This is a genomic window from Streptomyces sp. ADI95-17, from assembly GCF_003846175.1.
Classification (GTDB): Bacteria; Actinomycetota; Actinomycetes; order Streptomycetales; family Streptomycetaceae; genus Streptomyces; species Streptomyces sanglieri.
This window is the reverse complement of the sequence record NZ_ML123045.1, coordinates 1,082,082-1,195,182: the sequence shown is the minus strand read 5'-3', so window position 1 is coordinate 1,195,182 and position 113,101 is coordinate 1,082,082. Positions and strand designations below refer to the sequence as shown.

Annotated in this window: 102 protein-coding genes, 1 tRNA gene and 2 pseudogenes (1 of these 105 running past the window's edge); 42 read left to right on the top strand and 63 right to left on the bottom strand. The window is 71.4% G+C overall.

Going from position 1 to position 113,101, the window contains the following annotated elements:
- Both EES42_RS13420 and EES42_RS13415 read left to right on the top strand, forming a co-directional pair.
- Window positions 1-33, top strand: partial view of a penicillin-binding transpeptidase domain-containing protein gene (locus EES42_RS13420; protein WP_124718352.1) — the 3' end only. 1,419 nt of this gene lie to the left of the window's left edge; the window shows 33 of its 1,452 coding nt (coding positions 1,420-1,452); its start codon lies off the left edge, out of view; its stop codon occupies window positions 31-33.
- Between the two features lie 171 nt (window positions 34-204).
- The gene (locus EES42_RS13415) at window positions 205-1,443 is read left to right on the top strand and encodes an MFS transporter (protein WP_241196384.1); all 1,239 of its coding nucleotides are present in this window, start codon (window positions 205-207) and stop codon (window positions 1,441-1,443) included.
- Here EES42_RS13415 and EES42_RS13410 read toward each other — a convergent pair.
- Both EES42_RS13410 and EES42_RS13405 read right to left on the bottom strand, forming a co-directional pair.
- Window positions 1,426-2,604, bottom strand: coding sequence for a hypothetical protein (locus EES42_RS13410; RefSeq protein WP_124718351.1), 1,179 nt, complete (start codon window positions 2,602-2,604; stop codon window positions 1,426-1,428). The genes EES42_RS13415 and EES42_RS13410 overlap by 18 nt on opposite strands.
- Window positions 2,601-3,560 (bottom strand): 5-dehydro-4-deoxyglucarate dehydratase, encoded by a 960-nt coding sequence (locus tag EES42_RS13405; RefSeq protein ID WP_124718350.1) that lies wholly within the window; start codon window positions 3,558-3,560, stop codon window positions 2,601-2,603. The genes EES42_RS13410 and EES42_RS13405 overlap by 4 nt, the downstream gene beginning before the upstream one ends.
- Window positions 3,561-3,806: 246 nt before the next feature.
- Here EES42_RS13405 and EES42_RS13400 point away from each other — a divergent pair, with 246 nt between their 5' ends.
- From EES42_RS13400 to EES42_RS13390, 3 genes are all read left to right on the top strand, one after another.
- Window positions 3,807-4,616: an NAD-dependent epimerase/dehydratase family protein gene (locus tag EES42_RS13400; RefSeq protein ID WP_124718349.1), complete on the top strand. Its 810-nt coding sequence runs from the start codon at window positions 3,807-3,809 to the stop codon at window positions 4,614-4,616.
- 64 nt (window positions 4,617-4,680) lie between these two features.
- On the top strand, window positions 4,681-4,899 hold the full coding sequence (locus tag EES42_RS13395; RefSeq protein WP_124718348.1) for a hypothetical protein: 219 nt from the start codon (window positions 4,681-4,683) through the stop codon (window positions 4,897-4,899).
- A gap of 76 nt (window positions 4,900-4,975) precedes the next feature.
- Entirely contained in the window at window positions 4,976-6,187 is a 1,212-nt protein-coding gene (locus tag EES42_RS13390; RefSeq protein ID WP_206433453.1) for a TerD family protein, read from the top strand.
- A 106-nt stretch (window positions 6,188-6,293) separates the two neighbouring features.
- On the opposite strand, the gene EES42_RS46100 is transcribed toward EES42_RS13390, so the two are convergent.
- The 4 genes from EES42_RS46100 to EES42_RS13370 all read right to left on the bottom strand — a co-directional run bounded on the left by EES42_RS46100 (window position 6,294) and on the right by EES42_RS13370 (window position 11,881).
- The gene (locus EES42_RS46100; protein WP_124718346.1) at window positions 6,294-6,524 is read right to left on the bottom strand and encodes a hypothetical protein; all 231 of its coding nucleotides are present in this window, start codon (window positions 6,522-6,524) and stop codon (window positions 6,294-6,296) included.
- A gap of 78 nt (window positions 6,525-6,602) precedes the next feature.
- On the bottom strand, window positions 6,603-8,183 hold the full coding sequence (locus tag EES42_RS13380; RefSeq protein ID WP_124718345.1) for a TROVE domain-containing protein: 1,581 nt from the start codon (window positions 8,181-8,183) through the stop codon (window positions 6,603-6,605).
- Window positions 8,184-8,753: 570 nt separating this feature from the next.
- Window positions 8,754-10,226, bottom strand: a complete 1,473-nt coding sequence (locus EES42_RS13375; RefSeq protein WP_124718344.1) for an alkaline phosphatase PhoX — start codon at window positions 10,224-10,226, stop codon at window positions 8,754-8,756.
- 191 nt (window positions 10,227-10,417) lie between these two features.
- Window positions 10,418-11,881 (bottom strand): hypothetical protein, encoded by a 1,464-nt coding sequence (locus tag EES42_RS13370; protein ID WP_124718343.1) that lies wholly within the window; start codon window positions 11,879-11,881, stop codon window positions 10,418-10,420.
- A gap of 261 nt (window positions 11,882-12,142) precedes the next feature.
- Between EES42_RS13370 and EES42_RS13365 the strand changes: the two genes are divergently transcribed.
- The gene (locus tag EES42_RS13365) at window positions 12,143-13,999 is read left to right on the top strand and encodes an endonuclease/exonuclease/phosphatase family protein (RefSeq protein WP_124718342.1); all 1,857 of its coding nucleotides are present in this window, start codon (window positions 12,143-12,145) and stop codon (window positions 13,997-13,999) included.
- 15 nt (window positions 14,000-14,014) lie between these two features.
- On the opposite strand, the gene EES42_RS13360 is transcribed toward EES42_RS13365, so the two are convergent.
- Entirely contained in the window at window positions 14,015-14,737 is a 723-nt protein-coding gene (locus tag EES42_RS13360; RefSeq protein ID WP_124718341.1) for an antibiotic biosynthesis monooxygenase, read from the bottom strand.
- 132 nt (window positions 14,738-14,869) lie between these two features.
- Between EES42_RS13360 and EES42_RS13355 the strand changes: the two genes are divergently transcribed.
- On the top strand, window positions 14,870-16,003 hold the full coding sequence (locus EES42_RS13355) for a lipid II:glycine glycyltransferase FemX (RefSeq protein ID WP_124718340.1): 1,134 nt from the start codon (window positions 14,870-14,872) through the stop codon (window positions 16,001-16,003).
- Between the two features lie 67 nt (window positions 16,004-16,070).
- Window positions 16,071-16,514 carry a GNAT family N-acetyltransferase gene (locus EES42_RS13350; RefSeq protein WP_124718339.1) on the top strand — a complete coding sequence of 148 codons (444 nt, stop codon included), beginning with the start codon at window positions 16,071-16,073 and terminating at the stop codon, window positions 16,512-16,514.
- 16 nt (window positions 16,515-16,530) lie between these two features.
- Here EES42_RS13350 and EES42_RS13345 read toward each other — a convergent pair whose 3' ends face one another.
- Entirely contained in the window at window positions 16,531-17,205 is a 675-nt protein-coding gene (locus EES42_RS13345) for a DUF4232 domain-containing protein (protein WP_124718538.1), read from the bottom strand.
- A gap of 154 nt (window positions 17,206-17,359) precedes the next feature.
- Between EES42_RS13345 and dapA the strand changes: the two genes are divergently transcribed.
- A complete protein-coding gene (gene dapA / locus EES42_RS13340; protein WP_124718338.1) occupies window positions 17,360-18,244 on the top strand; it encodes a 4-hydroxy-tetrahydrodipicolinate synthase in 885 nt (294 codons plus the stop codon).
- Here dapA and dapD read toward each other — a convergent pair.
- Together dapD and EES42_RS13330 are read right to left on the bottom strand one after the other, a co-directional pair.
- Window positions 18,241-19,230: a 2,3,4,5-tetrahydropyridine-2,6-dicarboxylate N-succinyltransferase gene (dapD, locus tag EES42_RS13335; RefSeq protein WP_124718337.1), complete on the bottom strand. Its 990-nt coding sequence runs from the start codon at window positions 19,228-19,230 to the stop codon at window positions 18,241-18,243. The two genes, dapA and dapD, sit on opposite strands and share 4 nt — an antisense overlap.
- Before the next feature lie 88 nt (window positions 19,231-19,318).
- Window positions 19,319-20,569 carry an MFS transporter gene (locus EES42_RS13330; protein WP_124718336.1) on the bottom strand — a complete coding sequence of 417 codons (1,251 nt, stop codon included), beginning with the start codon at window positions 20,567-20,569 and terminating at the stop codon, window positions 19,319-19,321.
- A gap of 108 nt (window positions 20,570-20,677) precedes the next feature.
- Between EES42_RS13330 and EES42_RS13325 the strand changes: the two genes are divergently transcribed.
- Window positions 20,678-21,565, top strand: a complete 888-nt coding sequence (locus EES42_RS13325) for a winged helix-turn-helix transcriptional regulator (protein WP_124718335.1) — start codon at window positions 20,678-20,680, stop codon at window positions 21,563-21,565.
- 48 nt (window positions 21,566-21,613) lie between these two features.
- On the opposite strand, the gene EES42_RS13320 is transcribed toward EES42_RS13325, so the two are convergent.
- Window positions 21,614-22,150, bottom strand: coding sequence for a TetR/AcrR family transcriptional regulator (locus tag EES42_RS13320; protein ID WP_124718334.1), 537 nt, complete (start codon window positions 22,148-22,150; stop codon window positions 21,614-21,616).
- Entirely contained in the window at window positions 22,150-22,470 is a 321-nt protein-coding gene (locus tag EES42_RS13315; protein WP_124718537.1) for a DMT family transporter, read from the bottom strand. Before EES42_RS13315 ends, EES42_RS13320 begins: the two co-directional genes overlap by 1 nt.
- A gap of 186 nt (window positions 22,471-22,656) precedes the next feature.
- On the opposite strand from EES42_RS13315, the gene EES42_RS13310 reads away from it, so the two are divergent.
- Window positions 22,657-23,691: a hypothetical protein gene (locus EES42_RS13310; protein WP_124718333.1), complete on the top strand. Its 1,035-nt coding sequence runs from the start codon at window positions 22,657-22,659 to the stop codon at window positions 23,689-23,691.
- 144 nt (window positions 23,692-23,835) lie between these two features.
- Here EES42_RS13310 and EES42_RS13305 read toward each other — a convergent pair whose 3' ends face one another.
- From EES42_RS13305 to EES42_RS13265, 9 genes are all read right to left on the bottom strand, one after another.
- A complete protein-coding gene (locus EES42_RS13305) occupies window positions 23,836-25,230 on the bottom strand; it encodes a DUF3616 domain-containing protein (RefSeq protein WP_124718332.1) in 1,395 nt (464 codons plus the stop codon).
- A 173-nt stretch (window positions 25,231-25,403) separates the two neighbouring features.
- Window positions 25,404-25,742, bottom strand: coding sequence for a metal-sulfur cluster assembly factor (locus EES42_RS13300; RefSeq protein ID WP_093539690.1), 339 nt, complete (start codon window positions 25,740-25,742; stop codon window positions 25,404-25,406).
- Window positions 25,739-26,194: a Fe-S cluster assembly sulfur transfer protein SufU gene (gene sufU, locus EES42_RS13295; RefSeq protein WP_072483050.1), complete on the bottom strand. Its 456-nt coding sequence runs from the start codon at window positions 26,192-26,194 to the stop codon at window positions 25,739-25,741. Before sufU ends, EES42_RS13300 begins: the two co-directional genes overlap by 4 nt.
- A 25-nt stretch (window positions 26,195-26,219) precedes the next feature.
- Window positions 26,220-27,476 (bottom strand): cysteine desulfurase, encoded by a 1,257-nt coding sequence (locus tag EES42_RS13290; RefSeq protein ID WP_093539688.1) that lies wholly within the window; start codon window positions 27,474-27,476, stop codon window positions 26,220-26,222.
- Window positions 27,473-28,237 (bottom strand): Fe-S cluster assembly ATPase SufC, encoded by a 765-nt coding sequence (gene sufC / locus EES42_RS13285; RefSeq protein ID WP_124718331.1) that lies wholly within the window; start codon window positions 28,235-28,237, stop codon window positions 27,473-27,475. Before sufC ends, EES42_RS13290 begins: the two co-directional genes overlap by 4 nt.
- A 7-nt stretch (window positions 28,238-28,244) precedes the next feature.
- Entirely contained in the window at window positions 28,245-28,562 is a 318-nt protein-coding gene (locus EES42_RS13280; RefSeq protein WP_124718330.1) for a bifunctional 3-phenylpropionate/cinnamic acid dioxygenase ferredoxin subunit, read from the bottom strand.
- Window positions 28,562-29,743 carry a Fe-S cluster assembly protein SufD gene (gene sufD / locus EES42_RS13275; RefSeq protein WP_124718329.1) on the bottom strand — a complete coding sequence of 394 codons (1,182 nt, stop codon included), beginning with the start codon at window positions 29,741-29,743 and terminating at the stop codon, window positions 28,562-28,564. The genes EES42_RS13280 and sufD overlap by 1 nt, the downstream gene beginning before the upstream one ends.
- A gap of 59 nt (window positions 29,744-29,802) precedes the next feature.
- A complete protein-coding gene (sufB, locus tag EES42_RS13270; protein ID WP_114243915.1) occupies window positions 29,803-31,224 on the bottom strand; it encodes a Fe-S cluster assembly protein SufB in 1,422 nt (473 codons plus the stop codon).
- Window positions 31,221-31,961, bottom strand: coding sequence for a helix-turn-helix transcriptional regulator (locus tag EES42_RS13265; RefSeq protein WP_124718328.1), 741 nt, complete (start codon window positions 31,959-31,961; stop codon window positions 31,221-31,223). The genes sufB and EES42_RS13265 overlap by 4 nt, the downstream gene beginning before the upstream one ends.
- A 136-nt stretch (window positions 31,962-32,097) precedes the next feature.
- Between EES42_RS13265 and EES42_RS13260 the strand changes: the two genes are divergently transcribed.
- From EES42_RS13260 to EES42_RS13250, 3 genes are all read left to right on the top strand, one after another.
- Window positions 32,098-33,024 (top strand): ABC transporter ATP-binding protein, encoded by a 927-nt coding sequence (locus tag EES42_RS13260; RefSeq protein ID WP_124718327.1) that lies wholly within the window; start codon window positions 32,098-32,100, stop codon window positions 33,022-33,024.
- Window positions 33,021-33,788 (top strand): ABC transporter permease, encoded by a 768-nt coding sequence (locus EES42_RS13255; RefSeq protein ID WP_124718326.1) that lies wholly within the window; start codon window positions 33,021-33,023, stop codon window positions 33,786-33,788. Before EES42_RS13260 ends, EES42_RS13255 begins: the two co-directional genes overlap by 4 nt.
- A gap of 98 nt (window positions 33,789-33,886) precedes the next feature.
- A complete protein-coding gene (locus EES42_RS13250) occupies window positions 33,887-34,900 on the top strand; it encodes a COX15/CtaA family protein (protein WP_124718325.1) in 1,014 nt (337 codons plus the stop codon).
- 94 nt (window positions 34,901-34,994) lie between these two features.
- On the opposite strand, the gene EES42_RS13245 is transcribed toward EES42_RS13250, so the two are convergent.
- The gene (locus tag EES42_RS13245; RefSeq protein ID WP_124718324.1) at window positions 34,995-35,351 is read right to left on the bottom strand and encodes a hypothetical protein; all 357 of its coding nucleotides are present in this window, start codon (window positions 35,349-35,351) and stop codon (window positions 34,995-34,997) included.
- Window positions 35,352-35,448: 97 nt separating this feature from the next.
- Entirely contained in the window at window positions 35,449-36,402 is a 954-nt protein-coding gene (locus EES42_RS13240) for a heme o synthase (protein WP_164495230.1), read from the bottom strand.
- Between the two features lie 452 nt (window positions 36,403-36,854).
- Here EES42_RS13240 and tkt point away from each other — a divergent pair, with 452 nt between their 5' ends.
- The 6 genes from tkt (at window position 36,855) to EES42_RS13210 (ending at window position 43,886) form a co-directional block, all read left to right on the top strand.
- Window positions 36,855-38,957: a transketolase gene (gene tkt / locus EES42_RS13235; protein ID WP_124718323.1), complete on the top strand. Its 2,103-nt coding sequence runs from the start codon at window positions 36,855-36,857 to the stop codon at window positions 38,955-38,957.
- Between the two features lie 34 nt (window positions 38,958-38,991).
- On the top strand, window positions 38,992-40,110 hold the full coding sequence (tal, locus tag EES42_RS13230; RefSeq protein ID WP_124718322.1) for a transaldolase: 1,119 nt from the start codon (window positions 38,992-38,994) through the stop codon (window positions 40,108-40,110).
- A 5-nt stretch (window positions 40,111-40,115) separates the two neighbouring features.
- Entirely contained in the window at window positions 40,116-41,648 is a 1,533-nt protein-coding gene (gene zwf, locus EES42_RS13225) for a glucose-6-phosphate dehydrogenase (RefSeq protein WP_124718321.1), read from the top strand.
- A complete protein-coding gene (gene opcA, locus EES42_RS13220) occupies window positions 41,645-42,658 on the top strand; it encodes a glucose-6-phosphate dehydrogenase assembly protein OpcA (RefSeq protein ID WP_124718320.1) in 1,014 nt (337 codons plus the stop codon). The genes zwf and opcA overlap by 4 nt, the downstream gene beginning before the upstream one ends.
- Entirely contained in the window at window positions 42,655-43,437 is a 783-nt protein-coding gene (gene pgl / locus EES42_RS13215) for a 6-phosphogluconolactonase (RefSeq protein ID WP_124718319.1), read from the top strand. Before opcA ends, pgl begins: the two co-directional genes overlap by 4 nt.
- A gap of 86 nt (window positions 43,438-43,523) precedes the next feature.
- Window positions 43,524-43,886 carry a VOC family protein gene (locus EES42_RS13210; protein ID WP_124718318.1) on the top strand — a complete coding sequence of 121 codons (363 nt, stop codon included), beginning with the start codon at window positions 43,524-43,526 and terminating at the stop codon, window positions 43,884-43,886.
- A gap of 7 nt (window positions 43,887-43,893) precedes the next feature.
- Here the strand turns inward: EES42_RS13210 and EES42_RS13205 are convergent, their stop codons facing one another.
- From EES42_RS13205 to EES42_RS13140, 14 genes are all read right to left on the bottom strand, one after another.
- Window positions 43,894-45,462 carry a PH domain-containing protein gene (locus tag EES42_RS13205; RefSeq protein WP_124718317.1) on the bottom strand — a complete coding sequence of 523 codons (1,569 nt, stop codon included), beginning with the start codon at window positions 45,460-45,462 and terminating at the stop codon, window positions 43,894-43,896.
- The gene (locus EES42_RS13200) at window positions 45,459-45,962 is read right to left on the bottom strand and encodes a PH domain-containing protein (protein WP_124718316.1); all 504 of its coding nucleotides are present in this window, start codon (window positions 45,960-45,962) and stop codon (window positions 45,459-45,461) included. The genes EES42_RS13205 and EES42_RS13200 overlap by 4 nt, the downstream gene beginning before the upstream one ends.
- Window positions 45,963-45,966: 4 nt before the next feature.
- The gene (pgi, locus tag EES42_RS13195; protein ID WP_124718315.1) at window positions 45,967-47,619 is read right to left on the bottom strand and encodes a glucose-6-phosphate isomerase; all 1,653 of its coding nucleotides are present in this window, start codon (window positions 47,617-47,619) and stop codon (window positions 45,967-45,969) included.
- Between the two features lie 150 nt (window positions 47,620-47,769).
- A complete protein-coding gene (locus EES42_RS13190; protein ID WP_072483070.1) occupies window positions 47,770-48,105 on the bottom strand; it encodes an RNA polymerase-binding protein RbpA in 336 nt (111 codons plus the stop codon).
- Between the two features lie 109 nt (window positions 48,106-48,214).
- The gene (gene secG, locus EES42_RS13185) at window positions 48,215-48,451 is read right to left on the bottom strand and encodes a preprotein translocase subunit SecG (protein WP_093539669.1); all 237 of its coding nucleotides are present in this window, start codon (window positions 48,449-48,451) and stop codon (window positions 48,215-48,217) included.
- A gap of 115 nt (window positions 48,452-48,566) precedes the next feature.
- Window positions 48,567-49,343, bottom strand: a complete 777-nt coding sequence (gene tpiA, locus EES42_RS13180) for a triose-phosphate isomerase (protein WP_124718314.1) — start codon at window positions 49,341-49,343, stop codon at window positions 48,567-48,569.
- Window positions 49,344-49,349: 6 nt separating this feature from the next.
- Entirely contained in the window at window positions 49,350-50,561 is a 1,212-nt protein-coding gene (locus EES42_RS13175; RefSeq protein WP_124718313.1) for a phosphoglycerate kinase, read from the bottom strand.
- A 108-nt stretch (window positions 50,562-50,669) separates the two neighbouring features.
- On the bottom strand, window positions 50,670-51,680 hold the full coding sequence (gene gap, locus EES42_RS13170) for a type I glyceraldehyde-3-phosphate dehydrogenase (protein WP_124718312.1): 1,011 nt from the start codon (window positions 51,678-51,680) through the stop codon (window positions 50,670-50,672).
- Window positions 51,681-51,941: 261 nt separating this feature from the next.
- Entirely contained in the window at window positions 51,942-52,931 is a 990-nt protein-coding gene (whiA, locus tag EES42_RS13165) for a DNA-binding protein WhiA (RefSeq protein WP_124718311.1), read from the bottom strand.
- Window positions 52,922-53,971 (bottom strand): gluconeogenesis factor YvcK family protein, encoded by a 1,050-nt coding sequence (gene yvcK / locus EES42_RS13160; RefSeq protein ID WP_124718310.1) that lies wholly within the window; start codon window positions 53,969-53,971, stop codon window positions 52,922-52,924. Before yvcK ends, whiA begins: the two co-directional genes overlap by 10 nt.
- The gene (gene rapZ, locus EES42_RS13155) at window positions 53,968-54,957 is read right to left on the bottom strand and encodes an RNase adapter RapZ (protein WP_124718309.1); all 990 of its coding nucleotides are present in this window, start codon (window positions 54,955-54,957) and stop codon (window positions 53,968-53,970) included. Before rapZ ends, yvcK begins: the two co-directional genes overlap by 4 nt.
- On the bottom strand, window positions 54,954-57,080 hold the full coding sequence (gene uvrC, locus EES42_RS13150) for an excinuclease ABC subunit UvrC (RefSeq protein ID WP_124718308.1): 2,127 nt from the start codon (window positions 57,078-57,080) through the stop codon (window positions 54,954-54,956). The genes rapZ and uvrC overlap by 4 nt, the downstream gene beginning before the upstream one ends.
- Window positions 57,081-57,197: 117 nt before the next feature.
- Window positions 57,198-58,091: a hypothetical protein gene (locus EES42_RS13145; RefSeq protein ID WP_124718307.1), complete on the bottom strand. Its 894-nt coding sequence runs from the start codon at window positions 58,089-58,091 to the stop codon at window positions 57,198-57,200.
- Between the two features lie 4 nt (window positions 58,092-58,095).
- Complete coding sequence (locus tag EES42_RS13140) at window positions 58,096-58,731, bottom strand: papain-like cysteine protease family protein (protein WP_124718306.1); 636 nt, start codon at window positions 58,729-58,731, stop codon at window positions 58,096-58,098.
- Between the two features lie 229 nt (window positions 58,732-58,960).
- Here EES42_RS13140 and EES42_RS13135 point away from each other — a divergent pair, with 229 nt between their 5' ends.
- The gene (locus EES42_RS13135; protein WP_124718305.1) at window positions 58,961-59,887 is read left to right on the top strand and encodes a hypothetical protein; all 927 of its coding nucleotides are present in this window, start codon (window positions 58,961-58,963) and stop codon (window positions 59,885-59,887) included.
- A gap of 18 nt (window positions 59,888-59,905) precedes the next feature.
- Here EES42_RS13135 and EES42_RS13130 read toward each other — a convergent pair whose 3' ends face one another.
- Window positions 59,906-60,334: a Rieske (2Fe-2S) protein gene (locus EES42_RS13130; RefSeq protein WP_124718304.1), complete on the bottom strand. Its 429-nt coding sequence runs from the start codon at window positions 60,332-60,334 to the stop codon at window positions 59,906-59,908.
- A gap of 249 nt (window positions 60,335-60,583) precedes the next feature.
- Window positions 60,584-63,649, bottom strand: coding sequence for an excinuclease ABC subunit UvrA (gene uvrA / locus EES42_RS13125; RefSeq protein WP_124718303.1), 3,066 nt, complete (start codon window positions 63,647-63,649; stop codon window positions 60,584-60,586).
- A gap of 175 nt (window positions 63,650-63,824) precedes the next feature.
- On the opposite strand from uvrA, the gene EES42_RS13120 reads away from it, so the two are divergent.
- Both EES42_RS13120 and EES42_RS13115 read left to right on the top strand, forming a co-directional pair.
- Window positions 63,825-64,514 carry a maleylpyruvate isomerase family mycothiol-dependent enzyme gene (locus EES42_RS13120; protein ID WP_124718302.1) on the top strand — a complete coding sequence of 230 codons (690 nt, stop codon included), beginning with the start codon at window positions 63,825-63,827 and terminating at the stop codon, window positions 64,512-64,514.
- A 10-nt stretch (window positions 64,515-64,524) separates the two neighbouring features.
- Window positions 64,525-65,181 carry an MBL fold metallo-hydrolase gene (locus tag EES42_RS13115; RefSeq protein WP_124718301.1) on the top strand — a complete coding sequence of 219 codons (657 nt, stop codon included), beginning with the start codon at window positions 64,525-64,527 and terminating at the stop codon, window positions 65,179-65,181.
- Window positions 65,182-65,233: 52 nt separating this feature from the next.
- On the opposite strand, the gene EES42_RS13110 is transcribed toward EES42_RS13115, so the two are convergent.
- From EES42_RS13110 to EES42_RS13090, 5 genes are all read right to left on the bottom strand, one after another.
- Entirely contained in the window at window positions 65,234-66,247 is a 1,014-nt protein-coding gene (locus tag EES42_RS13110) for a TerC family protein (RefSeq protein ID WP_124718300.1), read from the bottom strand.
- A 265-nt stretch (window positions 66,248-66,512) separates the two neighbouring features.
- Window positions 66,513-68,456 (bottom strand): TerD family protein, encoded by a 1,944-nt coding sequence (locus tag EES42_RS13105; protein WP_124718299.1) that lies wholly within the window; start codon window positions 68,454-68,456, stop codon window positions 66,513-66,515.
- Window positions 68,457-68,628: 172 nt separating this feature from the next.
- Window positions 68,629-69,207 carry a TerD family protein gene (locus EES42_RS13100; RefSeq protein ID WP_124718298.1) on the bottom strand — a complete coding sequence of 193 codons (579 nt, stop codon included), beginning with the start codon at window positions 69,205-69,207 and terminating at the stop codon, window positions 68,629-68,631.
- Between the two features lie 131 nt (window positions 69,208-69,338).
- On the bottom strand, window positions 69,339-71,459 hold the full coding sequence (gene uvrB, locus EES42_RS13095; RefSeq protein WP_124718297.1) for an excinuclease ABC subunit UvrB: 2,121 nt from the start codon (window positions 71,457-71,459) through the stop codon (window positions 69,339-69,341).
- Window positions 71,460-71,521: 62 nt separating this feature from the next.
- Window positions 71,522-72,397 (bottom strand): MHYT domain-containing protein, encoded by an 876-nt coding sequence (locus EES42_RS13090; RefSeq protein ID WP_124718296.1) that lies wholly within the window; start codon window positions 72,395-72,397, stop codon window positions 71,522-71,524.
- Window positions 72,398-72,611: 214 nt separating this feature from the next.
- Here EES42_RS13090 and EES42_RS13085 point away from each other — a divergent pair, with 214 nt between their 5' ends.
- From EES42_RS13085 to EES42_RS13075, 3 genes are all read left to right on the top strand, one after another.
- Window positions 72,612-73,559 carry a glycerophosphodiester phosphodiesterase gene (locus tag EES42_RS13085; RefSeq protein ID WP_206433452.1) on the top strand — a complete coding sequence of 316 codons (948 nt, stop codon included), beginning with the start codon at window positions 72,612-72,614 and terminating at the stop codon, window positions 73,557-73,559.
- Between the two features lie 75 nt (window positions 73,560-73,634).
- Window positions 73,635-74,177 (top strand): methylated-DNA--[protein]-cysteine S-methyltransferase, encoded by a 543-nt coding sequence (locus tag EES42_RS13080; protein ID WP_124718295.1) that lies wholly within the window; start codon window positions 73,635-73,637, stop codon window positions 74,175-74,177.
- Between the two features lie 258 nt (window positions 74,178-74,435).
- Window positions 74,436-75,659 carry an MFS transporter gene (locus EES42_RS13075; protein ID WP_241196383.1) on the top strand — a complete coding sequence of 408 codons (1,224 nt, stop codon included), beginning with the start codon at window positions 74,436-74,438 and terminating at the stop codon, window positions 75,657-75,659.
- A 45-nt stretch (window positions 75,660-75,704) separates the two neighbouring features.
- On the opposite strand, the gene EES42_RS13070 is transcribed toward EES42_RS13075, so the two are convergent.
- Window positions 75,705-76,067, bottom strand: coding sequence for a cupin domain-containing protein (locus EES42_RS13070; protein ID WP_124718293.1), 363 nt, complete (start codon window positions 76,065-76,067; stop codon window positions 75,705-75,707).
- A gap of 152 nt (window positions 76,068-76,219) precedes the next feature.
- On the opposite strand from EES42_RS13070, the gene EES42_RS13065 reads away from it, so the two are divergent.
- Both EES42_RS13065 and EES42_RS13060 read left to right on the top strand, forming a co-directional pair.
- Complete coding sequence (locus EES42_RS13065) at window positions 76,220-77,206, top strand: pseudouridine-5'-phosphate glycosidase (protein ID WP_124718292.1); 987 nt, start codon at window positions 76,220-76,222, stop codon at window positions 77,204-77,206.
- Between the two features lie 101 nt (window positions 77,207-77,307).
- Window positions 77,308-78,231: a carbohydrate kinase family protein gene (locus EES42_RS13060; RefSeq protein WP_241196366.1), complete on the top strand. Its 924-nt coding sequence runs from the start codon at window positions 77,308-77,310 to the stop codon at window positions 78,229-78,231.
- A gap of 33 nt (window positions 78,232-78,264) precedes the next feature.
- Here EES42_RS13060 and EES42_RS13055 read toward each other — a convergent pair whose 3' ends face one another.
- Together EES42_RS13055 and EES42_RS46095 are read right to left on the bottom strand one after the other, a co-directional pair.
- Window positions 78,265-78,915 (bottom strand): nucleoside/nucleotide kinase family protein, encoded by a 651-nt coding sequence (locus EES42_RS13055; protein WP_124718290.1) that lies wholly within the window; start codon window positions 78,913-78,915, stop codon window positions 78,265-78,267.
- A 91-nt stretch (window positions 78,916-79,006) separates the two neighbouring features.
- The gene (locus EES42_RS46095; RefSeq protein ID WP_241196365.1) at window positions 79,007-80,209 is read right to left on the bottom strand and encodes a serine/threonine-protein kinase; all 1,203 of its coding nucleotides are present in this window, start codon (window positions 80,207-80,209) and stop codon (window positions 79,007-79,009) included.
- Between the two features lie 86 nt (window positions 80,210-80,295).
- Between EES42_RS46095 and EES42_RS13045 the strand changes: the two genes are divergently transcribed.
- Window positions 80,296-80,661 carry a nuclear transport factor 2 family protein gene (locus EES42_RS13045; RefSeq protein WP_124718289.1) on the top strand — a complete coding sequence of 122 codons (366 nt, stop codon included), beginning with the start codon at window positions 80,296-80,298 and terminating at the stop codon, window positions 80,659-80,661.
- Window positions 80,662-80,733: 72 nt separating this feature from the next.
- Here the strand turns inward: EES42_RS13045 and EES42_RS13040 are convergent, their stop codons facing one another.
- Window positions 80,734-81,402: a winged helix-turn-helix transcriptional regulator gene (locus tag EES42_RS13040; RefSeq protein WP_124718288.1), complete on the bottom strand. Its 669-nt coding sequence runs from the start codon at window positions 81,400-81,402 to the stop codon at window positions 80,734-80,736.
- Between the two features lie 86 nt (window positions 81,403-81,488).
- On the opposite strand from EES42_RS13040, the gene EES42_RS13035 reads away from it, so the two are divergent.
- Both EES42_RS13035 and EES42_RS13030 read left to right on the top strand, forming a co-directional pair.
- Window positions 81,489-82,700 carry a pyridoxal phosphate-dependent aminotransferase gene (locus EES42_RS13035; RefSeq protein ID WP_124718287.1) on the top strand — a complete coding sequence of 404 codons (1,212 nt, stop codon included), beginning with the start codon at window positions 81,489-81,491 and terminating at the stop codon, window positions 82,698-82,700.
- Between the two features lie 13 nt (window positions 82,701-82,713).
- On the top strand, window positions 82,714-83,331 hold the full coding sequence (locus tag EES42_RS13030; RefSeq protein WP_124718286.1) for a cysteine peptidase family C39 domain-containing protein: 618 nt from the start codon (window positions 82,714-82,716) through the stop codon (window positions 83,329-83,331).
- Between the two features lie 317 nt (window positions 83,332-83,648).
- Here EES42_RS13030 and EES42_RS44690 read toward each other — a convergent pair.
- Together EES42_RS44690 and EES42_RS13025 are read right to left on the bottom strand one after the other, a co-directional pair.
- A tRNA-OTHER gene (locus EES42_RS44690) sits at window positions 83,649-83,734 on the bottom strand.
- Between the two features lie 32 nt (window positions 83,735-83,766).
- The gene (locus tag EES42_RS13025) at window positions 83,767-84,498 is read right to left on the bottom strand and encodes a DUF7873 family protein (RefSeq protein WP_124718285.1); all 732 of its coding nucleotides are present in this window, start codon (window positions 84,496-84,498) and stop codon (window positions 83,767-83,769) included.
- A gap of 482 nt (window positions 84,499-84,980) precedes the next feature.
- Here EES42_RS13025 and EES42_RS13020 point away from each other — a divergent pair.
- Together EES42_RS13020 and EES42_RS13015 are read left to right on the top strand one after the other, a co-directional pair.
- Window positions 84,981-85,399 (top strand): annotated as a pseudogene (locus EES42_RS13020) (DUF3574 domain-containing protein).
- 83 nt (window positions 85,400-85,482) lie between these two features.
- Window positions 85,483-85,794 (top strand): hypothetical protein, encoded by a 312-nt coding sequence (locus EES42_RS13015; protein WP_124718284.1) that lies wholly within the window; start codon window positions 85,483-85,485, stop codon window positions 85,792-85,794.
- Window positions 85,795-85,810: 16 nt separating this feature from the next.
- Here the strand turns inward: EES42_RS13015 and EES42_RS13010 are convergent, their stop codons facing one another.
- From EES42_RS13010 to EES42_RS13000, 3 genes are all read right to left on the bottom strand, one after another.
- Window positions 85,811-87,115 (bottom strand): SWIM zinc finger family protein, encoded by a 1,305-nt coding sequence (locus EES42_RS13010; RefSeq protein WP_124718283.1) that lies wholly within the window; start codon window positions 87,113-87,115, stop codon window positions 85,811-85,813.
- Entirely contained in the window at window positions 87,112-90,132 is a 3,021-nt protein-coding gene (locus EES42_RS13005) for a DEAD/DEAH box helicase (RefSeq protein WP_124718282.1), read from the bottom strand. Before EES42_RS13005 ends, EES42_RS13010 begins: the two co-directional genes overlap by 4 nt.
- Window positions 90,133-90,348: 216 nt before the next feature.
- Window positions 90,349-91,356 carry a slipin family protein gene (locus EES42_RS13000; protein WP_124718281.1) on the bottom strand — a complete coding sequence of 336 codons (1,008 nt, stop codon included), beginning with the start codon at window positions 91,354-91,356 and terminating at the stop codon, window positions 90,349-90,351.
- 313 nt (window positions 91,357-91,669) lie between these two features.
- Between EES42_RS13000 and EES42_RS12995 the strand changes: the two genes are divergently transcribed.
- Window positions 91,670-92,017: a hypothetical protein gene (locus EES42_RS12995; RefSeq protein WP_124718280.1), complete on the top strand. Its 348-nt coding sequence runs from the start codon at window positions 91,670-91,672 to the stop codon at window positions 92,015-92,017.
- A gap of 66 nt (window positions 92,018-92,083) precedes the next feature.
- On the opposite strand, the pseudogene EES42_RS12990 reads toward EES42_RS12995, so the two are convergent.
- Both EES42_RS12990 and EES42_RS12985 read right to left on the bottom strand, forming a co-directional pair.
- Window positions 92,084-92,793: pseudogene (locus EES42_RS12990) on the bottom strand (class I SAM-dependent methyltransferase).
- 67 nt (window positions 92,794-92,860) lie between these two features.
- On the bottom strand, window positions 92,861-94,072 hold the full coding sequence (locus EES42_RS12985) for a PucR family transcriptional regulator (RefSeq protein ID WP_124718534.1): 1,212 nt from the start codon (window positions 94,070-94,072) through the stop codon (window positions 92,861-92,863).
- Between the two features lie 194 nt (window positions 94,073-94,266).
- Between EES42_RS12985 and EES42_RS12980 the strand changes: the two genes are divergently transcribed.
- From EES42_RS12980 to EES42_RS12970, 3 genes are read left to right on the top strand one after another with little or no spacing between them, the layout of a single operon-like run.
- Window positions 94,267-95,163, top strand: coding sequence for an SGNH/GDSL hydrolase family protein (locus EES42_RS12980; protein ID WP_124718279.1), 897 nt, complete (start codon window positions 94,267-94,269; stop codon window positions 95,161-95,163).
- 6 nt (window positions 95,164-95,169) lie between these two features.
- Window positions 95,170-97,161: a hypothetical protein gene (locus EES42_RS12975; RefSeq protein ID WP_124718278.1), complete on the top strand. Its 1,992-nt coding sequence runs from the start codon at window positions 95,170-95,172 to the stop codon at window positions 97,159-97,161.
- A gap of 41 nt (window positions 97,162-97,202) precedes the next feature.
- On the top strand, window positions 97,203-98,300 hold the full coding sequence (locus EES42_RS12970; protein WP_124718277.1) for a tyrosine-protein phosphatase: 1,098 nt from the start codon (window positions 97,203-97,205) through the stop codon (window positions 98,298-98,300).
- A gap of 48 nt (window positions 98,301-98,348) precedes the next feature.
- On the opposite strand, the gene EES42_RS12965 is transcribed toward EES42_RS12970, so the two are convergent.
- On the bottom strand, window positions 98,349-99,467 hold the full coding sequence (locus tag EES42_RS12965) for an ADP-ribosylglycohydrolase family protein (protein ID WP_124718276.1): 1,119 nt from the start codon (window positions 99,465-99,467) through the stop codon (window positions 98,349-98,351).
- 76 nt (window positions 99,468-99,543) lie between these two features.
- Here EES42_RS12965 and EES42_RS12960 point away from each other — a divergent pair, with 76 nt between their 5' ends.
- On the top strand, window positions 99,544-99,822 hold the full coding sequence (locus EES42_RS12960) for a DUF6343 family protein (RefSeq protein WP_124718275.1): 279 nt from the start codon (window positions 99,544-99,546) through the stop codon (window positions 99,820-99,822).
- A 33-nt stretch (window positions 99,823-99,855) separates the two neighbouring features.
- Here EES42_RS12960 and EES42_RS12955 read toward each other — a convergent pair whose 3' ends face one another.
- From EES42_RS12955 to EES42_RS12945, 3 genes are all read right to left on the bottom strand, one after another.
- Window positions 99,856-100,224 (bottom strand): tetratricopeptide repeat protein, encoded by a 369-nt coding sequence (locus tag EES42_RS12955; protein ID WP_124718274.1) that lies wholly within the window; start codon window positions 100,222-100,224, stop codon window positions 99,856-99,858.
- Window positions 100,225-100,321: 97 nt separating this feature from the next.
- The gene (coaE, locus tag EES42_RS12950; RefSeq protein ID WP_124718273.1) at window positions 100,322-100,927 is read right to left on the bottom strand and encodes a dephospho-CoA kinase; all 606 of its coding nucleotides are present in this window, start codon (window positions 100,925-100,927) and stop codon (window positions 100,322-100,324) included.
- A gap of 40 nt (window positions 100,928-100,967) precedes the next feature.
- Window positions 100,968-101,906: a PAC2 family protein gene (locus tag EES42_RS12945; RefSeq protein ID WP_206433450.1), complete on the bottom strand. Its 939-nt coding sequence runs from the start codon at window positions 101,904-101,906 to the stop codon at window positions 100,968-100,970.
- Window positions 101,907-102,358: 452 nt separating this feature from the next.
- Here EES42_RS12945 and EES42_RS12940 point away from each other — a divergent pair, with 452 nt between their 5' ends.
- Window positions 102,359-103,321, top strand: coding sequence for a right-handed parallel beta-helix repeat-containing protein (locus tag EES42_RS12940; RefSeq protein WP_124718272.1), 963 nt, complete (start codon window positions 102,359-102,361; stop codon window positions 103,319-103,321).
- A gap of 97 nt (window positions 103,322-103,418) precedes the next feature.
- Here the strand turns inward: EES42_RS12940 and rpsA are convergent, their stop codons facing one another.
- Entirely contained in the window at window positions 103,419-104,930 is a 1,512-nt protein-coding gene (gene rpsA, locus EES42_RS12935; protein ID WP_124718271.1) for a 30S ribosomal protein S1, read from the bottom strand.
- A gap of 400 nt (window positions 104,931-105,330) precedes the next feature.
- Here rpsA and EES42_RS12930 point away from each other — a divergent pair, with 400 nt between their 5' ends.
- Both EES42_RS12930 and hrpB read left to right on the top strand, forming a co-directional pair.
- Window positions 105,331-106,155 carry a class I SAM-dependent methyltransferase gene (locus EES42_RS12930; RefSeq protein ID WP_124718270.1) on the top strand — a complete coding sequence of 275 codons (825 nt, stop codon included), beginning with the start codon at window positions 105,331-105,333 and terminating at the stop codon, window positions 106,153-106,155.
- Window positions 106,156-106,216: 61 nt separating this feature from the next.
- Window positions 106,217-108,712: an ATP-dependent helicase HrpB gene (gene hrpB, locus EES42_RS12925; RefSeq protein ID WP_124718269.1), complete on the top strand. Its 2,496-nt coding sequence runs from the start codon at window positions 106,217-106,219 to the stop codon at window positions 108,710-108,712.
- A gap of 173 nt (window positions 108,713-108,885) precedes the next feature.
- Here hrpB and EES42_RS12920 read toward each other — a convergent pair whose 3' ends face one another.
- The 3 genes from EES42_RS12920 to EES42_RS12910 all read right to left on the bottom strand — a co-directional run bounded on the left by EES42_RS12920 (window position 108,886) and on the right by EES42_RS12910 (window position 111,943).
- Window positions 108,886-109,857 carry a PorA family protein gene (locus EES42_RS12920; protein ID WP_124718268.1) on the bottom strand — a complete coding sequence of 324 codons (972 nt, stop codon included), beginning with the start codon at window positions 109,855-109,857 and terminating at the stop codon, window positions 108,886-108,888.
- A gap of 56 nt (window positions 109,858-109,913) precedes the next feature.
- Window positions 109,914-110,051 carry an SPW_0924 family protein gene (locus EES42_RS12915; protein ID WP_107405773.1) on the bottom strand — a complete coding sequence of 46 codons (138 nt, stop codon included), beginning with the start codon at window positions 110,049-110,051 and terminating at the stop codon, window positions 109,914-109,916.
- A gap of 143 nt (window positions 110,052-110,194) precedes the next feature.
- The gene (locus EES42_RS12910) at window positions 110,195-111,943 is read right to left on the bottom strand and encodes a lytic transglycosylase domain-containing protein (RefSeq protein ID WP_124718267.1); all 1,749 of its coding nucleotides are present in this window, start codon (window positions 111,941-111,943) and stop codon (window positions 110,195-110,197) included.
- A 186-nt stretch (window positions 111,944-112,129) separates the two neighbouring features.
- On the opposite strand from EES42_RS12910, the gene EES42_RS12905 reads away from it, so the two are divergent.
- Window positions 112,130-113,005: a DUF4184 family protein gene (locus EES42_RS12905; protein ID WP_124718266.1), complete on the top strand. Its 876-nt coding sequence runs from the start codon at window positions 112,130-112,132 to the stop codon at window positions 113,003-113,005.
- Window positions 113,006-113,101 lie beyond the last annotated feature (96 nt).

Genomic DNA, 113,101 nt, shown 5'->3' with positions numbered 1-113,101 from the left:
CAGAAGATGATGAAGGCGGCGCTGGCGGACTGACGTCCGTCCGCCGGACCGTCCGGCATCCGCCCTAGGCCCGGCGGGGGACGCCCTCCCCCGCCGGGTGCGCGAATAAGGCATCCTCCCGATGCCGCCGGGCCTCCTCGGTCGGCAGCCTTGCCCCATGACGAAGGCGCTGGTCGGGAGGGTGTGGTGGGTGTCGTGGGTGCGGTGAGCGGGTCGGCGACGGTGCGGGTGCTGCGGGACCGTACGGCGGGGCTGTTCCTGGCGGCGGTCGTCGTCTCGGGTTTCGGGACCTCCGCGATGTGGCTCGCGGCCGGGGTCTGGGTCAAGTCGCTGACCGGGTCGGACAGTCTGGCGGCGCTCGCCGTGTTCGCCATGTGGCTGCCGGTGCTGGTCGGGCCGGCGCTCGGGACGATCGCCGACCGGATCCCGGGCAGGCGGCTGCTCGTCGGGGCGAATCTCGTGATGGCGGGGCTGCTGGCCTCGCTGACGACGGTCGATTCGGCGGGCCGGATCTGGCTCCTGTTCGCCGTGCTCGTCCTGTACGGGGCGAGTTTCGTGCTGATGGAGGCGGCCGAGTCGACGCTGGTCGCCGGGGCCGTGGACAAGCGGCTGCTGGGTGATTTCAACGGGCTGCGGATGATGGCCGGCGAGGGCATGAAGCTGCTGGCGCCGCTGGCCGGTGCCGGGCTGTACGCGCGGTTCGGGGGCGGGGCGGTGGCGTTGCTGGACGCGGCGTCGTTCGTGCTGGCAGCCGGGATCTACGCGCTGCTGCCGGCCCCGCGGCCGCACCCGGCCGGGGCGGCCCGGACCGGCCGGCGGGGCGAACTCACCGCGGGCATACGGCAGGTGTGGGGTTCACCGGTGCTGCGGCCGCTGGTGCTCGCGGGATCGGTGACGATGCTGTGCTCGGGGCTCAACGGGGCCGCGGTCTACGCCGTGGTGGACGACGGGCTGGGGCACTCCCCCACGTACGCGGGTGTGCTGTACGCGGTGCAGGGCGCCGGGTCCGTCGCGGTCGGGCTGCTGGCCGGTCCGCTGCTGCGGCGGCTGCCGGAGCGGGTGTTCACGGCGGCCGGGATCGCGCTGTTCGCGGTGGCGGTGGGGGTGCGGGCACTGCCGTACGACGCGGTGGTGCTGGCGGCGAGCGCGGCCGTCGGGATCGGGCTGCCGTGTGTGCTGATCGCCGCGATGACGGCGGTGCAGCGGGAGACCCCGGCAGCCGTGCTGGGCCGCACCGCCGCGACCGCCAACACGCTGATGATGGTGCCGAACGCGGTGGCGCTGGCGCTCGGCGCGGGCCTGATCGCGCTGGTGGACATCAGGGTGCTGCTGCCGCTGGTCGGCGCGGCCGCGCTGCTGACGGCACTCCTGCTGGTGAAGGGCCGGCGGGGAAGGCTGACGGACTCCCCCACCGGCCCGGCTCCTTCACCGGCCGAGGCGTGAGAGCGCTTCGGTGACGGCCCGCAGGTCGGGGGCCGAGGCCAGCCCCGCGTGGTACAGCCGGAGTTGGTCCGCGCCGAGCGATGCGGCGTGCGCCGCGTCCCGCTCCAGCGTGGCGGGGCTGCCGCCCATCCCCGTGACCACGCCGAAGTTGGCCGCGAGCACCCCGCCGCGCCCGGCGAACGGGCCGAGCACGGCCTCGCGCGCCGCGTCGCCGCCGGTGCAGGGCAGCACCACGCCGTCCGCCACGGAGAGGATGTGTTCCGGGTCGACGCCGACGTTCGCGCCGGTGCGGTGGGGCTCGGGGTCGGCGTGCAGCAGCACCTGGAACCCCGGCTCCGCCGCGGCCCGCACGGCGGCGACCGCGGACTCCTGGAGCGTACGGGCGACCGTGCCGCGCCACCGGAGGGTGGCTTCGGTGAGGTCGGCGCCGAGGAGCTTCTCGATGCCCGCCCGGCCGGTCTCCGGGGAGCCGGCACCGGCCCAGACCGGTTCCAGCGCACCGCGTACCGCCGCGGCCAGCGCGTCGGCGTCCAGCCCCTGTCCGGCATAGCCGGTGCGGCAGGCGGGGCAGAAGCAGAGCGACATCAGGTACTGCGCCGCGTCCCCCAGCCCGACGCCCGCGATCTTGTCGTGGGCGTGCAGATGGGCGAAGCCGTACCAGCCGCAGGACTCCAGCTCGGTGCCGCGCGCACCGGTACGGACCGCCGCCTCCGCCGCCAGATCGGTCAGGTACTCGCGGACCGCCGCCCCGGCGATGCAGGGCGCCCAGGGGTAGCGGTCACCGTACGCGTTGACCACGGAGGTGTCCGGGTGTTCGGCGCCCAGCCGGGAGTCGTGCGCCAGGACCACCCAGGTGTGGACCTCCAGACCGGCTCCGGCGAGGGCCTCGGCGGCCTCGGCGAACGCATCGTCCGAGGCCACCCAGGACTGCTCGCGGGGGCGCAGCTCGCGCCCGGCCCACCGGGCGGCGTCCGGCGGGTAGAGCACCGCGGCATGCTCGGCGGTGACGATGCGGTGCCCGGGGTGGCGTGGGGTCAGCGCCCGGGTGGAGTGGTAGGCGGCGGCGAGCGTCACCTGCTGGACTCCCAGGTCCGCGACGCGGGCGGCCGCGTCCGGGTCGCCGACGACGTCCCAGGGGTAGAGGAAGGCCGAGGTCTTCACCCGCGCCGCTCCTGCCCGTACTTCTCCAGCAGGGCACGGCCGCGGGCGACGATCGCGGTGAGCTCCTCGATGTGGGCGGCGGACGGCTCGGTGAGCGGGGTGCGGACCCCGCCGACGTCCAGGCCGCCGAGCCGGACCCCGGCCTTGACGAGCGAGACGGCGTAGCCGCGGCCCTTGGCGCGCAGCTCGACGAGCGGCCGGTAGAAGTGGTCGAGGAGCGCGCCCGTCAGTTCGTCGTCGCCGGATTCCAGCGCCCGGTAGAAGGCCAGCGCGATGTCGGGCGCGAAGGCGAAGACGGCGGAGGAGTAGAGGTTGACGCCGATGCCCCGGTAGGCCGGGCCGGTCAGCTCGGCGGTGGGCAGTCCGTTGAAGTACAGGAAGTCCCCGCCCGGCAGCTCGGTGCGGACGGCGCTGACGATGCGCTGCATCAGGTCGAGGTCGCCGTAGCCGTCCTTGAGGCCGATGATGCCCGGCGTGGTGGCCAGTGCGACGACCGTGGCGGGGGTGAAGACGGCGTTGTCGCGCTGGTAGACGATCGTCTCCAGCGAGGTGGCCGCGGCGAGCGCGGTGTAGTGGCCGAGCAGCCCCTCCTGGTCGGCGACGACGAGGTACGGGGGCATGGCGAGGAGCCCGTCCGCGCCCGCCTCCTCGGCGAGCCTCGCGTACTGGATCGCGAGCGCCGTGCCGTATCCGGCCCCCGCGACCACGGGTACCTCTCCGGCGGTCTCCTCGACGGCCGCGGCGACGACGCGGCGGAACTCCTGGGGCGTGAGCGCGTGGAACTCACCGGTGCCGCAGCAGGCGAAGACCGCCGCCGCACCGGCGTCGATGCCGGTGCGCACATGGGCGCGGAAGGCATCGAGGTCGACGTCGCCGTCCGGTCCGTACGCGGTGACGGGGAAGAAGAGCGGCCCGGCGACACGGCCGAGTCGGGCGGCAAGAGGGGCTGAGGTCACTGGCGCTCCCTGAGCGGTTCAGGCGTGCACAATTCTGATCGGCGTCCATATTCATGAACGCCCACACGCTAAGGCAGCCCCCTGGCGCAGGTCAAGGAGAGGAACGGCCGAGGTGACCGGCACCGAGGATGGAGCGAGTGACTCCACGCGAGTGGCACCCCGCCCCGCCCGCACACTTGACTCCGCACTCCAGGGCTTCTTAGCTTGTCCACACATATGAATGCCGTCCATGGAGGAGATCCGCGTATGCCCGCTCCCCGCACCGTCCTGCTCACCGGCGCAGCCGGCGGCCTCGGCACCCTGATGCGCGGACTCCTGCCCGCGTACGGCTACGAGCTCCGCCTCCTGGACGTCGTCCCCGTCGACGGCGAGCCGGACGCGATCGCCGCCGACCTCGGCGACCGGGAGGCGCTGCGCGAGGCCGTGCGGGGCGTCGACGCGATCGTCCATCTCGCGGGCATCTCCCTCGAAGCCGGCTTCGACAAGATCCTCAGGGCGAACATCGAGGGCACCTACAACCTCTACGAGGCCGCCCGCGAGGAGGGCGTGCCGCGCATCGTGTTCGCCTCCTCCAACCACGTCCTCGGCTACACCCCCCGCCCGCTCCCCGGCGACCCGCTGATCCCCGTCGGCGCCCCGCGCCGCCCCGACACCTTCTACGGCCTGTCCAAGTCGTTCGGCGAGGACCTCGCCCAGCTGTACTGGGACCGGCACGGCATGGAGACCGTCTCGGTGCGCATCGGCTCCTGCTTCCCCGAGCCGACCTCGGTACGGATGCTCTCGGTCTGGATGAGCCCCGCGGACGGCGCCCGGCTCTTCCACGCCGCGCTCACCGCCGAGGACGTTCGGCACACCGTCGTGCACGGCTCCTCCGACAACACCCGGCTGTGGTGGGACCTGACGACGGCCCGCTCACTGGGGTACGAGCCGCAGGACGACTCCGAGCCGTACGCGGCCCGGCTCATCGCCGAGCAGGGCGAACTGGACCCGGACAACCCCGACCACGCCCACCTCGGCGGTCACTTCTGCACCAACCCGCCGATCTGGCCGCGCTGACCACGGCCCGGGGCCACCGAAATCCGCGCGACAGGGGGCCGTACGGCGGGCAGGATGCGGAGCCATGCCGAGACCTTCCGGATTCCTGTACGAACAGCACGGCGACGCGAACGTCACCATCACCCACCGCGGCCGCCCCGCGGGTACCCTGCGCGGCGGCCGGGCGGAGAAGTTCCTGGCCGAGGTGGAGTCGGGGGACGCGCAACTGGTGATGGCCCGCTGGACGGGGGCGTACAAGCACGGCAACGAGCGCACCGCCCGCAACCATCCGCGCAACCGCTGACAGGCCCCGGCGGAGCCGGCCGGCAGGGCCGGAAAAGTAAGGGAACGGCAAAGCGGGGTCGTTCGTTACCCCGAGCATGACCGCTATGACCCCCGGCTCGAACATCCCTCTCTCCGCCGCCCGCGTGGCAGTGGACGTCTCCGCACCTGTGCGGCTCGACGTTTCGGGCCTGCTGCTCACCGCAGACGGCAAGGTGCGCTCCGACGACGACTTCATCTTCTACAACCAGCCCAGCGGCCCCGGTGTGACCTACCGCTCCGGCGGCGGCACCGCACCGGACGCGATCGTGGTGGACACCACCGCGGTCCCGCCGGGCATCGAGAAGATCGTCGTCACCGCGAGCCCGGACGCGGCGGGCCAGACCTTCCAGGGCATCGAGCCCACCGCGACCGTGCGCAACGCCGACGACGGCAGCGCGCTCGCCACGTTCACCCCGCCCCGGCTGGGCGCCGAGACGGCGCTCGTGGTCATCGAGGTCTATCTCCGCAACGGCGCCTGGAAGGCCCGCGCGGTCGGCCAGGGCTATGCCAACGGGCTGGCCGGCATCGCCACGGACTTCGGCGTCTCGGTCGAGGAGGAGCCCGCCGCCGCACCGGCACCCGCGCCGGTGGCGCCCCCGATGCCCGCCGCCGCCCCGGTCGACCCCCGGATCGCCGCGCCCCCGGCCCCCGCCGCCCCGCCGGCCCCGCCCGCGCCCGCGTCGGCGCCCGGCAAGATCAACCTGGACAAGGGGCGGGTCAGCCTCCAGAAGAACCAGACGGTCTCCCTGGTCAAGGGCGGCCGGCCGCTGCTCTCCCAGGTCAAGATGGGGCTCGGCTGGGAGCCCGCGTTCCGGGGCAAGGACATCGACCTCGATGCCTCCGTGATCGCCTACGGCCCCAACCGCAACCACCTGGACAGCTGCTACTTCGGCAAGCTCTCCATCCTGAACGGCGCGATCAAGCACTCCGGCGACAACCTCACGGGCGAGGGCGCGGGTGACGACGAGGTGATCGTCGTGGACCTGGGCCGGATCCCGGCGGAGGCGACCGGTCTGGTCTTCACGGTCAACTCGTTCACCGGCCAGAAGTTCACCGAGGTCGCCAAGGCCTACTGCCGGCTGATCGACGCGACCACCGGTGAGGAGCTGGTCCGCTTCGACCTGACCGGCGCCGAACCGCAGACCGGCGTGATGATGGCCAAGCTGATCAAGCAGTTCTCCGGCGAGTGGGAGATGACGGCGATGGGCGACTTCGTGAAGTCGCGCACCGTCCGCGGCATGGTGAAGCCCGCCGCCCAGTCGCTGTAGCGCGGCAGCGGGCTCCGGATACGCATTCAGGGGCACCTGTCGGGTGCAGGTGCCCCTGAATCCGGAGAGCGTGACGGGGACGCTGTGCGCGTGCTCGCCGCCGCTCTCAGAGCTTGGTCAGCTTGGAGTACGGGCTCAGGATCCTCCCCTGTCGCCCCGAGAAGTCGATGAGCACTGCGTCGTTGTCGCCCTCGACGGCGAGGATGCGGCCGAGTCCGAACTGATCATGCGACACCCTGTCGCCCACATCGAACAATTCGACCGGTGGGGCCGCCTGGGCCGGGCGGTTGAAGGGACTGGAAGGCAGGTGGCGCCGGGATCCGGCTGACTGTTTCATTACCTTGAGTATGCGCCCTGGGAACGCCCGACGCCATGCCCGTTCACCGCAGGGGGCGCACTGATACCGGATTCGTGATCAGCGGATCCAGGGCCAGTCCGCGTCACGGCCCGCTTCCAGCAGCGGCACCAGACGGAACGCCGCGTCCGAAAGACCCCCGAAGGTGTGGCGCATCCCGTCCCCCGAGGGGGCGTGTCCCACCCGGTACCCGGCCAGGTTCCAGGTGTAGACGGGCACGGTGGCGGGCACCGCCGCGACGGCGTCCGCGGCGTACGAGAACGACGCCTGCTCGTCGGTGACGATCAGCACCCGGTCGTGGCCCCGGTAGTGCCGGCGCACCGCCTCCGCGGTGTTGGTGCCGCCGAGGTCGCCGAAGCGCTCCAGGACCTTCAGCACGGACTCGCTCCGGCGAAATGTCACCGGTGAGCTGTTCGTACCGAACTGCACCAGATCGGCATCGGCCGCCCGGAGTGCCAGCGCCGTGCCGAAGATCGCGGCGGCGTCGGCCCGGTTGAGCTGCGAGCGGTCCGAGAGCGGCGACCACATCGAGCCCGAGCGGTCGACCAGGACCAGCGTCCGCCCCGGCAGGGCGGGCACATTGTCCAGCGAGTGGCCGAGCGCCTTCTCCAGCGGGTGGGCCCAGCGCAGCGAGGGCGCGTGCCGGTGGGCGGCGAGGTAGCGGAACGGGAACTGCTGGGACGCGGCGACCGCGGCCGGGTCGCAGATCCGCTCCGCCACCTGCGCGGCGACCTCGTCCGAGACGCCCGCCTCGTCGAAGTTGCGCAGATTGCGGATGAGGGCCATCGCACCCATCGACGGAATCACCGCTTCCCAGGCGGTGGCGTCCATCGGCCCCTGGAGCCAGCCCGCCAGGGCCTCCCAGGTCATGCCCGCGGCGGCCAGCCGGTCCGCCGCGCCGGCGCTCTCGACCACGGCCCGCCGCTCCCCGGCGGGCAGCTCCATCAGCGCGCGGTGCGCGTTCAGGACCCGGTCCGAGACCGGCACCACGGCCGCCTCGGGGTGGTGGCGGCGGTCGAGGGCGTACCGGAACAGCTCGCCCTGCCAGGGCTTCTGCGGGTCGGGCGAGGCGTGCACCAGGTTCAGGATGTCGCCGAAGCGGTAGCCCTTGGACGCGGTGTCGTACTTCAGCAGCGACCTGCCGTTGTAGAGCCGGCGCACGGCATCGGCGATGCCGCGCTTGACCGGCTTGGGCACGGCCCGGCCGTAGCGCGAGGTCCAGTACCCGAGAAGCTCTCCGGGCTCGTCGGCACGCAGCAGGACGGAGTCCACGACCTGGCGGTTGGACGGTCCGTCCTCGACGCCCGCGTCCAGCCGGGCCTTCACGTACTCGGCGGCGCCGACGATCGAGGCGGTACGCATCCGTCCGTCGCGGCGCAGCCAGTGGAGCAGGCCGGCGGTCCACTCGGGATCTTCGACGGCGAGCGCCCGCACCAGTTCGGCGAAGCGCTCGTCGCGCTGCTCCCCGTCCTCGTAATAGGTCTGCTGCGAGACGAAATTGGCGACCGCGAGCAGGAAGAGTTCGGAGCGCTTGTCGCGCAGGAATCCCCGGCCGCCCTGATGGGTCGGCGCGGTGCGCCCGGTCGTCCGCACGGGCGAGGTGGCGCGGGGCCTGGTGGTGCGGGTGTTGAAGCGTGCCATGTGAATTCCCCCGAATTCAGTGGAGAAGGCACGGCGGAAAAGGGTGCCCGAGATCAGGAGTCGGCGACGGGCTCACTGATGCTCTACCCGATTGAGCTACCGGCCGTGGCCGGACGGGATTCGAACCCGCAACCGTCAGTCCAAAGGAAGTATCCGTCGCCTGCGCACCGGGCACCCCCCGGCGTCCGTGCCTCCCGAGATCAGAGTCGGCGGCGGCGGTTTCGTGAGAGGAAGTAGCCGCAGCCTGCGCACCGGGAGGTGCGTCGCAGTCATGCTGATGAAGTTGTGGCGCCCAGAGTTCAGGGTCGGCGGAACCGACGAAGGTGCTCTGCCGACTGAGCTACACCGGAACGGGATCCGGTGACGGGACTCGAACCCGCGACATCCCCATTAGGAGTGGAAGTAGGTCCTGCCTGCGCACCTGGGCACGGACAGGACTCTAGAGGGATGCCCGGCCGGCGCGCGAGGCAATTACGCGCGCCGGCCGGAAGGAGGCCGGTCGAAAGGAAGCCGGCCGGAAGGGAACCGGCCGAATGAGCGCCGGCCTTCCGGGCGCCGGCCGAAAGGCCGTCAGTGGCGGTTCGGCTGGCGCTTCCACGGGCCGGTGATCGCGAGCATGATGCCCGGCGTCTGGATGTTGGCGTACAGCGTCCTGCCGTCGGGCGAGAACGTGACCCCGGTGAACTCGCTGTACTCCGGGTCCTCCTCGCTGCCGATGTTCAGCTCGTTGCGCGCGATGGGGTAGGTGCGGCCGCTCTCGGTCGCGCCGAAGAGGTGCTGGATGCCCTCGCCGTCCTCGGAGATGACCAGGCCGCCGTACGGGGAGACGGTGATGTTGTCCGGGCCGTCGAAGGCGCCGTCCTTCGACGGGTCGGCGTTCACACCGAGGAGCACCTTGAGCGTCAGCGTGCGGCGCTTGGGGTCGTAGAACCAGACCTGGCCGTCGTGCTGGACGGGGCTCTCGGAGCGGGCGAACGAGGAGACGATGTAGGCGCCGCCGTCGCCCCACCACATGCCTTCGAGCTTGCGGGCGCGGGTGATCTCACCCTCGGCGAACTGCTTGCGCACCGAGACCGACTTGGCGTCGCGGTCGGGGACGTCGACCCAGTCCACGCCGTACACCGTGCCGATCTTCGTGGCGCGGGACAGGTCGTCGACGAACTTGCCGTTGCTGTCGAAGCACTTGGTGGCCTGGAGGACACCGGCGTCGTCGGCGAGCGTGCGCAGCTTGCCGCGGCCGTGCCGGAAGCCGTGCGGCGGAACCCAGCGGTAGAGCAGTCCGTTGGGGCCCGAGGCGTCCTCGGTCAGGTAGGCGTGGCCCTGCTTGGGGTCGATGACGACGGCCTCGTGGGCGTACCGGCCGAACGCCTTGATCGGGCGCGGGGCGCGGTTGGCGCGCTTGTCGTACGGGTCGACCTCGAAGACGTAGCCGTGGTCCTTGAGCAGGCCGTTCTTGCCGGCCTTGTCCTCGGTCTCCTCGCAGGTGAGCCAGGTGCCCCACGGGGTGGCGCCACCGGCGCAGTTGGTGGACGTGCCGGCGATGCCGACCCACTCGGCGGTACGGCCGTCGCGGCGGGTCTCCACGACGGTGCAGCCGCCGGCCGCGACCGGGTCGTAGACGAGGCCGTCGGTGAGCGGCACCGGGTGCTCCCAGTCGGCCCGGACGCCGCTGAGCTCGTGGTTGTTGACGAGCAGGGTGACGCCGCGCGGGCCCTCGAAGGTGGCCGTGCCGTCGTGGTTGGAGGGGGTGAATTCGCCACTCTCCAGCTTGGTGACCCCGCAGTGGGTGATGACCCGGTACGAGAAGCCGGCGGGGAGCGCGAGCAGGCCCTCGGGGTCGGCTGTCAGCGGCCCGTAGCCGGGCTCACGGCCGTGCCCGTGACCGTGGTCGTGGTCATGACCGTCGTGGTCGTGGCCGTGCTTCGAGTCCCCGGCGGCCAGGGCGCCCGGCGCGGTGGCAAGGGCCGCGACGGTACCGGTCAGCGCGATGCCGGCACCGGTGAGGGCGGACTGTTTGGTGAATTCCCTGCGCGTGAAGGGCATCACGTACTCCTGGGGCAGCTGGACGGGTTGTTGGCGCGCCCACATTCGCGCCTCCGCACCAACACCAGTTGAACTGCGGGCGACGTCAGGGGGCATCCTTCCTGTGCAGTTGGCCGGAAGGAGTGTCCCGAAGTCGCCGTTCACCGCAGGACGGCCCGCTCGCGCCGACCGCCCCGTACCCGCCCCCGTGGTCAGGCCCCCTGGCGCGAACGGGCCTTGAACGCCGCCTTGCGGGCCTCCTTGGCCTTCTTCTTGTCGCTGTGCAGCCGCCCCATCGCTTCGAGGACGTCGGCGGTCGCCGGGTGCGCGACCCGCCACGCCTCGTCGAAGAAGCCGCTGTGCTGGCCCGCCAGGCCCTCGACCAGGTCCTGGAGTTCGTCGAGATCGCCGTCGGTCTCCAGCTGGGCCGCGATCGTGTCGATGGCCAGCCAGAAGATCATCGACTCCGGCGGCGCGGGGACATCGGCGGCGCCCAGCTCCGCGAGCCAGACCCGGGCGAGGCCGCCCAGCTCGGGGTCGTCCAGCACCGCGCGCACCGCGGGCTCCGCCTCCGCGCCGACCAGGGCGAGCGCCTGCTGGCAGTGCAGCCTGCGCAGCGGTGCCTGCCGGTCCATGCCCCGGGACGCGGCCAGGAGTTCGGCCGCCGCGCCGGGCGCACCGCCGCGCCGGGCGAGCCACAGCTCGACCTCGCCGCGGGCGGCCGCCTCGGGGTAGTACGCGATCCCGCCGAGCAGCGCGTCGGCGCCCTTGTCCGCGAAGTCGCCGATGGCCGGGGCGTCCGCCCCGGCCTCCAGCATCCGGCTGCGGAGCCCGTAGAGGCCGAGGGCGGTCAGCTTCACCATGCCGTACCGGGTGACGTCCTCGTCGTCGGCGGGCGGGGTGGCGTCCTCGCCCTCCTCGACCAGCAACGCCTCGTCCACCGGGCGGTACTCGACGATCCCGATGGGTTCGAGGACCCGGAACTGGTCGTCCAGCCGCATCATCGCCTCGGACACCTGCTCAAGGATGTCGTCGGTGGGTTCGCCCATGTCGTCGGGGACGATCACCGACGCGGCGAGGGCGGGCAGCGGTACGGGGGCCGGGTCCGTGCCGCCGTGGCCGTCGCCGACGGTGAGCAGGTACAGGTTGCCGAGCACCCCGTCGAGGAATTCCGCCTCGATCTCCGGGTCCCAGTCCAGAGACTCGAAGTCGATCGAGCCGTCCTCGCCGACGAGATCGGCGAGGTCGTCGAAGACGGGCGCGGTGGCATCGGCGTGGACGGCCTCCAGACCGTCGAGCCAGATCGACAGAACGTCCTTCGGCGAACCACCGGTGACCAGCGCCAGGTTCGCACCGGCGCGGGCGGTCCCCTCCGCGTCCGGTCCGGCGTCCTCCCCGGGATCCTCGACGTCGACGAGCCCCGTGTCCACCGCGAGCCGCCACGCCTCGCTGGCCTCCGCGGCCCCGTCCTCGTCCGCCGCCAGGCCGATGTGCTCGGCCGCCGCGGGCAGTTGGGCGTCGACGAGTTCACCGCCGGCGCCGACCCGGGTCTCCGGGCCCGCCCAGCGGGCGAGCCGGACGGCGCGGGCGAGCAGCGGCGCGGCGAGCGCGTCCCGTGCCAGCTCGGCCTCGGTGCGCAGCCGTACGGGCGGCAGGGTGGGGGGCTCTGCGGACATCAGGCGGTTCTCCTCGGGACGTACCGGGCGTACGGATCGGACGTACCGGACGTGCGTGCCGGGTGTACCGGACGTACGGGCCGGGCATGCTGGGCGTACGGTTCGGGCGGCCCAAGCGTAGACGCATTTCGCCCCATGCCGCCCGGTTCATGGAACGGACAGCGGCAGTCCACCCGGCAGACCTTGACAACCCCCTTGCGCACACAAGAGATTGACGCGCGTAGATCTCCGTTCCGACCCTCGATACCCCCGGAGCCCGTGATGCCTGCCGCATCGTCCAGAACCACCGCCGTCTCCGCCGTAGTCACCGCCGCCCTCGCCGCCGGTCTGCTCACCGGCGCCGCGACCACCTCCGCCTCCGCCTCCACCACCGCCCTGCCCGTGGACGGCCAGGTCCGGATCCACGACATCCAGGGCTCCACCCGGATATCCCCGCTCGTCGGCAAGCAGGTCGGCGACGTGGCGGGCATCGTCACGGGTGTGCGGACGTACGGCTCGAAGGGCTTCTGGTTCCAGGACCCGAACCCCGACGCCGACCCCGCCACCAGCGAGGGCATCTTCGTCTACACCGGCTCCGCGCCCACCGTCGCGGTCGGTGACGCGGTCACCGTCTCCGGCACGGTCACCGAGTACGTCCCGGGCGGCCTCGACTCCGGCAACCAGTCGCTGACCCAGATCAGCAAGCCCACCGTCGCCGTGGTCTCCTCCGGCAACGCCCTGCCCGCGCCGGTGCGGGTCTCGCAGCGCTCGGTGCCCTCCAGGTACACCCCCGAGGGTGACCCCGCCGCGGGCGGCTCCATCAACGCGCTGCCCCTCGCGCCGTCCCGCTACGCCCTCGACTACTACGAGTCGATCGAAGGGATGAACATCAGCGTCGGCACCTCGCGGGTGGTCGGCGCCACCGACGCGCACGCCGAGCTGTGGGTGACGGTGAAGCCGCACGAGAACGACGCCCGCCGCGGCGGCACCGTCTACGGTTCGTACCGCTCGCAGAACACCGGACGGCTCCAGATCCAGTCCCTGGTGCCGCTCGCCCAGCAGCCGTTCCCGAAGGCGGACGTGGGCGATGTGCTCTCCGGTACGACCGAGGGCCCGCTCGACTTCAACCAGTACGGCGGCTACACGCTGACCGCCCGCACCATGGGCACGGTCACCGACAAGGGCCTGCGGCGGGAGACCACCCGCAAGCAGCGCGGCGGCGAGCTGGCCGTGGCGACGTACAACGTCGAGAACCTCGACCCGAGCGACCCGCAGGAGAAGTTCGACGCGCTCGCCGCGGCGGTCGTCGACAACCTCGCCTCGCCCGACATCGTGGCGCTGGAGGAGATCCAGGACAACAACGGCGCGAAGAGCGACGGCACGGTCGCCGCCGATGTGACGGTGAAGAAGTTCACCGACGCGATCGTGGCGGCGGGCGGCCCGGCGTACGACTGGCGCTCCATCGACCCGGAGGACAAGAAGGACGGCGGCGAGCCCGGCGGCAACATCCGTCAGGTCTTCCTCTTCAACCCGGAGCGGGTCTCGTTCACCGACCGGGCCGGCGGCGACGCGACGACGGCGACCGATGTCGCCCGGGAGCGGGGCCGCGCCGCCCTCACCCTCTCGCCCGGCCGGATCGACCCGACGAACCCGGCGTGGGAGAACAGCCGCAAGCCGCTCGCCGGGGAGTTCAGCTTCCGCGGCCGTACGGTCTTCGTCGTCGCCAACCACTTCGCGTCCAAGGGCGGCGACGAGTCCATCTTCTCGGAGCACCAGCCGCCGTCGCGTTCCTCCGAGGTCCAGCGGCACGCGCAGGGCCAGGCGGTCAACACCTTCGTCAAGAAGCTGCTGAGCGTCCAGAAGAACGCCGACGTGCTGGTCGTCGGTGACATCAACGACTTCGAGTTCTCCGGCACGGCCGAGGCCCTGACCGCCGGGCGGGTGCTGTACCCGGCGATCAAGTCACTGCCGCGCTCGGAGCGTTACAGCTACGTCTACCAGGGCAACAGCCAGGTTCTCGACCAGATCCTGACCAGCCCGTCGATCGACGACTTCCACTACGACAGCGTGCACATCAACGCCGAGTTCGCCGATCAGAACAGCGACCACGACCCGCAGGTGCTCCGCTTCCGCCCGTAGCGGTGCCCCGCACCCTCAGCGGTGCTGCGCGCCCGCGCTCGGCCGGATGCTGAGCGCGGGCGTGTACCGGTGCACTCCGCCGCCGGTCACCCCCGGGTAGGTCTGCACCCGTTCCCACTGCGGTGTGGCCGACCCGATCCCGGCACCGGGCGCGGCCAGTGCGGCGACATGGGCCCCGGCGCTCTCCCATTCGGCGTAGTTCAGCACGCGCGTCCCGTCGGTGCTCACGTGGAAGTGCGCGGAGACTCCGCCGGGCGGAAGCGCCGGGTCGGTGCCCAGCGCCTCGAACACGGTGTCCACCCAGTCCCGTTGCCGCGCCTTGTCCGCACCGTCGAACTCGACGTCGACGATCACGACGCAGCCGGGCTCCCCTCCGTCGCCCTCCGGCCGGAACGCGGAACGGTAGAGCTCCAGGGTGTGCAGCCCGAGCCGCCGGATGCCCGGCACGGCGGCGTCGATGTCCGCGTTGCGCTCGTCCCTGCCGTTGCGGAAGAAGTCCTGGTACGCCTGCTCACCACTCCACTGGCTGTAGTGGAACAGGGTCTTCCCGTCCTCACCGGCATGGACGGTGTACGAAAGAAGTCCCGGATGCGGCCAGTCCCGGCCGTCCCACGCTTCTCGGACGGCCTCGACCGTCCGCCGCATGCGCTCCGGGGTGGAGACGTCCCAGGTGCTCGCCTTGACGAGTCCGACGTCGTTACGGGCAAGATCGGGACGGGATTCGAATTGCACGCTCATGACGGGTCCTCCCTGGCGCACCGGGGCGGCGCGCCGTTGCCGACCACCCTGATACGTCAAGTCCGCTTGAGGTCAACAGCACGCCCCGTCGGCACGCCGGACCCACCGGCAGCACAACGAACGGAGTACCGCATGGCACCGCACCTCAGGACGATCAGCCGCGAGGAGCATCTGGCGTTCGTCGCGAGCCGTCCGGCCGTGAGCCATCTGCAGGTTCCGTCGTGGGGCGACGTGAAGCCCGACTGGCGTGCGGAGAGCATCGGCTGGTTCGACCGGGACGGCGCCGGCCGGGAGCGGATCGTCGGGGCCGGGCTGGTGCTGTACCGGCCGATCCCCCGGGTGAAACGCTCTCTGGCCTATCTGCCGGAGGGGCCGGTCATCGACTGGCACGACGGCGGTCTGCGTGAGTGGCTGGATCCGATGCTGGCGCATCTGAAGGCTCAGGGCGCGTTCTCGGTGCGGATGGGTCCGCCGGTGGTCGCCCGGCGCTGGAACGCCGGGACGGTGAAGGACGCCATCGCCGACCCGGCCGCCGGACGGCTGCGCGACGTGGAGCCGGACTCGCGGGAGCCGGGGGCCGACGAGGTCGTGGAGCTGCTGCGCGGGCTGGGCTGGCGGCGCGGCGAGGCGGAGAGCGAGGACGGTTTCAGCGCGGGGCAGCCCCGGTACGTCTTCCAGGTGCCGTTCGCCGGGCTGTCGCTGGAGGAGGTCCGGGGCAATCTGAACCAGCAGTGGCGGCGCAACATCAAGAAGGCGGAGAAGGCCGGCGTCAAGGTCGTCGAGGGCGGCTACGAGGACCTCCCGGCCTTCTACGAGCTGTACCGCGAGACGGCCGAGCGCGACCGGTTCATCCCCCGCCCGCTCGGCTACTTCCAGCGGATGTGGACGGCGCTGCGGGCCGAGGACCCCGGCCGGATGCGGCTGTACCTCGCCCAGCACGAGGGCGAGACGCTCTCCGCCGCGACGATGCTGACCGTCGGGAACCACGTCTGGTACTCCTACGGCGCCTCGACCGGCCGCAGGCGCGAGGTCCAGCCCAGCAACGCCGTCCAGTGGCGGATGATGAGCGACGCGCACGAACGGGGCGCCGCCGTCTACGACCTGCGCGGCATCACCGACACCCTGGACGAGGGCAACCATCTGGTGGGCCTGCTGCGCTTCAAGGTCGGCACCGGCGGCCGGGCCGCCGAGTACATCGGCGAGTGGGACTACCCGATCAACAAGGTGCTCCACAAGGCCTTCGGCCTCTACATGGCGCGCCGCTGACCGTGTCGCGCGGGCGGGCCGCGGGCCGGACACCGGGCGCTCCGGCGCCCGTGCCAGACTCCGGAGCATGAACCTCCGCACCGCCACCCGCACCGATCTGCCCGCCGTGCTCGCCCTCCTCGCCGACGAGGAGCGGGTCGTCGACCCGGCCTCGGTCGCGGTCGACGAGGCGTACGAGAGGGCCTTCGCGGCCATCGGGAGCGACCCGCGCAACGAGATGCTGGTGCTGGTGGACGGTGACACCGTGCTGGGCTGTGCGCAGGCCACGTACATACCGGGGCTCGGCAGGAACGGCGAGGAGCGGGCACTGATCGAGGCGGTACGGATCAGGGCCGACCGGCGGGGCGGCGGGCTGGGGCGGGAGCTGATGAGGCAGGTGGTGGACCGGGCCCGGCAGCGGGGGTGCGGGCTGGTGCAGCTGACCAGCGGCAAGCGTCGTACCGACGCGCACCGGTTCTACGAGTCGCTGGGCTTCGCCCGCAGCCACGAGGGCTTCAAGCTCGCCCTCTGACCCCGCCCCGGCGCCGCTACGCGGGGTCGGTCCGCCACGCGGTCATGTTGAGCTCGTCGAACAGCCGCACGTCGCTGCCCTTGAGCGGGAAGGTGCGCCCCTCCAGGCCGGGCGCGGCCGCGATCTCCAGGGCGTCGCCCTCGATGAGGTCACCGCCGGTGGGGGTGGAGACCCAGGCCAGGAGCGAGCGCACGGTCTGCCCCGGCTTCAGCATGACCTCCTTCGGCCCGCGGTCGGTGCCCATGTAGGAGGAGCCCGGGTTCACCGGGACGGGCAGCGGGTCACCGGCCTCGTCCAGGGCCCGGACGGACGGGTAGCCGGTGACCCGGTAGGGCTTGCTGCCGCAGTTGGTGAGGCTGAGCCCGACGGCCCGGTGGCCGAGCGCCGCCTCCACCTCGCCCATGTCGACGACGACGCCGGAGGACGGGCAGCCGGCCGGGACGGTGGGTGTGGGGGCGGGCCCCTGCGCGCCCGGCCGGTCGGCGACCCCGGCGGAGGCGCTGGGGAACGGCGTCGGCAGCTTGTCGGCGTGCACCCGGTAGGGATCGCCGGGCGTCGGCTCCGGCTCGCCCTCGCCCGCCGGCACGAGGAACCCGGCGCATCCGGAGAGAGACAGGCCCAGCACCCCTGCCAGCACCCCGGCCGCCAGTGGCCTCCGTCTCCCGGTCCCCGCCCCCGCCAGCCCTCGCATGCTCACGCACCCACCCCGATCTCGGCCTGCCGCATAGGTGTTCGATCATGCCAGACCCCGTGGGCCCGGCCCCGCGACTGTTCAGCACTCCTTGCCGTTCCTCCGAAGCAGATCTAAGTGGACCTTCACGGTCCGGTCGGCCGACACTTCGAGGATGACCTCACCGGTGACACCCTTCGGCCGCACGCTCTGCGCCATGATCACGCCGTTCACCGAATCCGGGGAGCTGGACCCGGACGCCGCCGGGAAGCATGCCGCCGCCCTGGTCGCCGACGGCTGCGACGGCCTGGTGCTCAGCGGCACCACCGGAGAGTCCCCGACCACCACCGACGCCGAGAAGACCGCGCTGCTGCGGGCGGTCCGGGCGGCGGTCGGCGACGGCGTGCCGATCGTCGCCGGGGTCGGCAGCGCGGACACCCGGCACACGGCAGACCTCGCCCGGCAGGCCGAACAGGCGGGCGCGGACGGCCTGTTGGTGGTGACGCCGTACTACAGCCGGCCGCCGCAGGCCGCCGTCGAGGCGCACTTCGCGCGCGTGGCCGACGCGACCGGCCTCCCGGTGATGCTGTACGACATCCCCGGCCGCACCGGCACCCGCATCGAGCCGGAGACCCTGCTGCGGCTCGCGGAACACCCGCGCATCGTGGCCGTGAAGGACTGCGCGTACGACCTGCTGGGCTCCACGGAGGTGATCGGCGCGACCTCGCTGGCGTACTACTCGGGCTGCGAGGAGCTGAATCTGCCGTTGTACGCGGTGGGCGCGGCGGGCTGTGTCAGCACGGTCGCCAATGTGGCACCCCGTGCGCTGCGGGCGGTCCTGGACGCGTTCGACGCCGGGGACACCGCGGAGGCCGCCCGGCTCAACCGGCTGCTCGTCCCGCTCACCCGGCTGATGATGGCGAACGGGCTGCCCGGCACCGTCACGGCGAAGGCGCTGCTCGACGCCGGCCCGGTCCGCGAACCGCTGCAGCCCGCCGGGCGCGAGGCGACCGACGGGCTGCGGCGGGCGTACGAGGAACTCCTCGCCGCCACGGACTAGTTGTGGCTGTGCAGGACGTCGTTGAGGCCGCCCCAGACCGCGTTGTTCGGGCGGGCCTCGACGGCGCCGGAGACCGAGTTGCGGCGGAAGAGGATGTTCGAGGCGCCGGAGAGCTCGCGGGCCTTGACGATCTGGCCGTCGGGCAGCGTGATCCGGGTGCCGGCCGTGACGTAGAGCCCGGCCTCGACGACGCACTCGTCGCCGAGCGCGATCCCGACGCCGGCCTCGGCGCCGATGAGGCAGCGCTCGCCGATCACGATGCGCTCCTTGCCGCCGCCGGAGAGGGTGCCCATGGTGGAGGCGCCGCCACCGATGTCGGAGCCGTCGCCGACGACGACGCCCGCCGAGATGCGGCCCTCGACCATCGAGGTGCCGAGGGTGCCCGCGTTGAAGTTGACGAAGCCCTCGTGCATGACGGTCGTGCCGGCGGCGAGGTGCGCACCGAGCCTGACCCGGTCGGCGTCGGCGATCCGGACGCCCTTCGGCGCGACGTAGTCCGTCATCCGGGGGAACTTGTCGACCGAGGTGACCTGGAGGTGCAGGCCCTCGGCGCGGGCGTTCAGCCGCACCTTCTCCACGTCGTCGACGGCGACCGGGCCGAGCGAGGTCCAGGCGACGTTGGCGAGGAGGCCGAAGAGCCCGTCCAGGTTCTGGCCGTGCGGCCGGACGAGGCGGTGCGAGAGGAGGTGCAGGCGCAGGTACGCGTCGTGCGCGTCCAGCGGCTTGTCGTCGAGCGAGGCGATGACCGTACGTACGGCGACGGTCTCGACACCGCGGCGGGCGTCCACGCCGATGGCCTTGGCGGCGCCCTCACCGAGGAGGTTGACGGCCTGGTCGGGGGTGAGCCGTTCGGTTCCGGCCGGGCCCGGCTCGGCGGTGAGCTCGGGGGCGGGGAACCAGGTGTCGAGAACGGAACCGTCGCCGGCGATGGTGGCGAGGCCGGCGGCGACGGCGCCGGTGGTGCGAGCAGGAGTCGTGTCGGTCATGACACGAAACCTAACCGGCGAGGCACCACCGGGGCCAACCGGTCTCGCCGGATGGTCGCGGCCGGGCCCGGGACCCGGACCCTCCAGGTCAGCCGGTCTGTGGCTGCCGTCCGGGCACCGGCACGGCGGCCTCCTCGCGCACCGCTCCCGGCACCGCTCCGGGCCCCCGCAGCCGCCGCGCCCCGAGCACCGCCGCTCCCGCGCCGCAGGCCAGCACCGCACAGGCGGGCCAGAGCAGTCCGGGCGCGTGGGCGTAGAGCGCACCGCCGAGCGGCGGCGCCAGCACCTGGCCGCTGATGGAGGCGCCCGCGTACAGGCTCTGGAAGCGGCCCTGCGCACGGTCGGGGGCCTGGTCGGCGACATAGGCCGTCGCGGTGGTCTTGTAGAGGATCTCGCCCGCGGTCAGTGACGCCATCATCGTGACGGCGAACAGCGCCCCGGCGCCGGGGATGAGCACCGCGTACCCCAGCCCCACCAGCAGCAGTCCGGTGCCGACGATGCTCAGCGGCGCCCGGCGGCGCAGTATGTGTGCGGCGGGGAGTTCCAGCAGCAGGATGAGCCCGCCGTTGACGGCCAGCAGCCAGCCGTAGAACCGGGTGCCGTGGCCGTGCTCGGCGAGGAAGACGGGCAGGGTGGAGTACTGCTGCCGGTAGACGAGGTCGACGCAGAGGATCGCGGCGAGCAGGACCAGCACGGCGGGCCTGGCCCGCAGCTCCCGCCAGAGGCCGGGTGCGCCGGGGTCGCGGCGGGCCGACCGGGTGTGCGCGGTGCCGTGCGCCGGGAGCACCGCCGCCGCGTACCCGGCGAAGAGCAGGGTCCCGAGTCCGTCGGCGACGAACAGCCAGTCGTACGAGAAGTGCGCGGCGATCAGCGCGCCGAGCGGCGGGCCCACGGCGAACCCGGCGTTGCCCGCGGCCCGTACCAGGGCGAAGCTCTGGCGCCGGCCGCCCTCGGGGACGGAGACCGCGACCAGCGCGGCGTTGGCGGCGCGCACGACGCCCGCCGCGTACTGCGCGAGCGGCAGCACCCCGTACATCGCGGCGACCGGAAGGACCGGGAGGGCCGCGAGCGCCGCCCCGCCGACCAGGGCGCCGGTCAGCAGCATCCGGCGGTGGCCGTAGTGGTCGCCGAACCAGCCGCCGGTGAAGTTCCCCGCGACCAGGCCGACGCCGCCGATGCCCGCGAGGACTCCGGCCTGTGGGACGCCCAGCCCGCGCGGGCCGGTCAGATAGACGAAGAGGTAGATGAAGGTGAAGCTGACGACCGCGTTGAGAAACGAGCCGAAGGCCAGCAGCCGCACCGTGCGCGGCACGTCCCGCACGAACCCGGAAAAGCTCATCCCCAGCACCCTCCCCAGTGAGTTTCCTTTGGGAACGGACTATGGCATCGTGGTTTCCTGCTGGTCAATCCGGTAAGCGGCGGATACTCGGGACGAACGGAGGAGTCCATGCCCCAGCGCACCAGCCTGGCCGACGCCGACTGCGCGATCGCCCAGGCGCTCGATGTCGTGGGCGACTGGTGGACCCTGCTGATCGTGCGGGACACGGCACGCGGGGTGCACCGCTTCGACGCGCTCCAGCAGGAGCTGGGCGTGTCCCGCAAGGTGCTGACCGAGCGGCTGCGGCTTCTGGTCGACGCGGGGGTGCTCTCCCGGGAGCCCTACCAGGACCGGCCGCCCCGGTACGAGTACCGGCTCACCCCGCGCGGACGCGCACTGCTGCCCGTGCTGATCGCGCTCCAGGACTGGGGCGACACCTGGGTGCTGGGGGAAGGGGAGACGATGGCGACGACCGCGGAGGCCTCGAAGGAGGCGGCCCGGGTGCACGCGCTGGTGGGCACCCGCCTGCCCGAGCTGCGGCTGCTGGATCACGACGGCGCGCCGCGCGACCCGGTCGCCGGCACCCCGTACACCGTCCTGTACTTCTTCCCCGGCGCCTACGCCCGCCGGGACGCCTACCCGCCGGGCTGGGCCGAGATCCCGGGCGCGAGCGGCTGCACGCTCGAATCCTGCACCTACCGGGACCGGTCGGCCGAGTTCGCCGCGGCGGGCGCGACCGTGCACGGGGTCTCCACCCAGCGCCCGGACGAGCAGCGGGCCTTCGCGGACGCGGAGCGGCTGCGCTTCCCGCTGCTGTCCGACGCGGAGCTGGAGCTGACGGCGGCGCTGCGCCTGCCCACCTTCCGCGCGGGCGGCACCAGCCGGCTGAAGCGGCTGACGCTGGTGGTGGACCGCGACCGGACGGTCCGCGAGGCGCTGTACCCGATCACCGACATCGAGGCGAGCGTCCGGGCCGCCCTCGCGGCGGTACGGAACGGGGGCCCGCCGGGCGCGTGAGGGGCACGCGAGGACGGGGCCGTCACCCGATACCCGCGGACGGGGCCGTCACCCGGCGATCCGCCGCAGCATCTCCCGCGCGTACGCCTCGTCGTACTCGCCGCCGGTGAGCAGCACCTGCAGACAGATCCCGTCCATCAGCGCGATCAGCGCCCGCGCGGTGGCCGGATCGGTGCGCCGGGACAGCAGTTCGGCGGTGCTGTCGGTCCACTCGGCGGCGACGGGCCGCAGCGCGGGCCTGCGGAGCGCGGCGAGATACAGCTCGTACTCCAGCTCGGCCCGTCCGCGGCCGCCGGCGAAGTACTCCCCCAGCAGCCGGGCCAGCTCCCCGGCGAGGTCGGCCGCCGGGTCGGCCAACGCCCCGCTCTCCCGCATGACTTCGGCGAAGTTCTCGTTGGACCGGCGCAGCGCCGCGATCAACAGCTCGTCCAGCGAGGCGAAGTGATAGGTCGTCGAGCCGAGCGGCACATCCGCCTCGGCCGCGACGGAGCGGTGGCTCAGCCCCGCGATGCCCTTGGAGCCGACCACCCTGATCGCTGCGTCGATGATGCGGTCGCGCCGCTCGGGGTCGTAGCGGCGCGCCATCAGTGGGCTCCGCCCAGATTCAGCACCACCACTCCGGCGATGACCAGCGCTATGCCCGCCAGCTTGACCGGGCTGCCGGACTCGCCCATGAAGAGGATGCCGATGGCGGCGACCGCGGCGGTGCCGATCCCGGCCCAGATCGCGTAGGCGGTGCCCACCGACAGCGTCTTCAGCGTCTGGGCGAGCAGACCGAAGGCGACGAGGTATCCCGCGACGGTGATCAGCGAGGGCCAGAGCCGGGTGAAGCCCTCGCTGTACTTCATGGCCGTCGTGCCGGCCACCTCCGCCGCGATCGCCGCAGCCAGCAGTCCGTATCCCATGTGTACGAGTGTACGCATCGCCGCCCGTGCGACGGTACGGGCGGCGCCCGCGGACCGGGGCGCTACGGTGTCCCGACCAGCACACCGGACACGACACATGACGGAGCAGCAGTGGCGCAGGACGCAGGGTGGGGCGGCGGAGCACCGTACGGAGGGCCCCCGGGTCCGCCGGGATGGGGCGGCTGGATGCCGCCGCCGAAGCCCGGGGTGATACCGCTGGCGCCCCTGAAGCTCGGGGACATATTCGGCGGCGCCTTCAGCACGCTGGGGCGCTATTGGAAGCAGCTGTTCGGCATCGGCGCCGCCGTGTACGGCGGGGCGGTGGTGATCATGGCCGTCACGGCCCTGATCGGGTACTCCGCGGTCAGCGGCCATCTGCACCGGGTCGTCTCGCTCAGCGCCGATGAGGACCCGGTCCCCTCCGACGTGGTGCCCATGGCGATCGCCTTCGGAGTCGTCTGGCTGGTCGCCATGATCACCTTCGCGGTCGCCACGGCCATGATGTACGCGACCGTTCCCACGGTCCTGCAGGAAGCGGTGCTGGGCAGGCCGACCACCTTCTCCCTCATCTGGCGCCGGGCCTGGTCCCGCGTGCCGGCGGTGTTCGGAACGGTGGTCCTGACCTGCCTGATCGCGGTGATCCCGATGGTGCTCATGGTGGTCGGCTTCTTCGCATTGATCATCGGCGCCATCACCCTGTCGCAGGGCGACGGGATCGTGCTGTGGACCGTGCTCGGTTTCCTGGGTGCCCTGGCCACCGCCCCGCTCGCGATCTGGCTCTGGGTGAAGTTCAGTCTGGCCCCCTCGGCCGTGGTGTTCGAGGGCCAGTCCCCGGTGGCCGCCCTGCGCCGCTCCTCGCAGCTGGTGCGCGGCGACTGGTGGCGGATCCTCGGGATCTCCCTGCTGGCCTTCGCCCTGGCCGGGGCGGCGAGCTACATGATCCAGGTCCCGTTCTCGTTCCTCGGCATGTTCTCCGGCGTCATCGGCGGAGCGACCCTGGACGAGGATCCCAACCCCGCCGCGATCATCTTCGCCATGAGCGGCTACCTGGTGATCATGGCGCTCGGGCAGCTGATCGGCCAGTTCATCTCGGCGACGTTCCCGCAGCTGGTGACCGGGCTGCTCTATGTGGACCGCCGCATGCGCACGGAGAACCTGGGCCCGGCCCTCGCCGAGGCGGCGGCCGTACCCCCGCAGTACGGACCGCAGTACGGCTCCTGACAGCGCCTGCCGGCCGACTCCGGCCGAAGAAGGCCGGGACGGACGCGCCCGACGACCTCGACGGCCGTGTCCGCCGGCCTCCCGGCGGACACGGCCGTTCGCGTCGCCCGGCCTGCCGGGTCGCGAGAGCGTCGTCCGGGCCGGTCAGCTCCCGACGGTGAACCACACGGCCCGGGACTTCTTCCACTCGGCGTTGTCGAGGTCCTTCGCCTCCGTACCGTCCCCGTACAGATCGGCCGATCCGGAATCCGTGATCAGCTGGGCCCGGGCGCCCGGCACCGTCAGGTCCGGAACGTCCACGACGGCTTCCCAGCCGCCCGGGTCGGCGGTCGGCAGATCGGCCCGCTTGACCGGCGCGTGCGAGGCGACCCCGTCCCAGGTGTAGAGGGCGTACGGGTCGGAGTTGTCGTCGGCCGCCCAGGAACCGGCCACGATCAGGTACTGGTCGGCGGCGTTCTTGCGGATGTCCCGGATGCTGAGCCCGCCGAGGTCCAGCTCGATCGGCTCGCCCATGACCGCCTTCGCCCCGCTGCCGGCCACCCGGTCGAAGTTGGTGACGGGCACGATCAGGGCCTTGCCGCCGGCCTTCGGCGGGACGAGCGGGGCCCGGAAGCCGAGGTACGCGGTGGTCGTCGAGCCGGGCGCGAACTCCAGGCCCTCGATGTTGAACCCGTCGATCTGCTTGGGCACTTCACCGTCGTCCGTACCCGCGGCGAAGCCCAGCCGGTCGCCGTTCGCCTCGTCCCACGCGACGAGATCGTCACGGAGCTTCCCGTACTTGCCGCCCACCGTCAGCTGGGTGGCGGCGCCCGAGCCGGTCACCTTCGTGGTGAAGACGGTGTTGCGGTCGGACTTGTACTCGCCGTCCTTGTTGTTGCCGAGCGAACCGGTCCAGTAGATGGTGTTGCCGACCCGGGCCGCGCCCTCGATGTCGACCTCCTTGTCCGCCCCGAGCCCGGAGCCGACGTCCCAGCTCCTCACGGGCCCGCCGGACGCGGAACGGTCGTACAACCGCAGCGTGTTGGACTCGTCGTCGGCCACGACCGCATAGCCGCCACCGACATCGACGGCGGCCGAGGCGTCCGAGGATCCGGTGAGGTAGCGGGTGTCGGCGGCGTTCCGCACGGCGGCGGAGGCGGCGTAGTGCAGCTTCTTGGTGGCGGTCTTGCCGTCGAGCCCGGTGACCTTGATCGTGAGGTCGGTGTAGCCGCGTCCGTGCGCGGCGACGGAGAGCTGCCGGGTGGCGCCGGTGCCGGTGACGGTCACGTCCCCGGTCCCGGCGACGGACGACTTGGAGCTGGCGGACGCCGCCACGCCGAGCGCGCTCGCGTCGGCCCCGCTCTGCGCGACGGTGACGGTCACCACCGGGTCACCACTCGCGCCGACCGCACCGGAGAGGTACGAGGCCGAGAAGGCGATCGTCGGCGTTCCGTAACTCGCGGCGTGCGCGGGTGTGTTGAGTCCGAGCGCGGCCAGCAGGAGAACTCCGCTCGCGGTGGCGGCCAGCCTGCGGTCGGGGAGCGGAAACTGATGCAGCACGGCATGCCTCTCGTCGGCGTGATGTCGCGGGTACGTTCCGATACCCGTGCCAACGAGGGACACACATCATGAGTACGGCAGACGAAGCAATGACGACGAACGGCCCCCGGCACGAAGCCGGGGGCCGTTCGTCGTCAGCAGTGGGCTCAGACGTCACAGACGCCCCAGACGTCTCAGACGTTGAAGCCCAGGGCGCGAAGCTGCTCGCGCCCGTCGTCCGTGATCTTGTCCGGGCCCCACGGCGGCATCCAGACCCAGTTGATCCGCAGCTCGTTGACGATGCCGTCGGTCGCGGACTTCGCCTGGTCCTCGATGACGTCGGTCAGCGGGCAGGCCGCGGACGTCAGCGTCATGTCGAGGGTGGCGATGTTGGCGTCGTCGATGTGGATGCCGTAGATCAGGCCCAGGTTCACGACGTCGATGCCCAGCTCGGGGTCGACCACGTCGTAAAGCGCCTCGCGGACCTCCTCCTCGGAGGCCGGCTTGGTGGTAAGAGTCTCGTTGTCGCTCATGCCGTCTTCCCTTCGGACAGCGCCTTCGCCGTCGCGTCCTTCCACGCCATCCAGCTCAGCAGCGCGCACTTGACCCGGGCCGGGTACTTCGAGACGCCGGCGAACGCGACCGCGTCCTCCAGCACCTCCTCCATCGCGTCGTCCGGCTCCAGCTGGCCCTTCGACTGCATCAGCTCCAGGAAGGTCTCCTGGATCTTCTGCGCCTGGCCCAGTTCCTTGCCGACCAGGAGGTCGTTCAGCACGGAGGCACTGGCCTGGCTGATGGAGCAGCCCTGACCCTCGTACGACACATCGGCGATGGTCTCGCCGTCGTACTTCACCCGGAGAGTGATCTCGTCGCCGCACGTCGGATTGACGTGATGCACCTCTGCGTCGCCGTCCCGCAGGCCACGCCCGTGGGGGTGCTTGTAGTGGTCCAGGATCACTTCCTGGTACATGGAATCAAGCTTCACCAGTCAACCCTCAGCCGCTCGCCCATTATCCGAAAAAGTTCCGTACGTGCTCCAGGCCGTCCACCAGGGCGTCGACCTCGGCGGGCGTGGAGTACAGATAGAACGACGCTCGCGTGGTCGCAGGAATTCCGTACCGCAGGCAGACCGGCCGTGCGCAGTGGTGTCCGACCCGGACCGCGATGCCCTGCTCGTCGAGCACCTGGCCCACGTCGTGCGGGTGGATGTCACCGAGCGTGAAGGAGATCGTGGCGCCGCGGTCCTCGGCCGTGGCCGGACCGATGATCCGGAGGTCCGGGACCTCCAGGAGCCGCTTCACCGCGTACTCGGTGATCGCGTGCTCGTGGCGGTAGATCTTCTCCATGCCGATCGCCGAGAGGTAGTCCACGGCCGCGCCGAGGCCGACGGCCTGGGCGATCGGGGGCGTACCGGCCTCGAACTTGTGCGGCGCGGGGGCGTACGTCGACGAGTGCATCGACACGGTCTCGATCATCTCGCCGCCGCCGAGGAACGGCGGCAGGTCTTCCAGGAGCTCCTGCCGTCCCCAGAGCACGCCGATGCCGGTCGGGCCGACCATCTTGTGACCGGTGAAGGCCACGAAGTCGGCCTGCAGCGCCTGCACGTCCAGCACCATGTGCGGGGCGGCCTGCGAGGCGTCGATGCAGACCAGCGCGCCGACCTGCTGGGCCCGGCGGATGATCTTCTCGACCGGGTTGATCGTGCCCATGATGTTGGAGACCAGGGTGAAGGAGACGATCTTCGTCTTCTCCGTGATGATCTCGTCGATGTTGGACAGGTCGAGGCGGCCGTCGTCGGTGATGCCGAACCACTTCAGCTTCGCACCCGTGCGCTGCGAGAGCAGCTGCCACGGCACGATGTTGGAGTGGTGCTCCATCTCCGTGGTGACGATCTCGGTGTCGTGGTCCACCCGGTAGGGCTCATCGGCCCAGCCGAGCATGTTGGCCACGAGGTTGAGCGACTCGGAGGCGTTCTTGGTGAAGATCACCTCGTTGCGGCTGGGCGCGTTGATGAACGCGGCGACCTTGTCACGGGCGCCTTCGTACAGCGCCGTGGCCTCCTCCGCGATCGTGTACACACCGCGGTGCACATTGGCGTTGTGCCGCTCGTAGTACTCGTTGAGGGCGTCGAGCACCTGGCGCGGCTTCTGCGAGGTCGCGGCGCTGTCCAGGTAAACGATCTTCTTCCCGTCGTGGACCGTACGATCCAGCAGGGGGAAGTCCTTGCGGATCGCCTCGGTGTCGAGGAGGCCCGGCAGCTGTGTCACGCGGAAGCGCCACCCTTCACATATGCCTCGTAGCCCTCGTTCTCCAGCTTGTCGGCGAGCTCGGCGCCGCCGGACTCGGCAATGCGGCCGTTGGCGAAGACGTGCACGAAGTCGGGCTTGATGTAGCGGAGGATCCGCGTGTAGTGCGTGATCAGCAGGGTGCCGACCTCGCCGGTCTCGCGGACCCGGTTGACGCCCTCGGAGACGATGCGCAGGGCGTCGACGTCCAGGCCGGAGTCGGTCTCGTCGAGGATCGCGACCTTCGGCTTGAGGAGCTCCAGCTGGAGGATCTCGTGGCGCTTCTTCTCACCGCCGGAGAAGCCCTCGTTGACGTTGCGCTCGGCGAACGCCGGGTCCATCTGGAGGCCGGCCATCGTCTCCTTGACCTCCTTCACCCAGGTGCGCAGCTTGGGCGCCTCGCCGCGGACGGCGGTGGCGGAGGTGCGGAGGAAGTTGGAGACCGAGACACCGGGGATCTCGACCGGGTACTGCATCGCGAGGAACAGACCGGCGCGGGCGCGCTCGTCGACGGTCATCTCCAGGACGTCCTCGCCGTCCAGGGTCACCGAACCGCTGGTGATCGTGTACTTGGGGTGACCGGCGAGGGAGTACGCGAGGGTGGACTTGCCGGACCCGTTGGGGCCCATGATGGCGTGGGTCTCGCCCTGCTTCACGGTCAGGTCGACGCCCTTGAGGATCTCCTTCGTGGCGTTGTCGGCCTCGACGGAGACGTGCAGGTCGCGGATTTCAAGCGTTGCCATGGGTGACTCAGGACTCCTGGGTGACGGAGACGAGCACATCGTCCCCTTCGATCTTGACGGGGTATACGGGGACGGGGCGCGTCGCGGGAAGGCCGGACGGCTTGCCGGTGCGCAGGTCGAAGCTGGAGCCGTGCAGCCAGCACTCGATCGAGCAGTCCTCGACCTCTCCCTCGGACAGTGAGACGTTCGCGTGCGAGCAGATGTCGTTGATCGCGAACACCTCGCCCTCGGTACGGACGACGGACACCGGGACGCCTTCGAGCTCCACCCGCTTCGGGGTGTCGTCCTCCAGCTCACTCAGCGCACAGGCTTTGACGAAGGCCATCAGACGGAAGCCTTCAGCTCGGCCTCGATCTTCTCCAGCAGCCGCGCCTCGACGTCCGGCAGACCGATCTGCTGGACGAGCTCGGCGAAGAAGCCGCGCACGACGAGCCGACGGGCCTCCTCGGCGTCGATGCCCCGGGACATCAGGTAGAAGAGCTGCTCGTCGTCGAAGCGGCCGGTCGCCGAGGCGTGACCGGCGCCGACGATCTCGCCGGTCTCGATCTCCAGGTTCGGCACGGAGTCGACCCGCGCGCCGTCCGTGAGGACGAGGTTGCGGTTCATCTCATAGGTGTCGGTGCCCTCGGCGGCGGCCTGGATGAGGACGTCACCGATCCACACGGCGTGTGCGCCTTCGCCCTGGAGCGCGCCCTTGTAGGCGGCGTTGGACTTGCAGTGCGGGGTGTTGTGGTCGACCAGGAGGCGGTGCTCCTGGTGCTGGCCCTTGTCGGTGAAGTACAGACCGAGGAGCTCGGCCTCGCCGCCGGTGCCCGCGTAGTTGACGCGCGGGTGGAGGCGGACGAGGTCGCCGCCGAAGGTGACGACGATCGACTTGAACGAGGCGTCCCGGCCGACCAGCGCGTTGTGCTGGCCGACGTGGACCGCGGTCTCGTCCCAGTCCTGCACGGAGACGACGGTGAGCTTCGCGCCGTCGCCGAGGACGTAGTCCACGTTGGCGGCGAGCACCGCGTCACCGGTGTGGTCGATGACGACGACGGCCTCGGCGAAGGCTCCGAGCTCGACGACCTGGTGGCCGTAGGCCACGCCGCCCTCGCCGTGCACCGCGATGCGGATCGGCTCGGTGAGCACGGCCTCCTTGGCGACCGTGACGACGGACGCCTGCTCGAAGGAGGAGTACGCCTGGGCGGCGACACGGTCCACCGGGGTGCCGGCCCTGCCGAGCCGGGAGTCGTCCCGGCCGACGGTCTCGACGGTGACGCCCTCGGGGGCCTCGATCGCGACCTTCACACCGCCGCCGGTGGCGACGGCCGTGCCGTCGTGCAGCCCGCGCAGCCGCTCCAGCGGCGTGAACCGCCACTCCTCCTCGCGGCCGTGCGGGACCGGGAAGTCCGCGACGTCGAAGGACGGGGGCGCGCTCATGCGCGTGGCGACGGTCGACTCGGCGGCCACCGCGATGGATCCGGTGGTGGTGGAGCCCGCCGGGATGTTCTGAGCCTCAGCCATGGCTGTCGTAGTGCTCACTTTCTCTGTCAGTGGTCGGGGGATCCGGTCGTCAGGCTGTGCTAGCCGACCGAACCCTCCATCTGCAGCTCGATCAGCCGGTTGAGCTCAAGGGCGTACTCCATCGGCAGCTCCTTCGCGATCGGCTCGACGAAGCCGCGCACGATCATCGCCATCGCCTCGAACTCCGTCAGGCCGCGGCTCATCAGGTAGAAGAGCTGGTCCTCGGAGACCTTGGAGACGGTCGCCTCGTGCCCCATCGACACGTCGTCCTCGCGGACGTCGACGTACGGGTAGGTGTCGGAGCGCGAGATCGTGTCGACCAGCAGCGCGTCGCAGAGCACGTTGGACTTCGCGCCCGGCGCGCCCTCGCCGATCTCGATCAGACCGCGGTAGGAGGTGCGGCCGCCGCCTCGCGCCACCGACTTGGAGACGATGTTGGAGGAGGTGTTCGGCGCCATGTGGACCATCTTGGCGCCGGCGTCCTGGTGCTGGCCCTCGCCCGCGAAGGCGATGGACAGGGTCTCGCCCTTGGCGTGCTCGCCCATCAGGTAGACGGCCGGGTACTTCATGGTGACCTTGGAGCCGATGTTGCCGTCGACCCACTCCATGGTCGCGCCCTCGTAGGCCACGGCGCGCTTGGTGACCAGGTTGTAGACGTTGTTCGACCAGTTCTGGATCGTCGTGTAGCGGCAGCGGCCGCCCTTCTTCACGATGATCTCGACGACCGCGGAGTGCAGCGAGTCGGAGGAGTAGATCGGGGCGGTGCAGCCCTCGACGTAGTGGACGTAGGCGTCCTCGTCGACGATGATCAGCGTCCGCTCGAACTGGCCCATGTTCTCCGTGTTGATACGGAAGTAGGCCTGGAGCGGGATGTCGACGTGGACACCCTTGGGCACGTAGATGAACGAGCCGCCGGACCACACGGCCGAGTTCAGCGAGGCGAACTTGTTGTCGCCGACCGGGATGACGGTGCCGAAGTACTCCTTGAAGAGCTCCGGGTGCTCCTTCAGCGCCGTGTCGGTGTCGAGGAAGATGACGCCCTGCTCCTCCAGGTCCTCACGGATCTGGTGGTAGACGACCTCGGACTCGTACTGCGCGGCGACACCGGCGACCAGGCGCTGCTTCTCCGCCTCCGGGATGCCGAGCTTGTCGTAGGTGTTCTTGATGTCCTCGGGCAGGTCCTCCCAGGACTCCGCCTGCTTCTCCGTGGACCGCACGAAGTACTTGATGTTGTCGAAGTCGATGCCCGACAGGTCCGAGCCCCAGTTCGGCATGGGCTTCTTGTCGAAGAGCCGCAGGCCCTTGAGACGCAGCTTCAGCATCCACTCGGGCTCGTTCTTCTTCGCCGAGATGTCGCGGACGACATCCTCGGAGAGCCCGCGCTTGGCTGCGGCGCCTGCCGCGTCGGAGTCGGCCCAGCCGAATTCGTACGTGCCCAGACCCTCGAGCTCAGGGTGGGCAGTCTCCGTAGGGAGCGTCATGCGGGGTTCCTCCCGGCCGTGCTTGCAGATGCTGAATTGGTGGTCTGTGGTGCTGAGTGGCCGCTGCGCGGAATGTACGTCGTGCACACACCGTCGCCGTGGGCGATGGTGGCCAGACGCTGCACATGCGTGCCGAGGAGGCTGGAGAAGAACTCCGTCTCCGCCTCGCACAGCTGCGGGTACTGCTCGGCGACATGGGCGACCGGGCAGTGGTGCTGGCACAGCTGCTCGCCCCGCTGCGGACCGGGCGCGCTACGCGCCGTAGCAGCGTACCCGTCGGCGGACAGGGCCTTGGCCAGCGCTTCGGTGCGGGTCTCGGGGTCCGCGGCCTCGACCGCCGTGCGGTACGCCTCGGACTGGGACTCGATCCTGGCGCGGGCGAAAGCGGCGACCGCCTCCTCGCCCGCGGTCTCGGCGATCCAGCGCAGGGCGTCCGCCGCGAGCTTGTCGTAGGACTGGTCGAAGGCGTCCCGGCCGCAGTCGGTGAGGGCGAACACCTTGGCCGGGCGGCCACGGGTCCGAGCCCCGTAGACCCGCTGTTCACGGGCCTCCACGACGCGGTCGGAGACGAGGGCGTCGAGATGGCGGCGGACCGCGGCCTGGGTGAGGCCGAGGCGCTTCGCCAGATCGGCGACGGTGGACGGGCCATGGTCCAGGATGGAGCGCGCGACCCGGTTGCGCGTCGAGCGCTCTCCGGTCGCGAGTTCCTCCTGCGGAGCCTCGCCAACGTATTTCACAACGCCATTGTTGCGTAATTCATCCGGCCCTGACAACCACGGTCCGAAACGATCTACGGTGCCGTTCATCACTTAGGGTTACCTAATTCGGCCCCGGCGGACGGGGTTGCTCCGCCCCTGCCTAGACTTACCGGCCATGAAGAGCGAGTCCGTCGTACAGCTCCGCGGCCTGGTGAAGCGGTACGGCCCCAAGACCGCTGTGGACGGCCTCGACCTGTGTGTACGCACCGGCGCCGTCACCGCCGTCCTCGGCCCCAACGGCGCCGGCAAGACCACCACGATCGAGATCTGCGAGGGCTACCGCCGCCCCGACGCCGGGACCGTGCGGGTCCTCGGCCTCGACCCGGTCGCCGACGCCGCCGAGCTCCGCCCCCGGATCGGCGTGATGCTCCAGTCGGGTGGCGTCTACTCCGGGGCGCGCGCCGACGAGATGCTCCGCCACATGGCGAAACTGCACGCCCACCCGCTGGACGTGGACACCCTGATCGAGCGCCTCGGCCTCGGCAGCTGCGGCCGTACGTCCTACCGGCGGCTCTCCGGCGGCCAGCAGCAGCGGCTCGCCCTGGCGATGGCCGTCGTGGGCCGTCCCGAGCTGGTCTTCCTGGACGAGCCGACCGCCGGCCTGGACCCGCAGGCCCGCCGCTCCACCTGGGAACTCGTGCGCGAGCTGCGCACCGACGGGGTCTCCGTCGTCCTGACCACGCACTTCATGGACGAGGCCGAGGAGCTCGCCGACGACGTCGCCGTCATCGACGCGGGCAAGGTCATCGCCCAGGGCAGCCCCGAGACGCTCTGCCGCGGCGGCGCCGAGAACACCCTGCGCTTCACCGGCCTCCCCGGTCTCGACGTCGGCTCGCTGCTGAAGGCGCTGCCCGACGGCTCCGCGGCGGCCGAGATCCTCCCGGGCACGTACCGCATCACCGGAGACGTCGGCCCGGAGCTGCTGGCCACCGTCACCTCCTGGTGCGCCCAGCACGGAGTGATGCCGTCCGGCATCTCCGTGGAGCGGCACACCCTGGAGGACGTCTTCCTGGAACTGACCGGCAAGGAGCTGCGCGCATGAGCGCCGGTACGTACACCCCCCGGCCGGGCGCCGCCCCGCTGGGCCGCATGATCGCCGCGCAGACCTCGCTGGAGACGCGGATGCTGCTGCGCAACGGCGAGCAGTTGCTGCTGACCGTGATCATCCCGACGCTGCTGCTGGTGCTGTTCAGCGCGGTCGACATCGTGGACACCGGCGCCGGCGAGTCGGTCGACTTCCTGGCGCCCGGCATCCTCGCGCTCGCCGTGATGTCCACGGCCTTCACGGGCCAGGCCATCGCCACCGGTTTCGAGCGGCGGTACGGGGTGCTCAAGCGGCTCGCGGCCTCGCCGCTGCCGCGCTGGGCGCTGATGACCTCCAAGACCCTCGCGGTGCTGGTCACCGAGGTGCTCCAGGTGGCGCTGCTCACGGTGATCGCGTTCGCGCTCGGCTGGTCGCCGCAGGGCAACCCCCTGGCGGTCCTGCTGCTGCTCGTGCTCGGCACGGCGGCCTTCTCCGGGCTCGGGCTGCTGATGGCCGGGACGCTCAAGGCCGAGGCGACGCTCGCCGCGGCCAACCTGGTCTTCCTGCTGCTGCTGGTCGGCGGCGGGGTCATCGTGCCGCTGGACAAGTTCCCGGACGCGGTGCAGTCGGTGCTCGGGCTGCTGCCGATCGCGGCGCTGTCGGACGGTCTGCGGGACGTGCTCCAGCACGGTGCGGCGATGCCCTGGGGCGACCTCGGCATCCTGGCGGTGTGGGCGGTGCTCGGGCTGGGCGCGGCGGCGAGGTTCTTCCGCTGGGAGTGAGCCCGGCGGCCTCCCGCACGTGAGCGCGCGGACGCGCTCCGTCGGCGTTTCGGGTAACTCGTCCCCCTCGTGAAAGCTTGCACAAGCCGCCGCCTACGATGGTGCGCGTGCCCAAGCTGACCCGAGCCGAAGTCGCTCAAGCCGCGCGGAACCCGCTCCTGTACATCGCCGAGCGATGGACCCCCTCCCCCCGTACGGTCCGCCGTGCGGCCATGTCCGCCGTTGTCATGGCCGTGCTCATCGTCGTGACCGGTGGCGCGGTACGGCTGACCGGCTCCGGCCTCGGCTGCCCGACCTGGCCCAAGTGCACCGACGAGAGCCTCACGGCGACGAGCGAGATGGGCTTCCACGGCGTCATCGAGTTCGGCAACCGGATGCTGACGTACGTCCTGTGCGCGGCCGTCGGCTGGGCGATCATCGCCGCCCGCTCGGCCAAGCCCTGGCGGCGCAGTCTGACGAAGCTCGGCTGGGTGCAGTTCTGGGTGGTCATGGGCAACGCCGTGCTCGGCGGCATCGTGGTGCTGGTCGGCCTCAACCCGTACACCGTCGCGGCGCACTTCCTGCTCTCCACGGCGCTGCTCACCGTCGCGATGGTGACCTGGCAGCGGACCCGCGAGGGCGACGAGGCGCCCCGGCCGCTGGTCGGCAAGGCGGTGTCCCAGCTGACCTGGCTGCTCACGGTCGCCGCGGGGCTGCTGGTCGCGGTCGGCACGGTCGTCACGGGCGCCGGGCGGCACGCGGGCGACTCCAGTGATGTGCACCGCATCCCGATCGACTGGAAGATGATCGCGCAGCTGCACGCCGATCTGGCCTGGGTCGTGGTGGCGCTGACCGTCGCGCTCTGGTTCGTGCTGAAGGCCGTCGACGCGCCGGCCGGACCGCTGCACCGCGCCCGTGACCTCTTCCTGGTGCTGATGGCGCAGGGCGTGATCGGGTACGTGCAATATTTCACCGACACCCCGGAGATCCTGGTCGGCCTGCACATGCTGGGCTCGTGCCTGGTGTGGATCGCGGTCGTGCGGGTGGTCCTGTCGCTGCGTGAGCGCCCCGTGGCCGTGGCCGCGGTGCCCGGCCCCGCCGCAGGGCAGCCGGAGCCCGCGGCGGCCGGCTGACCGCGGCCAGCCCCTCCCCCCTCCACCACGATCGCCGGACGGTTCCGAGAAGGAATCCGTCCGGCGATCGCCGTTGTACGGGGGGAAGTGCGGGTCAGGCCTTGTCGGAGGGGCCGCCGATCTGGATGCCGGCCATCCGCGTCCACTCGTACGGGCCGGTGCGGACCTTCGCGGCGAACTCGCCGTCGAACTCGTCGTGCATCGTGATCCCGGCCTTGCGCGTGGCGCTCTCGGCGACCGCGTACGAGGGAGCGACCAGGTCGCCCCAGCCGCCGTCCTCGCCCACGAGCACGATGCGGGCGCCCCGCTGCCCGATGTAGGCGAGCTGTCCTTCCGCGCCGCCGTGCGCCTTGGCGAAGGCACCGATCTCCTTGGCGAGCTTCGCCGCCCTGCGCTCCGCACGGGCCGCCTGCTTGCCGCTCTCCATCTGGGTCTCTGCCGTCTCAGCCATGTTCAGGATGCTACCGACGGGTAGATGGACGCGCGACGGGCGGGGTACGTGGCCTGGGCCACGTACCCCGCCCGTCGGCAGGTGTCGAGCAGCGGGACTACCTCAGGAAGGGGTCGACCGCCACGGCGACGAAGAGCAGCGAGACATAGGTGATGGACCAGTGGAACAGCCGCATCTCCTTGAGCTTGGCCCCGGTCACACCGGCCTTGGCCCGGTTCTGCAGGCCGTGCGCCTCCCAGAGCCAGAACCCGCCGGTCACCAGCGCCACCGCCGTGTAGAACCAGCCGGTGTAGCCCAGCGGGGTCAGCAGCAGCGAGACGGCCACCATCACCCAGCTGTAGACGACGATCTGGCGGGCCACCACCCGGTTGGACGCGACGACCGGAAGCATCGGGACGCCGACCCGGGCGTAGTCCTCCTTCACCTTCATGGAGAGCGGCCAGTAGTGCGGCGGCGTCCAGAAGAAGATGACGGCGAAGAGGATGACGGCCGCCCACGACATGGAGTTCGTGACGGCGGACCAGCCGATGAGGACCGGCAGGCAGCCCGCGATGCCGCCCCAGACGATGTTCTGCGCGGTGCGGCGCTTCAGCAGCATCGTGTAGACGACGACGTAGAAGAGCAGGGCACCGAGCGACAGCGCGGCCGACAGCCAGTTGACCAGCAGGCCGAACCAGACCGTCGAGATCACGGCGAGGGAGATGCCGAACACCAGGCACTCGGCCGGGCTCACCATGCCGGTGACCAGCGGGCGCTGCGACGTACGGTCCATCAACGCGTCGATGTCGCGGTCGATGTACATGTTCAGCGCGTTGGCACCGCCCGCGGAGAGATATCCGCCGACGGTGGTGGCGAGCACGAGCCACAGGTCGGGCACACCCTGAGCGGCGAGGAACATCACCGGAACCGTGGTGATCAGCAACAGCTCGATGATTCGCGGCTTGGTCAGCGCCACGAATGCCTTGACACGGGCCCCGAACGGGCGATGGCCCCCTGGGCTGGGAGTCAAGGCGACCCCTGCGGGTCGGGACTCGACGGCCGTCACGCACACCCCTGACAGAGAAATCCCAGCAAGCTCCGGGCGTGAAGGCCCGGTAAAGACTTGCGCGAACCAGACCACTGTAGACGTTGGGGACAGGCCGATCTTCGCGGGGGTGGGTCGTGTTGAACAGGCGCGGCGAGCAGCGGGGCCCGCTGCTCGTGGTGCGGCGCGCGGGCCGGCGGTCCGGCCGTCGTGATACTGCGCGTGAGCAGCCCTCCCGCTCACCGGAGCGGTACAGAAGTACGAGGACACGCTCATCGGAGGGCCCATAAGTAAGGAGAAGCGCTCATCGGAGTGGCGCAGAAGTGAGCCGTCCCGCTCATACGGGAGGCGAACTCCGCGGGCCGCCTGCACCCTGGAAAGCAGCCGGAAAATGCTTGTTCCGACGGGGGTAGGCTCGACAACGCCCGGTGCGGTCACAGTCACCGGTTTACAACAGTGGAGAGGAGCCCTGACTCAGGGTGAGCACCAAGCCGACCACCACAGATCTCCAGTGGACCGAATTGGACCAGCGGGCCGTGGACACTGTCCGTGTCCTCGCAGCGGACGCCGTACAGAAGGTCGGAAACGGCCACCCTGGTACGGCCATGAGCCTCGCTCCCGCCGCGTACACCCTCTTCCAGAAGGTGATGCGCCACGACCCCGCCGACGCGGACTGGGCCGGGCGCGACCGGTTCGTGCTGTCGGCCGGTCACACCAGCCTGACCCTCTACATCCAGCTCTACCTGGCCGGGTACGGCCTGGAGCTCGATGACCTCAAGGCCTTCCGCACCTGGGGCTCCAAGACCCCCGGTCACCCGGAGTACGGCCACACCACCGGCGTCGAGACGACCACCGGCCCGCTGGGCCAGGGTGTCGCCAACGCCGTGGGCATGGCGATGGCCTCCCGGTACGAGCGCGGCCTGTTCGACCCGGACGCGGCCCCCGGCACCTCCCCCTTCGACCACATGGTCTGGGTCGTCGCGGGCGACGGCTGCCTCCAGGAGGGCATCTCCGCGGAGGCGTCCTCGCTGGCCGGGCACCAGAAGCTCGGCAACCTGGTCCTGCTGTGGGACGACAACCACATCTCCATCGAGGGCGACACGGAGACCGCGGTCTCCGAGGACACCCTGAAGCGGTACGAGGCGTACGGCTGGCACGTCCAGCGCGTCGAGCAGCTGCCCAGCGGCGACCTGGACCCGGCGGGTCTGTTCGCGGCGCTCCAGGCGGCCAAGGCCGAGACCGAGCGCCCGTCGTTCATCGCGGCCCGCTCGATCATCGCCTGGCCCGCGCCGCACGCCCAGAACACCGAGGCCTCGCACGGCTCGGCGCTCGGCGACGAGGAGGTCGCGGCCACGAAGCGGGTGCTCGGCTTCGACCCGGAGAAGACCTTCGAGGTCTCCGACGAGGTCATCGCCCACACCCGTGAGGCGCTGGACCGCGGCCGCGAGGCCAAGGGCGAGTGGGAGAAGTCCTTCGCCGCCTGGCGCACCGCCAACCCGGAGCGCGCCGCCGAGTTCGACCGGATCTCCGCCGGTGAGCTGCCCGCGGGCTGGGAGGACAGGCTTCCGGTCTTCGAGCCGGGCAAGGGTGTCGCCACCCGTGCCGCCTCCGGCAAGGTGCTCCAGGCGCTCGGCGAGATCATCCCCGAGCTGTGGGGCGGCTCCGCCGACCTCGCCGGCTCGAACAACACCACGATCGACAAGACGTCGTCGTTCCTCCCGGCCGGCAACCCGCTGCCGGGCGCGGACCCGTACGGCCGCACGATCCACTTCGGCATCCGCGAGCACGCCATGGCCGCCGCCATGAACGGCATCGCGCTGCACGGCAACACCCGCATCTACGGCGGCACCTTCCTGGTGTTCTCCGACTACATGCGCAACGCCGTGCGCCTGTCCGCGCTGATGCACCTGCCGGTGACCTACGTGTGGACGCACGACTCGATCGGTCTCGGCGAGGACGGCCCGACCCACCAGCCGGTGGAGCACCTGGCCTCGCTGCGCGCCATCCCGGGCCTGAACATCGTCCGCCCGGCCGACGCCAACGAGACCTCCATCGCCTGGCGCGAGATCCTGCGCCGCTACACCAAGGTGTTCGGCAAGGGCGCCCCGCACGGTCTGGCGCTGACCCGCCAGGGCGTTCCGACGTACGAGGCGAACGAGGACGCGGCCAAGGGCGGCTATGTGCTCTTCGAGGCCGAGACGCCCGACGGGCAGAGCGCGGAGCCGCAGGTGCTGCTGATCGGCACCGGCTCCGAGGTGCACCTCGCCGTCGAGGCGCGCGAGGAGCTCCAGGCGGCCGGCATTCCGACCCGGGTGGTCTCGATGCCGTCGGTCGAGTGGTTCGAGGAGCAGGACCAGGCGTACAAGGACAGCGTTCTGCCGCCGTCCGTGAAGGCGCGCGTCGCGGTCGAGGCCGGCATCGGTCTGACCTGGTACCGCTACGTGGGTGACGCCGGCCGGATCGTCTCGCTGGAGCACTTCGGTGCCTCGGCCGACGCCAAGGTCCTCTTCCGCGAGTTCGGCTTCACCGGCGAGCACGTCGCCGCCGCCGCGCGGGAATCTCTCGCCGCAGCCACGCGCTGACGCCGATATACGACTAGTAGGAGATGCAATTCTCATGACAGACGCACTCAAGCGCCTCTCCGACGAGGGCGTGGCGATCTGGCTCGATGACCTGTCGCGCAAGCGGATCACCTCGGGCAATCTCGCCGAGCTGATCGACCAGCAGCACGTCGTGGGCGTCACCACCAACCCGTCGATCTTCCAGAAGGCGATCTCCTCGGGCGACGGGTACGAGCAGCAGCTCACCGACCTCGCCACCCGCAAGGTCACCGTCGACGAGGCCATCCGCATGATCACGACGGCCGACGTACGGGACGCGGCGGACATCCTGCGTCCGGTCTTCGACGCCACGGACGGCCAGGACGGCCGGGTCTCCATCGAGGTCGACCCGCGCCTGGCCCACCACACCGCGGCCACCGTCGCCGAGGCCAAGCAGCTGGCCTGGCTGGTGGACCGGCCCAACACGCTCATCAAGATCCCGGCGACGAAGGCCGGTCTCCCGGCGATCACCGAGGTCATCGGCAAGGGCATCAGCGTCAACGTCACGCTGATCTTCTCGCTGGAGCGCTACCGCGAGGTCATGGACGCCTACCTGGCGGGCCTGGAGAAGGCGAAGGCCGCGGGCCTGGACCTCTCCCTGATCCACTCGGTGGCCTCGTTCTTCGTGTCCCGCGTGGACACCGAGATCGACAAGCGCCTCGACACCGTCGGTACCGACGAGGCCAAGGCCCTCAAGGGCAAGGCGGCGCTCGCCAACGCCCGGCTCGCCTACCAGGCGTACGAGGAGGTCTTCTCCTCGGAGCGCTGGGCCGCCCTGGACAGGGCGCAGGCCAACAAGCAGCGTCCGCTGTGGGCCTCGACCGGTGTCAAGGACCCCGCGTACAAGGACACCCTGTACGTCGTCGACCTGGTCGCCCCCGGCACGGTGAACACCATGCCCGAGGCCACCCTGGACGCCACGGCGGACCACGGGGAGGTCACCGGCAACACGATCGCCGGCACCTACGAGCAGGCCCGCGCCGATCTCGACGCCGTGGCGAAGCTCGGGATCTCCTACAACGACGTCGTCCAGCTCCTGGAGGACGAGGGCGTCGAGAAGTTCGAGGCCTCCTGGATCGACCTGCTCAACTCGACCGAGGCGGAGCTCAAGCGCCTCGCCCCTTCGGAGGGCTGACCACCTTGTCTGGTGTTCCCGGAGCCAACCCGCTTCGTGACCCCCAGGACCGACGGCTCCCGCGCATCGCGGGGCCGTCGGGTCTGGTGATCTTCGGGGTCACGGGTGATTTGTCCCGCAAAAAGCTGATGCCCGCCGTGTACGACCTGGCCAATCGCGGCCTGTTGCCGCCGGGCTTCTCCCTCATCGGATTCGCGCGCCGCGAGTGGCAGGACGAGGACTTCGCACAGGAGGTCCACGACGCCGTCAAGCAGCACGCCCGTACACCGTTCCGCGAAGAGGTCTGGCAGCAGCTCATCCAGGGGATGCGCTTCGTCCAGGGCAACTTCGACGACGACGAGGCCTTCGAGCAGCTGAAGACCACGATCCAGGAGCTGGACAAGGCGCAGGGCACGGGCGGCAACTTCGCCTTCTACCTGTCCGTGCCGCCGAAGTTCTTCCCCAAGGTCGTCCAGCAGCTCAAGAAGCACGGCCTGGCGGACCAGAAGGAGGGCTCCTGGCGGCGTGCCGTCATCGAGAAGCCCTTCGGCCACGACCTGAAGAGCGCTCAGGAGCTCAACCAGATCGTGCACGACGTCTTCCCGCCCAACGAGGTCTTCCGGATCGACCACTACCTGGGCAAGGAGACGGTCCAGAACATCCTGGCGCTGCGGTTCGCCAACACGATGTTCGAGCCGATCTGGAACAGGTCGTACGTCGACCACGTCCAGATCACGATGGCCGAGGACATCGGCATCGGCGGCCGGGCCGGCTACTACGACGGCATCGGCGCCGCCCGCGACGTCATCCAGAACCACCTGCTCCAGCTGCTGGCGCTGACCGCGATGGAGGAGCCCGGCTCCTTCCACCCGAAGGCCCTGGTCGCCGAGAAGCTCAAGGTGCTCACGGCGGTGGAGCTGCCGGAGGACCTGGGCAAGCACACGGTCCGCGCCCAGTACGCGCACGCGTGGCAGGGTGGCGAGGAGGTCCCCGGCTACCTCGAAGAGGACGGCATCGACCCCAAGTCGAAGACCGACACCTACGCCGCGATCAAGCTGACGATCAACAACCGCCGCTGGGCGGGCGTGCCGTTCTACCTCCGTACCGGAAAGCGGCTCGGCCGCCGGGTCACGGAGATCGCGGTCGTCTTCAAGCGGGCCCCGTACCTGCCCTTCGAGTCCGGTGCCACCGAGGAGCTGGGCGGCAACGCCCTGGTCATCCGGGTGCAGCCGGACGAGGGCGTGACCGTGCGGTTCGGCTCCAAGGTGCCCGGCACCTCGATGGAGGTCCGGGACGTCACGATGGACTTCGCCTACGGCGAGTCCTTCACGGAGTCCAGCCCGGAGGCCTACGAGCGGCTCATCCTCGATGTGCTGCTCGGCGACGCCAACCTCTTCCCCCGGCACCAGGAGGTCGAGCTGTCCTGGAACATCCTCGACCCGATCGAGGAGTACTGGGACAAGCACGGCAAGCCCGCGCAGTACCCGGCGGGCACCTGGGGTCCTGCCGAGGCCGACGAGATGCTCGCACGAGACGGACGGAGCTGGCGCCGGCCATGAAGATCGATCTCACGGAGACCACTTCCAGCAAGATCAACCAGGCGCTGGTCTCGGCCCGCCGGGCCATCGGCACCCCGGCCATCGGCATGGTGCTCACCCTGGTCATCGTCACCGACGAGGAGAACGCGTACGACGCGCTCAAGTCGGCCGGTGACGCCTCGCGCGAGCACCCCTCGCGGATCATCGCGGTGATCAAGCGGGTCAGCCGCTCGCCGCGCAGCCGCCGGGACGCCCGGCTCGACGCCGAGGTGCGGGTCGGTTCCGACGCGGGCACCGGCGAGACGGTCGTCCTGCGTCTCCACGGCGAGCTGGTCAACCATGCCCAGTCGGTGGTCCTGCCGCTGCTGCTGCCGGACGCCCCGGTCGTGGTCTGGTGGCCCGAGGACGCCCCCGCCGACCCGGCGAAGGACCCGCTGGGCGCGCTCGCCCAGCGCCGGATCACGGACGCGTACTCGGCGGAGCACCCGGGCGAGGAGCTGGCGGTCCGCGCCGACTCGTACACCCCGGGCGACACCGACCTGGCGTGGACCCGCATCACGCCGTGGCGCTCGATGCTGGCGGCCTCGCTCGACCAGCAGTCCGCCCAGGTCGTCTCGGCGACGGTCGAGGGCGAGTCGGAGAACCCGAGTTGCGAGCTGCTCGCCATGTGGCTCGCGGACCGGCTCAAGGTGCCGGTGGAGCGCACCGTCTCCGCCGGTCCCGGTCTGACGGCCGTGCGGATGGAGACCAAGAACGGCGTCATCGTCCTGGACCGTCCCGACGGTTCGCTGGCCACGCTCTCGATGCAGGGCCAGCCGGACCGCGCGGTGGCGCTCAAGCGGCGGGACACCGCCGAGCTGCTCGCCGAGGAGCTGCGCCGGCTGGACCCGGACAACACCTACGCGGCGACGGTGAAGTTCGGCGTGGCGAAGCTCGCCGGACATGCGCGACCGAAGCCGGCCGAGCCCGCGGCGGACACCGCCCCGGCCGCCGCGAAGAAGACCGCGGCCAAGAAGGCGGCGTCGAAGTGAGTGCTCCGCAGCTTGTCGTGCACCGCGACAAGGAGCTGATGGCGCAGGCCGCGGCGGCCCGGCTGATCACGAGGATCGTGGACGCCCAGGCCGCACGCGGCTACGCCTCGGTGGTCCTCACCGGCGGGCGCAACGGCAACGGCCTGCTGGCCGCGCTCGCCGCCGCGCCCGCCCGGGACGCGATCGACTGGTCGCGGCTCGATCTGTGGTGGGGCGACGAGCGGTTCCTGCCCGAGGGCGATCCGGAGCGCAATGTCACGCAGGCCCGCGAGGCCCTGCTGGACTCGGTGGAGCTGGACCCGTCCCGGGTGCACGCGATGCCCGCCTCGGACGGCCCCTGGGGCAACGACGCCGACGCGGCGGCCGCCGCGTACGCCGAGGAACTGGCCGCCGCGGCCGGTCCCGAGGACCACGGCCCGGTGCCGACCTTCGACGTGCTGATGCTGGGCGTCGGCCCGGACACCCATGTCGCGTCGCTCTTCCCGGAGCTGCCCGCGGTACGGGAGACCGAGCGCACCGTCGTCGGTGTGCACGGCGCTCCCAAGCCGCCGCCCACCCGCGTCTCGCTCACGCTGCCCGCGATCCGGGCGGCGCGCGAGGTGTGGCTGCTCGCCGCCGGTGAGGACAAGGCGGAGGCCGCGGAGATCGCGCTCTCGGGTGCCGGGGAGATCCAGGCCCCGGCGGCCGGTGCGTACGGCCGCGGCCGCACCCTGTGGCTGCTGGACGCGGCGGCGGCCTCCCGGCTGCCGCGCGCGCTGTATCCGCCGGCCTCCCCCTGAGGGGTCGTCAGCACGGTGGCACACGGGCCCGGTTCGCTCCTCGGAGCGGCCGGGCCCGTCGCGTGGAGGCGTGCGAGACTCGGGCCATGGCGCGTATCGGAACCGTGGTGTTGGGCGCGTCGGACGTACGGCGTGCGGCGGCGTTCTGGAAGGCGGCGCTCGGCTACGTGGAGCGTGACCCGGCGACGGACGACGACTGGGTGGTGCTGGTCCCGGCCGAGGGGCCCGGCGTCGGCCTGGCGCTGGGCCTCAGCGGTACGCCCGTGCAGGAGGTCCCCCGGGTCCACCTCGATCTGTACACCGAGGAGCAGGACGCCGAGGTGGACCGGTTGATCGCGCTCGGCGCGGCGCGGGTGGACTGGGACCTGTACCCGGACGACCCGGACTTCGTGGTGCTGGCGGACCCCGAGGGCAACCGGTTCTGCGTCATCGACACCACGCACGGCTGACCGGGGCTCACCCGGCGGGCGGGACGCGCTCCAGGAAGGGTTCCAGCAGGCCTGGCACGGCCTCCGCGGCGAAGGCGAGGCCCTCGCTCGCATCCGTGTCGTACGCCGTGTACGCGCCCGCTCCGGCGGCCGTCGTCGCGGTGACGCTCAGCACCCCGGCCCGTCGCTGGAAGTACGTCTGGCCGACCGTCCAGCCGATGACTCCGGCCCGCTCCAGCGCGGCGGTCGAGCGCCGGACCGTGCCCGACCGCACCACCAGGTAGTCGCCGCTGACGGTGTGCCCCAGGCCGCGGTACGCGTCCCTGGCCAGGAACACCCCGGCCGGCAGCCCCACGACGGCGCAGCCGAGCGCGGTCCAGAGCAGTACGGGGGTCAGCAGCGCGCCCAGGAGGGCCAGCACCGCCACCGGGACCAGGACGGCCCAGTACGCCCGGCGCAGCCTGCGGCCGCGGGCCGCGAGCGGGTGCCCGGTCAGCGGGGCGCCGGTCGGGGACACCGTCTCGCGCAGCACGTCGGCGGCCACCGCGTCGGCCACGGGCCGGGGCGCGGCGGGCAGCAGGGTGTTGTGGTCGCCGTGCTGTTCCTCGTCGTCCTTGGCGAGTCCGGTGGTGATCGCGTCGACCCGGGCGGCGCCGAAGGTCCGGATGCCGAGCGGTTCGACGAGGTCGACCCCGCGCAGTCGCCGTTCCTCGATGGAGACGGACCGGGAGGTCAGCAGTCCGCGCCGGATGCGCAGGGTGCCGCCCGGTTCGCGCTCCAGCCGGTAGTTCCACCACATCTCGACCCACAGGCCGAGCGCGCCGACGACCCCGGCGGCCACCGCGGCGACGGCGAGGATCACGATCATGGCGGTCAGTGAGGTGTCCCGGAAGCGCTCGCCGACCCACTCGATGACCCGCCCCTGTGCCCCGAACCAGTCGCTGACCTGCATCACCGCGCCGGCAGCCGCGCCGCCGAGCGCGGGGGCGACGAAGGAGACCGGTGCGTAGCGGATCCAGCGCGGGTCGAGGGCGACGAGCTCGCCCTCGCGGTGGATGCCCGGGGTTCCGGTGGCCGTACGCTCCAGCAGTTCGCGGCGGAGCCGTTCGCCCTCGGCCACGGTGACCGGGTCGAGTTCCAGAGTGGAGTCGTTGCCGGAGTGCTCGCCGGTGCCGATGCGGACGGTGACCAGGCCGAGTGCCCGTTGCAGCAGGTGGGCGGTGAGGTCGACGCTGCGGATGCGTTCCCGGGCCAGTGAGCGCTTCTTGACCAGGAGCAGCCCGGTGTGGAGCTCGACCCGTTCGGCGCCGATGCGGTAGCGGGTGCGGCGCCACCGTACGTGGTCGCCGACGGCTGCGGAGCCGATCAGCAGGGCCGCGCCGGCCAGGACCCAGGCGACGGCGGCCCCGAAGCCGAAGCGTCCGGAGAGGCCGAGCGTGGTGGGGACGGCGGCGCCGGCCGCCACCCCGGCCGTGACGAGCGCGCTGACGAGGACCGTGCGCCGGTCCAGCCGCCGCCAGTCGACGGCGGTGGCCGTGGCGGGGCCGTGGCCGCCCCCGGTGTCCGGGGAGGGGGAGACGGCCGCCTCGGGGCTCATGTGGCGTCCCCGGGGGTGTCCTGGGTGATCCGGGTCAGCCGTTCGGCGAGCCCGGCCGCCGTTTCGTGGTCGAGGCCCTCGATCCGTACCGCGCCCTTGGCCGACGCGGTGGTCACGGTGACCGTGGCGAGCCGGTAGAGCTGTTCGAGCGGTCCGCGCACGGTGTCCACGGTCTGGATCCGGGACATCGGGGCGATCCGCCACTCCTGCCGGAAGACCCCGGTCCTGACGTACACCGCTTCGTCGGTGACCTCCCAGCGGTGGGTGCGGAACCACCACGCGGGGAGGAGGACGGCACAGCCGATGCCCAGGACCGCGAGGATCGCGGCGGGCAGCAGCAGCCAGAACCGGGCGGGCTCGATGAGCGCGCCCAGCACGGCCAGGACGACCACGGGGGCGGCGGTCAGCAGCAGCCACTGGGCCCGCCACCACCCGACGGCCCTCGGGTCCAGCGTGTTGTTCGGCGGCCGCAGCCGTACCGTCCCCTCCCCCGTGGTCATCGGCTCAGCGCCCCCGGCGGGAGCGGTAGGCCCGCACCAGCGCGGCGGTCGAGCTGTCCAGCTGCTCGGCCCCCTCGCCGTCGGTGAGCACCGGCTCGATCTTCTTGGCGAGGACCTTGCCCAGCTCGACGCCCCACTGGTCGAAGGAGTCGATGTTCCAGACGGCGCCCTGGACGAAGACCTTGTGCTCGTACAGCGCGATCAGCTGGCCGAGGACGGACGGGGTCAGCCGGTCCGCGAGGATCGTCGTCGTCGGGTGGTTGCCCCGGAAGGTCTTGTGCGGCACCAGCTCCTCGGCGACGCCCTCGGCCCGGACCTCGTCCGGCGTCTTGCCGAAGGCCAGCGCCTGGGTCTGGGCGAAGAAGTTGGCCATCAGCAGATCGTGCTGGGCGACCAGGCCGGGCAGCAGGTCGGCGACCGGCTCGGCGAAGCCGATGAAGTCGGCCGGGATGATCTTGGTGCCCTGGTGGATCAGCTGGTAGTAGGCGTGCTGTCCGTTGGTGCCGGGGGTGCCCCAGACGACCGGTCCGGTCTGCCAGTCGACCGGATTGCCCTCCCGGTCCACGGACTTGCCGTTGGACTCCATGTCCAGCTGCTGCAAGTACGCGGTGAACTTGGACAGATAGTGGCTGTACGGGAGCACCGCGTGCGACTGGGCGTCGAAGAACGCGCCGTACCAGACACCCAACAGCCCCATCAGCATCGGGACGTTGTCCTCGGCGGGGGCGGTGCGGAAGTGCTCGTCGACGAGGTGGAAGCCGTCGAGCATCTCGCGGAACCGGTCCGGGCCGATGGCGATCATCAGCGAGAGGCCGATGGCCGAGTCGTAGGAGTAGCGGCCGCCGACCCAGTCCCAGAACTCGAACATGTTGGCGGTGTCGATGCCGAAGTCCGCGACCTTCCCGGCATTCGTGGACAGCGCCACGAAGTGCTTGGCGACCGCCTCCTGACCGGCCTTCAGACCGGTCAGCAGCCAGTTGCGCGCGGAGGTGGCGTTGGTGATCGTCTCGATCGTGGTGAAGGTCTTCGACGCGACGACGAAGAGCGTCTCGGCCGGGTCGAGATCGCGCACCGCCTCGTGGAGGTCGGCGCCGTCTACGTTCGACACGAAGCGGACGGTGAGGTCGCGGTCCGTGAAGGAGCGCAGCACCTCGTACGCCATGGCGGGGCCGAGGTCGGAGCCGCCGATGCCGATGTTGACGACGTTCTTGATGCGCCTGCCGGTGTGGCCGGTCCACTCCCCCGACCTGACGCGGTCGGAGAACGCCGCCATCCGGTCGAGCACGGCGTGCACGCCCGGCACCACGTTCTCGCCGTCGACCTCGATCACCGCGTCGCGCGGGGCACGCAGCGCGGTGTGCAGAACGGCGCGGTCCTCGGTGGTGTTGATCTTCTCGCCGCGGAACATCGCGTCCCGCAGCCCGGCCACCCCGGTGGCCGCGGCGAGCTCACGCAGCAGCCGCAGCGTCTCGTCGGTGACCAGGTGCTTGGAGTAGTCGACGTACAGATCGCCGACCCGGAGGGTGTATCCGGTGCCGCGCTCCGGATCGTCCGCGAAGAGCTGCCGCAGATGGGTCGTCCCGAACTGCTCGCGGTGCTTGCCCAGAGCGGTCCACTCGGGCGTCTGGTTGAGCCTGGTTCGGCTTCGTGTGTTCATCCCGGATATCAGCCCAATTCTTCTCGTGCCTGCAGATGCCCCGCTGCACCTCCAACCTAATTGATCAGAAGGGCCGACGCGGCAATGGAGAGGGGCGGCACGCAAAAGCAGTCCGGCCGGACACCCTGTGGGTGCCCGGCCGGTGAACTTCTAGATTTCTCCCCGGAGTTTCGCCAGCGCCTCGGCGAGAATGGCCTCGCCGTCCGCGTCGCTGCGCCGCTCGCGTACGTACGCGAGGTGCGTCTTGTACGGCTCGGTGCGCGGCGGGTCCGGCGGGCTGTCCCGGTCCTGGCCGGCCGGGAAGCCGCAGCGCGGGCAGTCCCAGGTCTCCGGTACCTGCGCGTCACTGGCGAAGCTCGGCTGCGTCTCGTGCCCGTTCGAGCACCAGAAGGAGATGCGGAGACGCGGCGCGGACTCGCCGCGCTCGGCCTCCCCCATCGGCCCCGCTCCGACCCGGCTTCCCCGGATCGCGTTGCCACTTGCCACGGTCGTAACTCCCTGCGTGATGGTGCTCGAAGATGCCCCAGTCTACGTAAGGCCCAACGCGCGTCCAGTGAAAGGAGTTACACCGTCACCGGGAATCGCGTACGACGGGTCAGTTGTCCAGCTTGATCAGCAGACCAAGCACAACAATGCACGCGAACCATGCCAGACCGACGACCACGGTGATCCGGTCGAGGTTGCGCTCGGCGACCGAGGAGCCGCCGACCGACGACTGCATGCCGCCACCGAACATGTCGGAGAGGCCGCCGCCCTTTCCCTTGTGCATCAGCACCAGCAGCATCAGCAGCAGGCTGAAGACGATCAGGGCGATCTCGAACGCCAAAATCACGGCTGGTCCCTACTTTCCGGAATTCCTCTGGACTGCATGTGCTGAAAACGGGGGCCGGGAGGCTACACCCTCCGCGGCCCCCGCAAGGGTACGACGGATCCGCGCTACCGCATACTCACTGGTCGCGGAAGCGGACGATCTTGACGAACTCGTCGGCGTCCAGCGCGGCGCCGCCGACCAGTGCGCCGTCCACGTCGGGCTGCGCCATGATCGCGGCGACATTGCCGGACTTCACCGAGCCGCCGTACTGGATGCGGACGCCGTCGGCCAGCTCCTGCGAGTACAGCTCGGCCAGCCGGCCGCGGATCGCACCGCAGACCTCCTGGGCGTCCTCGGGGGTGGCGACCTCGCCGGTGCCGATGGCCCAGACCGGCTCGTACGCGATCACGATGGATTCGGCCTGCTCGGCCGGGACGTCCTTCAGACCGCCGTCGAGCTGCGCGAGGGTGTAGGAGACCTGGTCACCGGCCTTGCGGACGTCCAGCCCCTCGCCGATGCAGAGGATCGGGGTCAGGCCGTGCTTGTACGCGGCCTTCACCTTGGCGTTGCAGATCTCGTCGGTCTCACCGTGGTACTGACGGCGCTCGCTGTGGCCGACGGCGACGTAGGTGCAGCGCAGCTTGGTCAGCATCGGGCCGGAGATCTCACCGGTGTACGCGCCGGAGTCGTGCGCCGAGATGTCCTGGGCGCCGTACTTGATCTTCAGCTTGTCGCCCTCGACCAGGGTCTGCACGGAGCGCAGGTCGGTGAAGGGCGGCAGGACGGCGACCTCCACGGCGTCGTAGTCCTTGTCGCTCAGTGCGAAGCCGAGCTTCTGGGTGTGTGCGATGGCCTCAAGGTGGTTGAGGTTCATCTTCCAGTTGCCCGCCATCAGCGGGGTACGAGTGGTCATGAAAGGTCAGTCCTCCAGTGCGGCGAGGCCGGGAAGCGTCTTGCCCTCGAGGTATTCGAGGCTGGCACCGCCACCGGTCGAGATGTGTCCGAATGCGTTCTCGTCGAAGCCCAGGGTGCGGACGGCCGCGGCGGAGTCGCCACCGCCGACGACGCTGAAGCCCGAGGAGTCGACGAGGGCCTGAGCGACGGCCCGGGTTCCCTCGGCGTAGTCGGGGTGCTCGAAGACGCCCATCGGGCCGTTCCAGAAGACGGTGGCCGCGTCGGCGAGCTTCGATGCGTACAGCTTGTTGGTCTCGGGGCCGTTGTCCAGGCCGATGAAGCCGGCCGGCATGGCGTCCGCGGGCACGGTGCGGTGCTCGGTCGGGGCCTTGGCCTTGAGGTCCGGGAACGTCTCGGAGACCACGACGTCGACGGGGAGCACGAACTCCACGCCCTTGTCCTCGGCGCGCTTGAGGTACTCCAGCACCGCCGGGATCTGGTCCTCCTGCAGCAGCGAGCTGCCGACCTCGTGGCCCTGGGCCTTGAGGAAGGTGTACGCCATGCCGCCGCCGATCAGGATGCGGTCGGCGCGCTCCAGGAGGTGGTCGATGACGCCGAGCTTGTCGGAGACCTTGGAGCCGCCGAGCACCACGGCGTAGGGACGCTCGACGTTCTCGGTGAGCTTCTTCAGGACGCCGACCTCGGTGGCGATCAGGTCACCGGCGGCGTGCGGCAGCCGGGCCGGGAGGTCGAAGACCGAGGCGTGCTTGCGGTGCACGGCGCCGAAGCCGTCCCCCACGTACAGGTCGGCGAGCTCGGCCAGCTGGTCGGCGAACGCGCCGCGCTCGGCGTCGTCCTTGGACGTCTCGCCGGGGTTGAAGCGGAGGTTCTCCAGGACGGCGACCTGGCCGTCACCGAGCCCGGCGACCGTGGCGCGGGCGGACTCCCCGACCGTGTCGGTCGCGAACGCCACGTCGGCGCCGATGAGTTCACCGAGGCGGGCGGCGGCGGGCGCCAGGGAGAAGGCGGGGTCCGGAGCGCCCTTGGGGCGGCCCAGGTGCGAGGCGACGACGACCCGCGCGCCGGCCGCGACGAGCTTCTCCACGGTCGGCTGGACGGCGCGGATCCGGCCGTCGTCGGTGATGGTGGTGCCGCTGAGCGGCACGTTGAGGTCGGCGCGGACGAATACGCGCTTGCCGGTGACCCCTTCGGCGATCAGTTCGTCGATCGTCTTCATCTTGCTGGACTCCTTGGAGGGCGGGAGAGCATGCGACGGGGCCCGAACGGCGCGGCGTTGCGCGGTTCGAGCCCCGTGCTCACATCTTGGTGCCTGCCGGTTCGACGGTCAGAGCTGGTTGCCGACGAAGACGGTCAGGTCGACGAGGCGGTTGGAGTAACCCCACTCGTTGTCGTACCAGCCGAGGATCTTCACCGACTTGCCCTCCTGAACCATGGTCAGGGAGGAGTCGAAGGTGCAGGACGCCGGGTCGCCGACGATGTCCGACGACACGATCGGGTCCTCGGTGTAGTACAGGATGCCCTTGAGGTCGCCGTCGTCGGCGGCCTTCTTGAACGCGGCGTTGACCTCGTCCTTGGTGACCTCGCGCTGGAGCTCGACGACCAGGTCGGTGGCCGAGCCGGTCGGGACCGGGACGCGCATGGCGATGCCGTCCAGCTTGCCCTTCAGCTGCGGGAGCACCAGCGCGGTGGCCTTGGCGGCACCGGTGGTGGTCGGGATGATGTTCTCGGCGGCGGCGCGGGCGCGGCGCAGGTCCGAGTGCGGGAAGTCCAGGATGCGCTGGTCGTTCGTGTACGCGTGGACCGTCGTCATCAGGCCCTTGACGATGCCGAAGTTCTCGTCCAGAACCTTCGCCATCGGCGCGACACAGTTGGTCGTGCAGGACGCGTTGGAGATGACGTGGTGGTTGGCCGCGTCGTACTTGTCCTGGTTGACGCCCATCACGATGGTGATGTCCTCGCCCTTGGCCGGAGCCGAGATGAGGACCTTCTTGGCGCCGCCGGCGATGTGCTTCTCGGCGTCGGCCTTCTTCGTGAAGATGCCGGTCGACTCGATGACGATGTCGACGCCCAGCTCACCCCAGGGGATGTCGGCCGGGTTGCGCTCGGAGAGCACCTTGATCGTGTGACCATCGACGGTGATGGTGTCGGCGGTGTGGCTGACCTCTGCCTTGAGACGACCCAGAATGGTGTCGTACTTCAGCAGGTGGGCCGTGGTCGCGGTGTCACCCAGGTCGTTGACAGCCACGATCTCGATGTCCGCACCCTGCTCCAGCAGCGCGCGGAAGTAGTTACGACCGATGCGGCCAAAGCCGTTGATGCCTACGCGGATCGTCACGAACCGATCTCCTCGTTAGGTACGCGGGGTTTTCACCCCGGCGAGTTGTATGAGATGTCCCCGACCGCCTCCGACCCTACCTCTCCGAGGGCCCCGGGGTGACATCGAGCGGGGCCGTGGGAAGCACCGAGGCCCGTACTCCTCGGTAGGAGTACGGGCCTCCGGATAACCGGCCGTACACGCAGTGGCGATTACGGAGCGTCAACACCCGGAAGGGGTCGGCGAGTCCGGAATCCGGCCGGATTCGACGGCCGTCGGAGCTCAGCCCACCAGGCCGTCGGCGAGCTCCTCGCTGAGGGTGGATTCGGTGCCGGGGATGCCCAGGTCCTGAGCCCGCTTGTCGGCCATCGCCAGCAGCCGGCGGATCCGGCCGGCGACCGCGTCCTTGGTCAGCGGCGGGTCGGCGAGCGCGCCCAGCTCCTCCAGGGACGCCTGCTTGTGTTCCATGCGCAGCCGTCCGGCGGCCGCGAGGTGCTCGGGCACCTCCTCGCCCAGGATCTCCAGCGCGCGGCCGACCCGGGCGCCCGCGGCGACCGCGGCCCGCGCGGAGCGGCGCAGGTTGGCGTCGTCGAAGTTGGCGAGCCGGTTGGCCGTGGCGCGGACCTCGCGGCGCATCCGCCGCTCCTCCCAGGCCAGCACCGACTCATGGGCGCCCAGCCGGGTGAGCAGGGCGCCGATCGCGTCGCCGTCGCGGACGACGACCCGGTCCACCCCGCGCACCTCGCGGGCCTTGGCCGCGATGGAGAGCCTGCGGGCCGCGCCGACCAGCGCGAGCGCCGCCTCCGGACCCGGGCAGGTCACCTCCAGCGAGGAGGAGCGGCCGGGCTCGGTGAGCGAGCCGTGCGCGAGGAACGCCCCGCGCCAGGCCGCCTCGGCGTCGCAGGTGGCCCCCGAGACCACCTGCGGGGGCAGCCCGCGGATGGGGCGGCCGCGGCCGTCCACCAGGCCGGTCTGGCGGGCCAGCTGGTCGCCGCCCGCCACCACCCGTACGACGTAGCGGGAGCTGCGCCGCAGACCGCCGGGCGCCATCACGATCAGCTCCGAGCTGTGCCCGAAGATTTCGAGAATGTCCCGCTTCAGCCGGCGCGCCGCCATCGCGGTGTCCAGCTCCGCCTCGATCACAATCCGGCCGCTCACCAGGTGCAGCCCACCCGCGAACCGAAGAATCGCCGAGACTTCTGCCTTCCTGCAGCAGGTCCGGGTCACGGGAAGCCGAGAGATTTCGTCCTTCACCGCGGGCGTCATCGCCATGGGCCGATCCTTCCATGCATCCGAAAAATACGGTCGTACGCGGCGGCCAACAGCTCCGGATCATGGATCGGAACGCCGTCGGGTGAGGCCACCGGCGCCAGCTCGACCGCGGCGCCGAGCCGCTTGGCGGCGTCGGCGAGGGACTCACGATCGGGCACAGCGGCTTCGTCGGCCAGCACCACGTCCAGGGCGAGTTTAGGGGCGTGTCGTCCCAAAACCTCCAAATGACGCTGCGGGGAGAAGCCATCAGTTTCACCGGGTTGCGGTGCGAGGTTGAGCGAGAGGACCTTGCGGGCCTTGGTCTCGACGAGTGCGTCGAGCAGTTCGGGGACGAGCAGGTGCGGGATCACGGAGGAGAACCAGGACCCCGGGCCGAGCACCACCCAGTCGGCGTCGAGGACCGCGGCGACGGCCTCGGGGACGGCGGGCGGGTCGTTCGGGACGAGGTGCACGGACTGCACCTCGCCGGGGGTGAGCGCCACGGTGGCCTGTCCGCGCACGGTGTCCACGTCGTCCGGGCGGGCCGGGTCGTGGCCCCGCACGAGCGCCTGGAGCTCCAGCGGCACGGCGGACATGGGGAGCACCCGGCCGTGCGCCCCGAGGAGTTTGCCGACCAGATCGAGCGCCTGGACATGGTCACCGAGCTGCTCCCACAGGGCGACGATCAGCAGATTGCCGACCGCGTGCTCGTGCAGATCGCCCTTGGACTGGAAGCGGTGCTGGATCACCCGGGCCCAGGTCTGGCCCCAGTCGTCGTCACCGCACAGGGCGGCGAGCGCCTTGCGCAGGTCGCCGGGCGGCAGCACGCCGAGCTCCTCGCGGAGCCGGCCGCTGGAGCCGCCGTCGTCGGCGACGGTGACCACGGCGGTGAGATCGCCGGTGATCCGGCGGAGCGACGCGAGCGACGCGGACAGCCCCATGCCGCCGCCGAGGGCGACGACCTTGGGCTGCGCGCCGCGCTTGCGGCCGGACAGCCCGGAGCCGGACAGCGCGGAGGTGGCTCTGCGCAGCCGCCGCAGGCGCAGGTTGCGGCTGGTCACTCGCGCCCCATGTCCCGGTGGACGAGGACGGTCTCGATGCCTTCGGTCGCGAGCCGGGCAGCCAGCTTCTCGGACATGGCGACCGAGCGGTGCTTGCCGCCGGTGCAGCCGACGGCGATGGTCACGTAGCGCTTGCCCTCGCGGCGGTACCCGGCGGCGATGAGCTGGAGCAGCTCGGTGTACTGGTTGAGGAATTCCTTGGCACCGGGCTGGTCGAAGACGTACGCGGAGACCTCCTCGTTGAGGCCGGTGAACGGGCGCAGCTCGGGGACCCAGTGCGGGTTGGGCAGGAAGCGGCAGTCGACGACCAGGTCGGCGTCGACCGGCAGGCCGTACTTGAAGCCGAACGACATCACCGTGGCGCGCAGCTCCGGCTCCTCGTCGCCGGCGAACTGGGCGTCCATCTTGGCGCGCAGTTCGTGCACGTTGAGGCTGGAGGTGTCGATCACCAGGTCGGCGTCGCCGCGCAGCTCGCGCAGCAGGTCGCGCTCGGCGGCGATGCCGTCGACGATCCGGCCGTCGCCCTGGAGCGGGTGCGGGCGGCGGACCGATTCGAAGCGGCGGACCAGGGCGTCGTCGGAGGACTCCAGGAAGACGATCCGCCGGGTGACGTGCTTGGCCTCCAGGTCGGCGAGGGACTCGCGGAGGTTGTCGAAGAAGCGGCGTCCCCGGACGTCGACGACGACGGCGATCCGTGCCACGTTGCCCTGCGAGCGGGCGCCGAGCTCCACCATGGTGGGGATCAGTGCGGGCGGCAGGTTGTCGACGACGAACCAGCCGAGGTCCTCCAGACACTTGGCCGCCGTGCTGCGCCCGGCGCCCGACATCCCCGAGATGATGACCAGCTCGGGGATGGTCGCGGGCCCGTCGCCCGTCTCGTTCGTGGTGGCCGTACTCACTTGTGCCGCTCCGTCTGCTCGGTCGGTGCCGTCGTGCCCGGCTTCTTGCCCGCGCCCGACTTCTTGCTCGTTCTCACGCTCGGTCATGTCGTGCTGCCCCCGTCGTCCTCTTCAATGATCTCTCCTGTCGCCGTGTTCACGGCGGGCGTGGCCGGCGCGGCCGACGCGAGGGCGACAGCCACTGATTCCGCCGTTCTGCGGCCTATCCCCGGAACCTCGCAGATCTCGTCGATTGTCGCCTGCTTCAGCTTCTTCACGGAGCCGAAATGCTTGATCAACGCCTGTTTCCGGGTTTCGCCGAGACCGGCGACGGCGTCCAGGGGGCTGGAGCGGATCCGTTTGGCCCTCTTGGCGCGCTGGTACGTGATCGCGAAGCGGTGGGCCTCGTCACGGACGCGCTGGAGGAGGTAGAGGCCCTCGCTGGAGCGGGGCAGGACGACGGGGTCGTCGTCATCGGGCAGCCAGACCTCTTCGAGGCGCTTGGCGAGACCGCAGACGGCGATGTCGTCGATCCCCAGCTCGTCGAGGGCGCGCTTGGCGGCGGCGACCTGCGGCTGGCCGCCGTCGACCACGACGAGCTGCGGCGGATAGGCGAACCGTTTGGGACGCCCGTCGTCCTCACGGGGCTCGGCGTCCAGGTCGGGAGCGGTGCCGGGGCCGGGGGCGATGGCGCCCGGGTCGGGAACGGTGGCGCCCAGCCCGGGAACGATGGCGTCCGGGCCGGGAACGGTGGCGGGCGCGGTGGCGGCGTCCTGCGGTGCCGGGACCGGTCCGGTCGGGGCGGGGGTCTCCTCCCACTCCCCCGTACGTTCCTTCTCCTGGAGGTACCGCTTGAAGCGGCGGCCGATCACCTCGTGCATCGAGCGGACGTCGTCCTGGCCCTCGAAGCCCTTGATCTGGAAGCGGCGGTACTCACTCTTGCGGGCGAGGCCGTCCTCGAAGACGACCATGGAGGCGACCACGTCGTCGCCCTGGAGGTGCGAGATGTCGAAGCACTCGATGCGCAGCGGGGCGGTGTCCAGGCCGAGCGCCTCGGCGATCTCCTCCAGCGCGCGGGAGCGGGTGGTCAGGTCGGAGGCGCGCTTGGTCTTGTGCAGCCCGAGGGCCTGCAGGGCGTTGCGCTGGACCGTCGCCATCAGGTCCTTCTTGTCGCCGCGCTGCGGGATGCGCAGGCTGACCTGGGAGCCCCGGCGGCCGGCGAGCCACTGGGAGACCGCGTCCGGGTCCTCGGGCAGGGCCGGGACGAGGACCTCCTTGGGGACCGAGTCGCCCGTCTCCTCGCCGTACAGTTGCTGGAGGGCGTGCTCCACCAGGCCCGGGGTGTCGACGTTCTCGACCTTGTCGGTGACCCAGCCGCGCTGGCCGCGCACCCGGCCGCCGCGCACGTGGAAGATCTGGACGGCGGCTTCGAGCTCGTCCTCGGCGACCGCGATCAGGTCGGCGTCGGTGGCGTCGGCCAGCACGACGGCGCTCTTCTCCATGGCCCGCTTGAGGGCCTCCACGTCGTCGCGGAGCCGGGCCGCCCGCTCGTACTCCATCTCCTCGGCCGCCGCCATCATGTCCTTCTCCAGGCGGCGGATGTACGTACCGGTCCGGCCGGCCATGAAGTCGCAGAAGTCGTCGGCCAGTTCGCGGTGTTCCTCGGGGGTGACGCGGCCGACGCAGGGGGCCGAGCACTTGCCGATGTAGCCGAGGAGGCAGGGGCGGCCGGTCCTGGCGGCGTTCTTGAAGACGCCTGCGGAGCACGTGCGCACCGGGAAGACCCGGAGCATCAGGTCGACCGTCTCGCGGATCGCCCAAGCGTGCCCGTACGGGCCGAAGTAGCGCACGCCCTTCTTCTTGGCTCCGCGCATCACCTGGACGCGCGGGAACTCCTCGTTCAGCGTGACCGCGAGGTACGGATAGCTCTTGTCGTCGCGGTACTTGACGTTGAACCGGGGGTCGAACTCCTTGATCCAGGAGTACTCCAGCTGGAGGGCCTCGACCTCCGTGGAGACGACCGTCCATTCCACCGAGGCGGCCGTGGTGACCATCGTGCGCGTACGCGGGTGGAGCGCGGCCAGGTCCTGGAAGTAATTGGCCAGGCGCTGGCGCAGGTTCTTGGCCTTTCCGACGTAGATCACCCGGCGGTGTTCGTCGCGGAATCTGTAGACCCCCGGGGAGTCGGGGATCTGTCCCGGCTTGGGGCGGTAGCTGGAGGGGTCTGCCATGTGTCCCACCCTACTTGCGGGCGGTGACAGTGCGGCCGCCCGGAAGTGGTGCCGTGCTCCGGGGCGCGGATCGCGGGAGCGCGCCCCGGAGCACGGGTCAGCGGGTGCCGCCGCCGGTCACGGGGTCTCCCGGCGGCGACGGTTGCGCAGCACGGTGAGACCGCTGAGGGCGAGCACGACGAGGGCGCCCGCTCCGGCGGCGGCCGAGGTGGCGGTCAGCGCCGTGCCGGACGCGGTGCTCGCGGTGACCGTCCTGGGCTCGGGGGCGGGTGCGGCGGCGGGCGGGGCGTAGCCGCCCGCCTTGCCGGAGCGGGCGTATCCGGAGCCGGGGAGCTTGTCGCCGTAGGCGGCGCGCACCCGGGCGCGGTAGGCGGCCAGCGTGGTGCCGCGGGCGCCGACCGCGCGGACCGCGTCCCGGTCCAGGGGGAGCACCTTCGTCCCCTTCTGGACGAACCAGGCGTCGGTCTGCGGCTCGCGGAAGACCGTCCCGCCGGGGAGCCTGCGGGTGCCCTCGGCCGCGTACCTCGTCTCGTCGTCGCCGCTGGCGATGTTCACCACCTGCCAGCCGCCGTCCTTCCCCTTCTTCGGAAGGGTCCACAGGGAGGCCTTCTGGCCGTCCGAGGAGACGGCCGTGGTGGCGAGGTAGTCCAGCCTGGCGACGGGCGCTCCCGGTTTCCCGGCCACGAAGTCCGGATCGAGGGTGTTCACGGGGACGGCCGCGCCCTCGATGCGCGGTGCGGCCGCCGACCTGGTGACCGCGCCCTCGCGGGCGAAGAACCGGGCCAGGGTGTCCAGGGTCGTGGGTTCGGTGGCCGCGTGCCGGGCGGCCGCCAGGGCGGCCGGGCCGGCGGTGGGTCCGGTGGCGGCGGCCGCCCCGGGGGCGGCGACGGTCAGCAGCGCGGCGCCGGTCAGGATGCCGGTGGCGGCCAGGGACGCGGCTGCGGACCGGGCGGTGCGTGAGTGATGTGCGGTGCGTGAGTGACGTGCGGTGCGTGCGGTGCTGGGGATCATTCCGTCACGCCCCGATCCGGTAGAGCGAGTGGGTCCAGGAGAACTCGTTGTTGTTCACGTACCAGTCGTGCGAGGCCCAGTTGTAGCGGTTGTTGGAGGGCCAGGGATCGCCCCAGTAGACCCAGCTGTCGGAGTCGTCGTAGCCGTACAGGACATGCATGTGGCCGCCGCCCGACGACCACTGGATGCGGGTCTCGACGGGGCGGCCCGCGGCGATCTCGGCCTGGACGGTGGGGTAGCGCAGCCAGCCGGTGACGTACGAACCGGGGTTGATGCCGGCCCAGTACAGACCGTCCTGGACATTGCCCAGCGTGGCCTGCGAGTTGGGGCACTCGTAGCCCTGTGCGCGGCCGAAGGCGGCGTTGCAGAACTGGTTCTGCGAGTAGTTGCGGCCGAACCAGGTGGCGATGGTGTTGCCGGACGCCGCCCAGCACCAGTTGGTCTTCTGCTGGGCCTGCATGGTGATGTTCAGCCGCTGGGTCGCGGCGACACCACCGGCGGCCTCACCGGTCGCGGCGGCGGCCCGTGCGGGCGCCGGGGCGGGGGCCGCCGAGGCGGTCGCCGTCGGTACGGCGAGGAGCACGGCGGCCAGCGCGGCCAGGGCCGGGAGCCGTCCCGTTCGGATTCTTCGGATACTCATGACGTTCCTCCCGAGGCGGGGGGTGTGGGATCACAGGAGCGCGTCCGGACGCTGTCCGAGGAGCATCAACCGTTGTCGGGGACGGGTCAACACGCTTCAATGCGGGGGAACGTCGCGGTGTGAACGGCGTGGCGGATACGTGAACGGCCGCGCCCCGGCCACCTGCGGCACCACCCCCGCCGACGCGCTCCCCCCGCCCCGCGTCGTGAACGTTCACCTGGAGGACCCCATGCGGCACACCGAGGCCGAACTGGCACAGGTGCTGCACACCGGCCCGTTCCATCTGGCGCTGCGCACCGCGCTCTCGGTGCGGGGGCTGCCGCTCCAGCGGGTGCAGCACCATCTCGCGCACCGCGGCGTCAAGGTCGGGGTGACGAGCCTGAGCTACTGGCAGCAGGGGGCCAGACGCCCGCAGCGCGCCGAGTCCCTGCGGGCCGTGAAGGCGCTGGAGGAGGTACTGGAACTGCCGGGGAACTCGCTGCTCCGGTTACTCGGAATCGGGAGCACCCGCCCGGAGGCCGACCGTCCGGCCGCGCGTTCGTACCGTTCCCTGATGGAGTCGTCCGGCGCCGTGGAGCGGCTGCTCGCGGCCATGGGGTCGCCGGTGGACGGCGGGCTGCACACGGTGGGGCACCACGAGCGGGTGCGGATCGGTCCCGGCCGGGAGCTGCGGCAGCGCGATTCGCAGCATGTGGTGCGCGCCCACCGGGACGACATCGACCGCTATCTCGCCGTCCACCGGGGCGATCCGGGCTGCGATCCGGCACGGGTGACGGTGACGGCCGGGGAGAACTGCCGGACCGGGCGGGTCCGCTGGGACCGCGGTACGGGGGTCCTCGTCGCGGAGCTGCTCTTCGACACCCGGCTGAGGGCGGGTGACACCTACCTCTTCGGCTACGGCTTCGACGACGGCACGGGAGGGCCGAGCGGCGAGTACGTGCGGGGGTTCAGCTTCGGGGGCGGGCAGTACGTGCTCCAGGTGGCCTTCGACGAGGCCGCGCTGCCGGTACGGTGCCGGCGCTTCGCCCAGGTCTCGGCGGGGGCGCCGCGCGGCGCCCGCACGGACCTCACGCTGACCGGCAGGCACCGGACCGTCCACCTGGTGGAGCAGGGCGTACGGCCCGGTCTGGTCGGCATCGACTGGGACTGGGAGTGAGTCCGTCCCCGGCCGGTGTCAGGCGTCGGGGCCCGCGACCAGCCGGCCGCCCTCGACCCTGACCGGGACCGCGGGCAGCGGCGCGGTCGCCGGGCCGCGCATCGCCTTGCCGGTCGTCGTGTCGAAGTGGCTGCCGTGGCAGGGGCACGTGCCCACGTTGTCCTCGACCTTGTCCAGCAGACAGCCCGCGTGGGTGCACTGGGCGCTGAACGCCTTGTACTGGCCCTTGGCCGGGCAGTTCACGATGACCCGCTCGTTGCGGAAGAGCTTGGATCCGCCGACCGGAATGTCGTCCGGCGCGCCGAGCTCGACGGGGGCGGTCGGGGTCGGCGTCTCGGCGTGGCCGAGCTTCGATTCGGTCGAGCAGGCGGCCACTCCCAGCCCGGCGGCGCCGGCGAGAGCGGCACCCTTCAGCACGGTACGGCGGGCGGCGGGCTGGCCGGACATGCGGTCTCCACTGGTCAAAGGGGCGGATGGGCACCGGACACGGCTGAGGCACCACGCGTACCAGCAGTACCGCGGGCCTCGGCGCCATCGGTGACAGAACCGACGATACCGGCGGAGCCGGACGGCCCTGCGGCCGGGCCACCCGAGGCCGGTCGTTCCTGGTCAGCGGCTCGGGCATGGCGCAGAAACGGGGGCGGCGGCCCCCGGGGATCCGGGAGCCGCCGCCTTGTTCCGCCCTGGGGCCTGTCGTCAGGCCTTGCGCGTGCGGGCCGCCTTCTTCGCCGCGGGCTTCTTCGCCGCAGCCGTCTTGGCGGTCCCCGAGGTCCCGGCAGCCTTGGCTGCCGTGGCGGACTTCGCGGTCCGGGCCGTGGCCGTCTTCCTGGCCGGGGCCGACTTCGCGGCGACCGCCTTCTTCGCGGCCGTCTTCCGCACCGGCTTGCGGGCCGCGGGCACCGCGGCCTCGCTCACCCGCTCCGGGTCCAGGATGCCCTGGAGGAACTTGCCGGTGTGGCTGGCCGGAACCCCGGCGACCTGCTCCGGAGTCCCCTCGGCGATGACCAGGCCGCCGCCGCTGCCGCCTTCGGGGCCCATGTCGATGACCCAGTCCGCGGTCTTGATCACATCGAGGTTGTGCTCGATGACGATCACCGAGTTGCCCTTGTCGACCAGCCCGGAGAGCACCTTGATGAGCTTGCTGATGTCCTCGAAGTGCAGACCCGTGGTCGGCTCGTCCAAGACGTAGACCGTGCGGCCGGTGGAGCGCTTCTGGAGCTCGCTGGCGAGCTTCACACGCTGCGCCTCACCACCGGAGAGGGTCGGCGCGGACTGGCCGAGCCGCACATATCCGAGACCCACCTCGTTGAGCGTGCGGAGGTGGCGGGCGATCGTCGGGACGGCCTCGAAGAACTCCAGGCCCTCCTCGATCGGCATGTCCAGCACCTCGGCAATGGACTTGCCCTTGTAGTGGACCTCCAGGGTCTCCCGGTTGTAGCGCGCTCCGTGGCAGACCTCGCACGGGACGTACACGTCCGGCAGGAAGTTCATCTCGATCTTGATGGTGCCGTCGCCGGAGCAGTTCTCGCAGCGGCCTCCCTTGACGTTGAAGGAGAAGCGGCCCGGCAGATAGCCGCGCACCTTCGCCTCCATCGTCTCCGCGAACAGCTTGCGGACGTGGTCGAAGACACCGGTGTACGTGGCCGGGTTGGACCGGGGGGTCCGGCCGATGGGCGACTGGTCGACGTGCACGACCTTGTCGACCAGGTCGTCGCCGTCGACCCGGGTGTGCCGGCCGGGGACCGACTTGGCGCCGTTCAGCTCGCGCGCCAGGTGGGTGTAGAGGATGTCGTTGACCAGCGTCGACTTGCCCGAACCCGAGACGCCCGTGACGGCCGTGAGCAGGCCGAGCGGGAAGGAGACGTCGATGTCCCGGAGGTTGTTCTCCCGGGCGCCGTGCACGGTGAGCCTGCGCTGCGGGTCGACGGGGCGCCGGATGTCCGGCATCGGGATCTGCTTCTTGCCGGTCAGATACTGGCCGGTGATCGACTCCCCGTTGGCCAGCAGCTCCTTGAGCGATCCGGAGTGGACCACCTTGCCGCCGTGCTCACCGGCGCCGGGGCCGATGTCGACGACCCAGTCGGCGACCTTGATGGTGTCCTCGTCGTGCTCGACGACGATGAGCGTGTTGCCCATGTCGCGGAGCCGGACCAGGGTCTCGATCAGCCGGTGGTTGTCCCGCTGGTGCAGGCCGATGGACGGCTCGTCCAGCACGTACAGCACGCCGACCAGGCCGGAGCCGATCTGGGTGGCGAGCCGGATGCGCTGGGCCTCGCCGCCGGACAGGGTGCCGGCCGCGCGGTTGAGCGAGAGGTAGTCGAGGCCGACGTCGACGAGGAACTTCAGCCGCTCGTTGACCTCCTTCAGCACCCGCTCGGCGATCTTCTTGTCACGGGCGTTGAGCTTCATCCGGCCGAGGAACTCGGCGCACTCGCTGATCGACATCGCGGCGACCTCGGCGATGGACTTCTCCATCACCGTCACCGCGAGGACGATCGGCTTCAGCCTGGTGCCCTCACAGGTCGGGCAGGGCACCTCGCGCATGTAGCCCTCGAAGCGCTCCCGGCTGGAGTCGCTCTCGGCGTCGGAGTGCCGCCGCTTGACGAACTGCACCGCGCCTTCGAAGGCGGGCGTGGTGTACGCGCGCTCCCGCCCGTAGCGGTTGCGGTAGCGGACCTCGGTCTGGATCTTGTGGCCATGGAGCAGGGCCTTCTTGGCGCGCTGCGGCAGCCCGGCCCAGGGGATGTCCGTCCGGAATCCGAGAGCGTCGGCGAGGGCGCTGATCTGCCGGCCGAAGTACTCCTTGGTGTGGCCGTGCGACCAGGGGTGGATCGCGCCCTCGTCGAGCGACTTCTCCTCGTCGGGGACGATCAGCTCCGGGTCGACCTCCATCCGTGTGCCGATGCCCGTGCAGTCGGGGCAGGCGCCGAAGGGCGAGTTGAAGGAGAAGGAGCGCGGTTCGAGCTCCTCGAAGGAGAGGTCGTCGTACGGGCAATAGAGGTGCTCGGAGTACATCCGCTCGCGCTCGGGGTCGTCCTCGGGGAGGTCGACGAAGTCGAGCACGACCATGCCGCCGGAGAGCCCGAGCGCGGTCTCGACCGAGTCGGTCAGCCGGCGCTTGGCGCTGTCCTTCACCGTGAGGCGGTCGATGACCACCTCGATGGTGTGCTTCTCCTGCTTCTTCAGCTTGGGCGGCTCGGAGAGCTGGATGGTCCCGCCGTCGACCCGGGCCCTGCTGTAGCCCTTGGTCTGCAGATCGGCGAAGAGGTCGACGAACTCGCCCTTGCGCTCGCGCACCAGCGGCGAGAGCACCTGGAAACGGCTGCCCTCGGGCAGGCCGAGCACCTTGTCGACGATCGCCTGCGGCGACTGGCGCGAGATGGGCCGTCGGCACTCCGGGCAGTGCGGCTTGCCGATCCGGGCGAAGAGCAGCCTGAGGTAGTCGTAGACCTCGGTGATGGTGCCGACCGTCGAGCGCGGGTTGCGCGAGGTCGACTTCTGGTCGATGGAGACGGCGGGCGAGAGGCCCTCGATGAAGTCGACGTCCGGCTTGTCCATCTGGCCGAGGAACTGGCGGGCGTACGAGGAGAGGGACTCCACGTAGCGTCGCTGGCCCTCGGCGAAAATCGTGTCGAACGCGAGGGAAGACTTGCCCGACCCGGAGAGCCCGGTGAAGACGATGAGGGAGTCGCGCGGGAGGTCGAGCGAGACGTTCTTGAGGTTGTGCTCGCGAGCGCCACGGACGATGAGACGGTCGGCCACGCCGGTCCGCACCTTTCTGGAGAGAAGTGGGGGAACTGAGCCCCTGTCCCAGGGTATGGGGGGCGCCACAGCGGTGTACGAAGCTTTCGACTCCGAGCGTATAGCACGCACATTCGATTTACGGACGGCTGAAGACTCCTTCACCCGAATGAGTGGCGAGGCTAGGCTCAGCCCCATGATTGATCATGCGCACGACCTGGACGCCGTACGTGAAGCAACCGATCGACTGCTCAGCGCCACCGAAAAATTGGACGCTGCCGCACTCGCCCGGCCGTCGCGATTGCCGGGTTGGAGTCGGGGCCATGTCGTTGCGCACCTTTCTCGTAACGCCGACGCGCTCGTAAATGTTCTCCAGGGCCGCCCCATGTACGCAGACAGCGAAACCCGCGACCGCGACATCGAGCGCGACGCGACCCGGTCGCAGTCCGAACAGCTGGCCGACCTGGCCGGGAGCGCGGCCCGCCTCCAGGACGCCGCCGCGGCCCCGGCCGACTGGTCGCGAACGGTCGAGCTGCGCAACGGCGTGACGGACTCCGCCTCCCGGATCCCCTTCCGGCGCCGCGTCGAGGTCGAGCTGCACCATGTCGACCTCGGGATCGGCTACGAGCTGGAGGACCTGCCGGACGAGTTCACCGCCCGGGAGATCGACTTCCTGGCCGAGCGGTTCGCCGGGCACCCCGCGGTCGTCTCGACGAGTGTGGCCGACAGCACGGGCCGGCTCCGGACGACCGGCGGCGGCGCGGAGGGCGGGCCCGTCGTGGTCCGCGGCACGGCGCCCGAACTGCTCGGCTGGCTCAGCGGGCGGCGGGACGGCTCCGCCCTGACCGTCGAAGGCGGGCCCCTGCCCGCGCTGCCCCCCCTATAGGCTGAGAGTCATGACGTACAGCGGAGCGGTCAAGGTCGGCGGGCGTGCGGACGTACACGAGTTGACGGATCTGATGATCTCCAAGGTCGCCGTCGGCCCGATGAACAACAACGCCTATCTGCTGCGCTGCCGGGCCACCGGCGAGCAGCTGCTGATCGACGCGGCCGCCGAGGCCGGGACGCTGCTGCGACTGATCGGTGACGACGGCATCGCGTCCGTCGTCACCACTCACCGGCACGGCGACCACTGGCAGGCACTGGGCGAGGTGGTGGCGGCCACCGGAGCGCGTACCTACGCGGGGCGGTACGACGCCGAGGGCATCCCGGTCCCGACCGATGTGCTCGTCGAGGACGGCGACACGATCCGCGTCGGGCAGGTCACACTGACCGCCCGCCACCTGACGGGCCACACCCCGGGCTCGATCGCGCTCGTCTACGACGACCCGCACGGCGCTCCGCACCTGTTCACCGGGGACTGCCTCTTCCCCGGCGGGATCGGCAACACGTTCAAGGACCCCGAGGCGTTCGCGAGTCTGCTGCACGACGTGGAGACCAGGCTCTTCGACCCGCTGCCCGACGAGACCTGGGTCTACCCGGGCCACGGACACGACACCACGCTCGGCGACGAGCGCCCGCAGCTGCCGGAGTGGCGCGCCCGGGGCTGGTGACAACGGCGGGGGTACGGGCGCATGGTCCGCGCGCCCGTACCCCCGCCTCCGCTCAGGCCTCTGTGCCGGCACCCTTGTCCGCGGCGGCGTCGACCTTCTCCGCTTCCGCAGCGGCGTCCGCCCGGGCCTGCTTCTTGTTGGCGACGAGGCTGGTGATCGTGGTGATCACCAGCACGCCGCAGATGACGCCGAGCGACACCGGGATGGAGATCTCGGGGACGTGCACTCCGGACTCGTGCAGTGCGTGCAGCACCAGCTTCACCCCGATGAAGCCGAGGATGACCGAGAGCCCGTAGCTGAGGTGGACCAGCTTCTTCAGCAGCCCGCCGATCAGGAAGTACAGCTGCCGCAGCCCCATCAGGGCGAAGGCGTTGGCGGTGAAGACGATGTACGGGTCCTGGGTCAGACCGAAGATCGCCGGGATGGAGTCCAGGGCGAACAGCACATCGGTGGTGCCGATGGCGAGCATGACGACCATCAGCGGTGTCAGGACGCGCTTGCCATTGTTCCGGATGAAGAGCTTGGTGCCGTGGTAGCGGTCGGCCACCCCGAAGCGGCGCTCGATCGTCTTGAGGAGACGGTTCTCCTCGAACTCCTCCTCTTCCTCGTCGGCCCGTGCCTCCTGGATGAGCTTCCAGGCGGTGTAGATCAGGAACGCGCCGAAGATGTAGAAGACCCACGAGAAGTTGGCGATCACGGCGGCACCGGCGGCGATGAAGATCGCCCGCAGCACCAGCGCGATCAGCACACCGACCAGCAGCACCCGTTGCTGAAGGTGTGAGGGCACCGAGAACTTCGCCATGATCAGGACGAAGACGAAGAGGTTGTCGACACTGAGCGACTTCTCGGTGATGAAGCCGGCGAAGAACTCGCCCGAGGCCTGGCTCTCGCCGAAGACCAGCAGGCCGAGCCCGAAGAGGGCGGCCAGCGCGATCCAGACGATCGTCCAGATTCCGGCTTCCTTTGTCGTCACGTCATGGGGCTTGCGCCCGATGAAGAAGTCGACGGCGATAAGGGCTGACAGACCAAGAATGGTCAGCACCCAGAGGGTCCATGAAACGTCCACTGCGCCTCCGGCAGTTCGCTACGGCTACTGATCAGCGTCGTCGCTGCCGGAGGTCTCTTCCACCCGGGCGCACGGGCTGCGCACCACGGGCCGACGCCCCGGGACCGGTCACGGTCCGTATTGACGGGTACGCCGCGTATGGGAGTACTCCCCTCCGTTCAAAGAACAGTACAGGGAACACCAAGGAAAGGTAAAGAAGAGGGTAAAGATCATTCAAAAGCACTGGTCGGAGGGGTGTGAGTCAGGTGCCGGTTGTGCCCGGCAATCAGGGGCGGCGCGGGCGGCGGGCGGCCGCCACCTTGGCCAGCACCTGCTCCAGGACCCGGCTGCCCGGCGGCATCCGGGGCGGCTCGTACGTCCAGGCGTGCCCCACCCAGGGGTCGGCCAGGTGGTCGTCGGCGACCGGGGTGACGCGCAGCAGCGAACGCCACAGCGGGTCCAGCACCGGCCCGTAGGCGCTGGCGTCCTCCCGGTCCGCGACCATCATCAGATGGACGCCGACCGAGGGTCCCTCGTCGGCGAGGTAGCGCAGCTGGGTGACGGACCGGTCGTCGAAGCCGTGCGGGAAGTCGTTGACGATCAGCAGCTGCTCGCCGGTGTCCACGTCCGGCGGGAGCGAGTCGGCGGCGCCGGCCCGGATCGCCATCTGCACCAGGTCGACGCGGCGGGTGAGATGGGCGAGGACCGAGGCCACTCCCCCGGCTCCGGAGGCGGGCGGCCCGGCGAGCGCCCCGGACCGGACCAGGGGTGCGAGCGCCCCGGCCGCGGAGCCCGCGGGGTCGATGACATGGACCGAGAACTCGTCGGCCGGGTAGACCGCCAGCAGCCGGGCCGCGTGCGCGACCGCGCACTCCATGGCGAGGCTGCGCAGCCGGGCGCTGTCCATCAGGGCCGCGGCATCGGACGTCGTACGGCCGCTGTCGATCCACATCCCGCGCTCCAGCGGCAGCCGGACCAGCAGCGGGATGTGCAGGGCAGGGTTCTCGGGCAGGTGCAGGTCGCCGATGCGCAGCGCCATGGGGATCTCCATGGGGACGCGGTAGGCGTGCCAGACGGGGTTGTCCCAGCCCGCGAACGCGGCGGGCAGCGCGGGTTCCACCACGGCGGCCTCGGCGACGAGCTGGGCCAGGTCGCGGTCGAGGGCCTCACGGGCGCGGGTGGTCAGCTCGTCGCGCTTGGCCCGGGCCTCCTCGCGGGCCCGGTCCCCCGCGCCGCCGATCCGGCTGCGCGGGTCGGACAGGGTGCGGTCGAGCTCCTGGCCCATCCGGGACTCGGCGAAGTCGACGGCGCTGCGATAGGCGGCGGTGGTGCGGGCCAGGTCCTCGAACATGCCCCAGATCTGGTTGTAGAGGCGCTCGTCCATGGACCAGCCGGTCGCGTCCCCGGCGACGGGCTGTGCGGGGCGGCCCGGCTCGGCGGGCGGCGCGGTGGGAGGGGGCGGCGGGGGTGCGGTGGACTGGCGACGCGGGTGCGCGTAGTTGATGGGCCCGCCCGTCGTGGCGCCGGGCGGCGGAGTGGCGGGCTCCGCGATCGGCTCGGGCGGCTGGGGTGCGGGCCGGTGGCCGTCCGGGGGCGGTACGGGGCCGGGCGCGCCGGCGCCGGGGGCGACCCGGTCGGCGCCCGGGGTGCGCGGCGGGGGCGGGGCGACCGAGCGGGCCGTCGCCCGGGTTACCGCGTCCTGGATGGAGTGGGCCAGCTCGGCGGCCCCGGGCACGCCCTGGTCGGCGAGCATGGCGTCCAGGCCGCCCGCGTAGCCCTGGCCGACCGCGCGTACCTTCCAGGCGCCCTGCCGGCGGTACAGCTCCAGGGCCGTGACCGCGGATTCGCTGTCCAGGCCGGTGAGCGTGAAAGTGGCGATCTCGGTGCCGTCGAGCCCGGTGACGGCGACGAACGGGGAGGCCACCGCGCCGAACCTGACCGGGCCGCCGACGCCGGTCGGCAGGGCCAGCAGCACGGTGACCCGGTGCACCGGGCCGGGCAGGGCGTCGAGATCCACGGCGAGCCGGTGGTCGGCGGCGGCCTGCCGGGACACTTCGAGCCCGGGGAGCTGGGGCGATCCCGGGTGGGCGATCCATTCGGTGCCGCGCACCGTGCCGTTCTCGTCGCCGAGCGTGGCACCGGCCACGACGGGCGTGCCGGCCGATACCCGGATCTCCAGACGGGTCTGGGGCAAGGTGTGGTTCTGCCCCCGGACCAGCTCGGCCGTCATTGCCCTGTCCCCTCGACGATTCGCTGCTGTGTGTCGCGCGTGGTGCCGCGTGCGGTGCGGCGCGATGTGTCGCAGCTCCCGGCGGCCGATGCCTCCGGGAGCTGCGGGTACCGGTACGTACCGGCTCGGAGGGTGCCGGGGAGCCCGGCACCCTCCATCGGTCGGGTCCTGCCTACAGGTGCGGCAGGATCGCCGGCATCAGGTCCTGGAAGGTGCGGCCGTTGGCCGGGTTGCCGAGCGCGGTCATCTGCCAGCCGTTCCCCGCTCGGTGCACCTTGGCCATGATCTGGGCGGTGTACTGCCCGCCGCCGTCCAGCGTGTAGCGGGCGAGCTCCTGGCCGTTGGTCTCGTCGACGATGCGGCAGAAGGCGTTCTGCACCTCCTGGAACGTCTGGCCGGTGAAGGAGTTCACCGTGAAGACGATCTGGTCGATGTGGACCGGCACCCGCTGCAGGTCGACGAGGATCGCCTCGTCGTCGCCGCCGGAACCGGCGCCCCCGACCAGGTTGTCCCCGGTGTGCTTGACCGATCCGTCGTCACTGACGAGGTGACGGAAGAAGACCACGTCGACCGGCTGCTTGTCGGCGAAGAGCACCGCCGACGCGTCGAGGTCGATCTCCCGTGTACGTGAACCGAACAGACCCCGGCGCGGCGCCGCCTGCCAGCCGAGCCCCATCCGCACCGCGGTCAGGGTCCCCCCGTCGCTCTTCTGCAGGCTGATGGCCTGACCCTTGGTCATATTGACCGTCACGCGCTGTCCCCTCTCCGCTTTCCCCGCAACCGTCCGTGCGCGGTTTCCCAGCACCCTACGCATTCGCGCCGGTGGCGCGACCGCTCGGGGCCGTTTTGTGTCGGTCCTGCAACACACCGGATGCCGCGGGCTCAGGCAAGCCCCGCCTCGCGCATCTGGCGCAGTTCCTTCTTCAACTCCCCGACCTCGTCACGCAGTCGCGCGGCCACCTCGAACTGGAGGTCCGCGGCCGCCGCCCGCATCCGGTCGGTCATCTCCTCGATGATCCCGGCGAGTTCGGTGGCGGGCCGGTCGGTGACCGTCTCGCCGCCGCCCTTGGCCTTCTTGGAGCCGGCCGTCTTGACGCCCAGCGCGGGAACGGGTGCCTTGGCACCCTTCGCCTGGCGGTAGCCGGTGCCGAGCAGCTGCTCGGTGTCGACCTCCTCGCGGGCGATCGTCGCGACGATGTCGTTGATCTTCTTCCGCAGCGGCTGCGGGTCGAGACCGCGCTCGGTGTTGTAGGCGATCTGCTTCTCGCGGCGGCGGTTGGTCTCGTCGATGGCCTGCGCCATCGCCGGGGTGATCTTGTCCGCGTACATATGGACCTGCCCCGAGACGTTCCGGGCGGCTCGCCCGATGGTCTGGATCAGGGACGTCCCCGAGCGCAGGAAGCCCTGCTTGTCCGCGTCGAGGATGGCGACGAGCGACACCTCGGGCAGGTCGAGGCCCTCGCGCAGCAGGTTGATGCCGACCAGTACGTCGTACTCGCCGGAGCGCAGCTCGCGCAGCAGCTCGATACGGCGCAGTGTGTCGACGTCGCTGTGCAGATAGCGGACCTGGATGCCGAGCTCCAGGAAGTAGTCGGTGAGGTCCTCGGCCATCTTCTTGGTGAGGGTGGTGACCAGGACGCGCTCGTCCTTCTCGGCGCGTGTACGGATCTCGTGCACCAGGTCGTCGATCTGGCCCTCGGTGGGCTTGACGACCACTTCCGGGTCGACGAGGCCGGTGGGGCGGATGATCTGTTCCACGAAGCCGTCGCCCCGGGACAGCTCGTACTTCCCCGGAGTGGCGGAGAGATAGACGGTCTGGTCGATCCGGCTCAGGAACTCCTCCCACTTCAGCGGGCGGTTGTCGAGCGCGGAGGGGAGCCGGAAGCCGTGGTCGACCAGGGTGCGCTTGCGGGAGGCGTCGCCCTCGTACATGGCGCCGATCTGCGGCACGGTGACATGCGACTCGTCGAGGACGAGGAGGAAGTCCTCGGGGAAGTAGTCGAGGAGGGTGTTGGGGGCGGTGCCCGGCGAGCGGCCGTCGAAGTGCATTGAGTAGTTCTCCACGCCGGAGCAGGTGCCGATCTGGCGGAGCATCTCGATGTCGTACGTGGTGCGCATCCGCAGCCGCTGGGCCTCCAGCATCTTGCCCTGTTTCTCCAGCTCGGCGAGGCGCTGTTCCAGCTCCTGCTCGATGCCGTTGACCGCCTTCTCCATGCGCTCGGGACCGGCGACGTAGTGGCTGGCGGGGAAGACGTGGAGCGACTGGTCCTCGCTGATCACCTCGCCGGTGAGCGGGTGGAGGGTGGAGAGCGCCTCGATCTCGTCGCCGAACATCTCGATGCGTACGGCGAGCTCCTCGTAGACCGGGAAGATCTCGATGGTGTCGCCGCGGACCCGGAAGGTGCCCCGGGTGAACGCCAGGTCGTTGCGGCTGTACTGGATCTCGACGAAGCGGCGCAGCAGCTGGTCCCGGTCGATCTCCTCGCCGACCTTGAGCTGGACCATCCGGTCCACGTACTCCTGGGGCGTACCGAGGCCGTAGATGCAGGAGACGGAGGCGACCACGACGACGTCGCGCCGGGTGAGCAGCGAATTCGTCGCGGAGTGGCGCAGCCGCTCGACCTCCTCGTTGATCGAGGAGTCCTTCTCGATGTAGGTGTCCGACTGCGGTACGTACGCCTCGGGCTGGTAGTAGTCGTAGTACGAGACGAAGTACTCGACGGCGTTGTTGGGCAGCAGCTCGCGGAACTCGTTCGCCAGCTGTGCGGCGAGCGTCTTGTTCGGTGCCATCACGAGCGTGGGGCGCTGCAGCTTCTCGATCATCCACGCGGTGGTCGCCGATTTACCGGTGCCGGTCGCGCCGAGCAGGACCACGTCCTTCTCGTCCGCGCGGATGCGCCGCTCCAGCTCGGCGATGGCCGCGGGCTGGTCGCCGCTGGGCTGGTAGGGACTGACGACCTCGAAAGGCGCCACCGAACGTTCGATCTTCGAAACGGGCCGCATGGAACCACCGTACGACCCACCACTGACAACCGGGCCGGGTCAGCCGGGATGCCGGGGCCGCGTCACCATTCTCCCGGTGGCGCGGGGTCGCGCGGCCGGGAGTGGAAGGACGCCGGGTCGGCGTGCGTACCGAACCTGGGCACCTGCCGCTGGGCCGGGATTCCGGGCTTCCGGCCTGCCCCGCCCGGGGCGCCGGGGTCGTTCCAGTCCGGGGTGCCCATCACCATCAGCGGATCGAACATCACGACCACCGCGGCGAGGATCAGGAAGCAGGCGGGGCCGATCAGCAGCGGGACCAGCGGTGCGCTCGATCCGTCGCCCGCGACGGCGTCGGGGTGCAGATGGACGCTGAGCGCGGCCATCCCCGTGTAGTGCATGCCGCTCACCGCGACGCCCATGACGACACTGGCCCCGAGGCTGGGCAGGAATCCGTGCACGGAGACGGCCGCCCAGAGCGCGGTCGTCGCGGCCACCACGGCGATGACGACGGAGAGCGCCACGGTGACCGTGTCGTACTCGAACTGTCCGTCCAGACGCATTCCGGCCATGCCCAGGTAGTGCATGGTGGCCACGCCGAGCCCGGTGATCGTGCCGCCCGTCACCAGCGCCATCCTGGTGGCGCCCCGGTAGCCGACGATGAAGATGCCGACGCCGACCATGGCGACGGCGACCCCGAGACTGGCGAAGGTGATCGGCATGTCGTAGCCGATGCTCACCCCGTCCACGGAGAAGCCCATCATCGCTATGAAGTGCATCGTCCATATGCCGGAGCCTATGGAGGTCGCGCCGAGGGCCAGCCAGCCTGCCTTGAAGGAACGCTCGGTGCGCAGCGATCGGTTGGTGCAACGCAGTCCGAGGGCCGCACCCAGGCAGGCCATGAGGAAGGCCGCGACGGGCGTCACCGCTCCGTAGCTGAAACCGTCGATCGTGCCCTGCATGCTCGTACGCCCTTCGCGGAAGCCCGGGTTCGGGGTGACCCTAAGGCGCGAGTCCCGGCAAACAAACAGAAGAGCTGCATTTTATCGAGAGGGAATCCGGCCCGTTACCCGGCATCATCGGCCGCGTTCACGTTGTGGCCATCCTTCGCCTGTCCCCCGTTGGGGCGCGGCTGTCACTCTCGGCCCGTCCGCAACTCTGACGCAAGGAGTACACGTGTACGCACGCACCGCGACCGCCGCCCTCGCCGCCGCGTCCCTGATGGGCGCCGGCGCGTATCTGATGTCGACCGCCGATACGCAGACCACGGGCCGGACCACCGCGGCCGGGCACACGACGGCGGTCACCGGCGTCAGCACCGTGAGCGCCCGGACCTCGGGCACGAAGCGGAGCGCTCCCGTCGTCTTCGCCCACCGGGGTGCCTCGGCCTACGCGCCGGAGAACACCCTGGCCGCCGTCGACAAGGCCGACGCCCTCGGCTTCGACTGGGTGGAGAACGACGTCCAGTTCACCAAGGACGGTGTGCTGGTGGTCGTGCACGACACCGATCTGAAGCGGACCACCGATGCGGAGCAGGTCTTCCCGGACCGGGCTCCGTGGGCGGTCAAGGACTTCACGGCCGCGGAGATCGCCCGGCTGGACGCGGGCAGCTGGTTCGGTCCGGAGTTCGCCGGGACCCGGGTGCCGACGCTCAAGCAGTACCTGGACCGGATCGAGCGCAACCAGCAGAAGCTGCTCCTGGAGATCAAGAGCCCCGAGATCTACCCGGGGATCGAGAAGGAGACCCTGCGGGTGCTGCGCCAGAAGGGGTGGCTCGACCGTTCGCACGTGAAGAACAGGCTCGTCGTCCAGAGCTTCGGCGCGGACAGCGTGAAGAAGGTGCACCAGCTGCGACCGGACGTCACGACGGGCTTCCTCGGCACTCCCGCGGTGGCCGATCTGCCCTCGTACGCGGCCTTCACCGACCAGATCAACCCGTCCTACACATCGGTTTCGGCCGACTACGTGGACGCGGTGCACGCGCTGAAGGGCGCGCACGGCAAGAAGCTCCGGGTCAACACCTGGACGGTCAACGACGCGGCGACCGCCGCGAAGGTGGCGGGCCTCGGCGTGGACGGAATCATCACCAACAACCCCGACGTGGTGCGCGAAGCCACCCGCTGACCCTGTGGCCGGCCGGTCCGCCCCCGCCCGTCCGCCCCGGGCCCGTTGTCAGTGGCCGGCCGTACGGTGGTCCACATGAACAGCAACGGGGTCGTCGAGTGGGCCGTCGTCGGGAGCGACATCGGCCCGCTGCTGCTCGCCGCGACCGGCAAGGGACTGGTGGGTGTGTTCTTCCATGCCCGTCCCGAGGTGCGGGAGAAGGCGGTCGAACAGCTGCGGACGCGACTGGGCGCGGAGCCGGTGGAGTCTCCCGGCTCCGCCCGGCTCGCCGAGCCGATACGTCAGCTCGCGGAGTATTTCGCGGGCTCGTCGCGGGAGTTCTCGCTCGATCTGGACTGGTCGCTGACCTCCGGTTTCAACCGCCAGGTGCTCCGCGAGCTGGCCACGGGCGTGCCGTACGGCACGGTCGTCGGGTACGGGGATCTCGCCGGGCGGGTGGGACAGCCGGGCGCCGCGCAGGCGGTCGGGGCGGCCATGGGGTCCAATCCGCTGCCGGTGGTGGTGCCGTGCCATCGGGTGGTGGAGAGCGACGGCGGTCTCGGCGGGTTCGGCGGCGGCCTCGAAACCAAGCGGCAGCTGCTGGCTCTGGAGGGTGTGCTGCCCCGGCCGCTGTTCTGAGCCGGCTGCCGGAGCCTTCCGGTCCGGGGCGCTCGGGCCGCCGGGGCGGGGCAGCAGGAAGTCCGGCGATCCCGGGCCCTGCGCGGAGCCGTGCCGGCCGTACCCGGTCCGAACCCTGTTTCGTACCCGCGTACGGACTGGCACACTGCGCCAGTGACCAACACCCTCGATGCACCTGACACCCCCACCGGGCCCGGCCGCCCCGCCGCCCCGGTCACGGAGGCCGAGCTGCCCGGGCTGCGGCGCAGAACGTCCGCGGTGCTCATAGGCAGCCAGATACTCGGCGGCCTCGGTGTGCCCATCGGCATCGCCCTGGCCCCCGTGCTGGCCACCGAGGTGAGCGGCTCCGAGGCGCTGTCCGGTCTGGCCCCGACCGCTTCGGTCACCGGAACGGCGCTGCTCTCGCTGCCGCTGGCCGCGCTGATGACCGCGCGCGGCCGGCGCCCCGGTCTCGTACTGGCGTATCTGATCGGCGCGCTCGGCGCGGGGCTGGTGGTCCTGTCCACCCTCGTGAACAGCTTCCCGTTGCTGCTGCTCGGCATGGCCGGGTTCGGCGCCGGATCCTCGGCCAATCTGCAGGCCCGGTTCGCCGCCGCGGATCTGGCCGAGCCCGACCGGCGCGGCCGGGCGATCTCCACCGTCATCTGGGCCACCACGATCGGCTCCGTCCTCGGGCCGAACATCGCCGCCCCGGTGGGCCATCTCTTCCGGGGCGGCCCCATATCCGAGAAGGCGGGCCCGTTCGTCTTCGCAGCCGGGATCTTCCTGCTGGCCGCCGTGGTGGTCGGGGTGCTGCTGCGACCGGACCCGCTGCTCACGGCGCGGGCGCTGGCGCCGCAGGGCGACGGTTCGCCGGCCGGCCGGTCGCTGCGCGCCGGAATCGCGGCGGTGCGGGCCTCGCCCATGGCACGGCTGGCGCTGGTGACGGTGACCGTGTCGCACACCGCGATGGTCTCGATCATGGTGATGACCCCGGTCGATCTGGGCCATCACGGCGCCGGGCTCCAGCTGATCGGCCTGGTCATCAGCGGCCACATCGCGGGGATGTACGCGTTCTCCCCGGTGATGGGCTGGCTGTCGGACCGCTTCGGCCGGCTCGCCGTGATCGGTCTGGCGGTCGGCCTGCTCTCCTGCGCCGCGCTGCTGGCCGGAACCGCGGGACCCAGCCACGGGCAGACGGCGGCCGGTCTCTTCACGCTCGGTCTCGGCTGGTCGGCGGGGCTGGTCGCCGGTTCGGCGCTGCTCACCGACTCCGTGCCGCAGCCCGCCCGCGCCGCCGTGCAGGGTCTGTCGGATCTGACCATGAACACGGCGGCGGGCATCGGCGGAGCGGTCGCCGGGGTCATCGTCGCCCGGGCGAGCTACGGCTGGCTGAACGTGGTCGGAGCCTGTCTGCTGCTGCCGATGGCGGCGCTGGCACTGCGCCGGGCGCTGACCCGGCCCACCCCCACCCCCACAGTCGCGCCCGGGGCTTCCGACTGAACCGCGGGGAAGCCCCGGAGGGCTTCAGAAGTTGTCGGAGGGGCTTCAGAGGCTGATGTGGTACGCCTTGCGCAGCGTCTCGTGCACGGTCCACGTCGTGCGGTCGCCCTCGCGCAGCACACAGGCGTCCCCCGGCCCGATCTCCAGCGTCGCACCGCCCTCGACCACCACGGTCGCGCGTCCGCCGACGACCACGAAGAGTTCGTTGGCCTCGGTGTCGGTGACCACGCCGGGCGTGATCTGCCAGATGCCACGCACCTGCTTGCCGTCGGGCGACTCCCAGAGCACCTTGCCGGTCACCACGGGCTCGCCCGAGACGATCTGCGCGGGGTCCAGCGGCTCCGGTTCGAGTTCGGCGTCCGGAATGTGCACGGCGAACGAGGCAGGGGCTTGATCAAATGTGGTCATGGCCGGTCACCTTAGCGACCGCCGGGAAACGACTCGGCAGCAGGATGCGCAGAAATGGCAAGCGGAATCCCGGCCAGTCCGGCGCGCGCCGCACGGGTCCGCCGACCCGGCCGCACGTTTGAGGCGGCCGCGCCCGCGACAGGGATGTGGACATGTCATCCAACGCGTCGCATCGCGCACACCCCTGCGCCCCTGCCCTCTCCCCCGAGGTACGAGCGGCCCTCGCCACGCACCACCCCGTCGTGGCCCTGGAGTCGACGATCATCGCCCACGGTCTGCCGCGTCCCCGCAATCTGCGGGTCGCCGAGGAGCTCGAAGGGCTCGTACAGTCGGCGGGCGCGGTGCCCGCGACGATCGCCGTACTCGACGGAAGGGCCCACATCGGCCTGGACAAAGCCCAGTTGGAGCGGGTCGCCACGGACCCCGGGATGCGGAAGCTGGGGCACCGGGACCTCGCGCCGGCCATGGCGACGGGCGCGAGCGGGGCGACGACCGTGTCCGCCACGGCGTTCCTGGCCGCCCGCGCCGGCCTGCGTGTCTTCGCGACCGGCGGCCTCGGCGGCGTACACCGGGAGTGGACGCGGACCCAGGACGAGTCCGCCGATCTCCGGCTCCTGGCGCGGACCGGCATCACCGTGGTGTGCGCCGGGGTGAAGTCGATCCTGGACGTCCCGGCGACGCTGCAACGCCTGGAGACGCTGGGCGTCACCGTGCTCGGTTACGGCACCGGCCTCTTCCCCGGCTTCTATCTGACCAGTTCGGGCGAGCCGGTCGACTGGACGGTGCGGACGCCCGAGGAGGTCGCGGACGTGATGCGGGCCCAGGACGCGCTCGGCGGGCCCGGGGGCGCGCTCGTCGTCGCCAACCCCGTCCCCGTGGCGGGCCAGCTGGATCCCGCACTCCACGACCGTGTGCTGGCCGAGGCCCTGGCGGAATGCCGGGAGCGCGGCATCGTGGGCCAGGCCGTCACACCGTTCCTGCTGGACCGGCTGATGCGGGGAACCGGCGGCGCCTCGCTGGAGGCCAATCTGGCGGCCGTACGCGCCAATGTGTCGCTCGCCGCGCGGATCTCCGGCTCCTGGGCGGCCCGGCCCCCCGAGGACCCGGCCTCGCAGACCGGCCGGGCGGCCGGACAATGACCGGCGGCCGGGTGCCGGTTGACGGCCAGGGGACTGCCAACGGCCAGGTGCCGGCCGACGGCCGAGTGGCGACTGACGGCCGAGTGGCGACTGACGGCCGGGTGCAAGTGCCGGTTGACGACGGGGCGACGACCGGCGGTGGCCTGCTCGTCATCGGGGACGTGGTCACGGATGTGGTGGCGCGGCACGGGACGGCGCTGGTCCACGGTACGGACACCTCGGCCCGGATCCGTACCCTTCCCGGCGGCGCGGGGGCCAATGTCGCCTGCTGGGCGGCCCGTTCGGGATGCGCCGATGTGCGGCTGCTGGCCAGGGTCGGTGCCGACAGCGCGGACTGGCACCGGGACGCGCTGCGGCGGGCAGGGGTGCGCTCTCTGCTGGCCGTGGACGAGGAAGCTCCGACCGCCACCGTCGTCGCGCTCGTCGATTCCGCCGCCGAGCGCACCTTCCTCACCGACAGCGGGGCCGTGCTCCGCCTCTCCCCCGACGACTGGTCACCGTCGATGCTGGACGGCGTCGCCCATCTCCATCTCTCCGGCTACCTTCTCTTCGCCGCGACGAGCCGGGCGACGGCCCTGCTCGCCCTGCGGGAGGCACGGTCGCGGCGGATCCCGGTGAGCGTCGACCCGGCCTCGGCCGGCTTCCTCGCCGAGCTGGGCGCCGACCGGTTCCTGGCAGCCGTGGAGAGCGCCGATCTGCTGCTGCCCAACGCGGACGAGGCCCGGCTGCTCACCGGACTTCCCGAACCGGCCGATGCCGCGGCCAAGTTGAGCCTCCAGGTGGGCCGGGTGGTCGTCACGCTCGGCGAGCGCGGAGCCCTGCTCGCAGCCGCCGGTACGGTGACCGGGCGCATCCCGGCGGTTCAGGTGCGCGGGGCGGTGGACTCGACGGGTGCGGGCGACGCGTTCACCGGCGGTTTTCTCGCGGCGCGTCTGGCGGGTGCGGACGCCGCTTCGGCCGCGGCGGCGGGATGCCGGGCGGGCGCGGAGGCGGTCACCACCGTGGGCGGCCGTCCGGGCCCCTGAGCGCGGCCGAAGGCCCGGTCCCCGACCGTGACGTCAGCCCGCCGCCCCGCGCCACCCGGTCCAGGCCGGGTGGCGCGGATCGTCGGAGCGTACGACCGCGTCCGCGTGGTCGCCGGGCGCAGCCTCGTCCTCGTAGCGCGCGAAGGCGGGCAGCGTCCAGCGCTCCGCCTCCTCGGTACGGCGGCGCAGCGCGCCCGGCGACAGCCGCAGATGAACACTCAGGTCGAACGGGAACCAGTGCCCCAGCAGCAGCGGCCCGTGCACCACCAGCACCCCGCCCTCGGGCAGTGGCCGGTACGGGCTGCGTGTGGCCCGGTCGGTCACCGGATCCCAGAGATCGGGCAGCACCCGCCCGCTCCCGCCGGCCTCCAGCGGTCCGAAGACCTCGCGCCACAGCGCGCCCGTGTCGAACCAACTGCCGTAGTACGAGTCCGGGTCCTCCTTGCCGTACTCGTACCGGAGACTCGCCGGCCGCAGGAAACCCTCGGTGGACACGACCAGCACCGCGCGGCCCCGGACCCGCAGCGCCTGTGCGACGCGCTCGGCCGGCTCCCCGGTGCGGGCCGCCGGAGCGCCGTCGACGGCGACCTTCAGCCAGGGGCCGCCGTCGGCGGGTTCCAGGGTGTCGGTCCGTGCGGCGATGGCTTCGGCCAGCCGCTCCCAGGTGATCGCTTCGAATCGCACCCGCCCATCATCGCCCGGGTCCGTCATCGCCCCCGGTCCGTCATCGCCCGGGTCCGTCATCGCCCCGAGCCTCCCGTTCAGTGCCTCCCGTTCAGTGCCGGGCGTCCCACCAGCGAGGGGCGTCCTCGTCGGGTTCGTCCGGGCTTGCGAAGCGGAAAGGGACGCCGAGCCGCTCCGCCAGTTCCCGGCCGGTCCGCGCCGCCTCGCCGGTGCCCGCCGCACCGATCCGGAAGCCGTCCAGGTCGACGCTCTCCCACGGCCCGGCCAGGACGGCGGTCAGCACCACGATCCAGCCCCAGGTATCGCCGTCCCAGACCGCCTCGACGGCCACCGGACCGCGGGGCAGAGCGCGGGCAGCGGCGGCCATGGTGTCCACGTCCGGGCGGGCCGGGGGCGGCATGCGGTCGGCGAGTGCCCGGTGGCGCCCGTCCAGCACCTCCACGCATTCGTGCAGCTCCGGACGGGGTTCGACGCCGCTCTCCCGCATCACCCCGACGGCCTGGATGTTCCGTCCCGCCAGGACCAGTTCGTCGATCCGCTCGCGTACGCCGGCGGGGAACGTCCACCACATGAGCTGCGCCCGGTGGCTCTCGGCGAGGCTCAGCACCCGGTCGGCGAGGGGGCGCAGGTCCGGTTCGCGCCGGGCCGCCGTTTCGGCGAGCCTGCGGATGTCGGCGCACCACCGCCCGGACACGTCGTCCGGCGCGTCGATGCGCCGGAAGCCGCGCTCCAGCAGCCCCCGGGCGTTCCGCGGCTGCCCGCGCAGTACGGCCTTCGTCGCGGCGACCGCGTTGGCCAGCGCACTCGCCGGCCTCGACCAGCCGTCGCCGTGCGCCGCCGGATCGCCCCGGTCAGGGCCGGGCCGGCCGGCGACCGGTGCTGACGCGGCCTCCGGATCCACACGCCACGCGGCCTCCGGATCCGCGCTCCACGCGACCTCCAGATCCAGACGCCAGAAGAGCGGAAGCCCGCGGAAGGCGGCGAAGAGCAGCCGCCGCTCACGGGAGTTCCGCGAATCGGGGTCCGTACGGAGGGATTCCAGTGGCACCACCGCCCCGAGCACCTCGGGGACGGCGTCGAGGCAGGCGTCGAACCGGCCGTCGGGCACCGTCCAGGCGATGTCGATGTCGCTGTACGCGTCCGCCGTTCCAAGAGCGAGCGAGCCCCGCAGCTCCGCCCGCGAACCGGGGCAGTACGCGGCGAGCGCCCGCAGCAGGTCCTGTGCGAACGCGGCGCGCCGCGCCGGGTCGAGTTCTCCCGTACCCGTCCGGTCCTGCGGGATCTCTCCGTTCATGGCCGCTCTCTCCTGTCGTCGGCTGTTGTCCCCCGTCATCCGAAAACGCTCCGTCCGCGGCCGGTCCGCCTCCTACGATCTTCACCATGGACCTCGAATTCGCCCGCACGTTCGCCGCCGAGTGGCTGGACGGCTGGAACTCCCATGACCTGGACCGCATTCTGACGCACTATCACGACGACGTGACGTTCCGTTCGCCCGTCATCGCGCAGCTGACCGGTGATGTCTCCGGCACGGTGCACGGAAAGGATGCGCTGCGCGCCTACTGGGCGACGGGACTGGAGCGCATCCCCGAGCTGAGGTTCGAACTGGTGGACGTCCGGGTGAGCGTCCATGCCCTGGTGATCGACTACCGCAACCAGATCGGCGGCCGGGTCAGCGAGGTGCTGATCTTCCGCGACGGCCTGGTGATCTCCGGTTTCGGGGCGTACGGCGAGACGCTCGCCGACTGACGGCCGTCCGGCCGGCCGCTCCGGCGCCATCGGTGGGCGGGCGCACCACAGCCCACCCTCCTGCCGCCCCTGTCACTCACCTCGCAGCGCAGCGGCGAGCGGCCCGTCGCCCGACACCTCGACACGGCCGCCCTCGACGGCCTCCACGAGGGTCAGCCCGCCGCGCGCGAGCTCCAGGCAGACCTCGACGTCCAGCGCGATACGGGCATCGGCACGGTCGGCGGGGCCGTCCCCGTACACCGCTTCCCCCTCCTCCGCACCACCGGCGCGCACGTGGAACTCGCCCTCGTCCAGGCGTACTTCGACGACCCCGGAGTAGGCCGGCCCGTCCAGTGCGCGCAGCAGCGGAAGCGCGAACCAGTGGGCCCGCACCGCGTCGGTCGGGCGTCGTTCGGCGAGCGCGGGCGCGCCCCACTCGGCGAGCGCGGCGAGCACCGGCATCAGTCCGTGGCCGCGCTCGGTGAGTTCGTAGACCGAGGCGGCGGCGGGCGGCGGGAGCCGGCGGCGGGTGGCGAGGCCGTTCTGCTCCATGTCCCGGAGCCGGGAGGCGAGCACGTCCGTGCTGACGCCCGGAAGGTCGGCGTGCAGGTCGGTGTAGCGGCGGGGGCCCGCCAGCAGTTCACGGACGATCAGCAGCGTCCATCGGTCGCCCACGGAATCGAGGGCGCGCGCGGTGGCGCAGAACTGGTCGTAGCTCCGGCGGCGGACCGGGCGTGTTGCGGGCTGTTGCTGACGTGGCATGCGACGCAGTCTAGACATGTTGTTGGACTTTCCAAGCCCGAGCTTGGTAAAACCAAGTATCGCAATCAGGTCGGGGAGGCCACCGCATGGAATTCCGGCAGTCCAGCAAGCTCAACGAGGTCTGTTACGAGATCCGGGGCCCGGTCATCGAGCACGCCAACGCCCTGGAGGAGGCGGGCCACAGCGTGCTCCGGCTCAACACGGGCAACCCCGCGCTCTTCGGTTTCGAGGCGCCGGAGGAGGTCGTCCAGGACATGATCCGGATGCTTCCGCAGGCCCATGGCTACACGGATTCGCGCGGCATCCTGTCCGCCCGCCGGGCCGTGGCGCAGCGCTATCAGGCGATGGGGCTGCCGGATGTCGGGGTCGACGACATCTTCCTCGGCAACGGCGTCTCCGAGCTGATCTCGATGGCCGTCCAGGCACTGCTGGAGGACGGCGACGAGGTGCTCGTCCCGTCCCCCGACTACCCGTTGTGGACCGCGGTGGTGACCCTCGCGGGCGGCAAGTCCGTGCACTACACCTGTGACGAGGCGTCGGACTGGAACCCCGATCTCGCCGACATGGCCTCGAAGATCACCGACCGCACCAAGGCCGTCGTGATCATCAACCCGAACAACCCGACCGGTGCCGTCTACCCGCGCGAGATCCTCGAAGGCATCCTCGATCTGGCGCGCAGGCACGGTCTGATGGTGTTCGCCGACGAGATCTACGACCAGATCCTGTACGACGACGCCGAGCACCACAGTGTGGCGGCCCTCGCTCCCGACCTGGTCTGCCTCACCTTCAGCGGCCTGTCGAAGACGTACCGCGTGGCGGGTTTCCGCTCCGGCTGGATGGTGGTCTCCGGTCCGCAGCAGCACGCCCGCAACTACCTGGAGGGGCTGACCACGCTCGCCTCCATGCGGCTGTGCCCCAACGCGCCCGCGCAGTACGCCATTCAGGCCGCGCTCGGCGGCCGGCAGTCGATCCGGGAGCTGGTCGCGCCCGGGGGCAGGCTGTACGAGCAGCGCAACCGGGCCTGGGAGAAGCTGAACGAGATCCCGGGGGTGTCGTGCGTGAAGCCGAAGGGAGCGCTGTACGCGTTCCCGCGCATCGACCCGAAGGTGCACCGGATCGTCGACGACGAGAAGTTCGTGCTGGATCTGCTGCTGCGGGAGAAGATCCAGGTCGTGCAGGGCACCGGTTTCAACTGGCCGCGGCCCGACCATTTCCGGATCCTCACGCTCCCGTACGCTGACGATCTCGACGCGGCGATCAGCCGCATCGGCCGCTTCCTGACCGGATACCGCCAGTGACCGGATGCCCCCGGTGACCTGTTCCGCCTGCCGCTTTCCCGTCCACACCCAGTTCGCCTCGTTCGGGCTCGTCGGCCCGATCGTGGAGGACGGGGTCGATCCGGCCACCGACCCGGCCTGGGCGGAGTCGGGCGCGGAGTCACCGGCCGAGTACGCGCGCTGGTCGGGCCATCTGTGCGGTATGACCTGTCTGCGCATGGCGCTCGGCGCCGAGGCTCCGTCCCTGTTCGCGCTGCGCGACGGGGCGCTCCGGTACGGCGCGTACACCGAGGACGAACGGGGGGAGATCCGGGGACTGATCTACGCCCCCTTCGCCGAGTACGCACGCGAGGTGCACGGCGTGCACGCCACGGTGCACCGCCATCTCTCGCCGGAGGAGATCCTCGGTCTGCTGGACGGCGGCCGTACGGTCATGGCCTCGGTGCACTACGGCATCCGGTACCCGGGGCGGCCGGCTCCCGGGCGGGGCGGGCATCTGGTGCTGCTGACGTCCCGTACGGCCGACGGCGCGGGCGTCCACTTCCACAACCCGTCGGGGACGACGGCGCGGACCCGGGCCGCGGAGCTGGCACTGCCCGACTTCGAGCGGTTCTTCGCGGGGCGCGGGGTGTCGCTGCCCGCCGGCGAGTGAAGGGCGCGCCGTCCGGAACAGGAGCGGGCCCGGGGGCGTAGCCGGCCCCCGAGCCCTGGTGTGCCACCCATACGGCACGCCGACACTTTTAAGGACCCGTGTCAGGTTGATGTCGCCGCGTCCTGCCTTTAGACGACCGCAGATCGAAGCTCTGCGGGCCGGAGTCGAACCGGCATCTCGACGCCCGTGGGCACGGGCCCACTCGATTCGGCGATGGGTGACGAATGCTGAGTCTGGAGCAAGAGTCTGAGATTGATCGCGGTCTGCCTCTACCATTTGGGCCACCCCGGCCCGTTCGTGCGCCGGGGCGCACGGAGTGCCGGGGGGAGGACTCGAACCTCCACTGGAACCGCGTCGTCACGACAAGCTTCAGTTTCAGCTTGCGCTCCTGGCGCACCCCGGCCGAAATTGGTCGGCCGGGGAATCAATGGTCGGTCACCCGAAGAGGTAACCGAATACCGCATCACCCACCCGCTGGTCGGTGACGTCCGCGCCGTTGGCTTCCTCGCGGGCGTACTTCACGGCCTGCTGGAGCTTCTCCACCCGGTCCAGCAGCTCGTTGACGCGCCGTGCGGGAAGGGCGCCGGAGAACTTCACCGTCGTCCAGTACCCGATCGGGATGTCCTCGTAGTACACCTCGACCTGCGCCGGGTGCTTGTCGGTGGCCTCCGCCTTCACGTGGTTGCGGGGCACCTTCTTGGTACGGAGCGTCCGCACCGGCTCGGTCTTCCAGGAGTCCGTCGACGGGTCCTGGGTCCAGGCCTCCGCGGCGTCGAGCACGGGCAGCTTGCGGATGAAGGTGTTGAGGTCCGTCAGCTGCTTCTCCAGGAAGAGCAGATACGAGACGGGCACGTCGCTCACCAGCACCCGGCCGTCGACCTTGACATCGGCGCGGGCCGAACAGTTCGCCCAGTCCTTCGTGGCGGTCACATCGAAGAGCCGGGTCAGGGTCGCCGCGGTTTCCCGCAGCACGTCCTCGGCCTTGATCTGCACCAGCGTCGACTCGGGCGGCAGCTGCTCGCCCTCCTCGTCCTTCGGCTGGTACGTACGGGAGATCCCGGCCAGCAGGCCGGTCTTCTGGAGGCCGTGATGGGCCGCCGTCAGGTCCTGGTGAGCCTTGGACTTGACGCCCTTCTCCACTGCGATGATCTGATTGAGTTTCGCCACGTCCCGGAACCTAACAGCGCCGAACCGGTCCGAACAAACGGTTATCACAGGGCCCGATGGCCGAGCCGATGAGTCTGTGCCAGGTGGTTTCCAGCACCGTGACGTCGTCGGTGACGACGTAGATCACCGCCCCCGCCCCGGGGCGCAGCGGGATTTCGCCGGCGCTCCGGACCGATCCGTACGGGTGGTTTCCACCGGACGCCCATGTCCCTGCCGCTGTCCGGCGGGGGCCGCTTGTCACAGTGAGGCCCGCACGTCCGCACCACCGTCCCGCGAACACTCCAGCAGCGACCCGCGCACGGACACCACCCGCGTACCGCCCGTCTGCTGAGCCTCACCCGTCGTCACCTCCTCTCCCCCAGGCCCGAAAGAAGGTCACCGCCTTGCCTCGCATCCACCGCTTCACCATTGCGCAGGGCCGTACCGGCCCGCAGAGGCGCACCGCGTTGACCGCGGCCGCGGTCGCCCTGGCCGTGCCGGCCATGGGCACGCCCGTCGCGTACGCCACGCTGGGCGACGAAGCCCCCGCGGCCTCCCGGTCCACGGCGTCGGCCCTCGTCACGCGCGGGAAGGCATACATCGAGACCCGGCTCCTCTTCGGAACCGAACGCCCGGACGGTGGACCGGATGTGACCGATCGCCAGTTCCTGGCTTTCATCGACGAGGAGGTCACGCCGCGCTTCCCGAACGGGCTGACCATCCAGGACGGCCGGGGACAGTGGCGGGACTCCAACGGGGTCATCGAGCGGGAGCGCAGCTACGAACTGACCCTGCTCTACCCCGCGTCCGAGGCCCGTGTGCGCGATGTCCAAATCGAGCGGATCCGCGACGCCTACGAGAAGGCCTACGCCCACAGGACTCGGTGGCCCGGCTCGAAGAGCGCACGACGGCCGACTTCTGACCCCGGGCACGTACCCGGTCGGGATACTGTGCCCCGGCCGGGTACGGGAACGTACCCACACGCCGAACGGGGGAACGATCCACATGGGCACGCCAGTACGCCACTTCACCGCGACGACGCCGGACGGTCAGGAGTTCACGGTCAATATCGAGCGGGACTTCCGGTACGACCCGTACCGCGACTTCCTTGTCTGCGCCCACTGCGACTGGTCGCCGTCGCTGCTGACGATGAAGAAGATCGTCGACATGGCCGGGGAGCATCTGGCATCGGTGCACGGTGCCGACCAGGGCCTGTCCCAGCAGGACAACGAGGCGTTCCGCAAAGCAGGGCTGATCATGCTGCCGATCGTCGCCGTGCTCCTGGTCGTTCTCTTCGTCTGTCTGCAGAACCTCTGAGGCCCACAGGGCCGGTTCAGCTCCCGCTCAGCTCCATGAGCGCGCTCACCGGATCGGTGTCCGGCGTGGCCCGGGGCCACCAGTCGTCCTCGCCCGGTTCGGATTCGTAGCCGTACCAGCGGCCGTCGTGGCCGAAGCGGAGCTGAAGCGTGCCGCCGGGGTGGGTGAGGTGGTTGCGCCGGGGCTGGAAGCGGGGGAAGCCGGCGGCCGCGAGTGCGGGGCGGGCCCGGTCGAAGGGGCCGGCCGGGGGGTCCCAGGGGGTTTCGAGGACGGCCAGCCCTCCGGCGCCGCCCTGGCGCCAGGCCGCGACCGCGCGGGCCAGGTCGGTGGTGGTGCGGCCGGTGGCGTACGCCAGCTCGCGGTAGAGGGCGCGGGTGGTGGCGGTGAGCCCGGCGGTGGGCCGGGACGCGGCCAGCCGTACCGCGTCCTGCCAGGAGGTGAGTCCGGCGAGCGGATCGAGGCCGGTGGTGAGCAGCGTGTGCGCGCGGGCCGCCGCGTCCGTGGCGAGGTGGTCGAGGGCGAGCGGGTCGCGTGCGCCGGGCAGGCTCGGGTACGAGGGCGGCTGCGCGGGGTGCGGCAACACCGGAAGCGGGGCGGGGAGCGGCGGGAGATAGCGGTCGGCGAGTGCCTCGCGGGCCGGCACGGAGGGGGTGGCGGGGGCCGCGGGGCGTTCCCGCGCGGAGTGGGCGGCGTTGCGGCGGCCCAGCTCTTCGAGGAGTTCCCGTTCGCCCCGGCCGCGCAGCAGCAGCAGGACGAACGGGTCGGTGTCCAGGAGTCTCGCCATCTGGTAGCAGAGCGCGGCCACGTGCTTGCAGGGCCGGCCGTGGTCCGGGCAGGAGCAGCCGGGGTCGAGGTCTCCCGCACCGGGCAGCAGTGCGATGCCGGCCTCGGCCGCCGTGTCGGCCAGCGAGTGCGGCATCTCCTTGGTGAGCAGCGCGGCGAGGTGTCCGGGCCGGGCCGCGACCGCGTCCAGGAAGGTGTCCCAGTCGGGGTCGGCGAGAATCCGCAGCCGCAGTTCGCAGCGGTAGGGGCGGGGGCGGCTGCCGTGGACGTAGGCGACGACCCGGCCGGGGGTGACGGTGATCGCGGCGACCTTGCCGCTGTCGGCGTACGTACGGCCGCGGGCGAGCCGCGCCTCGTCCATCGAGACGGATTCCAGGGCGGTCACCCAGGCACGGCCCCACCAGCTGTCCGCGAAGGGTTCGTCGCCGTCGCCGGTGCGGGGCGGTACGGCCTCGAAGGTGCGCCGCAGGTCGTCGGGGCCGGGGCGCGGGCGGGCGACGGGGCGGGGTTCGTGGCCGGTGTGCGGGCGGGGACTCATGCCGGCCTCCGGAGCGAGACGAGGTCGGCCAGATCGCGGTCGCTCAGCTCGGTCAGCGCGGCCTCGCCGGTCCCGAGGACCGTGTCCGCCAGGGCCCGCTTGGCCTCCAGGAGCTCGCCGATCCGGTCCTCGACGGTGCCTTCCGCGATCAGTCGGTGCACCTGCACGGGCTGGGTCTGGCCGATGCGGTATGCCCGGTCCGTGGCCTGTTCCTCGACGGCCGGGTTCCACCAGCGGTCGTAGTGGATGACGTGGGCGGCCCGGGTGAGATTGAGGCCGGTGCCCGCCGCCTTGAGGGAGAGCAGGAAGACCGGGACCTCACCGGACTGGAAGCGGTCCACCATCCGTTCCCGCTCGGCGACGGGTGTGCCGCCGTGCAGGAGCTGGGAGGGGACGCCGCGCGAGGTGAGGTGGGCGGACAGGAGCCTGGCCATGGTCACGTACTGGGTGAAGATGAGGACGGCGCCGTCCTCGGCGAGGATCGTGTCGAGGAGTTCGTCGAGCAGGGCCAGCTTTCCGGAGCGGCCGACGAGCCTGGTCGGCTCCTCCTTCAGATACTGCGCGGGGTGGTTGCAGATCTGCTTGAGCGAGGCCAGCAGCTTCATGATCAGGCCGCGCCGGGCGATGCCCTCCGACGCCTCGATGAACGCCATCGTCTCGCGGACCGCCGCCTCGTAGAGCGTGACCTGTTCGCGGGTGAGGAAGACGGGGTGGTCGGTCTCCGTCTTGGGCGGCAGCTCGGGGGCGATGCCCGGGTCGGACTTCTTGCGGCGCAGGAGGAAGGGCCGGACCAGCCGGGAGAGCCGTTCGACCGCTTCGTCGTTGGCGAGTCCGGCAGCCGTGCCGGTGTTCTCGACGATGCGGGCGTGCCGGGCCCGGAACGCCTTGAGGGGGCCGAGCAGTCCGGGGGTGGTCCAGTCGAGCAGGGCCCACAGCTCGGAGAGATTGTTCTCCACCGGGGTTCCGGTCAGGGCGACCCGGGCCGGGGCCGGGATGGTGCGCAGCGCCTTCGCCGTGGAGGACTGCGGGTTCTTCACGTGCTGGGCCTCGTCCGCGACGATCAGGCCCCAGCCGTGACCGGCCAGTTGCGCGGCGCTGGAGCGCATCGTGCCGTACGTGGTGAGGACGAAGCCGCCGCCGGACCCGGTGAGTGTGCGGTCGGTGCCGTGGAAGCGGCGCACGGGGACACCGGGAGCGAAGCGGTTGATCTCCCGGTGCCAGTTGCCCAGGAGGGAGGCGGGGCAGATCACCAGGGTGGGCTCGGGGTGGGCGCGGTGCAGATGGAGCGCGATGAGGGTGATCGTCTTGCCCAGGCCCATGTCGTCGGCCAGGCAGCCGCCGAGGCCGAGCGAGGTCATCCGGTCCAGCCAGGCCAGGCCGCGCAGCTGGTAGTCACGGAGGGTGGCGTCGAGGCCGGGCGGTGGGGCGATGGTGGTGTGGTCGGCGGTGATGCGCTCGCGGAGCGCGGCCAGCGCGCCGACGGGCACCGCTGCGACCTGTTCGCCGTCGACCTCGGCGGTGCCGGTCAGGGCGGCGGCGAGGGCGTCGACCGGATCGAGCAGGCCGAGCTCCCGCTTGCGTGCCTTGCGTACGAGCGCGGGGTCGACGACCACCCACTGGTCCCGCAGCCGCACCACCGGCCGGTGGGCCTCCGCGAGGATGTCCATCTCCGCCTCGGTGAGCTGCTCGTCGCCCAGCGACAGCTGCCAGTTGAAGGCGAAGAGCTGCTCGGCGTCGAAGAACGAGGTGCCGTCGGTGGCCGAGCCGGGTGCGGGCCGCACGACGGCGGAGGCGGTGAGCGAACGGGCGAGCTCCCTGGGCCAGTGCACGCTCACCCCAGCCGCCGCCAGCCGGGCTCCGGCGTCGCTGAGCAGCTCGTACAGCTCGTCCTCCTCAAGGGCGAGCACATCGGGCACCGGCTGGTCCAGCAACCGCTCCAGCGGTGCCCAGACGCGGGCGGCGCGGCGCAGGGCGAGCACGGCGTCGATCCTGGCGCGCGGGCCGAACGGCTCACCCGCCCCGCCGTTCCAGAGCGCGGCGGCGTCGGTGACATAGGTCGGGTCGGCGAGGCTGTGCACCTGGGTGATGGCCGCGGCGGCGTGCCGCGCGGCGCCGGCGCGGTGAGCGGTGACCCCGGCCTCGCCGGGACCGGTGGCGTCGGAGGAGTCGTACGTGCCGGAGGAGCCGTACGTACCGGTGGCGTCGTACGTGCCGGGGGCGTCGTGCGCGCCTGCGGTGCCGTACGTGTCGGCCGTGTCGAAGAGTTCGTACGCCGACAGGTCCAGGCGCAGCGACACCCGTACACCCGCGTCGAGCCCGGACGCGACCTCGACCGCCCAGTCACGCGCCCCCGGCAGGTGCTGGGCCTCGCGGGACGCGAAGGGTGCCCCCATCGCGTACGCCGCGGCGGGCGTACGGGGCAGGGTGTCGGCGACCGCGTCGAGGAAGGAGCCCAGCAGCCACTGGGGGTCGGGGAGCCGGAGCGGGGTGAGATCCGGCAGCGGGACCGTGTGGCCCTCGGCCGGCATGGCGGCGGCGATCGCCCGTAGATGGGCGATGTCCTCGGCGTCGCGCGGCCCGGCCCGCCAGGCGTCGTGGTCGTCGCCCGTCAGACCGGGGAGCAGCCTGCCGCGCGCCGCCAGGTTGAGCGCCTGGAGCGCGGCGGCGCCCCAGCAGCGCGTGGCGGGGTGGGCGGACTCCTGGTGCCGGGCCCGCACCAGCAGCGGCAGCGCGTCGGCGACAGGCAGCAGCAGCGCGGGCACCGTCCGCCGTCGGACGTCGTCGTCGCCCTGCCCTTGCCTCCGGACGACGGTGATCTCGGCCGTGCTCGCACCGGGTGCCGGGCTCTCCGGGTCCGCGGGGTGCGCGCAGACGTCGCCCGGCTCCGGGAGAGGGCCGCCCTCGGGGTCCCAGAAGGCGACCCGCCCGTCCCTCGGCAGCGGCGCGGGCAGGAACACCGCGGCACAGCGCAGAAGGCGGACGGCGGCGGCGTCCTGCTGGTGTTGTGCCGTGCTCATCGGTCCCCTCCCCTCCCGCCCTGATCCGCTCGACCCCTCTTGGAGCCTCTTGATCGCCTTGTTCTTCATCGACTCCTGCGAGTCTAGGCGGGGGCTCTGACAACCGGACTCTCACCCACATTTCAGCAGGTCAGGCACGACATGAAACGCCCCGGTCCATGTCTGTCGGACCGGGGCGGGGAACGGTGGGCAAAGGGCTGGTGCGGGCGGGCCGGCTCAGTGCCTGGCCAACGGCTTCGGACGCGAGGGCCGGGCCGGAACCGCGTTCGGCGGTGCGGGCACGGGCGGCGGCGAGGGTGCGGGTGCGGACGCCCCGGACGACGTCTGCGGCGGTCGCGGCCCTGGCCTCGGCTGAGCCTGTGCGGGGCGCTGAGCCTGTGCGGCGCGCTGGCCCTGTGCGGGGCGCTGCGGCTGACCTGTCTGCGGCGGCGCCACCTGCTGTTGCACGGGCTGCTGCTGGACGGGCTGCTGCGCCCGTTCCAGGAAGCGGAGCAGCTCCACCGGGAACGGCAGCACCAGCGTGGAGTTCTTCTCCGCCGCCACCGCCACCACCGTCTGCAACAGACGCAGCTGGAGCGCGGCCGGCTGGGAGGACATCTCCTTCGCCGCCTCGGCGAGCTTCTTCGACGCCTGGAGCTCGGCGTCCGCGTTGATGACCCGGGCCCGCCGCTCACGGTCGGCCTCGGCCTGGCGGGCCATGGAGCGCTTCATCGTCTCCGGCAGCGATACGTCCTTGATCTCCACCCGGTCGATCTGCACGCCCCAGCCGACCGCGGGGCTGTCGATCATCAGCTCAAGCCCCTGATTCAGCTTCTCGCGGTTGGACAGCAGATCGTCCAGATCGCTCTTTCCGATGATCGAACGCAGCGAGGTCTGGGCCATCTGCGACACCGCGAACCGGTAGTCCTCTACCTGGATCACGGCGCTCGCCGCATCGACGACCTTGAAGTAGATGACCGCGTCCACCCGAACCGTGACGTTGTCCCGGGTGATCCCGTCCTGTGCCGGCACCGGCATCGTCACGATCTGCATATTGACCTTGCGCAGCCGCTCGATGCCGGGGAGCACCATGGTGAACCCGGGCCCTCGTACGTCGTTGCGGAGCCTGCCGAGCCGCAGCACGACGCCGCGCTCGTACTGCTTGACGACCTTGGCCGCAGCTGCCGTGTACAGCGCACCCGCCGAGACCGCCGCCACTATCGCGATCACGAGCTCCTGGACCATGACGGCCCCCTGAAAGCCGGAAACTGCCGAAAGCTCCTGATCCAGGTGATCCAGAATCATCCAGATCACATAATCAGTCGCTATTACCACGGTATGCCCAATATCAATCGATATGAACATGGATCGGGCCCCCGCCGTCCCGTCCTTCCCCCGCCCGGCCGCGTACCGGATGCCGGGGCACCGGAGAGGAGGCAGGGTGACCAGCGTCAGCACGTACCGAGTACGTACTCCGTGGCCATCCGTGCGTACCCGTGGCATACGCAGCGCCAGTGCCGGTGCAACGCGCCGGACGAGACAGACGAGGACCCCGCCCATGCCCGTGATCGCTCACCGACGCCGCCGTCTCGGCATCGCAGCCGGGACCGCGCTCCTGACCCTCACCGTCGCAGGCTGTTCCGGCCTCGGCCGGACCGCGGTCGGACCGATCGCATACACGACGGAGCGCGACGTCGAGATCACGGTGAACAGCCCGCCCGTGAAGGGCTGCCACCGGCTCGCCCCCTCGGGCGCCAAGGTAGTGAGCAACGGCACCCTGGTCGACATCATTCTGTACCGCACCCGCAACTGCACCGGTCCGGGCACGACGTACCTCGCGAAGTCGTTCACCGATGTCAACGCGGCCTCCGCCCTGCCCTGGCGCAGCTACAGCACGGTCCACTGACCGACCGGCCCCGTTCGCCACGCCCCGGTCCGCGGTCCGGAAGCCGACGCTCCCGGGCCGCGGATCTCACTCGCTCCGAGGCCGCTCCGGCACGGCGCGCACCCATATCCCGTCGTCCGTGAGATACCGGTCGACGGTCAGGCCCGCCGCCGCCAGGTGGCTCTCGAACTGCTCCTTCGACAGCTCACGCGACCGGAACGTCTGGGTCCAGCGCGCGTCGTCGAAGACGTACTCGGCATGCACCGAGTCCACCCCGTCCCCCACGGGCTCCGCCGAGACGATCCGTACGGTGTATCCGGCCGGATGAATCCTCTCCCGCGGCAGGTCGGTGTGGTAGTCGGCGCCCTCGCGCTGGATGAGCACGACGCCGCCGTCCTTGACGTGCTTGCGGCACGTCCGCAGCATCCCGTCACGCACCCGGTGCTCGCTCGTGTGCACCAGGAACGACGCCAGCATCACCACGTCGAACCTCTCCTCGCCGAGGTCCAGCGACTCGATGGGCTCCGCACGGTGCGGGCGCCCCGGATGTGCTCCAGCATCTGCGCCGACTCGTCCACGGCTGTGACCTCGAAGCCGCGCCCGATCAGCGGATGCGTCACCCGGCCCGTGCCGCAGCCCAGTTCCAGAATGGTCGCCCCGGCGGGCACCGCCGCCGCGATCACGTCCGGTTCGTCGCCGACGGAGAGCCGTCTGTACAGCTCGACCGCGCAGCCGTCCGGTGTGATCGCGCCGGGGCCCGTCCCTGAATACCCTTCACGCACCAGTTGTCCGCTCATGTTCGTCGGAACGAACGGCCGTTGACCGCAGTTCCGGTCACGCCGCTCCACATCGCCCCGCGCCGGCTCACACCGAGCGGCGGGCGACCAGTGCCGCGCTGATGTGCTGGAGGTCGGCCGGGCGGGCCGGGGAGAGACCGGTCAGCCGGTCGATGCGGCGGATGCGGTAGTCGACGGTGTTGGGGTGGATGTGCAGGGCGGCCGCGGTGGCCCGCCGGTCCAGGCCCAGTTCGAGGTACGTCTCCAGGGTGCGCAGCAGCTCCGGCTTCGCCTCCAGCGGGCGCAGCAGCTGTGCGAGCCCGTGCAGGGCCTCGCTGGGCCGGCTGAGCTGGTATTCGAGCAGTACATCGGCCAGCCGGTACAGGCCCGGCGGCCGGCCCGTACGGGCGATCAGATCGACGATCTCGGCGTTACGGGCCACCGCGGCCGGCACCGCCTCCGGTTCGGCGGTCTCCGCGGCGGCCGTGATGGGGACGCCGGCGGCACGGGTCGCCTCCTCGATCAGCGCGCGCAGACCGCCCGGTCCGTGCCACGGCGGCGGCTCGGCGGCGGGCAGCAGCACCGTGCCGCCGGAGGCGTCGAGGGCGGTGAGCACCGGCGTACCGGCGAAGTGGTCGAGGGCCGTGCGGACCCGGCGGATCTTGCGCCGGGCGGCGACACCCGCGCCGGGCCCCGGTGGCTGGTTCAACTCGTCGGGGTGCGGGGCGAGTGCGAGCGTCATCGTGAGGTAGCGGGCGGCCGGACGCAGTCCGGTGCGGTGGGTGAAGCGGTCCAGGGGTTCACCGGTCAGCAGGGCGGCCATCAGGGCGTGCCGGCCGCCGTGGTCCTGGCTGTCGAGGATCTGCCGGGCCTCCAGGTACGCGCTGCTGACGGCGGAGGTCAGCTGCTGCTGAAGGACCATGATGCGGTCCATGATCTCCAGGACGGTGGCGAGATCGCCGGGCAGCGCCCCCTTCGCGGTCTCCTGCCAGCACATCGCGGTGCCGACCTGGTAGGCGGTGAGGATCGCGTCCAGCGGCACGCCCTCCTCGGCGCGCTGGGCCGCCGAGTCGCGCTGCTGGGCGAGTTCGGCGTCCGTGGCGGGGCGGCGGTGCTCGACGACGTCGGCGAAGAGCCGCAGATTGTGCTGGACGATGTCGGCGATGTCGCCGGAGATCTCCTCGTGCGGCAGATCCGCGTAGACCGGCAGATCGGCCAGCAGCCGGGCCACGACACGGCCGGTCAGGGCCGGGACCCGGGCGCGCAGCTGCGCGGCGACCGGACGTCCGGCGATGGACAGCGGTCGGCTCCCCGGACCGCCCGGGACACCGTGCTCGCCCGTGATGACGAGCGGCCGATTGTCACGCGTCACAAGTTCCCCCGCAGAAGTCTGCGTTACCCACCAGTTAAACGACGGCACTTGAGTCTGCATGATGACCGGCGTCACACGCCATGCCACGTTCCCGCCCCCCACCGTCGGAGGATTTCGTGAACATGCCGCAGAAAAAGGGCATCTGTCGTCCCGTCAGGACCGTCATGGGCGCGCTCGCCCTGGCCGGTCTGGCCGTGGGGACCGGTGCGGTGCCGGCATCCGCCGCCGGTACGGACGGCGCCACATCCTATGTCGCGCTCGGCGACTCCATGGCCTCGGGACCGCTCATCCCCGACATCACGGGGCCGGTGGCCTGCGGCCGTTCGACGCACAACTACCCGCACGAGCTGGCCGATCGCCTCGGCGCCTCGCTGACCGACGTCACGTGCAGCGGCGCCGCCTCCAAGCACATGACCGAGAAGCAGTCGCTGTCGCTGCTCGACATCCCGATGGGCTCGGCGCCGCCCCAGTTCGACGCGCTGCGCCCGGACACCGACCTGGTGACGCTGACCATCGGCGGCAACGACGCCGGACTGGTCGGCATCGCGCAGAAGTGCACCACCCTCGACCCGAACGCCACCCCGTGCAAGGAGAAGTACAACGAGGGCGGCGTGGACCAGGTGGGGCAGCGCATCGCGGAGTTCGCGCCGAAGCTGGGCGTCGTACTGGACTCGATCCACCAGCGTTCGCCGCAGGCCCGGGTGATCGTCACGGGGTACGGGCTGTACATCAAGCCCGGCGGCTGTTGGCCGCTGCAGCCGGTCCTGCCGGTGGACGCGGACTTCCTGCAGGGCAGCGTCGACCGGATGAACTCGGTGATCGCCGAGCAGAGCGCCGCGCACGGGGCCGAGTACATCGATCTGGCCACGCCCAGCAAGGGCCACGACTCCTGCCAGGCCCCGTCGGACAAGTGGGTCGAGGGTTACGTGCCGACCGCGGCCGCCGCCCCGCTGCACCCCAACCGCAAGGGTGAGGCGAACTACGCCGCCATCATCGGCGCGCACCTCCAGGGGAGCTGACCGGAGTTGTTCCACCGCCTGCTGCGCGGGCTGCTGGCGGCGGCGCTCGGCGCCGCCGCCCTGCTCGTCCCGGACGCCCGGCCGGCACACGCCGCCGGGCCGTCCGGGCCGGGCTGCGACCCGCTGGCGCCCGTCGAGTGCCTGCTGCCGTTCCCGAACGACTGGTACACCCGGCCCGACCCGGCCACCGACACCGGCCGCCGGGTGGCCTTCGGCGCCGCCGTCCTGCCGCGCGCCACGGCCGGCCGGCCCGTCGACCCGACGGCCTGGAACCGGTCCGACGGCTTCTCCCCCGGCTCGACACTGATCGCACACGTCCCCGGCCTCGACCCGGCGGCGACCGGCGCGGCCCCGATCACCGGCATCGGCCGCTCCCTGGCCCCGGACGCCCCCGTCGTACTGCTGGACACCCGGACCGGCGAGCGGTGGCCGTACTGGGCGGAGCCGGACGCCAACGCCACCGACCCCGCACGCCGGGCCCTGCTGATCCATCCCGCGCGCAACTTCCGCGACGGCCACCACTACGCCGTCGCCCTGCGGAACCTCAAGGACGCGGCGGGACGCACCATCGCGGCCGCCGATCCGTTCGCCGCCGTCGCCGGGAGGCCACTGCCCGGCGGGCATCCGCTGCACGCCCGGCAGCGTCAGCTCCGCCCGGCCCTCCAGGCGCTGCGCAGGGCCGGGGTGCGGACCGAAGGGCTTTATCTGGCCTGGGACTTCACTGTCGCGAGCACCCGCGGTCTCACCGGTGACCTCTTCACCATCCGCGACGACGCGTTCCGCCGGCTCGGCGGCCGCTCCCCCGCGTTCGCCGTCACCCAGGTCACCGACTTCACGGCCGAGCAGGACCCCCGCATCGCCCGCGAGGTGACCGGCCGGATCGACGTGCCCGGCTATCTGAACCTGCCCGGCGGCCCGCCCGGCTCCGTGTTCCACCGCGGCCGCGACGGCCTGCCCCGGCGGCTCCCGCTCCACACCCAGCTCGCCACGTTCCGCTGCGAGATACCGCGCTCCGCCTTCCGTACCGCCTCGCACCCCGCCCTCTACGGGCACGGCCTCCTCGGCCGCCGTTCCGAGGTCGGCGCCGGCAATGTCAAGTCGATGGCGGCGGAGCACAACTTCACGTTCTGCGCGACGGACTGGATCGGGATGGCCGAGGAGGACATCCCCGTGGTGCTCGGCGCGCTCGCCGACCCGAACCTCTTCCCCGCCGTCCCGGAACGCAGCGAACAGGGCATGCTGAACGCCCTCTTCCTCGCCCGCGCCCTGATCCACGCCGACGGGCTGAGCACCGACCCGGCCTTCCGGGACGCGGACGGCCGCCCGCTCGTCGACATCCGGCACGGCATCGGCTACGACGGGAACAGCCAGGGCGGAATCCTCGGCGGCGCACTGGTGGCCGCCTCGCCCGACATCCGGCGCGGGGTCCTCGGCGTCACCGGCATGAACTACGGCCTGCTCCTCAACCGCAGCGCCGACTTCGCACCGTTCCAGCAGGTCCTGGACACCTCCTACCCGGACAAGCTGCGCCAGCAGATCGTCCTCCAGCTGTTCCAGATGGTGTGGGACCGCGGTGAGACCAATGGGTACGCGAGCCACCTCACCGACCGTCACCGGGTGCTGATGCACATCGCGTACGGGGACCACCAGGTCGCGAACGCGGCGGCCGACGTGGAGGCGCGCACCCTCGGCGCCCGGCTGATCGCCCCCGCACTGGCACCGGGCCGCAGCCCGGACACCGTCCCGTACTGGGGCATCGAGGCCGTCTCCCGAGGCCAACTGCCTTACCGGGGTTCCGCGATGACGGTGTGGGACAGCGGTACGCCCACCCCGCCGCTCACCAACACCCCGCCCGACGGGCCGCAGTACGGCCACGATCCGCACTCGGATCCCCGCAACTCGTCGGCCGCGCGTCAGCAGAAGGCCACCTTCCTGACCACCGGCCGTGTCATCAATGTCTGCGGCACCACGCCGTGCACCGCCGCCCCCGCCTCCTGACACCCCCCACCCCCCTGACAGGGATGCAGACAAGGAGCACCATGCGCACGCACCGCATCACCCAGGCAGCCGTCGCGGCCGTCCTGCTCGCCGGTACGGTCCTCGTACCGCCGGCCCTCGCCGCCACGCCCGCCGGCGCACCCGCGGCGAGCGCCGAGGCCGGCACCCGGGCCGCCGCGGTGCCGTTCACCGCGGCCACCGCCGAGCGCGCCGCCGACGGCGGCTACACGCTCTCGTGGTCCTCCGCCGCCGGCTCGGTGACCGTCATCGCCGTCACCTCCCCCGACGCCACCACCGGCACCCCGGTGGGCACCGCCCCCGGCACCGGTTCGCTGACCGTCCCCGCCGGAACCCTCGCCGAGGCGGGGCGCTGGTACTTCCGGCTGGTGCCGGACAGCGGTTCCCCGCTGGTCGTCGCCGAACGCTCGCTCGGGATCGACTCCGCCCGCAACTTCCGGGACATCGGCGGCTACCGCACCACCGACGGCCGCTGGGTCCGCCCGGGGCTGGTCTACCGCTCCAACAAGATCAACAAGCTCACCGACGCCGAGCAGCAGCGCCTGCTCTCCCAGCGGCTCACTCTCGACGTGGACCTGCGCAACGCGGTGGAGCGGCACGACGACCCGGACCGGGTGCCCGCCGGTGTGAAGTACCAGGTCGCCGACGTGGTGTCGCTCAGCCACGGCATCCGCTTCCACGACTCGGCCCTGATGACCCTGGCCGAGGCCATCGCGGCCGGGCTGTTCTCCGGCTCGTCCGACCTCGGCCAGTCCATCGGCTACCCGTTCATGGTCAACTTCGTGGGCGCCGACTACGCCTTCCGCGACCTGCTCACGGCCGTCGCGACGAACGACTCCGGCGCTACGGTCTTCCACTGCAGCTCGGGCAAGGACCGCACCGGCTGGAGCACGGCCGTACTGCTCACCCTGCTCGGCGTCCCGCGCGAGACCGTCGAGGCGGACTTCCTCGCCAGCAACGACTACCTGGGCAACCCGAAGGCCGTCGAACTGAGCTGGCTGCGCGCGGCGTTCGACGAGGTCGACCACATCTACGGCGATTTCGACACCTACGTACGCGAGGGCCTGAAGCTCGACGACGCGACGGTGGCCGCCCTGCGCACCAAGCTGCTGTCCGACTGACGCATCGTCAGAATCCGGTGTGCCGACGGGCGATGCCCCCTCCGCCCGTCAGCACGCCGGGTAACGCCCGTCCGGCCAGGCGACCGCGTGCTCGGCCTCCAGGCAGAGATCGTCGGCCACCTCGGTGATCACCGCGCGGCCCTCGGTCGACACCAGCCAGGACGGCGGAAGGTGTACGTCCCCGTGGCGTGCGCCGAGCAGGTTGCCGCAGATCGCTCCCGTGGAGTCGCTGTCGCCCGAGTGGTTGACCGAGAGCAGCAGCGCCGGGGCCACCTGGTCGGCGCCGGGCAGCACCAGGGCGCAGTACACGGCGATGGCGAGGGCCTCCTCGGCGACCCAGCCCGCGCCCAGCGTCTCCACCTTCTCGCCGGTCGGCGCACCCTCCGCGGCCAGATCCACGGCGGCCCGCAGCGCCGCCGTCGTCTCCTCGTGCCCCGGGTGGTGGCGCAGCAGCTCCATCGCCCTCAGCACGGCGCCCGCCGTCGAGTCGCCCTCCAGGAGGTGTGTGACGATCGCGGCGAGGGCCCCGGCCGCGTACGCGCCGGTCGGATGGCCGTGGGTGATCTGCGCGCACCAGTACGCGAGCCGGAAGCCCGACTCGGCGTCCTGGCCCAGCAGCCCGAAGGGGGCGGAGCGCATCACCGTGCCGCACCCCTTGGACCCGGTGTTGACGGGTCCGGGCTCACCGAGCCGGCGCGTCGGTTCGGGGAGGTGGCCGGTGGCGAGCCCGGTCAGACAGGCGTTGCCGGGGGCCCGGCGGGCGTAGAGCCAGGGCTGCTGCCGGAGCCAGCCGGTCCGTATCGGGCTGTCACCGCCCGCGAAGGGCGGCGCGGGGTGGTTCTGGGTGTCCAGCCAGCGGAGGTAGGCGTTCCGTACGAGGGCGGTCTCGGCACCGCCGATCCCCTTCGACGCCGCCCGGGCATGGGCCCTGATCAGCCCCTCGGCCGTGAACAGGGTCATCTGCGTATCGTCCGTGACCCGTCCGACGACCCCTTCCTCGTCCGGGAGGAGTCCCTGTACGCCGTGCTCACCGTGTGCCCGGCGGATACCGGCCAGGGACAGGAACTCCACCGGGTTCCCCAGCGCGTCCCCGACCGCGCCGCCCAGCAGACAGCCCCGGACCCTCGCCCTGCGGCCGGTGCGGCCCTCCCACGATGTGCCGTTCACTCACGATCTCCTCGGTCCGACGTCGCATGTCCCAAAACGCCGTCGCGGGTCCATCCTGGTAGAAGAGGCGATCGCCATGCGTACCGGCAATGAACCGACGACTGCCCGCAGCCCACTGCGGCTGCGGCTCTGGCTGAGTCTATGGGGGCTGGCCTGGGCCGTCTTCGGCCTGGCCGCCTTCACACTGACCGGGCGGCCGGGCTGGGCCGCCGCCTGCGGCCTGCTGCTCGTGCTGGTCCTGGTGGATCTGACGGTGATCATCCACCACATCCACCAGGGCCCGCACTACCAGCCCGGCCGCGATATCCCGCCGTACGAACCCGACCACAGCGGTCGCGGCAGGTACGGGCACTGAAGCGCCACCGGGGGCGCGGCCCGGCGCCGGGCGTCAGTCCTGGGCCGGGAAGCGGGCCGCCTTCAGATACTCCGGGTTCGGATCGAGCGCGGCGGCCAGCCGGAAGTGGCGGGCGGCCCGGTCCGTGCGGCCGGAGCGCTCGAAGGTGCGGGCCAGCGCGAAGTGCGCGAAGGCGTTGTCCGGTTCGCGCTCCAGGACGAGTTCGAATTCGAGCTCGGCGGGGCGCAGCTGGGCGGCGGCGAAGAACGCGCGGGCGCGCAGCAGCCGGGCCGCGGTGTTCTCCGGATGGGCCGCGATCACCGAATCCAGCAGTTTCACCGCGCCCCGGGGATCACGCGCGGCCAGCAGGTGTTCGGCCGCGCGGAAATCGATGACGTCGGTCTCCGGAGTCCTCTCGGGCACGGTCTCGTCCTTCCCTTCGTCACCGGGTACTCGACCCGCCACCGGGTCCACAACGTCCGGCCGCGGCCCGGTATTCCGGTCCCGGCCGGTGCCGGGGTCAGCCGGCCACGGCGGCCCGCCCGGTCAGCTCCGACCAGACCTTGCGGACCTGCGGCTCCAGGTTCTCCAGCGGCCCGTCGTTGTCGATGATCAGGTCGGCCACGGCTCTCCGCTGCTCGCGGGTGGCCTGGGCGGCCATCCGGGCGCGGGCCTCGGGCTCGGTCATGCCGCGCAGCCGTACGAGCCGGTCGAGCTGGGTCCCGGGGCTCGCGTCCACGACGACCACCAGGTCGTAGAGCGGCGCCAGGCCGTTCTCGGTGAGGAGCGGGACGTCGTGGACCACGACCGAGTCGGGGCCCGCCGCCCGCTCCAGCTCGGCGGAGCGGGCGCCGACCAGGGGGTGGACGATCGCGTTGAGAGTGGCGAGCCGGTCGGCGTCGGAGAAGACGATCGAGCCGAGCTTCGGCCGGTCCAGGGTGCCGTCGGCGGTGAGGATGCCGGCGCCGAACGCGTCGACGACGGCCGCGAGCCCGGGTGTCCCCGGCTCGACGACCTCGCGGGCGATCCGGTCCGCGTCGATCAGCACGGCCCCGTATCCGACGAGCAGCCGTGACACTTCGCTCTTGCCGGCGCCGATCCCACCGGTCAGGCCCACTTTCAGCATGCCCGGCAGCCTAGTACGCGGGGGTGACCGGCGGGGGTGGTCAGGCGTCCCCCTCGCGCTCCGCGAGGAACCGCTCGAATTCGAGGCCGATCTCGTCGGCGGACGGCAGGTCCACCGGCTCGGCCACCAGGTTGCCCCGGGTCTCGGATCCGGCGACCGCGTCGTACTGGTGCTCAAGGCCCTCGACGAGCGAGACGAGCTCCTCGTCTCCCTGGTCGATCTGCCGGTCGATCTCGGTCTGGGTGCGGTGCGCCTCGGTGCGCAGCGCATGGGCGACGCTCGGCAGGACCAGGCCGGTCGCGGCCGTGATCGACTCCAGCGCGGTGAGCGCGGCGTCCGGGTAAGCGGAGCGGGCGACGTAGTGCGGGACGTGGGCGGCCACGCCGAGGACGTCGTGTCCGGCCTCCATCAGCCGGTACTCCACCAGGGCCTCGGCGGAGCCGGGCACCTGCGCCTCGTCGAAGGGGCTGCGGTGGCCGGGCATGAGGTCCGTGCGGTTGCCGTGCGGGGTGATGCCGACGGGGCGGGTGTGCGGGACACCCATCGGGATGCCGTTGAAATTCACCGCGAGGCGCACACCGAGGCGCTCGACGATCTGCTCGACGGCGGCGGCGAAGCGCTCCCACTCCACGTCGGGCTCGGGCCCGGACAGCAGCAGGAAGGGCGCCCCGGTGGCGTCCTGCACGACCCTGACGTCGAGCGTCGGGGTCTCGTAGGCGGCCCAGCGGTCGCGCCGGAAGGTGAACAGCGGGCGTCGTGCGCGGTAGTCGACCAGGCGGTCGTGGTCGAAGCTGGCCACGACCTGGTGCGGCAGCGTTTCGAGCAGGCCGTCCACGATCTGCTCGCCGGTCTCGCCCGCGTCGATGTATCCGTCGAAGTGGTAGAGCATGACCAGGCCGGCCGACTCCTGGGCGAGCGCCATGTCGACGACGGCCAGGCCCTTCGGCTCCCATTCGTACAAACTCTGCGGATCAGGCACGGTTACCGCTCCTCCTCGTGTTCGTCGAGAAGAACGTCCGGCAGGGCACATGCATTCCCGGACTGTGCCCTCTCACCCGCCGGTTCATGCCGGATCCGATGCGAGAACCCGGGGCCGGGCCGCAGGACGGGAACCTGTGGCGGGCGTCCGCCTTTCCGCTCGGGACAAAGGCGTTGACGTTCATGTCGGTGAACACCGCGCCAGTGAAGCCGAGTTCACGGCAGACCCCGGGCCACCGGCTCTGCGCACGGGCGGGGAACGGGCCGTCAGTTTCCCGTGCACCACAGGCGTTCCCCGGCTCACCCGGCTCACCGGTCCGCCCTCATGGAAGCATTGGTCCAGACATTGACAGGGTCGCACCCCGTCCCTACCGTCACTGGGCAGAGCGTTCAGAGACTCGCCCCACATTCATGTACGAGAACCTCGAACCCCTTCGACGGGAAGGCACCCCCATGCGCACCCGCACTCCGCTCCCCGCCCTGCTGGCCACCGCGCTCGCCACCGGCGGCCTCGCCCTCGCCTCCGCCACCGCGGCGGGTGCGGCGACGGTCATCGACGTGAGCACCGCCGCCCAGTTCAAGTCCGCCCTCACCGCCGCGGCCCCCGGCGACACGATCCGGCTCGCCGACGGCACCTACACCGGCAACTTCAAGGCGACCGTCCCCGGCACCGCTTCCGCCCGGATCACGCTCACGGGCTCCGCCAAGGCGATCCTCACGGCGGGCGGGGGGTACGGACTGCACCTCAACGGCGCCTCCTACTGGACCGTCAGGGGCATCACCGTCACCGGCGGCCAGAAGGGCATCATGGCCGACACCGCCACCGGCGTCGTCATCGATTCGGTGACCGTGCACGATCTGGACATGGAGGGCGTCCACTTCCGCAAGTCCAGCAAGGACGGCGTCATCAAGAACTCACGGATCTACGACACCGGGCACGACGGCCGCGGCATGGGCGAGGGCGTCTATGTCGGCACGGCCGGCGATCTCTCCGACCGGAGCGACCGGGTCCAGATCCTGGACAACAGGATCGGTCCGGGGGTAGGCGGCGAGAACGTCGATATCAAGGAGGGCACCACCGGGGCGAAGATCGTCGGCAACACCTTCGACGGCAGCGGGCTGACCGGCGCCAACTACGACGACTCCTGGGTCGACGTGAAGGGCAATGACGTCCTGGTCGAGGGCAACAAGGGCTCCCGTACGACCAACAACGGCTATGAGACCCACACCCAGGAGAGCGGCTGGGGCTGCGGCACCGTCTTCCGCGACAACACCTCGGACCTGACCGGTTCCAAGGGCGACAAGCAGCTCGCGATCAACATCACCAACTACGGCACGAACTGCCCGGCCACCGTCCACAGCAGCAACACGGTGACCGGCGGGAAGGGCCTGACCAACATCACCGTCACACCGTAGCCGCGCCGCGAAAACGAGTGAGGCCCGCTCCCCGAAGGGAGCGGGCCTCACTTTTCAGCTACTGCGGTCGATCATCGACCGGAGGGGGTGCAGAGCGTCAGCTCTGGCCGCCCGCCAGCTTCTCGCGCAGGGCAGCCAGGGCCTCGTCCGACGCCAGGGCGCCGGAGTTGTCCGCGGACTCCGAGGAGTACGAGCCGCCACCGCTGCCGCCGGAGGCAGCCGGGGCGCCACCGGCCGGCGCAGCAGCGCCCTCGGCAGCAGCAGCCTCGTCGGCCTCGCGGGACTTGATGACCTGGGCCTGGTGCTGCTCGAAGCGCTGCTGCGCCTCGGCGTACTGGCCCTCCCACGCCTCGCGCTGGGTCTCGTAGCCCTCGAGCCAGTCGTTGGTCTCGGGGTCGAAGCCCTCGGGGTAGATGTAGTTGCCCTGGTCGTCGTAGGACGCGGCCATGCCGTACAGGGTCGGGTCGAACTCGACCGAGGCCGGGTCGGCACCGAAGGACTCGTTGGCCTGCTTCAGCGAGAGGCTGATGCGACGGCGCTCGAGGTCGATGTCGATGACCTTGACGAAGATCTCGTCGTTGACCTGGACGACCTGCTCCGGGATCTCCACGTGGCGCTCGGCCAGCTCGGAGATGTGGACCAGACCCTCGATGCCCTCGTCGACGCGGACGAACGCACCGAACGGAACGAGCTTGGTGACCTTACCGGGAACGACCTGCCCGATCTGGTGCGTACGGGCGAACTGCTGCCACGGGTCTTCCTGCGTCGCCTTGAGCGACAGGGAGACGCGCTCGCGGTCCATGTCGACGTCGAGAACCTCGACGGTGACTTCCTGGCCGACCTCGACAACCTCGGAGGGGTGGTCGATGTGCTTCCAGGACAGCTCGGAGACGTGCACGAGACCGTCGACGCCGCCGAGGTCCACGAACGCACCGAAGTTGACGATCGAGGAAACGACGCCGGAGCGGACCTGGCCCTTCTGCAGGGTCGTGAGGAACGTCTGGCGGACCTCGCTCTGGGTCTGCTCCAGCCAGGCGCGGCGGGACAGGACCACGTTGTTGCGGTTCTTGTCCAGCTCGATGATCTTCGCCTCGAGCTCCTTGCCCACGTAGGGCTGAAGGTCGCGGACACGACGCATCTCGACGAGCGACGCCGGCAGGAAGCCACGGAGGCCGATGTCGAGGATGAGACCACCCTTGACGACCTCGATGACGGTACCGGTGACGATGCCGTCTTCTTCCTTGATCTTCTCGATGGTGCCCCAGGCACGCTCGTACTGAGCGCGCTTCTTCGAGAGGATCAGGCGGCCTTCCTTGTCCTCCTTCTGGAGGACCAGGGCCTCGATCTCGTCACCGACCTTGACGACCTCGTTCGGGTCGACGTCGTGCTTGATCGAGAGCTCGCGGCTCGGGATGACACCTTCGGTCTTGTAACCGATGTCGAGGAGAACCTCGTCCCGGTCAACCTTGACGATGACACCGTCAACGATATCGCCGTCGTTGAAGTACTTGATCGTCTCGTCGATCGCCGCGAGGAACGCGTCCGCGTCGCCGATGTCGTTGACCGCAACCTGCGGAGTGGTGGCGGTGGTCTCGGTGCTGCTCGTCATGTGGGAAAGGGCTCCGGTACGGACAGTGAGTCGTAGGTACTGCTACGCCGGGAGCCCGTATCACCTCTGCAGAAGCCGGACAGCTCGGGAACCGCCGACCCCGCTGGACCGGGAGGCGCCTCGTGAACCGAGGGGACATACAACAGATGCGAGCGCGGCCTGCTAGGTCTGAGGCGCGCAGGCTCGCAGCGCAACTTGTAGCATACGGGGGCAGCCGGGCACGGTCAATGCGCGAAGGCGCACACCGGGGGCGCAACGGCTCATATCCGGCACAACTCGTGTTCCCCGAGGCCAGATCGGCCCCAGGAGACAAACCCACGGGCACGGAGCCGTGCTCACAGGTACCCCCAGGTACGTACCGCGTGCGGCGGGGTGAAGGCAAACTACAACGACGGACACGATGAGCCAAGAGATCTACCCGGCCGAACCCGAAGCGACCCGCCGCGACGCGTCGGAGGCCGAGAGCAGCCGGGCCAGTCGCGGCTGGTGGGACCGGAACGCCGACGAGTACCAGAGCGACCACGGCGCCTTCCTCGGCGACGACCGCTTCGTCTGGGGGCCGGAAGGGCTCGACGAGGCGGAGGCCGGTCTGCTGGGCCCCGCCGGTTCGCTGCGCGGCCTGGACGTCCTGGAGATCGGTGCGGGCGCCGCGCAGTGCTCGCGCTGGCTCGCCGCGCAGGGGGCCCGGCCGGTGGCGCTGGACCTCTCGCACCGGCAGTTGCAGCACGCGCTGCGGATCGGCGGCAGCGACGCGCCGGCGGTCCGGCTGGTCGAGGCGGACGCCGGGGTGCTGCCGTTCCGGGACGGCTCCTTCGACCTGGCGTGCTCCGCCTACGGCGCGGTGCCGTTCGTCGCCGACCCCGTGCAGGTGTTCCGCGAGGTGCACCGGGTGCTGCGCCCCGGGGGCCGCTGGGTCTTCTCGGTGACGCATCCGGTGCGCTGGGCGTTCCCGGACGAGCCGGGGCCCGAGGGCCTGTCGGTCGCGGCCTCGTACTTCGACCGCACTCCCTATGTCGAGCAGGACGAGCGGGGCGAGGCCGTGTACGTCGAGCACCACCGGACGCTCGGCGACCGGGTGCGGGACGTGGTGGCCGGCGGCTTCCGTCTGGTCGACCTGGTCGAACCGGAGTGGCCGGCCTGGAACCACCAGGAGTGGGGCGGCTGGTCCCCCTTGCGCGGAAACCTGATCCCCGGCACGGCGGTCTTCGTCTGCGAACGGGGCTGACGGGGCCGGTCCCGAGGCACCGGCGGCCCGGCACGGGGGCGGGTCGTACGAGACTGGGGGCGTGATCCGTACCGACGCCCTGGACCAGTTGCCCGTACGCACCGCTGTGCCCGCCCTGGAGCGGGCGCTCGACGACCGCGGGGTCGCGGTGCTGTGCGCGCCGCCCGGCACCGGCAAGACGACCCTCGTACCGCTGGTCCTGGCCGGTCTGGCCGGCGGCGGTCCGGTGCGCCGGGTGGTGGTCGCGGAGCCGCGGCGGATCGCGGCGCGGGCGGCGGCGCGGCGGATGGCGTGGCTCATCGGGGAGCGGGCCGGCGGCCGGGTGGGGTTCACGGTCCGCGGGGAGCGGGTGGTGGGGCGCGACACGGTGGTGGAGGTGGTGACCACCGGTGTGCTGCTCCAGCGGCTGCAGCGCGACCAGGAGCTGGCCGGGGTCGACGCGGTGATCATCGACGAGTGCCACGAGCGGCATCTGGACGCGGACACGGTCGCCGCGTTCCTGCTCGACGTGCGGGAGGCGATCCGGCCCGATCTGCGGCTGGTCGCGGCGTCCGCGACCACGGACGCGCAGGGCTGGGCCCGGCTGCTGGGCGATGCCCCGGTGGTCGAGACGGAGGGTGTCTCGCATCCGGTGGAGGTGGTCTGGGCGCCGCCCGCCGCCCCGGTGCGGCCGCCGCACGGGATGCGGGTCGATCCGGCGCTGCTGACGCATGTCGCCGCCACGGTGCGCCGGGCGCTCGCGGAGCGGGACGGGGACGTGTTGTGTTTTCTGCCGGGTGTCGGCGAGATCGGGCGGGTGGCCGGGCAGCTGGCCGGGGTGGCCGCCGAGGTGCTCCAGGTGCACGGGCGGGCCCCGGCGGCGGTGCAGGACGCGGTACTGGCCGGGTCGTCCGGCGAGGGGCGGCGGGTGGTGCTGGCGACCTCGGTGGCGGAGTCGTCCCTCACGGTGCCCGGGGTGCGGGTGGTGGTGGACTCGGGGCTGGCCAGGGAGCCGCGTACCGATCACGCCCGGGGGCTGAGCGCGCTGACGACGGTGCGCGCCTCGCAGGCGGCGGGGAGGCAGCGGGCGGGCCGGGCCGGGCGGGAGGCGCCCGGGGCGGTGTACCGGTGCTGGGCGCAGGCGGAGGACGGCCGGCTCGCCCGGTTCCCCTCCCCGGAGATCAAGGTCGCGGACCTGGCGGCGTTCGCGTTGCAGGCGGCGTGCTGGGGCGATCCGGACGCGTCGGGGCTGGCGCTGCTCGACCCGCCGCCCGCGGGTGCGATGAGTGCGGCGCGCGAGGTGCTGACGGCGGTCGGTGCGGTGGACGCGGAGGGGCGGGTGACCGGCCGGGGCACCCGGATGTCGCGGCTGGGCCTGCATCCCCGGCTGGCGCGGGCGCTGCTGGACGGGGCCGCCGGGGTGGGCGGCAGGAGGGCGGCCGAGGTCGTGGCGCTGCTGAGCGAGGAGCCGCCGCGGGAGTACGGGGACGATCTGGCGGCCGCGTTGCGCGCCGCCCGGCGGGGCGGCGACGGGTACGCGGGGCGGTGGCGGCAGGAGGTGCGGCGGCTGTCGTCCTTCGTCGCGGACGCGGGAGTGGGCTCCGGGCCGGACGACGCGGCGGTGGGCCTGGTGGCCGCGCTGGCGTTCCCGGAGCGGGTGGCGCGGGCGCGGGGCGAGGGGGCGTTCCTGATGGCGTCGGGGACGGGTGCGGAGCTGCGGGAGGGTTCGGGGCTGCGCAGTGCGCCGTGGCTGGCGGTCGCGGTGGCCGACCGGCCCGCGCACTCGGCGTCCGCGCGGGTGCGGCTCGCGGCCGTCATCGACGAGGACACGGCGCGGGCGGCCGCCGGGCATCTGCGGTTCGCGGGCGAGGAGGTCCACTGGGCGGGCGGCGACGTGGTGGCCCGCCGGGTGGAGCGACTGGGGGCCGTCGAGCTGTCGGTGCGCCCGTTGAAGCAGCCGGAGCCCGGGCTGGTGCGCGAGGCGCTGGTGGAGGGGCTGCGGCGCGAGGGGCTCGGGCTGCTGCGCTGGACGCGCGAGACCGGGCAGTTGCGGGAGCGGCTCGCGTTCCTCCACCGTGAGCTGGGCGAGCCCTGGCCGGACGTGTCGCGGGGCGCGCTGCTGGAACGTACCGAGCAGTGGCTGGAGCCCGAGCTGTCACGGGCCCGGCGGCGCTCCGACCTGGCCCGGATCGACGCGGGGCAGGCGCTGCGGCGGCTGCTGCCGTGGGCGACCGGCGAGGCGGTACGGCTGGACGAGCTGGCGCCGGAGCGGATCGAGGTGCCGAGCGGTTCCCGGATCAGGGTGGAGTACGGCGGGGCGCAGCCCGTGCTCGCGGTGAAGCTCCAGGAGCTGTTCGGTCTGCGGGAGACCCCGAGGGTGGCCGGGGTGCCGGTCCTGGTCCATCTCCTCTCCCCGGCCGGCCGCCCCGCAGCCGTCACCGCCGATCTGGCGTCGTTCTGGCAGGACGGCTACCGGGCCGTACGGGCGGAGCTGCGCGGCCGCTATCCGAAGCACCCGTGGCCGGAGGACCCTACGACGGTGGAGGCGACCCGGTTCACCAAGAGGGCGCGGCGGTAGGCAGCGCGGATGGAGGAGCGGGGCTGGGGGGCGTGCATCGCAAGGCGGAGGGTTGAGCCAACGCGGAGCGTTGGTGCTTGACGACAACGCCGCGAGGCGCGTGCCCCAGCCCCGCGACGCCGCGGTGCCTGCCGCCGGGCCCTCCAGGGCGCGGCTCAAGCGGGAGCAGGGGCTCAAGCGGGAGCAGGGGCGGGGGCCGGCCGTCGCGAGCGGGCCTCCAGCCACAGGGCGAGGGCCAGCAGTCCGGCGCCGAGGACCAGGAAGCCCCAGGGCAGGTACGAGGTGAGGAGCAGGACCAGCAGGCGCTGGGACTTGACCAGGTCGACGATCGATTCGACGTAGTCCGGGCGCATCTTCACGTGCCCGGCGAACACGGTCATGGTGTCCTGCGGCATCCCCATCTTCCGGGCGTTGCGCAGCTCTTCCTTGTGGATCTCCTCGCCGTTGACCGGCGCTCCGGTGACCGGGTCCACCCAGAACATCCGCTTGGTGGTGTACCAGCGGGTCATGCCCGTCTTCGCGATCTGTTCCGGGGTGACGCCCTTGATGGGCATCTTCTTCGGCATCGGGACCTTGGTCCACGGGATGGTCTGCTCGAAGTAGTAGACGTCCATGCCGTGGAAGGTGCGGGTGCCCTTGTAGTGGATGGGCGAGCTGGTGCGGGCCTGGGCGTCGAAGTACTCGTAGTCGCGCTTCTCGGTGAGGAAGGGCCACTTGAACTCGATGCCCTCGCGCCGGACCGGGTCGCCGTCGACCATTTCGCCGGTGGCGTGGACGGGGGCCTGGCTGTGGGCGTCGAAGATGTAGCGCTCGGGGATCTCGGAGACCATCTTGCCGTCCGGGCCGACCACGAAGCTGAGGGCGTCCCAGACGACGACGTCGCGTCCGGCGCTGCGCTCGATCTTCTCGGACTCCTCGACGTTGCCCTTGAGGGTCTGCACGATGGTGACCTTGGGGACCGTCTTCACCTTCATGTTGTCGTTGTAGTCGAGGAGGGTGGCGGGCTTCGCCTCCAGCACCGTCTCCTGGTACTGGCTGGGCGGGATCTTCGCCAGCCTGGGGAAGGCGTACCAGCGCATCAGTGGCGACATGGCGGCGAAGAAGACGGCGAATGCCAGGAGTACGAGGCTGGCTCGGCGGCGCATGTGGGTGCCCTCCCTCGGCTTCGGTTGCTTCCGGTGGTCAGTGCCGGTGAGGGGCACTAGTTCTTGGGGCCCGGGACGGTGGTCAGCAGGGGTTTGGGTGAGGTCTCTCCGGGCGGGGCGCCGATCGCCGTGATGGTGAAGACGAGCGCGAGGGCTGCGGCCAGCCCGATGGCGGCGGCGACGAGAGCACGCATGCCGGTCCTCCCGGAGAGTATGGATCTGATGGGTCGTCAGGGTTGGGGCACCGTAGCAACGCGGGCGCGAGATGAGAACACGTGGAACAGCCCCTCTGCCGGGTGGTGGCAAAGGGGCTGTTCCGAGGTGCGGTGGAGCGGGGTCAGGCGGTGGGCGTCCCGGAGGGCTCGGGCGTCTTCGACGGCTCGGGTGTCCCGGAGGGCTCGGGTGTCTCGGTGGGGCCGGGTGTCTCGGTGGCCCCGGCCGCCTCGACCTTCAGCTCGATGACGACCGTGGCGCCGCCCTCGGTGGTGAGGCGCAGCTTGTAGGTGCCCGCGGTGCCGTCGGCGTAGATCTTGGGCAGCTTCAGGGTGCCGTCGGCGCCGGTCTTCAGGTCCGTGAGGGTACGGACCGTCTTGCCGGCGGCGTCCTCGTCCTTGAAGTAGGGGCCCTTGTCGTTCTCGACCGGCTTCGCATCGTCGGTGATCATGGTGGCGGTGACGGCGACACCCGCCGCGACCGCGCCCTTGTAGGTGGCCTTGACCTCGACGGTGTCGGCGAACTCGGTGCCGGCCTCCGTGGTCAGCGCGTTCTCGTCGGTCCTGGCGATCGCGTCGGCCGGGCGGCCGGTGACGGTCGCGCGGTAGCCGACGGCGGGCAGCGAGTGGCCGGTGGCGACGGCCCGCACCGTGAACTTCCCGGCCTTTTCACCCGCCTTCAGGACCGGGGCGGTGACCGTGCCGTCGGCGCCGGTCCGGAGGGTGACCGCCTTCTTCCCGCCGTCGAAGGCGGCGTCGGTGTCACCGGCGACGGTGAAGGTCACGGACACCTTGGCGAGCGGGCCGCCGAGCTTGTTCTTGGCCCGGACCTTGATCCGCTCGGCGAAGGCGTCGCCCGCGGTGGCCGTCAGCGGGCCGGTACCGGCGTTCTCCACGCCCGCGAGGGTCTCGGCCGGCCTGGTGGGCGGCGTCGGCTCCGGGGTGGGGCTGGTCGATCCGCCGTCGCCCGGCTTCGAGGGGCCGGGGGTCGGCTTGCCGGACCCGGACGGCGAGGGCGACGGGCTCGGGCTGCCGGGGTCGCGGTCCGTACCGCCGCCGAGGCCGGGCGGGACGGTGCCCGTTCCGTCGGGGATCTCGTGGGTGCCGCGCTTGTAGTAGTCGAACCACGAGCGGACGGTACGCAGATAGGCGTCCGAGTGGTTGTAGCTCAGGACCGCCCGGTCGAGGTCCGCGGCGACGGACAGATCGCGGGAACCGGCGCAGAGGTAGCGGCCGGCGGCGAGCGCCGCGTCGTAGATGTTGTTGGGGTCCTTGCGGCCGTCACCGTTGCCGTCCTGGCCCCAGGTCGCCCAGGTGGACGGGATGAACTGCATCGGGCCGACGGCACGGTCGTGGGTCGAGTCCCCGTCGTACGCCCCGTTGTCGGTGTCCTTGATCATGGCGAAGCCCCGGCCGTCCAGGACCGGGCCGAGGATCGGCGAGAACGTGGTGCCGTTCGCGTCGACCCTGCCGCCGCGTGCCTGGCCGGACTCGACCTTGCCGATCGCGGCGAGCAGTTGCCAGGGCAGCCGGCAGGCGGCGTCGCTGCCGGCGACGGTCTGCTCGGCCTTCTTGTACGCGGCCAGGATCGAGGCCGGGATGCCGGATTCCGCGCTGCCGGTGACGGGCAGATTCGTGGACGTGCCCGGCTTGTCGGGGGTGTTCAGCGGCGGCAGGTCCGTGTAGTACGGCGAGTTGCCGGTGGCCGCGCTGTCGTCGGGCGGAGGAGTCGACCCGGTGGCCTGCGGGTCGTCGCTCCCGGTGACCAGCGTGGCGCCCGGGGCCCCCGAGGCGGAGAGCGCCGCCACGGCGACGGCGGCCACAGCGGTGGTGGTCGCCCCCTTGCGAAGCCGGCGACCGAATTGCGCTGCCATACCTCTGGCCCCTCCCCTTCGACGACAGTCCCCGCTCCCCAGCGACAGGACTCAGGCGACCCTACGGCAACTTGTGCCGCCGGCACACTGCGCACTGACCGGTTCTTACCTGTTTTTCACGTTCCCGACGGCAAGTTGTACGGCGGTGGTCAGGGAGGCTCACACGGCTCGCGCATACTTGCCGCCATGCCGTTCACACTCAGTCATGCCGCCGCCGTACTGCCGGGGGTGCGGCGGGACGGGACGGCGCGCGGGCCGCTGTTCGCCTCGGCCCTGGTCGCGGGTTCGTTCGCCCCCGACATGACCTACTACGCGGACACCGCGATCCCCGGCGCCATGGAGTTCGGGCAGGTCACCCACTCGGTGTGGGGCGTGTTCACCGTCGATGTGCTGATCACCGCGGCCGTGGTGGCGCTGTGGCTGCTGCTGCGCGAACCGCTGGTGGCGCTGCTGCCGGCGGGTTGGCAGGGGCGCGTCCACGCGTTCGTACGGGGACGGCGCGGGGCCCCGGGTGTCCGGGAGGCCGGTGGGTTCGTGGTGTCGGCGATGACCGGGGCCGCCACGCATGTCGTCTGGGACGCCTTCACCCATCACGACCGGTGGGGTGTGCGCCTGGTGCCGGTGCTCGACGGGAGCGTCGGCGGCTTCCCGGTGTTCCAGCTGGTGCAGTACGGCAGTTCGGCGGTGGCCCTGGCCGTGCTCGCCCGGTTCACGGCTTCGGGGCTGCGTGCCACCGGGGCACGCCCGGTCCCGCCGTCGGTGCCGGTGCTGGACCGGCGGGGGCGGTGGGCGGCGGGGGCGCTGCTGGGCGTCTGCGCACTGCTCGGCATCGTCCACCGGTGCGCGCGCTGGTACGCGTACTTCGGGCACATCGACACCCCGCTCGACATCATCCCGACCGCCTGCTTCGGCGCCGGGGCGGGGCTGGCGGTGGGCCTGGTGCTGTACGGGGTGTGGATGCGGCTGCGGACGCGGCGACCGCGTCCGGCCGCACCCGTGGCCGCCGGACGGGCCCAGTGCCTTTCGTCCGGATCCGGCACGGCCGAACCGGACCGGCTCTAGGAACGGGTGGCGGTCGCGCAGTTGCCGCCCGTGGCCGTCGTACCGTTGCTCGTGTCGATCGGCTTGCTGCGGTCGTACGGATCGACCCGGTGGGCC

Coding starts and splice junctions, on each gene's coding strand:
- EES42_RS13400 (WP_124718349.1), top strand. CDS start 3,807: ATGCCCGCTCCCCGCACCGTCCTGCTCACCGGCGCAGCCGGCGGCCTC.
- EES42_RS13395 (WP_124718348.1), top strand. CDS start 4,681: ATGCCGAGACCTTCCGGATTCCTGTACGAACAGCACGGCGACGCGAAC.
- EES42_RS13390 (WP_206433453.1), top strand. CDS start 4,976: ATGACCGCTATGACCCCCGGCTCGAACATCCCTCTCTCCGCCGCCCGC.
- EES42_RS46100 (WP_124718346.1), bottom strand. CDS start 6,524: ATGAAACAGTCAGCCGGATCCCGGCGCCACCTGCCTTCCAGTCCCTTC.
- EES42_RS13380 (WP_124718345.1), bottom strand. CDS start 8,183: ATGGCACGCTTCAACACCCGCACCACCAGGCCCCGCGCCACCTCGCCC.
- EES42_RS13375 (WP_124718344.1), bottom strand. CDS start 10,226: ATGCCCTTCACGCGCAGGGAATTCACCAAACAGTCCGCCCTCACCGGT.
- EES42_RS13370 (WP_124718343.1), bottom strand. CDS start 11,881: ATGTCCGCAGAGCCCCCCACCCTGCCGCCCGTACGGCTGCGCACCGAG.
- EES42_RS13365 (WP_124718342.1), top strand. CDS start 12,143: ATGCCTGCCGCATCGTCCAGAACCACCGCCGTCTCCGCCGTAGTCACC.
- EES42_RS13360 (WP_124718341.1), bottom strand. CDS start 14,737: ATGAGCGTGCAATTCGAATCCCGTCCCGATCTTGCCCGTAACGACGTC.
- EES42_RS13355 (WP_124718340.1), top strand. CDS start 14,870: ATGGCACCGCACCTCAGGACGATCAGCCGCGAGGAGCATCTGGCGTTC.
- EES42_RS13350 (WP_124718339.1), top strand. CDS start 16,071: ATGAACCTCCGCACCGCCACCCGCACCGATCTGCCCGCCGTGCTCGCC.
- EES42_RS13345 (WP_124718538.1), bottom strand. CDS start 17,205: ATGCGAGGGCTGGCGGGGGCGGGGACCGGGAGACGGAGGCCACTGGCG.
- dapA (WP_124718338.1), top strand. CDS start 17,360: ATGACCTCACCGGTGACACCCTTCGGCCGCACGCTCTGCGCCATGATC.
- dapD (WP_124718337.1), bottom strand. CDS start 19,230: ATGACCGACACGACTCCTGCTCGCACCACCGGCGCCGTCGCCGCCGGC.
- EES42_RS13330 (WP_124718336.1), bottom strand. CDS start 20,569: ATGAGCTTTTCCGGGTTCGTGCGGGACGTGCCGCGCACGGTGCGGCTG.
- EES42_RS13325 (WP_124718335.1), top strand. CDS start 20,678: ATGCCCCAGCGCACCAGCCTGGCCGACGCCGACTGCGCGATCGCCCAG.
- EES42_RS13320 (WP_124718334.1), bottom strand. CDS start 22,150: ATGGCGCGCCGCTACGACCCCGAGCGGCGCGACCGCATCATCGACGCA.
- EES42_RS13315 (WP_124718537.1), bottom strand. CDS start 22,470: ATGGGATACGGACTGCTGGCTGCGGCGATCGCGGCGGAGGTGGCCGGC.
- EES42_RS13310 (WP_124718333.1), top strand. CDS start 22,657: ATGCCGCCGCCGAAGCCCGGGGTGATACCGCTGGCGCCCCTGAAGCTC.
- EES42_RS13300 (WP_093539690.1), bottom strand. CDS start 25,742: ATGAGCGACAACGAGACTCTTACCACCAAGCCGGCCTCCGAGGAGGAG.
- sufC (WP_124718331.1), bottom strand. CDS start 28,237: ATGGCAACGCTTGAAATCCGCGACCTGCACGTCTCCGTCGAGGCCGAC.
- EES42_RS13280 (WP_124718330.1), bottom strand. CDS start 28,562: ATGGCCTTCGTCAAAGCCTGTGCGCTGAGTGAGCTGGAGGACGACACC.
- sufD (WP_124718329.1), bottom strand. CDS start 29,743: ATGGCTGAGGCTCAGAACATCCCGGCGGGCTCCACCACCACCGGATCC.
- sufB (WP_114243915.1), bottom strand. CDS start 31,224: ATGACGCTCCCTACGGAGACTGCCCACCCTGAGCTCGAGGGTCTGGGC.
- EES42_RS13260 (WP_124718327.1), top strand. CDS start 32,098: ATGAAGAGCGAGTCCGTCGTACAGCTCCGCGGCCTGGTGAAGCGGTAC.
- EES42_RS13255 (WP_124718326.1), top strand. CDS start 33,021: ATGAGCGCCGGTACGTACACCCCCCGGCCGGGCGCCGCCCCGCTGGGC.
- EES42_RS13250 (WP_124718325.1), top strand. CDS start 33,887: ATGGTGCGCGTGCCCAAGCTGACCCGAGCCGAAGTCGCTCAAGCCGCG.
- EES42_RS13245 (WP_124718324.1), bottom strand. CDS start 35,351: ATGGCTGAGACGGCAGAGACCCAGATGGAGAGCGGCAAGCAGGCGGCC.
- tal (WP_124718322.1), top strand. CDS start 38,992: ATGACAGACGCACTCAAGCGCCTCTCCGACGAGGGCGTGGCGATCTGG.
- opcA (WP_124718320.1), top strand. CDS start 41,645: ATGAAGATCGATCTCACGGAGACCACTTCCAGCAAGATCAACCAGGCG.
- EES42_RS13210 (WP_124718318.1), top strand. CDS start 43,524: ATGGCGCGTATCGGAACCGTGGTGTTGGGCGCGTCGGACGTACGGCGT.
- EES42_RS13205 (WP_124718317.1), bottom strand. CDS start 45,462: ATGAGCCCCGAGGCGGCCGTCTCCCCCTCCCCGGACACCGGGGGCGGC.
- EES42_RS13200 (WP_124718316.1), bottom strand. CDS start 45,962: ATGACCACGGGGGAGGGGACGGTACGGCTGCGGCCGCCGAACAACACG.
- pgi (WP_124718315.1), bottom strand. CDS start 47,619: ATGAACACACGAAGCCGAACCAGGCTCAACCAGACGCCCGAGTGGACC.
- tpiA (WP_124718314.1), bottom strand. CDS start 49,343: ATGACCACTCGTACCCCGCTGATGGCGGGCAACTGGAAGATGAACCTC.
- EES42_RS13175 (WP_124718313.1), bottom strand. CDS start 50,561: ATGAAGACGATCGACGAACTGATCGCCGAAGGGGTCACCGGCAAGCGC.
- whiA (WP_124718311.1), bottom strand. CDS start 52,931: ATGGCGATGACGCCCGCGGTGAAGGACGAAATCTCTCGGCTTCCCGTG.
- rapZ (WP_124718309.1), bottom strand. CDS start 54,957: ATGACCGAGCGTGAGAACGAGCAAGAAGTCGGGCGCGGGCAAGAAGCC.
- uvrC (WP_124718308.1), bottom strand. CDS start 57,080: ATGGCAGACCCCTCCAGCTACCGCCCCAAGCCGGGACAGATCCCCGAC.
- EES42_RS13145 (WP_124718307.1), bottom strand. CDS start 58,091: ATGATCCCCAGCACCGCACGCACCGCACGTCACTCACGCACCGCACAT.
- EES42_RS13140 (WP_124718306.1), bottom strand. CDS start 58,731: ATGAGTATCCGAAGAATCCGAACGGGACGGCTCCCGGCCCTGGCCGCG.
- EES42_RS13135 (WP_124718305.1), top strand. CDS start 58,961: ATGCGGCACACCGAGGCCGAACTGGCACAGGTGCTGCACACCGGCCCG.
- EES42_RS13130 (WP_124718304.1), bottom strand. CDS start 60,334: ATGTCCGGCCAGCCCGCCGCCCGCCGTACCGTGCTGAAGGGTGCCGCT.
- EES42_RS13120 (WP_124718302.1), top strand. CDS start 63,825: ATGATTGATCATGCGCACGACCTGGACGCCGTACGTGAAGCAACCGAT.
- EES42_RS13115 (WP_124718301.1), top strand. CDS start 64,525: ATGACGTACAGCGGAGCGGTCAAGGTCGGCGGGCGTGCGGACGTACAC.
- EES42_RS13105 (WP_124718299.1), bottom strand. CDS start 68,456: ATGACGGCCGAGCTGGTCCGGGGGCAGAACCACACCTTGCCCCAGACC.
- uvrB (WP_124718297.1), bottom strand. CDS start 71,459: ATGCGGCCCGTTTCGAAGATCGAACGTTCGGTGGCGCCTTTCGAGGTC.
- EES42_RS13090 (WP_124718296.1), bottom strand. CDS start 72,397: ATGCAGGGCACGATCGACGGTTTCAGCTACGGAGCGGTGACGCCCGTC.
- EES42_RS13080 (WP_124718295.1), top strand. CDS start 73,635: ATGAACAGCAACGGGGTCGTCGAGTGGGCCGTCGTCGGGAGCGACATC.
- EES42_RS13070 (WP_124718293.1), bottom strand. CDS start 76,067: ATGACCACATTTGATCAAGCCCCTGCCTCGTTCGCCGTGCACATTCCG.
- EES42_RS13065 (WP_124718292.1), top strand. CDS start 76,220: ATGTCATCCAACGCGTCGCATCGCGCACACCCCTGCGCCCCTGCCCTC.
- EES42_RS46095 (WP_241196365.1), bottom strand. CDS start 80,209: ATGAACGGAGAGATCCCGCAGGACCGGACGGGTACGGGAGAACTCGAC.
- EES42_RS13045 (WP_124718289.1), top strand. CDS start 80,296: ATGGACCTCGAATTCGCCCGCACGTTCGCCGCCGAGTGGCTGGACGGC.
- EES42_RS13040 (WP_124718288.1), bottom strand. CDS start 81,402: ATGCCACGTCAGCAACAGCCCGCAACACGCCCGGTCCGCCGCCGGAGC.
- EES42_RS13035 (WP_124718287.1), top strand. CDS start 81,489: ATGGAATTCCGGCAGTCCAGCAAGCTCAACGAGGTCTGTTACGAGATC.
- EES42_RS13015 (WP_124718284.1), top strand. CDS start 85,483: ATGGGCACGCCAGTACGCCACTTCACCGCGACGACGCCGGACGGTCAG.
- EES42_RS13010 (WP_124718283.1), bottom strand. CDS start 87,115: ATGAGTCCCCGCCCGCACACCGGCCACGAACCCCGCCCCGTCGCCCGC.
- EES42_RS13005 (WP_124718282.1), bottom strand. CDS start 90,132: ATGAGCACGGCACAACACCAGCAGGACGCCGCCGCCGTCCGCCTTCTG.
- EES42_RS13000 (WP_124718281.1), bottom strand. CDS start 91,356: ATGGTCCAGGAGCTCGTGATCGCGATAGTGGCGGCGGTCTCGGCGGGT.
- EES42_RS12995 (WP_124718280.1), top strand. CDS start 91,670: ATGCCCGTGATCGCTCACCGACGCCGCCGTCTCGGCATCGCAGCCGGG.
- EES42_RS12980 (WP_124718279.1), top strand. CDS start 94,267: ATGCCGCAGAAAAAGGGCATCTGTCGTCCCGTCAGGACCGTCATGGGC.
- EES42_RS12970 (WP_124718277.1), top strand. CDS start 97,203: ATGCGCACGCACCGCATCACCCAGGCAGCCGTCGCGGCCGTCCTGCTC.
- EES42_RS12960 (WP_124718275.1), top strand. CDS start 99,544: ATGCGTACCGGCAATGAACCGACGACTGCCCGCAGCCCACTGCGGCTG.
- coaE (WP_124718273.1), bottom strand. CDS start 100,927: ATGCTGAAAGTGGGCCTGACCGGTGGGATCGGCGCCGGCAAGAGCGAA.
- EES42_RS12940 (WP_124718272.1), top strand. CDS start 102,359: ATGCGCACCCGCACTCCGCTCCCCGCCCTGCTGGCCACCGCGCTCGCC.
- rpsA (WP_124718271.1), bottom strand. CDS start 104,930: ATGACGAGCAGCACCGAGACCACCGCCACCACTCCGCAGGTTGCGGTC.
- EES42_RS12930 (WP_124718270.1), top strand. CDS start 105,331: ATGAGCCAAGAGATCTACCCGGCCGAACCCGAAGCGACCCGCCGCGAC.
- EES42_RS12920 (WP_124718268.1), bottom strand. CDS start 109,857: ATGCGCCGCCGAGCCAGCCTCGTACTCCTGGCATTCGCCGTCTTCTTC.
- EES42_RS12915 (WP_107405773.1), bottom strand. CDS start 110,051: ATGCGTGCTCTCGTCGCCGCCGCCATCGGGCTGGCCGCAGCCCTCGCG.
- EES42_RS12910 (WP_124718267.1), bottom strand. CDS start 111,943: ATGGCAGCGCAATTCGGTCGCCGGCTTCGCAAGGGGGCGACCACCACC.
- EES42_RS12905 (WP_124718266.1), top strand. CDS start 112,130: ATGCCGTTCACACTCAGTCATGCCGCCGCCGTACTGCCGGGGGTGCGG.